At 62.6% G+C, this 115343-nt stretch carries 97 protein-coding genes, 1 tRNA gene, 1 rRNA gene and 1 pseudogene; 55 read left to right on the forward strand and 45 right to left on the reverse strand.

Going from position 1 to position 115343, the window contains the following annotated elements; all coding sequences use genetic code 11:
* Both IAE38_RS04825 and tyrS read right to left on the reverse strand, forming a co-directional pair.
* Positions 1-539: ribosomal RNA gene (locus IAE38_RS04825) — 16S ribosomal RNA — on the reverse strand; the annotation flags it as partial.
* 571 nt (positions 540-1110) lie between these two features.
* Positions 1111-2310: a tyrosine--tRNA ligase gene (gene tyrS, locus IAE38_RS04830; RefSeq protein ID WP_201162043.1), complete on the reverse strand. Its 1200-nt coding sequence runs from the start codon at positions 2308-2310 to the stop codon at positions 1111-1113.
* Between the two features lie 211 nt (positions 2311-2521).
* On the opposite strand from tyrS, the gene IAE38_RS04835 reads away from it, so the two are divergent.
* Complete coding sequence (locus IAE38_RS04835; RefSeq protein ID WP_201216290.1) at positions 2522-3943, forward strand: peptidoglycan DD-metalloendopeptidase family protein; 1422 nt, start codon at positions 2522-2524, stop codon at positions 3941-3943.
* Positions 3944-3947: 4 nt separating this feature from the next.
* Complete coding sequence (locus IAE38_RS04840; protein ID WP_201216292.1) at positions 3948-5039, forward strand: anhydro-N-acetylmuramic acid kinase; 1092 nt, start codon at positions 3948-3950, stop codon at positions 5037-5039.
* A 59-nt stretch (positions 5040-5098) separates the two neighbouring features.
* Here IAE38_RS04840 and erpA read toward each other — a convergent pair whose 3' ends face one another.
* Together erpA and argC are read right to left on the reverse strand one after the other, a co-directional pair.
* A complete protein-coding gene (gene erpA, locus IAE38_RS04845) occupies positions 5099-5449 on the reverse strand; it encodes an iron-sulfur cluster insertion protein ErpA (protein ID WP_028633511.1) in 351 nt (116 codons plus the stop codon).
* A gap of 117 nt (positions 5450-5566) precedes the next feature.
* Positions 5567-6601 carry an N-acetyl-gamma-glutamyl-phosphate reductase gene (gene argC / locus IAE38_RS04850; protein WP_060482847.1) on the reverse strand — a complete coding sequence of 345 codons (1035 nt, stop codon included), beginning with the start codon at positions 6599-6601 and terminating at the stop codon, positions 5567-5569.
* A gap of 143 nt (positions 6602-6744) precedes the next feature.
* On the opposite strand from argC, the gene hemJ reads away from it, so the two are divergent.
* The 5 genes from hemJ to IAE38_RS04875 all read left to right on the forward strand — a co-directional run bounded on the left by hemJ (position 6745) and on the right by IAE38_RS04875 (position 10186).
* Positions 6745-7170: a protoporphyrinogen oxidase HemJ gene (gene hemJ / locus IAE38_RS04855; RefSeq protein WP_028633513.1), complete on the forward strand. Its 426-nt coding sequence runs from the start codon at positions 6745-6747 to the stop codon at positions 7168-7170.
* 67 nt (positions 7171-7237) lie between these two features.
* A complete protein-coding gene (locus tag IAE38_RS04860) occupies positions 7238-8020 on the forward strand; it encodes an SDR family NAD(P)-dependent oxidoreductase (RefSeq protein ID WP_201216294.1) in 783 nt (260 codons plus the stop codon).
* A gap of 64 nt (positions 8021-8084) precedes the next feature.
* On the forward strand, positions 8085-8423 hold the full coding sequence (locus tag IAE38_RS04865; protein ID WP_028633515.1) for a histidine triad nucleotide-binding protein: 339 nt from the start codon (positions 8085-8087) through the stop codon (positions 8421-8423).
* Positions 8424-8488: 65 nt separating this feature from the next.
* Positions 8489-9136 (forward strand): 2-polyprenyl-3-methyl-6-methoxy-1,4-benzoquinone monooxygenase, encoded by a 648-nt coding sequence (gene coq7 / locus IAE38_RS04870; protein WP_060482849.1) that lies wholly within the window; start codon positions 8489-8491, stop codon positions 9134-9136.
* A 9-nt stretch (positions 9137-9145) separates the two neighbouring features.
* Positions 9146-10186, forward strand: coding sequence for a DUF2157 domain-containing protein (locus IAE38_RS04875; RefSeq protein WP_201216296.1), 1041 nt, complete (start codon positions 9146-9148; stop codon positions 10184-10186).
* A 77-nt stretch (positions 10187-10263) separates the two neighbouring features.
* Here the strand turns inward: IAE38_RS04875 and IAE38_RS04880 are convergent, their stop codons facing one another.
* Positions 10264-10686 carry an OsmC family protein gene (locus IAE38_RS04880; RefSeq protein ID WP_004376171.1) on the reverse strand — a complete coding sequence of 141 codons (423 nt, stop codon included), beginning with the start codon at positions 10684-10686 and terminating at the stop codon, positions 10264-10266.
* A 189-nt stretch (positions 10687-10875) separates the two neighbouring features.
* On the opposite strand from IAE38_RS04880, the gene crp reads away from it, so the two are divergent.
* Positions 10876-11520 (forward strand): cAMP-activated global transcriptional regulator CRP, encoded by a 645-nt coding sequence (crp, locus tag IAE38_RS04885; RefSeq protein WP_201162052.1) that lies wholly within the window; start codon positions 10876-10878, stop codon positions 11518-11520.
* On the opposite strand, the gene IAE38_RS04890 is transcribed toward crp, so the two are convergent.
* The 4 genes from IAE38_RS04890 to IAE38_RS04905 all read right to left on the reverse strand — a co-directional run bounded on the left by IAE38_RS04890 (position 11517) and on the right by IAE38_RS04905 (position 14807).
* Positions 11517-12221, reverse strand: coding sequence for a lipoate--protein ligase family protein (locus IAE38_RS04890; protein ID WP_201216299.1), 705 nt, complete (start codon positions 12219-12221; stop codon positions 11517-11519). The genes crp and IAE38_RS04890 overlap by 4 nt on opposite strands.
* Before the next feature lie 103 nt (positions 12222-12324).
* Complete coding sequence (gene trpC, locus IAE38_RS04895) at positions 12325-13158, reverse strand: indole-3-glycerol phosphate synthase TrpC (protein ID WP_201162055.1); 834 nt, start codon at positions 13156-13158, stop codon at positions 12325-12327.
* Positions 13155-14204 (reverse strand): anthranilate phosphoribosyltransferase, encoded by a 1050-nt coding sequence (gene trpD / locus IAE38_RS04900; protein ID WP_201162057.1) that lies wholly within the window; start codon positions 14202-14204, stop codon positions 13155-13157. The genes trpC and trpD overlap by 4 nt, the downstream gene beginning before the upstream one ends.
* Positions 14205-14213: 9 nt before the next feature.
* Positions 14214-14807 carry an aminodeoxychorismate/anthranilate synthase component II gene (locus IAE38_RS04905; protein WP_060482854.1) on the reverse strand — a complete coding sequence of 198 codons (594 nt, stop codon included), beginning with the start codon at positions 14805-14807 and terminating at the stop codon, positions 14214-14216.
* Positions 14808-15173: 366 nt separating this feature from the next.
* Here IAE38_RS04905 and estP point away from each other — a divergent pair, with 366 nt between their 5' ends.
* Entirely contained in the window at positions 15174-17054 is a 1881-nt protein-coding gene (gene estP, locus IAE38_RS04910; protein WP_201216427.1) for an esterase EstP, read from the forward strand.
* Positions 17055-17146: 92 nt separating this feature from the next.
* On the opposite strand, the gene trpE is transcribed toward estP, so the two are convergent.
* The 9 genes from trpE to IAE38_RS04955 all read right to left on the reverse strand — a co-directional run bounded on the left by trpE (position 17147) and on the right by IAE38_RS04955 (position 27868).
* A complete protein-coding gene (gene trpE, locus IAE38_RS04915) occupies positions 17147-18619 on the reverse strand; it encodes an anthranilate synthase component I (RefSeq protein ID WP_201216301.1) in 1473 nt (490 codons plus the stop codon).
* Positions 18620-18688: 69 nt separating this feature from the next.
* Entirely contained in the window at positions 18689-19507 is an 819-nt protein-coding gene (locus tag IAE38_RS04920) for a phosphoglycolate phosphatase (RefSeq protein WP_201216303.1), read from the reverse strand.
* Positions 19504-20178: a ribulose-phosphate 3-epimerase gene (gene rpe / locus IAE38_RS04925; protein ID WP_028633526.1), complete on the reverse strand. Its 675-nt coding sequence runs from the start codon at positions 20176-20178 to the stop codon at positions 19504-19506. Before rpe ends, IAE38_RS04920 begins: the two co-directional genes overlap by 4 nt.
* 111 nt (positions 20179-20289) lie before the next feature.
* Positions 20290-21117 (reverse strand): ABC transporter permease, encoded by an 828-nt coding sequence (locus tag IAE38_RS04930; protein WP_028633527.1) that lies wholly within the window; start codon positions 21115-21117, stop codon positions 20290-20292.
* Positions 21118-21128: 11 nt separating this feature from the next.
* Positions 21129-22376, reverse strand: a complete 1248-nt coding sequence (locus tag IAE38_RS04935; RefSeq protein WP_201216306.1) for an ABC transporter permease — start codon at positions 22374-22376, stop codon at positions 21129-21131.
* Positions 22377-22437: 61 nt separating this feature from the next.
* Positions 22438-23472, reverse strand: a complete 1035-nt coding sequence (locus IAE38_RS04940; protein WP_201162062.1) for an ABC transporter substrate-binding protein — start codon at positions 23470-23472, stop codon at positions 22438-22440.
* 40 nt (positions 23473-23512) lie between these two features.
* On the reverse strand, positions 23513-24637 hold the full coding sequence (locus IAE38_RS04945; RefSeq protein ID WP_201162064.1) for an ABC transporter ATP-binding protein: 1125 nt from the start codon (positions 24635-24637) through the stop codon (positions 23513-23515).
* Positions 24638-24840: 203 nt separating this feature from the next.
* Complete coding sequence (locus tag IAE38_RS04950) at positions 24841-25470, reverse strand: response regulator (protein WP_028633531.1); 630 nt, start codon at positions 25468-25470, stop codon at positions 24841-24843.
* 10 nt (positions 25471-25480) lie between these two features.
* On the reverse strand, positions 25481-27868 hold the full coding sequence (locus tag IAE38_RS04955) for a PAS domain-containing sensor histidine kinase (RefSeq protein ID WP_201216308.1): 2388 nt from the start codon (positions 27866-27868) through the stop codon (positions 25481-25483).
* A gap of 94 nt (positions 27869-27962) precedes the next feature.
* Here IAE38_RS04955 and IAE38_RS04960 point away from each other — a divergent pair, with 94 nt between their 5' ends.
* On the forward strand, positions 27963-28961 hold the full coding sequence (locus IAE38_RS04960; RefSeq protein ID WP_201216311.1) for an alpha/beta hydrolase family protein: 999 nt from the start codon (positions 27963-27965) through the stop codon (positions 28959-28961).
* A 4-nt stretch (positions 28962-28965) separates the two neighbouring features.
* Here the strand turns inward: IAE38_RS04960 and IAE38_RS04965 are convergent, their stop codons facing one another.
* From IAE38_RS04965 to IAE38_RS04975, 3 genes are read right to left on the reverse strand one after another with little or no spacing between them, the layout of a single operon-like run.
* On the reverse strand, positions 28966-29733 hold the full coding sequence (locus tag IAE38_RS04965) for a TerB family tellurite resistance protein (RefSeq protein WP_201162069.1): 768 nt from the start codon (positions 29731-29733) through the stop codon (positions 28966-28968).
* 1 nt (position 29734) lies between these two features.
* Positions 29735-30406, reverse strand: coding sequence for an N-acetylmuramate alpha-1-phosphate uridylyltransferase MurU (murU, locus tag IAE38_RS04970; protein ID WP_201216313.1), 672 nt, complete (start codon positions 30404-30406; stop codon positions 29735-29737).
* Positions 30403-31422, reverse strand: coding sequence for an aminoglycoside phosphotransferase family protein (locus tag IAE38_RS04975; protein WP_201216315.1), 1020 nt, complete (start codon positions 31420-31422; stop codon positions 30403-30405). The genes murU and IAE38_RS04975 overlap by 4 nt, the downstream gene beginning before the upstream one ends.
* 130 nt (positions 31423-31552) lie before the next feature.
* Here IAE38_RS04975 and IAE38_RS04980 point away from each other — a divergent pair, with 130 nt between their 5' ends.
* The 11 genes from IAE38_RS04980 (at position 31553) to IAE38_RS05030 (ending at position 45526) form a co-directional block, all read left to right on the forward strand.
* The gene (locus IAE38_RS04980) at positions 31553-34372 is read left to right on the forward strand and encodes an LPS-assembly protein LptD (protein ID WP_201216317.1); all 2820 of its coding nucleotides are present in this window, start codon (positions 31553-31555) and stop codon (positions 34370-34372) included.
* Positions 34353-35672: a peptidylprolyl isomerase SurA gene (gene surA / locus IAE38_RS04985; RefSeq protein ID WP_201162076.1), complete on the forward strand. Its 1320-nt coding sequence runs from the start codon at positions 34353-34355 to the stop codon at positions 35670-35672. Before IAE38_RS04980 ends, surA begins: the two co-directional genes overlap by 20 nt.
* A complete protein-coding gene (gene pdxA, locus IAE38_RS04990; RefSeq protein WP_201162078.1) occupies positions 35669-36658 on the forward strand; it encodes a 4-hydroxythreonine-4-phosphate dehydrogenase PdxA in 990 nt (329 codons plus the stop codon). Before surA ends, pdxA begins: the two co-directional genes overlap by 4 nt.
* Positions 36655-37455 (forward strand): 16S rRNA (adenine(1518)-N(6)/adenine(1519)-N(6))-dimethyltransferase RsmA, encoded by an 801-nt coding sequence (gene rsmA / locus IAE38_RS04995; RefSeq protein WP_028633540.1) that lies wholly within the window; start codon positions 36655-36657, stop codon positions 37453-37455. The genes pdxA and rsmA overlap by 4 nt, the downstream gene beginning before the upstream one ends.
* Positions 37456-37578: 123 nt before the next feature.
* Positions 37579-37959 carry a Co2+/Mg2+ efflux protein ApaG gene (apaG, locus tag IAE38_RS05000; protein WP_028633541.1) on the forward strand — a complete coding sequence of 127 codons (381 nt, stop codon included), beginning with the start codon at positions 37579-37581 and terminating at the stop codon, positions 37957-37959.
* Positions 37959-38825: a symmetrical bis(5'-nucleosyl)-tetraphosphatase gene (locus IAE38_RS05005; RefSeq protein ID WP_201216320.1), complete on the forward strand. Its 867-nt coding sequence runs from the start codon at positions 37959-37961 to the stop codon at positions 38823-38825. Before apaG ends, IAE38_RS05005 begins: the two co-directional genes overlap by 1 nt.
* Positions 38826-38839: 14 nt before the next feature.
* Positions 38840-39169, forward strand: coding sequence for a thiosulfate sulfurtransferase GlpE (glpE, locus tag IAE38_RS05010; protein ID WP_201216322.1), 330 nt, complete (start codon positions 38840-38842; stop codon positions 39167-39169).
* Positions 39170-39453: 284 nt separating this feature from the next.
* Complete coding sequence (locus IAE38_RS05015; protein WP_028633544.1) at positions 39454-41376, forward strand: PrkA family serine protein kinase; 1923 nt, start codon at positions 39454-39456, stop codon at positions 41374-41376.
* Between the two features lie 163 nt (positions 41377-41539).
* Positions 41540-42811 carry a YeaH/YhbH family protein gene (locus tag IAE38_RS05020; RefSeq protein WP_060482870.1) on the forward strand — a complete coding sequence of 424 codons (1272 nt, stop codon included), beginning with the start codon at positions 41540-41542 and terminating at the stop codon, positions 42809-42811.
* Positions 42808-44376 (forward strand): SpoVR family protein, encoded by a 1569-nt coding sequence (locus IAE38_RS05025; protein ID WP_201162083.1) that lies wholly within the window; start codon positions 42808-42810, stop codon positions 44374-44376. Before IAE38_RS05020 ends, IAE38_RS05025 begins: the two co-directional genes overlap by 4 nt.
* 55 nt (positions 44377-44431) lie before the next feature.
* Positions 44432-45526, forward strand: coding sequence for a multifunctional CCA addition/repair protein (locus IAE38_RS05030; RefSeq protein ID WP_201216324.1), 1095 nt, complete (start codon positions 44432-44434; stop codon positions 45524-45526).
* 55 nt (positions 45527-45581) lie between these two features.
* Here IAE38_RS05030 and folK read toward each other — a convergent pair whose 3' ends face one another.
* Together folK and folB are read right to left on the reverse strand one after the other, a co-directional pair.
* Positions 45582-46091, reverse strand: a complete 510-nt coding sequence (folK, locus tag IAE38_RS05035) for a 2-amino-4-hydroxy-6-hydroxymethyldihydropteridine diphosphokinase (protein ID WP_201216326.1) — start codon at positions 46089-46091, stop codon at positions 45582-45584.
* Positions 46082-46438: a dihydroneopterin aldolase gene (gene folB, locus IAE38_RS05040; RefSeq protein ID WP_028633549.1), complete on the reverse strand. Its 357-nt coding sequence runs from the start codon at positions 46436-46438 to the stop codon at positions 46082-46084. The genes folK and folB overlap by 10 nt, the downstream gene beginning before the upstream one ends.
* Before the next feature lie 74 nt (positions 46439-46512).
* Between folB and plsY the strand changes: the two genes are divergently transcribed.
* Complete coding sequence (gene plsY, locus IAE38_RS05045; RefSeq protein WP_201216328.1) at positions 46513-47082, forward strand: glycerol-3-phosphate 1-O-acyltransferase PlsY; 570 nt, start codon at positions 46513-46515, stop codon at positions 47080-47082.
* A 19-nt stretch (positions 47083-47101) separates the two neighbouring features.
* Here the strand turns inward: plsY and tsaD are convergent, their stop codons facing one another.
* Positions 47102-48127, reverse strand: coding sequence for a tRNA (adenosine(37)-N6)-threonylcarbamoyltransferase complex transferase subunit TsaD (tsaD, locus tag IAE38_RS05050; protein ID WP_201216330.1), 1026 nt, complete (start codon positions 48125-48127; stop codon positions 47102-47104).
* Between the two features lie 204 nt (positions 48128-48331).
* Here tsaD and rpsU point away from each other — a divergent pair, with 204 nt between their 5' ends.
* From rpsU to IAE38_RS05145, 19 genes and pseudogenes are all read left to right on the forward strand, one after another.
* Positions 48332-48547 carry a 30S ribosomal protein S21 gene (rpsU, locus tag IAE38_RS05055; protein WP_003255575.1) on the forward strand — a complete coding sequence of 72 codons (216 nt, stop codon included), beginning with the start codon at positions 48332-48334 and terminating at the stop codon, positions 48545-48547.
* 302 nt (positions 48548-48849) lie between these two features.
* On the forward strand, positions 48850-50814 hold the full coding sequence (gene dnaG / locus IAE38_RS05060) for a DNA primase (protein ID WP_201216331.1): 1965 nt from the start codon (positions 48850-48852) through the stop codon (positions 50812-50814).
* A gap of 67 nt (positions 50815-50881) precedes the next feature.
* Positions 50882-52729: an RNA polymerase sigma factor RpoD gene (rpoD, locus tag IAE38_RS05065; RefSeq protein ID WP_201216333.1), complete on the forward strand. Its 1848-nt coding sequence runs from the start codon at positions 50882-50884 to the stop codon at positions 52727-52729.
* 201 nt (positions 52730-52930) lie between these two features.
* Positions 52931-55882, forward strand: a pseudogene (locus IAE38_RS05070) (EAL domain-containing protein); the annotation flags it as partial.
* Between the two features lie 17 nt (positions 55883-55899).
* Positions 55900-55976 (forward strand) — tRNA-Ile (locus tag IAE38_RS05075).
* Between the two features lie 442 nt (positions 55977-56418).
* A complete protein-coding gene (locus tag IAE38_RS05080) occupies positions 56419-57975 on the forward strand; it encodes an OmpA family protein (RefSeq protein WP_201162092.1) in 1557 nt (518 codons plus the stop codon).
* A 12-nt stretch (positions 57976-57987) separates the two neighbouring features.
* A complete protein-coding gene (locus IAE38_RS05085; protein WP_201216335.1) occupies positions 57988-59865 on the forward strand; it encodes a hypothetical protein in 1878 nt (625 codons plus the stop codon).
* Positions 59866-59921: 56 nt separating this feature from the next.
* Positions 59922-60755 (forward strand): hypothetical protein, encoded by an 834-nt coding sequence (locus tag IAE38_RS05090; protein ID WP_236403534.1) that lies wholly within the window; start codon positions 59922-59924, stop codon positions 60753-60755.
* 54 nt (positions 60756-60809) lie between these two features.
* Positions 60810-61271 (forward strand): Lrp/AsnC family transcriptional regulator, encoded by a 462-nt coding sequence (locus IAE38_RS05095; RefSeq protein WP_201162094.1) that lies wholly within the window; start codon positions 60810-60812, stop codon positions 61269-61271.
* Positions 61272-61414: 143 nt separating this feature from the next.
* A complete protein-coding gene (locus IAE38_RS05100; RefSeq protein ID WP_201216337.1) occupies positions 61415-62536 on the forward strand; it encodes a Fic family protein in 1122 nt (373 codons plus the stop codon).
* Between the two features lie 256 nt (positions 62537-62792).
* Positions 62793-64475, forward strand: coding sequence for a flavin monoamine oxidase family protein (locus IAE38_RS05105; protein ID WP_028633639.1), 1683 nt, complete (start codon positions 62793-62795; stop codon positions 64473-64475).
* 13 nt (positions 64476-64488) lie between these two features.
* The gene (locus tag IAE38_RS05110; protein ID WP_201162096.1) at positions 64489-65283 is read left to right on the forward strand and encodes a carbon-nitrogen hydrolase family protein; all 795 of its coding nucleotides are present in this window, start codon (positions 64489-64491) and stop codon (positions 65281-65283) included.
* Entirely contained in the window at positions 65276-67573 is a 2298-nt protein-coding gene (gene pqqF / locus IAE38_RS05115) for a pyrroloquinoline quinone biosynthesis protein PqqF (protein WP_201216339.1), read from the forward strand. Before IAE38_RS05110 ends, pqqF begins: the two co-directional genes overlap by 8 nt.
* Before the next feature lie 158 nt (positions 67574-67731).
* Positions 67732-67803, forward strand: coding sequence for a pyrroloquinoline quinone precursor peptide PqqA (gene pqqA, locus IAE38_RS05120; RefSeq protein ID WP_003243383.1), 72 nt, complete (start codon positions 67732-67734; stop codon positions 67801-67803).
* 84 nt (positions 67804-67887) lie between these two features.
* The gene (gene pqqB / locus IAE38_RS05125) at positions 67888-68799 is read left to right on the forward strand and encodes a pyrroloquinoline quinone biosynthesis protein PqqB (RefSeq protein WP_028633642.1); all 912 of its coding nucleotides are present in this window, start codon (positions 67888-67890) and stop codon (positions 68797-68799) included.
* Between the two features lie 65 nt (positions 68800-68864).
* Positions 68865-69620 (forward strand): pyrroloquinoline-quinone synthase PqqC, encoded by a 756-nt coding sequence (gene pqqC / locus IAE38_RS05130; RefSeq protein ID WP_201216342.1) that lies wholly within the window; start codon positions 68865-68867, stop codon positions 69618-69620.
* A complete protein-coding gene (gene pqqD / locus IAE38_RS05135) occupies positions 69617-69892 on the forward strand; it encodes a pyrroloquinoline quinone biosynthesis peptide chaperone PqqD (protein WP_201162098.1) in 276 nt (91 codons plus the stop codon). The genes pqqC and pqqD overlap by 4 nt, the downstream gene beginning before the upstream one ends.
* Positions 69864-71024, forward strand: coding sequence for a pyrroloquinoline quinone biosynthesis protein PqqE (gene pqqE / locus IAE38_RS05140; RefSeq protein ID WP_028633645.1), 1161 nt, complete (start codon positions 69864-69866; stop codon positions 71022-71024). The genes pqqD and pqqE overlap by 29 nt, the downstream gene beginning before the upstream one ends.
* On the forward strand, positions 70990-72816 hold the full coding sequence (locus tag IAE38_RS05145; RefSeq protein ID WP_201216344.1) for a S9 family peptidase: 1827 nt from the start codon (positions 70990-70992) through the stop codon (positions 72814-72816). The genes pqqE and IAE38_RS05145 overlap by 35 nt, the downstream gene beginning before the upstream one ends.
* Before the next feature lie 42 nt (positions 72817-72858).
* On the opposite strand, the gene IAE38_RS05150 is transcribed toward IAE38_RS05145, so the two are convergent.
* Positions 72859-73017, reverse strand: coding sequence for a YqaE/Pmp3 family membrane protein (locus tag IAE38_RS05150; protein ID WP_033727371.1), 159 nt, complete (start codon positions 73015-73017; stop codon positions 72859-72861).
* Positions 73018-73165: 148 nt separating this feature from the next.
* A complete protein-coding gene (locus tag IAE38_RS05155) occupies positions 73166-74428 on the reverse strand; it encodes an aminotransferase class III-fold pyridoxal phosphate-dependent enzyme (RefSeq protein WP_201216346.1) in 1263 nt (420 codons plus the stop codon).
* A gap of 208 nt (positions 74429-74636) precedes the next feature.
* On the opposite strand from IAE38_RS05155, the gene IAE38_RS05160 reads away from it, so the two are divergent.
* Complete coding sequence (locus tag IAE38_RS05160; protein WP_060482887.1) at positions 74637-75551, forward strand: LysR family transcriptional regulator; 915 nt, start codon at positions 74637-74639, stop codon at positions 75549-75551.
* Positions 75552-75832: 281 nt separating this feature from the next.
* On the opposite strand, the gene IAE38_RS05165 is transcribed toward IAE38_RS05160, so the two are convergent.
* The 9 genes from IAE38_RS05165 to bioB form a co-directional block, all read right to left on the reverse strand.
* Positions 75833-77611, reverse strand: a complete 1779-nt coding sequence (locus IAE38_RS05165; protein WP_201216348.1) for an acyl-CoA dehydrogenase C-terminal domain-containing protein — start codon at positions 77609-77611, stop codon at positions 75833-75835.
* 122 nt (positions 77612-77733) lie between these two features.
* Positions 77734-79017 (reverse strand): GGDEF domain-containing protein, encoded by a 1284-nt coding sequence (locus IAE38_RS05170; protein ID WP_201216351.1) that lies wholly within the window; start codon positions 79015-79017, stop codon positions 77734-77736.
* Positions 79018-79165: 148 nt separating this feature from the next.
* Positions 79166-80971 (reverse strand): phenylacyl-CoA dehydrogenase, encoded by a 1806-nt coding sequence (locus tag IAE38_RS05175; RefSeq protein WP_201216353.1) that lies wholly within the window; start codon positions 80969-80971, stop codon positions 79166-79168.
* A gap of 280 nt (positions 80972-81251) precedes the next feature.
* The gene (locus IAE38_RS05180) at positions 81252-81548 is read right to left on the reverse strand and encodes a hypothetical protein (RefSeq protein WP_028633652.1); all 297 of its coding nucleotides are present in this window, start codon (positions 81546-81548) and stop codon (positions 81252-81254) included.
* 118 nt (positions 81549-81666) lie between these two features.
* Positions 81667-82347, reverse strand: coding sequence for a dethiobiotin synthase (bioD, locus tag IAE38_RS05185; protein WP_201216355.1), 681 nt, complete (start codon positions 82345-82347; stop codon positions 81667-81669).
* A gap of 10 nt (positions 82348-82357) precedes the next feature.
* Entirely contained in the window at positions 82358-83176 is an 819-nt protein-coding gene (gene bioC / locus IAE38_RS05190) for a malonyl-ACP O-methyltransferase BioC (RefSeq protein ID WP_201162111.1), read from the reverse strand.
* The gene (locus IAE38_RS05195; protein WP_028633655.1) at positions 83169-83900 is read right to left on the reverse strand and encodes an alpha/beta fold hydrolase; all 732 of its coding nucleotides are present in this window, start codon (positions 83898-83900) and stop codon (positions 83169-83171) included. The genes bioC and IAE38_RS05195 overlap by 8 nt, the downstream gene beginning before the upstream one ends.
* The gene (gene bioF, locus IAE38_RS05200) at positions 83893-85065 is read right to left on the reverse strand and encodes an 8-amino-7-oxononanoate synthase (RefSeq protein ID WP_201216357.1); all 1173 of its coding nucleotides are present in this window, start codon (positions 85063-85065) and stop codon (positions 83893-83895) included. Before bioF ends, IAE38_RS05195 begins: the two co-directional genes overlap by 8 nt.
* Before the next feature lies 1 nt (position 85066).
* The gene (gene bioB, locus IAE38_RS05205; RefSeq protein WP_201162116.1) at positions 85067-86125 is read right to left on the reverse strand and encodes a biotin synthase BioB; all 1059 of its coding nucleotides are present in this window, start codon (positions 86123-86125) and stop codon (positions 85067-85069) included.
* 89 nt (positions 86126-86214) lie between these two features.
* On the opposite strand from bioB, the gene IAE38_RS05210 reads away from it, so the two are divergent.
* From IAE38_RS05210 to rarD, 4 genes are all read left to right on the forward strand, one after another.
* Complete coding sequence (locus IAE38_RS05210; protein WP_201162118.1) at positions 86215-86946, forward strand: ComF family protein; 732 nt, start codon at positions 86215-86217, stop codon at positions 86944-86946.
* A gap of 17 nt (positions 86947-86963) precedes the next feature.
* On the forward strand, positions 86964-87728 hold the full coding sequence (locus tag IAE38_RS05215; protein WP_201216360.1) for a TOBE domain-containing protein: 765 nt from the start codon (positions 86964-86966) through the stop codon (positions 87726-87728).
* A 102-nt stretch (positions 87729-87830) separates the two neighbouring features.
* Positions 87831-88805, forward strand: a complete 975-nt coding sequence (locus IAE38_RS05220; protein ID WP_201216362.1) for a serine/threonine protein kinase — start codon at positions 87831-87833, stop codon at positions 88803-88805.
* A 63-nt stretch (positions 88806-88868) separates the two neighbouring features.
* The gene (gene rarD / locus IAE38_RS05225; protein WP_201216364.1) at positions 88869-89756 is read left to right on the forward strand and encodes an EamA family transporter RarD; all 888 of its coding nucleotides are present in this window, start codon (positions 88869-88871) and stop codon (positions 89754-89756) included.
* A 241-nt stretch (positions 89757-89997) separates the two neighbouring features.
* Here the strand turns inward: rarD and IAE38_RS05230 are convergent, their stop codons facing one another.
* Positions 89998-90516, reverse strand: coding sequence for a glycine cleavage system protein R (locus tag IAE38_RS05230; RefSeq protein WP_060482897.1), 519 nt, complete (start codon positions 90514-90516; stop codon positions 89998-90000).
* A 446-nt stretch (positions 90517-90962) separates the two neighbouring features.
* Between IAE38_RS05230 and IAE38_RS05235 the strand changes: the two genes are divergently transcribed.
* On the forward strand, positions 90963-93143 hold the full coding sequence (locus IAE38_RS05235; protein ID WP_201216367.1) for a malate synthase G: 2181 nt from the start codon (positions 90963-90965) through the stop codon (positions 93141-93143).
* Between the two features lie 32 nt (positions 93144-93175).
* On the opposite strand, the gene IAE38_RS05240 is transcribed toward IAE38_RS05235, so the two are convergent.
* Complete coding sequence (locus IAE38_RS05240) at positions 93176-93628, reverse strand: response regulator (RefSeq protein ID WP_028633664.1); 453 nt, start codon at positions 93626-93628, stop codon at positions 93176-93178.
* A 213-nt stretch (positions 93629-93841) separates the two neighbouring features.
* Between IAE38_RS05240 and IAE38_RS05245 the strand changes: the two genes are divergently transcribed.
* The 8 genes from IAE38_RS05245 (at position 93842) to IAE38_RS05280 (ending at position 105006) form a co-directional block, all read left to right on the forward strand.
* Positions 93842-95779, forward strand: coding sequence for a DUF294 nucleotidyltransferase-like domain-containing protein (locus IAE38_RS05245; RefSeq protein WP_201216374.1), 1938 nt, complete (start codon positions 93842-93844; stop codon positions 95777-95779).
* Positions 95776-96489 carry a 3'-5' exonuclease gene (locus IAE38_RS05250; protein WP_201216377.1) on the forward strand — a complete coding sequence of 238 codons (714 nt, stop codon included), beginning with the start codon at positions 95776-95778 and terminating at the stop codon, positions 96487-96489. Before IAE38_RS05245 ends, IAE38_RS05250 begins: the two co-directional genes overlap by 4 nt.
* 299 nt (positions 96490-96788) lie before the next feature.
* The gene (locus IAE38_RS05255; RefSeq protein ID WP_201213127.1) at positions 96789-97304 is read left to right on the forward strand and encodes an RNA polymerase sigma factor; all 516 of its coding nucleotides are present in this window, start codon (positions 96789-96791) and stop codon (positions 97302-97304) included.
* Positions 97301-98257: a FecR domain-containing protein gene (locus IAE38_RS05260; protein WP_201216379.1), complete on the forward strand. Its 957-nt coding sequence runs from the start codon at positions 97301-97303 to the stop codon at positions 98255-98257. Before IAE38_RS05255 ends, IAE38_RS05260 begins: the two co-directional genes overlap by 4 nt.
* Positions 98258-98365: 108 nt before the next feature.
* Positions 98366-100798 (forward strand): TonB-dependent siderophore receptor, encoded by a 2433-nt coding sequence (locus IAE38_RS05265; protein ID WP_201216381.1) that lies wholly within the window; start codon positions 98366-98368, stop codon positions 100796-100798.
* A gap of 56 nt (positions 100799-100854) precedes the next feature.
* Positions 100855-101967 carry a PepSY-associated TM helix domain-containing protein gene (locus IAE38_RS05270; RefSeq protein ID WP_201162139.1) on the forward strand — a complete coding sequence of 371 codons (1113 nt, stop codon included), beginning with the start codon at positions 100855-100857 and terminating at the stop codon, positions 101965-101967.
* Positions 101964-102140, forward strand: coding sequence for a hypothetical protein (locus IAE38_RS05275; protein WP_201162141.1), 177 nt, complete (start codon positions 101964-101966; stop codon positions 102138-102140). Before IAE38_RS05270 ends, IAE38_RS05275 begins: the two co-directional genes overlap by 4 nt.
* A gap of 70 nt (positions 102141-102210) precedes the next feature.
* Positions 102211-105006, forward strand: coding sequence for a dermonecrotic toxin domain-containing protein (locus tag IAE38_RS05280; RefSeq protein ID WP_201216383.1), 2796 nt, complete (start codon positions 102211-102213; stop codon positions 105004-105006).
* Here the strand turns inward: IAE38_RS05280 and IAE38_RS05285 are convergent.
* The 8 genes from IAE38_RS05285 to glnE all read right to left on the reverse strand — a co-directional run bounded on the left by IAE38_RS05285 (position 104979) and on the right by glnE (position 115012).
* Positions 104979-106421, reverse strand: coding sequence for a lipopolysaccharide kinase InaA family protein (locus IAE38_RS05285; RefSeq protein WP_201162145.1), 1443 nt, complete (start codon positions 106419-106421; stop codon positions 104979-104981). The two genes, IAE38_RS05280 and IAE38_RS05285, sit on opposite strands and share 28 nt — an antisense overlap.
* Entirely contained in the window at positions 106421-107173 is a 753-nt protein-coding gene (locus IAE38_RS05290; protein ID WP_028635259.1) for a lipopolysaccharide kinase InaA family protein, read from the reverse strand. The genes IAE38_RS05285 and IAE38_RS05290 overlap by 1 nt, the downstream gene beginning before the upstream one ends.
* Positions 107170-107904: a lipopolysaccharide kinase InaA family protein gene (locus IAE38_RS05295; RefSeq protein WP_028635260.1), complete on the reverse strand. Its 735-nt coding sequence runs from the start codon at positions 107902-107904 to the stop codon at positions 107170-107172. Before IAE38_RS05295 ends, IAE38_RS05290 begins: the two co-directional genes overlap by 4 nt.
* A complete protein-coding gene (gene rfaP / locus IAE38_RS05300) occupies positions 107904-108710 on the reverse strand; it encodes a lipopolysaccharide core heptose(I) kinase RfaP (RefSeq protein WP_201216386.1) in 807 nt (268 codons plus the stop codon). The genes IAE38_RS05295 and rfaP overlap by 1 nt, the downstream gene beginning before the upstream one ends.
* Complete coding sequence (locus IAE38_RS05305) at positions 108707-109831, reverse strand: glycosyltransferase family 4 protein (RefSeq protein WP_201216388.1); 1125 nt, start codon at positions 109829-109831, stop codon at positions 108707-108709. The genes rfaP and IAE38_RS05305 overlap by 4 nt, the downstream gene beginning before the upstream one ends.
* Positions 109831-110889 carry a lipopolysaccharide heptosyltransferase I gene (gene waaC, locus IAE38_RS05310; protein ID WP_201216390.1) on the reverse strand — a complete coding sequence of 353 codons (1059 nt, stop codon included), beginning with the start codon at positions 110887-110889 and terminating at the stop codon, positions 109831-109833. The genes IAE38_RS05305 and waaC overlap by 1 nt, the downstream gene beginning before the upstream one ends.
* Positions 110890-111939 carry a lipopolysaccharide heptosyltransferase II gene (gene waaF / locus IAE38_RS05315; RefSeq protein WP_201216392.1) on the reverse strand — a complete coding sequence of 350 codons (1050 nt, stop codon included), beginning with the start codon at positions 111937-111939 and terminating at the stop codon, positions 110890-110892.
* 139 nt (positions 111940-112078) lie between these two features.
* Positions 112079-115012: a bifunctional [glutamate--ammonia ligase]-adenylyl-L-tyrosine phosphorylase/[glutamate--ammonia-ligase] adenylyltransferase gene (gene glnE, locus IAE38_RS05320; RefSeq protein ID WP_201216395.1), complete on the reverse strand. Its 2934-nt coding sequence runs from the start codon at positions 115010-115012 to the stop codon at positions 112079-112081.
* Positions 115013-115343 lie beyond the last annotated feature (331 nt).

Below are 115343 nucleotides of genomic sequence, written 5' to 3' on the forward strand. Positions count from 1 at the left end.
GCACCCTCTGTATTACCGCGGCTGCTGGCACAGAGTTAGCCGGTGCTTATTCTGTCGGTAACGTCAAAATTGCAGAGTATTAATCTACAACCCTTCCTCCCAACTTAAAGTGCTTTACAATCCGAAGACCTTCTTCACACACGCGGCATGGCTGGATCAGGCTTTCGCCCATTGTCCAATATTCCCCACTGCTGCCTCCCGTAGGAGTCTGGACCGTGTCTCAGTTCCAGTGTGACTGATCATCCTCTCAGACCAGTTACGGATCGTCGCCTTGGTGAGCCATTACCTCACCAACAAGCTAATCCGACCTAGGCTCATCTGATAGCGCAAGGCCCGAAGGTCCCCTGCTTTCTCCCGTAGGACGTATGCGGTATTAGCGTTCCTTTCGAAACGTTGTCCCCCACTACCAGGCAGATTCCTAGGCATTACTCACCCGTCCGCCGCTGAATCAAGGAGCAAGCTCCCGTCATCCGCTCGACTTGCATGTGTTAGGCCTGCCGCCAGCGTTCAATCTGAGCCATGATCAAACTCTTCAGTTCAATACTGCTTGGGTTTTTAAGAAACCCTAAACTTGGCTCAGCAATCTCAAATGACTATGTGATTTCTCGCATGGCCACTTGTGATGCTGATAATCTTTGTGACTATCAGTCCATACTCACAAGCACCCACACGAATTGCTTGATTCGATTTGTTAAAGAGCGTTTGGCTGAGAGCGTTTCGTCTCAACCGAGGCGCGCATTCTACGCTTTCCTCATTTGCTGTCAAGCGTTTATTTTGAAGTTTTTTGCGAGAAACTCGTTTAGCTTCAAACACTTGACTCGCTGCGATCGCTCGTAGCGGGAGGCGAATCATACAGCACTCAAGAGCGCTGTCAACCTTCATCTCAACCGCATTTGATCGGGTGGTCGTAGCGCTTCCAGAAACCCGTTAATCGCTTAACTCATTGAATCCCAAGGAGTTTTGCGTTCCGTTGTCGCTGGAAGTGGGGCGCATTATAAGGGGATTCGAGAGGGCGTCAACCGTTTATTTCATTAAAGTGAAACAAAAGCTGAAACAGCGCCGCCAATGGCGGCGCATCGCGAGCTACGCTCGCTCCTACCTTATAAAAGGTTACTCAGACTTGAGGGTAACTCGGGCGAACGACTTCTTGCCGGCTTGGCACACATGGCTGGCACCCAGGGCAAACATGAAATCACGGTCGACTGCAGCGCCATCAACCTTTACCGCTCCCCCGGCCAGCAGGTCACGTGCCTGCGCCGAGTTCTTCACCAGGCCAGCGCGATTCAGCACGGCAGCAATAGGCAGGCTCTCGGCAGACACCACTTCAACCTCCGGCAGGTCTTCTGGAAGCTCGCCTTCCTTCATACGGTTACCGGCCGCACGGTGGGCATTGGCCGCCGCCTCCTCACCATGGAAACGCGCAACGATTTCCTCGGCCAGCTTGATCTTGATGTCTCGTGGGTTGGCACCCTTTGCCACATCAGCACGCAGCCCCTCGATCTCTTCCATCGAGCGGAAGCTCAGCAGTTCGAAATAGCGCCACATCAAGGTGTCAGGAATCGACACCAACTTGCTGTACATCACCCCTGGCGCTTCCTGGATACCCACATAATTGCCCAGCGACTTGGACATCTTCTTCACGCCGTCCAGCCCCTCGAGCAATGGCATGGTGACGATGTTCTGGGCCTCCTGGCCATAGGCACGCTGCAACTCGCGCCCCATCAGCAGGTTGAACTTCTGATCGGTACCGCCCAACTCGACGTCCGCCTTCAGCGCTACCGAGTCATAACCCTGCACCAGCGGGTAAAGGAACTCATGGATGGCAATGGGCTGATTGGTGGTGTAGCGCTTGTCGAAGTCATCACGCTCGAGCATGCGCGCCACGGTGTATTGCGACGCCAGGCGAATGAAGTCTGCCGGTGACAGGGTGTCCATCCAGGTGGAGTTGAACGCGACCTCGGTCTTGGCCGGGTCGAGAATCTTGAACACCTGCTGTTTATAGGTTTCGGCGTTTTCCAGCACCTGCTCGCGGGTCAGGGGTGGGCGCGTGGCGCTCTTGCCGCTGGGGTCGCCGATCATGCCAGTGAAGTCACCAATGAGGAACACCACCTGATGGCCAAGGTCCTGGAACTGACGCAGCTTGTTGATCAGCACCGTGTGGCCGAGATGAAGATCGGGCGCCGTGGGATCGAAGCCTGCCTTGATGCGCAAGGGCTGACCGCGCTTGAGCTTCTCAACCAGTTCCGACTCGACCAGTACTTCTTCGGCACCGCGCTTGATAAGCGCCAGCTGCTCTTCAACCGACTTCATAGACAAACCCGCAAGGCTCAGATTCAGGGGGAGCCAACCATACAAGATCGGCCGTCAAATACAAGTTCGCAAAGGGATGTGACCCGGACCCGGCATCGCGACGTCTACGCGCCCTTGCGTGAAAATGCTTTTGGTTATATTTTATACAGTTATTTCATCTTCATCATGTCATTCATCTTTTCCATTTCACCTTTTTCAAAGTCCTTAGCCCATGACCAACGAACCGCCTAAAGCGCCTCCGCTTTATCCGAAGACCCATATTCTGGCCGCCAGTGGCATCGCGGCCTTGCTCAGCCTGGCCCTGCTGGTATTCCCCTCCAGCGACGTAGAAGCCAAGAAAACCACCCTTAACCTGGAGCTGGAAAGCCCCGCCGAGCAGCTCAAGGACGAATCGCGCACTGCCCCGTTGGTACAGGCCGAAGGTGAGCAAGGCTCGCCGTTCGCCCAGATCGAAGAGCCGGCACCCAGCACACAGAATGCTGAGCAAAAAGCGACGGCGACCGAGCCCGCCGCACAGGCTGCCAAGGCACCTGGCCACCGCGAGGTGACCGTCGCCAGCGGTGACACCCTCTCTACCTTGTTCGCCAAGGTTGGCCTACCTGCCAATGCCGTCCACGACATCCTGGCCAGCAGCAAGCAGGCCAAGCAGTTCAGCCAGCTGAAGCATGGCCAGGTACTGCAGTTCGAGCTGGACAAAGACGGCCAGCTCGCCAACCTGCACAGCAAAGTCAGCAGCCTTGAAACCATTCGCCTGAGCAAGACCGACAAGGGCTACACGTTCAACCGAGAAATCAGCAAACCGGTCGTACGCACCGCTTATGCCCACGGCGTGATCAAAAGCTCCCTGTCGGCCTCTGCCCAACGCGCCGGGCTTTCCCACAGCCTGACCATGGACATGGCACGGGTGCTGGGCTACGACATCGACTTTGCCCAGGATATTCGCCAAGGCGATGAATTCGACGTGGTCTACGAGCAGAAGGTCATGGATGGCAAAGTGGTCGGCACCGGCAACATCCTGTCGGCGCGCTTTACCAACCGCGGCAAGACCTACACCGCTGTGCGCTACACCAACAAGCAGGGCAACACCACCTACTACACGGCCGATGGCAACAGCTTGCGCAAGGCGTTCATCCGCACGCCGGTAGACTTTGCCCGTATCAGCTCGCGGTTTTCTGCAGGCCGCAAGCACCCCATTCTGAACAAGATCCGTGCGCATAAAGGCGTCGACTATGCAGCCCCTCGCGGCACACCGATCAAGGCTGCAGGCGATGGCCGTATCGAACTCGCCGGGCGCCGCGGCGGTTACGGCAATACGGTTGTTATCCAGCACGGCAACCGCTACAAGACCCTTTACGGGCACATGCAAGGTTTCGCCAAGGGCATCAAGACCGGCGGCACGGTCAAGCAAGGCCAGATCATCGGGTATATCGGCACCACCGGCCTGTCCACTGGCCCTCACCTGCACTACGAGTTCCAGGTGAACGGTGTGCACGTCGACCCACTGAGCCAGAAAGTGCCTATGGCCGACCCGATCGCCAAAAACGAGCGCCAGCGCTTCCTGCAGCAGAGCCAGCCCCTGATCGCCCGCATGGATCAGGAAAAGGCCACGCTGCTCGCTTCCAACAAGCGCTGACAGCATGGCCCTCTACATTGGGGTAATGTCCGGCACCAGCCTCGACGGCCTGGACATTGCCTTGGTAGAACAAGGCGAGCAGCTTCATCTGCTCGCCACCCATTACCTGCCGATGCCCGACGACCTGCGCCAGGCGCTACTCAGCCTGTGCAGCAGCGGGCCCGACGAAATCGCTCGAGCCGCACTGGCGGAAAACCGCTGGGCCACCCTGGCCGGCGAAGGTGTTGCGCAGCTGCTGGCACGTCAGGGGCTGCGCCCCGAGGACATCCGCGCCATTGGCAGCCATGGGCAGACCATTCGCCATGAACCTGCACGCGGGTTTACGGTGCAGATTGGCAACCCGGCGCTGCTGGCCGAGGTCACGGGCATCCGCGTTGTGGCCGATTTCAGACGCCGCGATGTCGCTGCCGGAGGCCAAGGTGCGCCCCTGGTACCGGCCTTTCACGAAACCTTGTTCAGCCACATTGGCCAGCGCCTGGCAATCCTCAACGTCGGTGGTTTCAGCAACCTGAGCCTGATTGCACAAGGCACACCCGTACACGGCTTCGACTGTGGCCCCGGCAACGTGCTGCTGGATGCCTGGGTAGAACGCAAGCGCGGCCAGGCCTACGATGCTGACGGCGCATGGGCCGCAACCGGGAAGGTGCAACCTGCCCTGCTCGGTACATTGCTGGCTGATCCGTTCTTTGCGGGGAGTGGCCCAAAAAGCACAGGCCGTGAGGTGTTCAACCTGCCCTGGCTGGACAGCCACCTGGCCACGCTGCCCGCTTACCGCGACGAAGACGTGCAGGCGACGCTGCTGGAACTGAGTGCGCGCAGCATCATCGACTCGCTGAACAATGCGCAACCGGGTACCCAGGCCCTGCTGGTATGTGGGGGCGGCGCCCGCAACGGCGCATTGATGGCTCGCCTGGCCCAGTTGCTGCCGCTGGCGAAGGTTGCAAGCACAGCCGCCTATGGCATCGACCCTGACTGGGTGGAGGCCATGGCGTTCGCCTGGCTGGCCCATTGCTGCCTCGAAGGGGTTGCTGCCAACCGCCCCAGTGTCACCGCTGCACGTGGGCTACGCATACTGGGCGCCATCTACCCTGCATAGCACCCTGCTGCAGGTAGCAAAACGCCGCGCAATTGCGCGGCGTTTTTTTGCAGCAAACTTCAGATCGAGAAGGAAGAGCCACAGCCGCAGGTGGTGGCGGCATTCGGGTTCTTGATCACGAACCGCGAACCTTCCAGGCCTTCCTGGTAGTCCACTTCGGCACCCGCCAGGTACTGGAAGCTCATCGGGTCAACCACCAGCGACACCCCTTCGCGCTCGACGATGGTGTCATCTTCGGCGACATCTTCATCAAAGGTGAAACCGTACTGGAAGCCCGAGCAGCCGCCACCGGTGACGAATACACGCAACTTCAGGCGGTCATTGCCTTCCTCGGAAACCAGTGTCTTCACCTTTTGCGCAGCGCCGTGGGTAAATTCCAAAGCCGTGGGGGTGAAGGTTTCGACGCTCATGTTGATTCTCCCGGCGTGGTAGCCGCCATAAAACTCGATGGCGGCTATTATCCGCTTTCCCGAGAAAATCGGTCAACAATAGCAAGCGTCACCCTGCCGCTTGCCATTCATCACGTGTCAGGGCAACAGGCCGGCATGGCCAAGGCCCATACGCTCGTCCAGGCCGAACAGGATGTTGAGGTTCTGCACCGCCTGGCCGGAAGCACCTTTGACCAGGTTGTCGATGACCGACAGCACCACCACCAAGTCGCCACCTTGTGGCCGGTGAACGGCGATGCGGCAGACGTTCGCACCGCGCACGCTGCGGGTTTCCGGGTGGCTGCCGGCGGGCATCACGTCGACGAACGGTTCGTTGGCGTAGCGCTTCTCGAACAGTGCCTGCAGGTCTACCGACTTGTCGGCAACCGTGGCGTACAGGGTGGCATGGATGCCGCGGATCATAGGGGTCAGGTGGGGCACGAAGGTCAGGCCGATGTCCTTGCCCGCAGCCAGGCGCAAGCCCTGGCTGATTTCTGGAAGGTGGCGATGGCCCTTGACCGCATAGGCTTTCATGCTCTCACCGGCCTCGCAGAACAACGAGCCCACGGCCGCGCCACGGCCCGCGCCACTGACACCGGACTTGCAGTCGGCAATCAGGCGGGTCTCGTCAGCCAGCCCCGCCTCCAGCAATGGCAAGAAACCCAGCTGGGTGGCGGTGGGGTAGCAGCCAGGCACCGCAATAAGGCGTGCCTGGCGAATCTTGTCGCGGTTCACCTCAGGCAAACCGTACACCGCATCTGCCAGCAACTCCGGGGCGCCGTGGGGCTGGCCATACCATTTGCCCCATTCTTCAGCGTCCTGCAGGCGGAAGTCTGCCGAAAGGTCGATCACCTTGGTGCCGGCAGCCAGCAGTTCACCCGCCAAGGCATGGGCCACACCGTGTGGCGTAGCGAAGAACACCACATCGCAGGCACCCAGCGCCTTGCTGTCAGGCACGCTGAATGCCAGCCCGTCGTAATGACCGCGCAGGTTCGGGTACATGTCCGCCACTGGCAAGCCTGCCTCGGAGCGCGAAGTGATGATCGCCACTTCCGCCTGTGGGTGCTGTGCCAGCAGGCGCAACAGTTCGACGCCGGTGTAACCCGTGCCGCCGACGATACCGACCTTGATCATAACGCTTGCCCCTTATCAACGAGTCGCCTGGAAAAGTCACGATGATAGGGGCGCGATGCGTCTGTAACAACTCTTCGGGTGCCCCTGATGACACTTGGGCACTACTATCTGACGACCGTGAATACCCTGAAGGAACCACCTCGATGCTCTATCTATGGATCAAAGCGCTGCATATCGTCAGCGTGGTCTGCTGGTTTGCCGGCCTGTTCTACCTGCCACGGCTGTTCGTGTACCACGCCCAAAGCCAGGACAGCGTCAGCCAGGACCGTTTCGTGACCATGGAGCGCAAGCTGTACCGGGGCATCATGAACCCGGCGATGATCGCCACGTACGTGTTCGGCATCTGGATGCTCTACCTCACGCCGGGCTGGCTCAGCCAAGGGTGGCTGCACGCCAAGCTCACACTGGTAATCCTGCTGACCGGCTACCATCACATGTGCGGCGCCCAGCGCAAACGCTTTGCCAGCGGCAGCAACACCCGCAGCCATGTGTACTATCGCTGGTTCAACGAAGTGCCTGTGCTGTTTCTGCTGGCTATCGTGATCCTGGTGGTGGTCAAGCCCTTCTGACGCAAAACGCAACGCCAGGCACCACAAGCTGTACACTACGCGCCCTCTTCAGCCCCAGGAGCCTTGCATGACCCGTTACGCCATGATCACCGGTGCTTCCAGCGGCCTGGGCCTGGCCCTGGCGGAAGCCCTGGCAAGGCGTGGGCGCAACCTGATCCTGGTGGCACGCCACCGAGAAACGCTGGAGCCGGTGGCTATCGAGCTGACCCAGCGTTTTGGCGTTGAAGTGCTGTTGCGCGCCTGCGACCTCAGCCAGCCCCTGCGCCTGTCGGGCTTCGTGCTGGAACTCGAAGAAGGCGAGCGGCGCATCGACCTGCTGGTCAACTGCGCCGGCCAACGCACCTACGGGCCGTTCCTGGCCCACGAGTGGGCAGACGAGCAGGACCTGCTGGAAGTCAACGTTCTTGCCCTGAGCCGCCTGTGCCACGCCATTGGCAACCTGATGGCGGTACAGGGCGGTGGCCAGATCCTCAACGTGGCCGGCCTGGCGGGTGTTGCGCCCGGCCCCTGGCTTGCTGCCTATGCCGCCAGCAAGGCGTATGTCATGAGTTTTACACTGGCCCTGCGCGAAGAACTCGGGCGCACCGGCATCAAGGTTTCGGTGCTTTGCCCAGGCCCGGTGCGCTCATCACGCCGGCACATACCCCGCCTGGATGGCAAGGCCCGGTGCATCAGCCCTGAGGAACTGGCGCTGTACACCGTACGTGCGCTGGACAAGAACCGCGCAGTGATCATGCCGGGCCGGCGCAACCGTTGGCTGGCATTCGCCCCTCGCCTGCTGCCGCGCTGGCTGGTGCGCAAGCTGGCCGGGGCCATCCACAGGCGCTATTGCCCGGCTGGCATGGAATAGCCACTGGGCGAGCGGCGCACGGCTGAGTACACTCGGGCCGGACCTTCACCATGGAGCAAGTGCTGTGGACGATTTATTCATCAAGATCATCAACCGGGAAATCCCGGCAAAGATCATCTACGAGGACGACCAGGTTCTGGCGTTCCACGACATCGCCCCCCAGGCGCCGGTGCACTTTCTGGTCATTCCGAAAAAGCACATCCGCACCCTCAACGACCTGACCGAGCAAGACAAGGGCCTGGCCGGCCACATCCTGTTCACCGCCCAGCGTCTGGCCAAGGAGCTAGGCTGCGAAGAGGGTTTCCGGGTGGTCATGAACTGCAATGAGCAGGGCGGCCAGACGGTGTACCACATCCACATGCACGTGCTTGGCCAGCGCCAGATGAACTGGCCGCCGGGCTGATCCACGGCAAGCGACCCTGATGCTATTGGGGTAAACTGTCGGGCACATTCTTGCGGAGGTGCCCGATGGCTACCGAACGTCACTATTCCCCGCTCGACCGCTTGTTGCTGCAGGCCGATACCGCCATGCGCACCTTGCTGCCTTTCAGCGGCCAGCCGTCCCGGCCTTCACCGGCCATCATCCAGCCCGACGTCGACCTCGATGCCCAACAGGCGCGCCATGTTGCCGGGCTGATGCGCATCAACCACACCGGTGAAGTCTGTGCTCAGGCGCTGTACCAGGGCCAGGCCCTGACGGCGAAACTGCCGGAAGTGCGCAAGGCCATGGAACACGCTGCAGAAGAAGAAATCGACCATCTGGTGTGGTGCGAGCAGCGCATTCGCCAACTCAACAGCCACCCCAGCGTGCTCAACCCCCTTTTCTATGGCATGTCGTTCGGCATTGGCGCACTTGCCGGGCTGGTCAGCGACAAGGTCAGCCTGGGCTTCGTCGCCGCCACCGAGCACCAGGTGTGCAAACACCTCGACCATCATCTCCAGCAGATCCCTGCCGATGACCAGAAATCCCGGGCGATTCTCGAGCAGATGCGCATCGACGAGGAACAGCACGCCGAAACCGCACTTGAGGCGGGCGGCTACCGCTTCCCGGCGCCCGTACGCTTTGGCATGAGCCTGCTGGCCAAGGTCATGACCAAGAGCACCTACCGTATCTAAAGGGCAGGCATGACCGAACGCTTCCAAGCAACGGACCTGGCACGTGCGGTTGAGGCCGGGGTTCTGCAACCCGGCCAGGACCGGGCGCTGCTGGCGTTTCTGCGCCAGCAGCCGGCCGCTACCGGCAACCTGCAACTGGCGCACACGGCGTTCTACTTCGGTGCCCTGTTGATCATGGCGGCCATGGGCTGGCTGCTGAATGAGGCCTGGTTGCGCGTGGGTGACGGCGCCTTGTTGCTGGTCGCCAGCCTCTACATCTTGTTCATTACCCTGTTTGCACTCAGGCTGCAGCGGCGGGCACAACCGGTGGCGGCCGGCGCACTGGCAGCAGTGGCGGTCAGCATCGTGCCCCTGGCGGTTTTTGCCGTCGAACGCCTTCTGGGTTGGTGGCCGCTGGAAGACACCCAAAGCAACTATCACCAGTACTACACCCATGTTCAGGGCGGCTGGCTGTTGATGGAGGCCGCAACCATCCTGGCCGGGCTGCTGATGCTGCGGCTTGTGCCCTACCCTTTCATCGTGATGCCGATTGCCGTGGCGCTGTGGTTCATGTCGATGGACATGAGCGAGTGGTTCTTCGGCTCGCCGTTCACCTGGGAGCAGCGCCGTGAAGTGTCACTGTGGTTCGGGTTGGCGACCTTACTGGTGTTTCTGGTGGTAGATGGCCGCACCCGGCAGGATTATGCCCACTGGGGTTATCTGGCGGGCCTCGCCGCGTTCTGGGGAGGGCTGACGCTGGTGGATAACGGCAGCGAATTGGGCAAGGCCGTGTATTGCCTCATCAACCTCGTACTGATCGCCATGGCCGTGCTGCTGCGCCGGCCGGTGTTCATGGTGTTCGGCGCGCTGGGCGTGGCGACCTACCTGGGGTACCTGGCTTACGAGGTATTTGTCGACTCGTTGCTCTTCCCGGTCGTACTGACCTTGATCGGGCTGGGGGTGATCGGCCTGGGGTTGTTTTACCAGAAGCGGCGTGAGCGGTTGAGCCAGTGGATGCGGGGAAGGTTGCCGGGGTGGGTACAGGTGGCCCTGCCAGCGCTGCGCAGCTGATGGCACGGGTCACCCCGCCAAATCAAGCCGTCACGTACAGTTCTGCCAGAGCCGGCGATGTAACCCAAAAACCTGCTTCAACCGAGCTCTACAATTTCGTAGCCATGGGTAATCTCGACCCCGGCACGCTCTAGCATGATCGATGCAGAGCAATACTTCTCAGCGGACAACTCAACCGCCCGTTTAACCTGGGCTTCCTTCAGCCCGCGGCCTTTGACCACGAAGTTCATGTGGATCTTGGTAAAGACTTTCGGGTCTTCGCTGGCACGTTCGGCCTCAAGGAACGCTTCGCAGCTTTCCACTGCCTGACGCGACTTCTTGAGGATGCTGACCACATCGAAGCTGCTGCAGCCGCCCAGGCCCAACAGCAGCATTTCCATCGGCCGCACACCCAGGTTGCGACCACCCGCCTCGGGCGGGCCGTCCATCACCACGACGTGGCCGCTTCCCGATTCGCCGAGGAACATTGCCTCACCGGCCCACTGGATACGTGCCTTCATCTGCCTGGACTCCTGAATTCAAAAAAGGGTGTCAGCTTAGACCTTGTGCAGCCGCGGGAAAAGTACATGAAGCACCGGTTTAATACCGAAACATTTTGTAAGCGTCTGATAAGCTGGCGCCAAATGACTGGCGCCTTCGCCGGCTTGCTGTTGTAAAAGCCTATGGGTCGTATCGAACAGGATTTCGTGATGGTTGCTTCTGCCACAACCCCCAAGCTCAAGAACATCGACAGGCTGCTGGCGCACTGTCAGCGCCGCCACTACGCCGCCAAGAGCAACATCATTTGCGCCGGTGATCGAGCAGAGACGCTGTCGTTCATCATCAAGGGTTCGGTCACCATCCTCATCGAAGACGACGAAGGCCACGAAATGATCATCGCCTACCTGAACAGTGGCGACTTTTTCGGTGAGCTGGGCCTGTTCGAACCCGGGGGAGCCGAACAACACCGCAGTGCCTGGGTCAGGGCCAAAACCGAGTGTGAAGTGGCAGAGATCACCTATGGCAAGTTCCGCGAACTGGCACGCCAGGACCCGGACATGCTCTACGCCCTCGGCAGCCAGATGGCCCAGCGCCTGCGCAACACCACGCGCAAGGTAGGCGACCTGGCCTTTTTCGACGTCACTGGCCGGGTTGCCCGCTGCCTGCTTGAGCTGTGCAAGCAACCCGACGCCATGACCCACCCCGACGGCATGCAGATCAAGATCACCCGTCAGGAGATCGGCCGCATCGTGGGGTGCTCAAGGGAAATGGTTGGCCGCGTCCTGAAAGACCTCGAGGAGCGCAGCCTGGTACAGGTCAAGGGCAAGACCATGGTGGTGCACGGTACCCGCTAGGTTTTGGGGACATCGGCCAGCACCTTGGCATACGCCTGGGACAACCGTGCGAACCACGGCGCTTCGGGCGCCACTTCATGCAGCGCAATATGCGCATCGGCACGGCAGCGCTGTTCAAGCTCACAGCACTGGTTGAACCGATTGACGGCAGCCACCATCGATTCGCGCTCGTTGTCCAGCAGCAGCGCCCCGTGCACCAGCACCACCGGGCGCTTGCCCGCCAGGCTCTGCCGCCAGCGCTGGGCGGTACCGACCAGCTTGCGGCCGTTGAGGTTGACGTTGTAACGGCCGTCGCAGAACGCGCCTTCAATTTCCCCCACCGAGGCCACACCGCCCCACTCACGTAGCACGTCGCACAACGGCAGGCATAGACGCTGATAGGCGTTTTCGATGCGGCCGTGGTCGCCTTCACTACGAGGAGCGGGGTAAACCAGCGCGATGTTCACAGTGGAATGCGATTGAGGCACTGGTTCACCGCCGGTCTCGCGCAGCAGCACCGGCCAGCCGCCAATCGCCAGTTCTGCGCAGGCGGCCTCGAAGTGTTGCAGCCGGCTCATACGACGGGGCATGACCAGCGCATGGTCCGTCGGGCGCCAGAACAGCACGCCACTTTCACGTTCGCCGCGGCACACTGCCCCCAGCAGTTCCTGCTCGGCGTGCAGGCCTTGTTCCACAGTCAGGGCAAGGGGTTGATCGGTCATTGATCCACCTATGATCGTTTCTTCGCTGCCTTCAAGGCCTGCCCCGGAAGCGGCAATGGCAGGGCCTGTAAAAAAGCCGGCAGTTGCGCCGGCTTGTTTTTGCTCAGTCCAGTTGCTGAACGGTTTTCTTCACCTGCTCGGGGAAGAACAGACGCTGCAGCTCAAGGCCCGGCTGCTCGGCCCGCATGAACGCCTCGCCCACCAGGAACGAGTAGACGTCGTTGATTTCCATCAGCTCGACGTCGGCACGGTTGAGGATACCGCTCTCGGTGATGGCCAGGCGGTCGCGAGGAATACGCGGCAGCAGGTCCAGGGTGGTCTCCAGGCTGACCTCGAAGGTGTGCAGGTTGCGGTTGTTCACCCCTACCAGCGGTGTGTCCAGGGTCTTCAGGGCACGCTCCAGCTCATCGCCGTCATGCACCTCCACCAGTACATCCAGCCCGACGTCTTTGGCCGTGGCGGCAAGTTCAGCCATTTTTACATCATCGAGCGCAGATACGATCAGCAACACACAGTCGGCGCCCAAGGCACGGGCCTCGACGATCTGGTACGGGTCGACCATGAAGTCCTTGCGGATAACCGGTAGCGACACGGCGGCGCGAGCTTGCTGCAGGTACTCATCGGCGCCCTGGAAGTAATCCACATCGGTCAGCACCGACAGGCAGGTGGCACCACCCTTCTCGTAGCTGACCGCAATCTCGGACGGCACGAATACCTCACGGATCACGCCTTTGCTGGGCGAGGCTTTCTTGATTTCGGCAATCACCGCCGGCTGCTTGCGCTTGGCCTGCTCGATCATGGCATTGGCAAAACCGCGGGGGGCATCTGCTGACTTGGCCAGCACTTCCAGCTCGGCAAGGCTCACCCGAGCCCGGCGCTCTGCCACTTCCTGAAATTTGCGGGCGATGATCCGTTCCAGCACCGTTGGCACACTCATGCTTCGTTCTCCACCTTGAATACCGCCGTAAAGGCGCCCAGCTCCTGCATTTTCTCCCAGGCCAGCCCCGTGTGCAGTACATCGCTGGCCAGTTCCACGCCAGCCTTCAGGCTCATGGCATGGTCGGCTGCATAGAGCGCCGCACCTGCGTTGAGAACGATCATTTCTGCAGCCTTCTGGCCGTTCTCGGTCTTGCGCCTGCCGAGGGCGTCACGAATGAGCGCCAGCGAAGCCTGCGGGTTTTCTACGGCAAGGCCATGCAGACTCTGGCTCTTCATGCCGAGGTCTTCAGGCTCCACCCAGTACTCGGTGATTTCGCCGTTTTTCAGTTCCGCCACGAACGTGGGGGCGGCCAGGCTGAACTCGTCCAGGCCGTCCTTGGAATGCACCACCAGGACATGCTTGCTGCCCAGGCGGTGCAGCACTTCAGCCAGCGGGCGGCACAGGGCCTGGGTGAACACCCCGACTACCTGGTGCTTCACTCCGGCCGGATTCGTAAGCGGGCCGAGCATGTTGAACAAGGTGCGCAGCCCCAGGTCGCGGCGCGGGCCAGCGGCATACCTCATAGCAGTGTGATGGCTTTGCGCAAACATGAAGCCGATGCCCAGGCTGTCGATGCAACGGGCGACCTGCACAGGCGTGAGGTTCAGGTAGATGCCGGCTGCCTCCAGCAAGTCGGCACTGCCGCTTTTACCCGAAACGGCCCGGTTGCCATGTTTGGCCACCGTGCACCCCGCCGCCGCCAGCACGAACGACGAAGCGGTGGATACGTTGAAAATGTTGGCGCCATCACCGCCTGTGCCAACAATATCCACCACGCCATCAAGATTCTGCAGTTCGACCTTGTCGGCCAGTTCGCGCATCACGGAAACGGCGCCGACGATTTCATCGATGCTCTCGCTCTTCATGCGCATGCCCATCAGGAAGGCGCCAATTTGCGCCTCGCTGCACTGCCCGGTCATGATTTCGCGCATGACACTGCGCATTTCTTCGGTGGTCAGGTCCAGGTGGCCGACGATACGGCTCAACGCGCTCTTGATATCCATATTCGATCCTTAGCGGTGGCCGCCAGTCTGCTTGAGGAAGTTGGCGAACAGCTCGTGCCCTTGTTCGGTCAGTATCGACTCAGGGTGGAACTGCACCCCTTCAACATTCAGCGTCTTGTGGCGCAGCCCCATGATTTCATCCACCGAGCCGTCTTCGAGGGCCGTCCAGGCGGTGACTTCCAGGCAGTCTGGCAGGGTGTCGCGCTTGACCACCAGCGAGTGGTAGCGGGTAACGGTCAACGGGTTGTTGAGGCCGGCAAACACACCGAGGTCACGGTGGTAGACCGGGCTGGTCTTGCCATGCATCACCTGGCGCGCGCGCACTACATCACCACCGTAGGCCTGGCCGATGGACTGGTGCCCCAGGCACACACCCAGAATCGGCAGCTTGCCGGCAAAATGCAGAATGGCCTGGATGGAGACACCGGCCTCGCTCGGCGTGCAAGGGCCGGGGGAAACGACGATGCGCTCAGGCTGCAGGGCTTCGATCTGGGCGATGGTCAGCTCGTCATTGCGAATGACCTTGACCTCGGCACCCAGCTCGCCAAGGTACTGCACGACGTTGTAGGTGAATGAGTCGTAATTGTCGATCATCAGTAACATCGGGTTAAACCTCTTGAATCTACTGACTTCATAATTCGAACCTTCCCACACCTGTCGCAGGCGCGGCTTCGCCACAAAGGGCTGATACAGGAAGGCAAACAGGGACGGGCCGGGCAGGCCGGCAGGGGATAAAGTCAGGCGCGCCAACGCCAACGGGCGTGGGCCTTGATTACGCGCATCAAGAGTTTGCTGACGATCAACACAGGGTAGGTCTCGCTCATACGTTCGGGCACAGTAGCCTACCGGGGCGGCGGGCGCAATACGCCCGTAAACACTGGGAAACGAATGGACTTCGGAGCGATGCCCGCCGATTTGCTAAGGTCGATGGGGCTCCCCTGATAAAAACAAAGAAAAGGATGTTCCATGATGCGAAAACCCGCACTGCTGCGCCTCACCCTCAGCACCTTGGCCCTGGCCTGCAGCCAGGCATTCGCCGGCCCATCGCCCTACTCCAACCTGATCGTGTTCGGCGACAGCCTCAGCGATGCCGGGCAGTTTGGCGGCATGCGCTTCACCAACCGTGACGCCAACGGCAACTACGCACCCGTGTCGCCGATGATCCTGGGCGCACACCTTGGCGTGAACCCGGCAGCCCTTGGCCCTTCCACCTCCCCGCTCAACCAGGCCGTAGGCCTGCCTGACGGAAACAACTGGGCGGTAGGCGGTTACACCACGCGGCAAATTCTGGACTCCATCACCACCACCTCGCAGACGGTGATCCCGCCAGGGCGCCCAGGGGCCGGTCAGTTGCTGCGGGAAAAACCGGGTTACCTGGCCAACGGCCTGCGCGCGGCCCCCAACGCACTGTATTACCTCACCGGCGGAGGCAACGACTTCCTGCAGGGGTTGGTCAACGGCCCTGCTGATGCCGTGGCAGCCGGCGCCCGGCTGGCCGCCAGCGCCCAGGCCCTGCAGCAGGGGGGCGCGCGCTATATCATGGTCTGGCTGCTGCCTGATCTAGGCCAAACCCCCAACTTCAGCGGCACGCCGCAACAAAACCCGCTGTCCCAGCTATCCGGCGCGTTCAACCAGTCGCTGCTCAGCCAGCTCAGGCAGGTGGACGCGCAAGTCATTCCCTTGAACATTCCGGGGCTGCTGAGCGAAGCCCTGGCCAACCCCAACGCGTTCGGGCTGGCCAGCAACCAGAACCTTGTCGGCACCTGCTACAGCGGCGAAGGTTGCGCAGGCAACCCCGTGTATGGCCTCAATGGCACAACACCCGACCCGAGCAAATTGCTGTTCAACGATGCGGTACACCCCACCATCGCCGGCCAGCGGCTGATTGCCGATTACGCCTACTCGCTCATCGCCGCCCCGTGGGAGATCACCCTGCTGCCCGAGATGGCCCACGCCAGCGTGCGTGCCCATCAGGATGAACTACGCAACCAGTGGCAGGCGCCCTGGCAGGCCGTTGGCAAGTGGCAACCCTTTGTTGCCACAGGTGCCCAGGACCTGGATTTCGGTAGCCAACCTGGCGCCGCCAGCGGTGATGGCCGCGGCTACAACCTGACCGTGGGCGCCAGCTACCGGCTCGACAATGCCTGGCGCCTGGGCCTGGCCGGTGGCGCCTACCGACAGAAGCTGAAAGCGGGGGCACAGGACTCTGACTACACGCTGGACAGCTACCTGGCCAGCGCATTCGCCCAGTACCGCCAACACCGCTGGTGGGCAGACGCGGCATTGACTGCCGGCCACCTGAACTACGGCGACCTCAAGCGCACCTTCGCCCTGGGTACCCATAACCGCAGCGAAAAGGGCAACACCGATGGCGAGACCTGGGCCGTGTCTGGCCGCGTCGGGTACAACCTGGCCCCAGACAGCAGCCGCTGGCAGCTGGCACCGTTCGTCAGCGCCGACTATGCACGGGTGAAGGTGGGCGGTTACGACGAGAAGAGCGGTCGCTCAACGGCGCTGGCCTTCGATGACCAGGACCGTACATCACGGCGCCTGGGCGTCGGTTTGCAGGGTAGCCTGCAGGTAATGCCGACAACGCGGTTGTTTGGCGAGGTGGCGCAGGAGCACGAATTCGAAGATGACCAGCAAGACGTGACGCTGCACCTGACGGGGCTGCCTGCCAACGACTTCACCTTGGCTGGGTATACCCCAGCCAGCAACCTGACCCGGGTTGGCCTGGGTGTCAGCCATGAAATCGTGGCAGGCGTGCACCTGCGAGGCAGCTATAACTGGCGCAAAAGCGACGAGCAGAAACAGCAGGGCCTAAGCCTGGGCGTTTCTGTCGACTTCTAACCTAGCCGCGAACGTAGCCTGCGATCTGCCTTGCGTGAACTTCAGAAGGCGGATCGCGAGCTTTGCCCGCGCCTACAAGGCCGAGCGTGTGGTCAGTTCTGTTCGGCCAGTGCGACGGCGCGGAACATCGCCCGGCGCTTGTTGATGGTTTCTTCCCACTCCAGTGCCGGCACCGAGTCGGCAACGATGCCGCCGCCCGCCTGCACATGCAGTTCGCCGTCCTTGATCACCGCCGTACGGATGGCAATGGCGGTGTCCATGTTGCCGTTCCAGGCGAAATAACCGACTGCGCCGCCATAAACGCCACGCTTGACCGGCTCCAGCTCATCAATGATTTCCATCGCCCGGATCTTCGGGGCCCCCGACAGGGTGCCTGCCGGCAAAATCGCCCGCAGCGCGTCCATGGCTGTGAGGCCTTCGCGCAACTGGCCGGTGACGTTGGAAACAATGTGCATCACGTTGGAGTAGCGCTCGATCACCATCTTCTCAGTCAGGCGCACGCTGCCGGTGGCGGCCACGCGGCCCACGTCATTGCGGCCCAGGTCGATCAGCATCAGGTGCTCGGCGATTTCCTTGTCGTCCGACAGCAGGTCATCTTCCAGTGCGCGGTCCGCGTCTTCGGTTGCGCCACGCGGGCGGGTGCCGGCGATGGGGCGCACGGTAACCAGGTTGTCCTCGACCCGCACCAGCACTTCCGGCGAGCTGCCCACCACGTGGAAGTCACCGAAGTTGAAGAAGTACATGTAAGGCGTTGGGTTGAAGCAGCGCAGCGCGCGGTACAGGTCGATGGGCGCTGCCTTGAAGTCGATCGACATACGCTGCGAGGGCACGACCTGCATGCAGTCGCCGGCCAGGATGTACTCCTTGATGCGCCCGACAGCGTTTTCGTAATCCTCGCGGGTGTAGCTGGAGCGGAACTCGGGCTCTGCCGCCGGTGGGCCGCTCAAGTCCAGGCCACGGCGCGGGGTGATGGGCTGGCGCAAGGTTTCGAGCAAGTCCTGCAAGCGGGCATTGCCCTGTTCGAAGGCGTGCTCATTGGCCGGGTCGACCAGCACGATGGCGTGCATCTTGCCGGCCAGGTTGTCGAACACCACCACCGCATCAGACACCATCAGCAGAATATCCGGCACCGCCAGCGGGTCCGGGTTGGGGCTTGCACCCAGGCGTGTTTCCACGTAGCGCACGCAGTCGTAACCGAAGTAACCCACCAGGCCGCCATTGAAGCGCGGCAACCCCGGAATGTCGGCCACCTTGTAACGGTCCTTGAATGCCTCGACGAAGGCCAGCGGATCTTCGACCTCATGGCTTTCGACCTCAACGCCGTCCTGCAGGATGCTGACGTGATAACCGTGCACCCGCATCACTGTGCGCGAAGGCAGGCCGATCATGGAATAACGGCCCCACTTCTCGCCGCCCTGCACGGACTCAAGCAGGTAGGAGTTAGGCTGATCAGCCAGCTTCAGGTAGATCGACAACGGCGTGTCGAAGTCGGCCAGGGTCTCGCAGGCCAGGGGGATGCGGTTATAGCCGGCTGCAGCCAGGCGCAGGAATTCTTCGCGGGTCATGAGTAGCCTCGTGGCATAAAGCTTATGGTCGGGCAAACGGATGGGCCGGCACGCGCCGGCAGGCAGAAGTCAGGCGCGCCAACGCCAGCGGGCCAGGGCCTTGATGACTTTCATCCAGAATTTGCCGGTAACCGCCACGGGGGACTCTCTGTCGTGTGAGGCTTGAAGGTCCGCCAACGTTATCCCAGTGGCAGGGTCTACGCAACCGGGCAGCAGTGCGCGCAGGTCATCGATCACCAGGCTGGGGGACTCTTCACCGATCGGCCGCCCATGGTTGTAACCATAGGTAAGGCCAACACTCTGCACGCCAGCGGCCTTGGCCGCCTGCACGTCGCTGCGCGAGTCGCCAACAAACAGCGACTGGCGCGCGGTCACGCCCGCCATCTGCATCACAAACAGCAGCGCCGCAGGGTCGGGCTTCTTCTGCGGCAGGGTGTCGCCACCGATGATCCAGCGGAAGTAGCTGCCGATCTTCATCTGGTCCAGCAGCGGCCCGACAAAACGCTCGGGCTTGTTGGTGATCAGCGCCATCTCCACGCCGCGCTTGCTCAACCAGCGCAGAGTGTCTTTTACGCCTGGGTAGACCTGCGTCAGCGCATGGCTGTCGGCGTAGGCCTCCATGAACAACGCCAGAGCCCGTTCGGCCAGTGCATCATCTACCGAAGCATGATCGATGCCTCCGGCCAAGGCGCGGCGCACCAGCACCTGCGCACCGTTGCCCACCCACTGGCGCACGGCAGCAAGGCCGGCCGGGGGGCGGCCGAGTTCGAGCAGCATGCGGTCGACAGCGGCCGCCAGGTCTGGCACAGAATCGATCAGGGTACCGTCCAGATCGAACATCACCAGCCTGGGCAGCGTCCCCGGGAACAGCTGCTCGAAGCCGCTCATGGGCGGGCCTGAGCCAGTTCGCTGCGCATCTGCGCGATCACCTGTGCGTAGTCCGGGGCATTGAAAATGGCAGAGCCGGCGACGAAGGTATCGGCACCTGCTGCAGCAATTTCACGGATGTTGCCCACATTGACCCCGCCGTCGATTTCCAGGCGGATATCACGGCCGCTGGCGTCGATCAGTGCACGGGCTTCACGCAGTTTGTCGAGGGTGCCGGGGATGAACTTCTGCCCGCCAAAACCCGGGTTGACGCTCATCAGCAGCACCATGTCGACCTTGTCCATCACATACTTCAAGGCATCCAGGCTGGTGGCCGGGTTGAACACCAGGCCAGCCTTGCAGCCGCCATCCTTGATCAGTTGCAAAGAGCGGTCGATGTGCTGCGAGGCTTCCGGATGGAAGGTGATGTAGCTGGCGCCGGCTTCGATGAAGTCGCCGATGATACGGTCGACCGGGCTGACCATCAGGTGCACGTCGATAGGCGCGGTCACGCCATACTTGCGCAGGGCGGTACACACCATCGGGCCGATGGTCAGGTTGGGGACATAGTGGTTGTCCATGACATCGAAGTGGACGATGTCTGCACCCGCAGCCAGAACCTTGTCGACATCCTCGCCCAGACGGGCGAAATCGGCAGAAAGAATGGAGGGGGCAATAGCGTAGGGCTGCATGGCGCACCTGTTGGCAGAATCACGGTGGCGCGCATTGTAACTCAGGCAAGCGAATGAGGGCTGACTGGTATCAATCGCGATGCGCCGCAGGTGGCGCACCGCGAGCAGCGGTCAGGCAGGCTGCTGGGTCCTCAGTTTTTCGCTGCGCCCACGCAGCCACTCCAGGGTCAGCAGCAGTACCACCGAGAACGCGATCAGCAAGGTGGCCGCCGCCGCGATGGTGGGGCTGAGGTTCTCGCGTATGCCGCTGAACATCTGCCGTGGCAGAGTCGCCTGCTCAGGCCCGGCCAGGAACAGCGTCACCACCACCTCGTCGAACGAGGTAGCAAAGGCAAACAGCGCCCCCGAAATCACGCCTGGGGCGATCAGCGGCAAGGTCACCCGACGGAATGCCAGCAGTGGCGATGCCCCCAGGCTGGCCGCCGCCCGCACCAGGTTGTGGTTGAACCCTTGCAGGGTTGCCGACACGGTGATGATGACGAACGGTACACCCAATACGGCGTGTACCAGAATCAGCGAGGTGAAGCTGTTACCCAGGCCCAGCGGGGCGAAAAACAGGTAACTGGCCACACCGATGATCACCACCGGCACCACCATGGGCGATATCACCAGGGCCATCACCAGCGACTTGCCTGGGAAATCGCCCCGGGTGAGGCCGATGGCCGCCAGCGTACCGAACACCATGGCCAGCGCCGTGGCTGCCGGGGCAACGATGATGCTGTTCTTCAGCGCACGCATCCACTCGGCAGAGCCGAAGAAATCCTGGTACCACTGCAGCGAGAAGCCCTGCAACGGGTACACCAGGAAACTGCCGCTGTTGAATGACAGCGGCACGATGACCAGCACAGGCAGAATCAGGAACAACAGGATCAGGCCGCAGAGAATGCGCAGGCTGTAGAACCAGACCCGCTCAACGGGTGACATGTATGGGCTCAGCATGACGAGGCTCCTCAGCTCAGGCGCAGGCGGCTGGCGCCAACCAGCCAGCTATAGATCAGGTACAACAGCACGGTCGCCAGCAACAGCAGCCCGCCAAGGGCGGTGGCCATGCCCCAGTTGATACTGGTGTTGGTGTAGAAGGCCACGAAATAGCTGACCATCTGGTCGTTCGGGCTGCCGAGCAGCGCCGGGGTGATGTAGTAGCCGATGGCAAGGATGAACACCAGCAGGCACCCGGCCCCTACACCTGCGTAGGTCTGCGGGAAGTACACCCGCCAGAAACTGGCGAACGGGTGGCAGCCCAGCGAAATGGCGGCACGCATGTAGCTGGGCGAAATGCCTTTCATCACGCTGTACAGCGGCAGAATCATGAACGGCAACAGAATGTGCACCATCGAGATGTACACACCCGTACGGTTGAAAACCAGCTCCAACGGTTGATCAATGATGCCCATGGCCATCAGCGCACTGTTGATCAGCCCGCCCGACTGCAGCAGCACGATCCACGCCGCCACACGCACCAGAATCGACGTCCAGAACGGCAGCAGTACCAGGATCATCAGCAGGTTGCTCTGCCGGGTCGGCAGGTTGGCCAGCAGGTACGCCAGGGGGTAGGCCAGCACCAGGCAGATGGCAGTGATCACCACCCCCATCCACAGTGTGCGGGTGAAGATATCCAGGTAGATGGCCTGGTCGGGGGTGGCCTTGGCCAGTTCGCCAAGGTCGTCGATACGGTGGTCGAGCGAAGCCAGCAGGTAGAACGAGGTCACCGTGCTGGTGTTACGGCGTATCGCCTGCCAGTAGGCGGGGTCGCCCCAGCGCTCGTCCAGGGTTTGCAGTGCATCCTTGTACGACGCAGGCTCGCTTTTAAACGACAGCGCGCGTGCGGTCTTGGCCAGCAGGCTGCGATAGCCTGCCAGCTCCATGTTCAGGCGCTTGGAAAGGTCGCCCAGGGTCTGGTTCTTGCGCGACTCGGCCAGGTCCTGGCTCAGTGCCTTGTAGACGTCCTCGCCGGGCAGGCTCTTGCCGTCCCACTGGCCGATGATCTCGACTGTGCGCGGCAGGCCGCTGACTACTTCCGGGTTGCCGACGCTCTTGAACAGCAGCGCGCCGATAGGCACCAGGAACACCAGCAGAAGAAACAGCGCCAGCGGCGCGATCAACGCCTGCGCCTTCCAGCGGTTGACCCGCTCGGCGCGCTTGAGGCGCTGCTTGAGATTTGAACCTGCGCCTTCTTTGAGGGGCACTGCGATGGCCATGGCAAACTCCGCGATACGAACTGAAAATGGGGCCGCACCGCGGCCCCCTTACGCTGGGCGTTTACTTCTTCGCCGCCCAGGCGTTGAAGCGTTGCTCCAGCTGCTCGCTGTTGTCGGCCCAGAAGGCCACGTCGATCTGCACCTGGTTGGCAATGTTCTCAGGCGTGGTCGGCATGTCTTTCTTCACATCTTCGGACAGCAACTCCACAGCCTTGGAATTCGCCGGCCCGTAGGCGATGTTCTCGGAGTAGGTCTTCTGCTGCGGCGGCTGCACGCTGAAGGCGATGAACTTCTTGGCCTGCTCGATATCCTTGGCGCCCTTCGGAATGGCCCAGGCATCAAAGTCGTAGATACCGCCGTTCCACACCACCTTGAGGTTGCTTTCTTTTTGCACGGCGGCAATGCGCCCGTTGTAGGCCGAGCTCATGACCACGTCACCCGAGGCCAGGTACTGCGGTGGCTGGGCACCGGCTTCCCACCACTGGATGCTGGGCTTGAGCTCGTCGAGTTTCTTGAAGGCGCGGTCCACCCCTTCCTTGGTGCCCAGCACCTGGTAGACGTCCTTGGGTGCCACGCCGTCGGCCATCAGGGCGAATTCCAGGGTGTACTTGGCCCCTTTGCGCAGGCCGCGCTTGCCGGGGAATTTCTTGGTGTCCCAGAAATCGGCCCAGCTGGTGGGGGCCGTCTTGAGCTTGTCGGCGTTGTAAGCCAGCACCGTGGACCAAACGAAGAAGCCCACGCCACAAGGCTGAATGGCGCCGGGCACATAATCGCCTTCGTTGCCGAATAGCGCAGGGTCGAGTTCTTCGAACATGCCCTCGTCACAGCCACGGGCGAGCTCCGGCGACTCCACTTCCACCAGGTTCCAGGACACGCTCTTGGTGTCGACCATCGCCTTGACCTTGGCCATTTCACCGTTGTACTCACCGGCGACGATCTTGCCATTACCGGCCTTTTCCCACGGCTCGTAGAACGCCTTCACCTGGGCCGCCTTGTTGGCGCCTCCGAACGACACCACGGTCAGGTCTGCAGCCATGCTCTGGCCAGCGGCGAACAGCCCCAGGGCCAGGGCGGTCAGTTTCAACTGCTTGCGCATTGTTATTCTCTCCACAGTACAGGGTTGGTGCAGCAAACCTTCATTGGGCTTCGGTAACCGGGTCGAGCGCACGGGCGTGCTCCACCTCCCAGCCCAGCGGTACCACATCGCCCACGGCCAGGGCCGGGTCGAGTTCGGCAATGGGCTGCTTCACGAAGAAATCGGCCTTGCCGCAAACCTCCAGGCGCACCCGCACGTGGTCGCCCAGGTAAATGAATTCGGCCACCCGGCCAGAGAAGCGGTTGACGCAGGCTTCGCTGTGGCCGTTGAGGCGCACGCGTTCCGGGCGGATCGACAAGGTAACCGGCTCGCCCGGGCTTCCTACGTTCACCGCCAGCGCCTCAACCCGCTCACCGCGCGCCAGCTGCACCTGGCAACGGTTGCCATCGTGGCTCAGCAGGGTGCCGTTGATGCGGTTGTTCTCGCCGATGAAGTTGGCGACGAAGGTGTTGCAGGGCGCCTCGTACAGGGTGCGAGGGTCGGCGATCTGCTGGATCTGGCCCTGGTGGAACACCGCCACGCGGTCCGACATGGTCAGCGCCTCGCCCTGGTCGTGGGTCACGTACACCACAGTGACGCCAAGGCGCTGGTGGATATGCTTGATTTCCATCTGCATGTGCTCACGCAGTTGCTTGTCCAGCGCCCCCAGCGGCTCATCCATCAGCACCAGTTGCGGCTCGAACACCAGGGCCCGGGCCAGCGCCACACGCTGCTGTTGCCCACCGGACAACTGGCCGGGGTAGCGCTTGGCGAAGGCCTCCAGCTGCACCATGTTGAGCACGCGCTTGACCCGTTCGCTGATGTCGGTCTTGCTCAGGTTGCGCACCGTCAGCGGGAAGGCCAGGTTCTCGGCCACGGTCATGTGCGGGAACAGCGCGTAGTTCTGGAACACCATGCCGATGTCGCGCTTGTGCGGCGGCACGTTGTTGATGGAGCGCCCGGCCAGCTGAATCTCACCTGCGGTAGGGGTTTCGAAGCCGGCGAGCATCATCAGGCTGGTGGTCTTGCCTGAGCCAGAGGGGCCAAGCAGGGTCAGAAACTCGCCCTTGCGGATGTCCAGGTTGAGGTCTTTGACGATCAGCGATTCGCCGTCGTAGCTCTTCTGCACACCACGGAAGCTGACCAGCGTTTCGCCGGTTGCAGCGTTCGACTTCGCCTCGCTCATGCCTGCACCTTCTTGTTGGATGACTGCGTAGGCAAAAGCGTAGAAGAGAGGCAAGCGCTGGGAAATCGGGCGCGCTGAGAGAATGCCATCATCCGGATGGAAGATTGTGTGTAGGGATTGCCCTACAAGGATGACGCGATTGGGACACCGGCCAGCACTGCCATCCACCCCTTGTGGGGGCGGGCGCAACCTGTGTGTCGCAATCAGACCAGCTTGTGCTCCATGGCGTACTTCACCAACTCCGCCAGGGAGTTCACTTTCAGCTTCTGCATCAGCCGCGCCTTGTGGGTGCTGATGGTTTTGCTCGACAGCGCCAGTTGCTGGGCAATGTCGTTGACGTTAGCGCCCTGGGCCAGGCGCTCGAACACTGAAAACTCCCGCTCCGACAACAGCGTATGCAGCGGCCGAGACTCGGTCAGGCCGACCTCGAACACCATGCGGTCCGCCAGCGCCGGGTCGATGTAGCGCCCACCCCCGGCCACCCGGCGGATCGCCGCCAGCAACAGCGCCGGGTCGCTGTCCTTGGTGGCATAGCCTGCCGCCCCGGCTTTCAATGCACGCGCCGCCATCTGCGCCTCGTCATGCATCGACAGCATCAGGATTGCCGGTGGGTCCTGCAGTGCGCGGATGCGCGGGATGGCTTCCAGCCCATTGACGCCCGGCATGGAGATATCCAGCAACACCACTTCGCAGGGCGTATGCCTGAGGGTATCGAGCAACTGCTCGCCATTGCCGGCTTCGCCCGCCACCTGCATGTCCTTGGCCAGGCCGATCAACTGCTTGATGCCTTCGCGGACAATGGTGTGGTCTTCGGCCACCAGTACTCGAATCACGGTCGTTCTCCTATTCCAACGCAATGGCCACGCTCAGGCTGGTGCCCTCGCCCGGTTCACTGTGCAGCACCATGCTGCCACCCAGCATGAGCACCCGCTCGCGCATGCCTACCAGGCCAAACGAGGTGGGCCGTGGCTGGTCGCGACAAAAACCCTGCCCGTCATCGCTCACGGTCATGCGCAATTGCCCCGCTTCACGCACCAGTTCTATTTCCACGCTGTGGGCGTTGGCGTGGCGCATCACATTGGTCAGCGCTTCCTGAAGAATACGGAACAGGCCCGTTGCTTTGGCATCGCTCAATGCTGGCAGATTATCGGGCACCTGCACCAGGCACGGGATCTGCGTGCGCGCCTCGAAGCGCCGCGCCTGCCACTCGATGGCCGACGCGATGCCTGCATCCAGAATCGGTGGGCGCAGGGCCGTGGCCACATCGCGTACCAGCTGGAACAGCTGGCTGATCAGCCGTTTCATAGTGGCCAGGCGCTCATTGAGGGCAGGGTCGAGTTCGGCAAACGCCAGCTCGCACATCGACACCTCCAGCTTCAACACCGTCAGCATCTGCCCCAGCTCGTCATGCACCTCCCGGGCGATGCGGGCTTTTTCTTCCTCACGCACGCTCTCCAGGTGCGCGGACAGTTCACGCAACTGCTCCTGGGAGCGTGCCAGGGCCAGTTCGGCCCGCTTACCCTGGGTGATATCCCACACCACCCCGTCCCACACCACCTGGCCATTGGCCAGGCGACGGGTACTGGCCTTGATGTCGGCCCAGCGCTGCTCGCCCTGGCGCGTCAGGATGCGGCCCTGCCATTGCCAGTCCTGCTCGCTGGCCAGGGCCAGGTTCTGCACGTGGTGGTAGTCGGCCCGGTCGTCGGGGTGTACCAAGGTGCGCAGCCCCATCTGCGGGTGCTGGATCTCGCTGGGGGTGTAGCCCACCAGCGCCTCGCTGCCCTCGCTGATGTACGGAAACTCCAGCCCGCCAACGGCCGGGTCGCGCTCCAGGCGGAACACCAGGCCCGGGACGTTACCGGCAATCCCCTTGAGCCTCGCCTCGCTCTCGCGCAGCGCGGCCATGGCCCGGTGGCGCTCGGTGACATCGGCAAGGTAGACCACCAGGTACTCGGCATCGCGAAAACGCAGAAAGCTCAGCGACAGCTCCACCGGGAGCAGGCTGTGATCGGCGCGCCGACACTGGGTTTCGAACTGCCCGATGCCCGCCTCGCCCGAGCGCGCGCGCTTCCACAGCTCCAGCCAGCGGTCCATGTTCAGGCCAGGCTCGAAATCGCCCAGTGGCCGGTCCAGCAGCGCCCCTTGCGCATACCCCAGCATGCGCTCGGCAGCAGGGTTGGCGTAGCGCACATGGCTGTCCCAGTTCACCCAGAGGGTGCCAACCGTGCTCTGATCGATCGCGAACTGGCTCAGCCGCGCAGCTTCATCGCGTGCATGCCGCTCCTGCAGACGTTCCCGGGTAGTCAGCAGGCTACGCTCAAGTTCGCGCTGCTGCCGGCGCTGCCACATCAGGGTGGCCAGGGCACCCAGCAGCAACATGCCCAGCAGCAAGGCCAGGTTCTGCCAGAACCCGGGCGACTCGCTCAGGCGGGGGTACCGGGGCTGCAGCCAGCGCTGGTGCAACTGCTCGAGCTGCTTGGCAGGCAACGCCTGCAAGCCACGTTCGAGCACATCGGCCAGCAGCGGCCAGTCCTGCCTCGAACCGATGCGCAGCAACTGCGGCAGGCCGATATCCCCCACCACTGCCAGCTCACCAAACTCACTTTCACGTGACAACCGGCTCAGCTGTGCTTCATCCATCACGGCAAAGCTGGCCTGCCCGCTCACCAACAGTTGCAGAGCCTCTCGCTCATCAGGCACCCCTTGCAGGTTCAGGTTCCCGTAGTTGCCCCGCAGGTAGGTCGCCAACTGGCTGGGCATGCGCACCACCACCCGCTGCGCGGCATCGAGTTTTTCAAGCTCGACCGCCATGGCGCCATTGCGCGGCCCAACGATCAGTTGTGGCACGCGCATGTACGGGTCACTGAACAGCCACAGGCGCAGGCTGGCCGGGGTTTGCGTAAGGCCCGGGGCAAAGTCGATCTCGCCCGCCTGCAAGGCGTGCTCCAGGCTGGCCTGGTCCGGGAAGTTTCGCCAGGTAAGGTCCAGGCGCAGGGCCTGGGCAAGGCTACTCACCAATTCCACGTTGGCCCCGTACAGTTGCTGCAGGCGCCGGTCGAACTGGGCGTATGGCGCCTGCAGCACCAGGCCCACCCGCAAGCTGCGATGGCTGTCCAGCCACTGCTGCTGGGCAGGCTCCAGCGCAACGGTGGGCACGGGCTCTGGCCTGGCCAGCGCAATCAGGGGGAGCCACAGGCAGCCAATCACCAACAGGCGACGCATTCGGTTCATCTACAGGCTCTTCCAGGCGAGGCGGCCATCGCGCATGGCCGTCCCGGCCAAATACCATTACGCTGCAGAAATCATTCAGGCCTTGGGTTGATACATGTCCACACTCTATCGCACGACGCTGGCAATGTGCTGCCTTGCCTCGATTCTTCCACTGGCTGCGCTGGCAGCGGATGCCGAAAAACCTGCCGCCGCCACCGAGGCAACCGGCACTGAAGCGGTTCGCCCGCCCTTGCTGGAGCGTAGCCAGGAGGATGCCCAGGCCCTGGAGCGCCTGGTGCCCAAGGCAGAACAGGAAACCTTGCAGGCCGGCACCGACAGCTTCCTGGCCCTGTGGAAACCCGCCAACGACGCCGACCCGAAAGGGGCAGTGATCATTGTGCCCGGGGCAGGCGAAACCGCAGATTGGCCCCGAGCGGTCGGGCCACTGCGGCAGAAATTCCCGGATGTGGGCTGGCACAGCTTGAGCGTCAGCCTGCCGGACCTGTTGATAGACAGCCCCCAAGCCCGGGTCGAGGACAAACCAGCCGAGGTGCCCGCCAGCCAGAACGGCCAGCGTGCCCCCGTCAAGGATGAGCCGGCCGACGCCAATGCCAACGTCGCCCAGGCCACCGCAGCCGACCCGGACACTGCACAAGGTACCGATGCCGAAGTAGCCGACCAGCAGGCCGACCCCGCCGATGCCGAGCGCATCTTTGCCCGCCTGGACGCGGCCGTTGCCTTCGCCCAACAGCACAACGCCCGCAGCATCGTGCTGATCGGCCATGGCAGCGGCGCCTACTGGGCCGCCCGCTACCTCAGCGAGCGGCAGCCCCCGCAGGTACAAAAGCTGGTGATGGTGGCCGCGCAGACCCCGGCACGGGTCGAGCATGACCTGGAGAGCCTGGCGCCAACGCTGAAAGTACCAACGGCTGACATCTACTATGCCACCCGCAGCGCCGACCGTGCCGCAGCCGCGCAGCGCCTGCAAGCCAGCAAGCGGCAAAAGGACAGCCAGTATCGCCAGCTGTCGCTGATCGCCATGCCAGGCAACCAGACTGCGGAGCAGGAGCAGTTGTTCCGCCGGGTGCGGGGCTGGATGAGCCCGCAAGGGTGACGCTTCAAATACCGCGCCGCTTGCGGATCATCGCATAGGCCTGGTGCAACTCGCGGGTGCGCTCGGTGGCTTCGCGCAGCTGCGCCTCGCTGGCCCCCGTGCCAGCCAGCTTGTCCGGGTGGTGGCGGCTTACCAGGCGGCGATAGGCCTGCTTGATCGCGGCGCCGTCGGTATCGGCCTCTACCGCCAGCAAGCGCATCGCTGCCGCATAGGTCATGCCCACGCCCGCCATGCCAGCGGTTTTGCGCGGCTCGTACTCTTGCGACATTGCCTGCACCTGCCGGCGGCTCATGCCCAGCTTGTGCCCCCAGTCCAGCAGCAGTTCACGCTCCTTGTTGCCCATCCTGCCGTCAGCCCAGACCATGCGCCAGCTGGCGCGCATGGTACCTTCCGCCGCATGCGGCTGCTGGCGGATGCGACGCAAGTAGGCGCCCAGCCGATCCTTGCCGGCCTTGCCGCGGTTGAACGCCTCGATTGCCCGCAGGCGCGCAGGCTCGTCCAGGTTCAGGCGCACCATCTCCTGCCGGGCCTGCTGGATATGCTGCTCGGCGACACGGCCGTCACACTTGGCCAGGCGCCCCAGCAAGACAAACAGCAGTTCCTCGTCACGCAGCGCAGGCCGCCCGCCGAGGCGTTCACGCACATCTTCCCACCCTTGCAGGCGCATATGGCGGTCCATCACCTGGCCGAGCAAGGCCCCCAGCAGGGCACCAGGAATGCTGGCGATGGCAAAGCCGGCACCGGCGCCAATCAACGTACCAGGCCACCACATGTCAGGCGTGCTCGCCAAGCAGGCGCTCGGCCTCGGCCAGGCGCTCCAGGGTGCCCACGTCCACCCATCGGCCAGCATGGCGCTCACCGCTGACCTTGCCGGCAGCCATGGCCTGGCGCAGCAGTGGCGCGAGCTTGAATGCGCCAGGCTGGCAACCGTCGAACAGTGATGGGTGCAGCAGGGAAATGCCGCTGAAGGTCAGGGTGCCTGGGGCGTTATCCCCGTCGAGGACCTGGCCGTCGACCAGGCGAAAATCGCCGTGGCCGTGATGGCTGGGGTTGTCCACCAGCACCAGATGGGCCAGGCCCTGCAGCGGGCACTGCAACCGGGAAAAATCGTAATCGGTCCAGATATCACCGTTTACCAGCACGAAGGGTTCATCGCCCAGCAAAGGCAACGCCTTGAAAATACCGCCACCTGTCTCAAGGGGCTCGCCCTCGGCGGAATAGCGGATACGCAGGCCAAAGCGGCTGCCATCACCCAGGTGGCGTTCGATCTGCTGGCCGAGCCAGGCATGGTTGATCACCACATCGGTAATGCCCGCAGCGGCCAGCGCCTGCAGGTGGTATTCGATCAATGGCCGCCCGGCAAGCGGCACCAGCGGCTTGGGCGTGTGCAGGGTCAAGGGGCGCATGCGCTCGCCCTTGCCTGCCGCCAGAATCATGGCTTTCATGCACGTGCCCCCGCCTGTAGCCCGGCGATCAACTCACCCAGCTCGGCCAGTTCGGGGCGGCGGGTGATCACCTCTTCTATATAGGCGAAAAAGCGCGGTACATCGCCCAGGTAACGTGGCTTGCCATCGCGGTGGCAGATGCGGGCAAAAATGCCGATCACTTTCAGATGGCGCTGCACGCCCATCAGGTCGCTGGCACGGTGGAAGGTGTCGAAATCGGCCTGTACCGGAATGCCGGCGGCCTTGGCCTTTTGCCAGTAGTCACGCAGCCAGCCCTTAACGCGGGCCTGCGGCCAGCTGACGAAGGCATCCTTGAACAGGCAAGTGATGTCGTAGGTGACAGGGCCATACACGGCATCCTGGAAGTCCAGCACCCCTGGGTTTGGCGTGCTTTGCATCAGGTTGCGCGGCATGTAGTCGCGGTGCACCAGCACCTTGGGCTGCGCCAGGGCGCTGTCGATCAGCAGTTGGCTGCAGCGCTGCCAGGCAGCGGCCTGCTGTTCATCGAAGGCCCGGCCAAGCTCGTGGCCCACATACCACTGGGGGAACAGCTCGACCTCACGGCGCAGCAAGGCTTCGTCGTAGCTGGGCAGTGCAGCCTCCATCGGCAGGCGCTGCACGGCCAGCAGTGCGTCGATGGCATCGGCGAACAAGGCGTCGGCATTGTCGGCATCGATGATGTCCAGGTAGGTCTGGCGGCCCATGTCGCCCAGCAGCAGGAAGCCTCGCTCCAGGTCCTGGGCGTGAATGAGTGGCACGTGCACCCCACCACTGGCGAGCAGGTGGTCGATGGCGACGAACGGTCGACAATCTTCCTGCGGGGGCGGGGCATCCATCACCACAAAACTGTGCCCTGCGCCTTCCCAGCGGAAGTAGCGGCGGAAGCTGGCATCACTGCTGGCTGGGGTCAGGCTGCCTGCTGGCACCTCGCCCCAGGCGTTGTTGCGGAAAAGATCCTCGAGCTGCTCGTGGAGCCACACCGTCAGTTGTTGCAGGCGTACATCGTGTTCAGGCATTACAAGGGTCTCCGACGGCCCTAGCCGTCAAGCGGGTCATGCTTTATTATCCAGCATCTTTTTCAGACCATCGAGAGGCGTGCGGCCCCACACGCGGGCAGATGGCACGCAGGAAGCCCGGACTAATAAGATGGCATTGAAATCCCCCGCGTTTCGTAGAAAGTTTCCGTTGCTGGTCACCGGCGGTCTGCTGGCCCTGCAACCTCTAGCCATGTCGCACGTCGTGGCAGCCGAACAATTCGACTGCCAAGTGTCCGCCTCCGGTGGTTGGGACTGCAAGCCCAAGGCTCAGGTCAACAACCTGCCGCCACGGCCGGTGCACGAGGGTGCTGCCGTCAGCGCCGGCACCGGCTCGGGTGGCGAAGCCGCCGGCGAGGCGCAAGCCGCCGACCGCCCGACGCTGGTTACCGAGGCCAAGGGCCGCGGCCTGAAGTCGCGCAGCGAAGACTACAGCCACCTGGACTGGGTCCCGCGTGACAAGCTCACTGCTGCTCAGCTGGCCGAAACCGGCCCGTATTGCGGTGGCGCCTATATCGAGCCAACCCGCCCAGGCATGGCCGACACCACGCCCAAGGACGAGTCGCCTACCTACATCAACGCCAAGGTGTCCAAGTACCAGCAGGAGCAGCAGATCGCTACCCTCGCCGGCAACGTGGTAATGCGCCAGGGCAGCATGCAGGCCGAGGCCGACGAGGCCAACCTGTACCAGACCGAAAACCGTGGCGAGCTCAAGGGCAACGTCAAGATCCGCGACAACGGTTCGCTGGTGGTGGGTGACCAGGCACAAATCCAGCTCGACACCGGCGAAGCCCAGGTCGACAACGCCGAATACGTGATGCACAAGTCGCACATTCGCGGCAGTGCCCTTTACGCCAAACGCGGTGAAAACGCGATCATCCGCCTCAAGGATGGTACGTACACCACCTGTGAACCGGGCAGCAACGCCTGGCAGCTCAAGGGCAACAACATCACCCTGAACCCGGCCACCGGTTTCGGTACCGCGACCAACGTCACCCTCCGGGTCAAGGATTTCCCGGTGTTCTACACACCGTATATCTACTTCCCGATCGACGACCGTCGCCAGTCCGGCTTCCTGCCGCCATCGTTCAGCACCAGCAGCGACACTGGCTTCATGCTGGTGACGCCGTACTACTTCAACCTGGCACCCAACTACGATGCCACGTTGTACCCGCGCTACATGACCAAGCGCGGCCTGCTGATGGAAGGCGAATTCCGCTACCTGACCCCTTCGAGCGAAGGCCAGTTCGGCGGCGCCTACCTCAACGACAAGAGCGACGAGCGCAAAGACCAGACTGATTACAAGGATCAGCGCTGGATGGTCAACTGGCAGCACAAGGGCGGCCTGGACGAGCGCCTGATGACCGAGGTGAACTACACCGACATCAGCGACCCGTTCTACTTCCAGGACCTGGAGTCCGACCAGATCGGTGTCGACAACAAGGACTTCCTCGATCAGCAAGGTGCGCTCACCTACCGCGGCGATAGCTACACCGCCCGCTTGAACGTGCACGCCTACGAGGCGGCCACCATTTCGCAGATCACGCCGTACGACCGCCTGCCGCAGATCACCTTTAATGGTGTGCTGCCTTATCAGCCGGGCGGGCTGAACATGGCGTATGAAACCGAAGCGGTGCGTTTCGAGCGTGACTTGAAGAAAGGCCCGGTGTTCGACAAGGATGGCAACCTCGACCTGACCGCAGGCGCCAACGGCCAGCGACTTGACGAAAATATTTCCGGGATCCAGCGCGCCAACGGTACACGACTGAACGTGGCACCATCGATCAGCTACCCGATGCAGGCCAGCTACGGCTACCTGACACCGAAGCTGAAGTATGCCTATACCCAGTACGATCTTGACCTGGATAGCCAAGGCAAAGATCAGGCTGCATCACTTGCTGCCAGCAATCCTGGTGCTTACGGCAGCTATAGCAGCTCCGTCAACCGCAGCGTACCGATCTTCAGCGTGGACAGCGGTCTGTATTTCGACCGCAACACCTCGCTATTCGGCACTAGCTACAAGCAGACCCTCGAACCGCGCCTGTATTACCTGAACGTTCCTTATAAGGATCAGAAAGACATACCGCTGTTCGATACCGGCGAAACGCTGTTCAGCTACGACTCGCTGTTCCGTGACAACCGTTTCAGCGGTACCGACCGCATCGGCGACGAGAACAAGCTCTCGCTGGGCGTGACCACCCGTTGGGTCGAAGACAACGGCTTCGAGCGCCAGAACTTCAGCATCGGCCAGGCCTACTACTTCAAGGACCGCAAGGTCCAGTTGCCGGGCCTCGACTATCGCGACCGTAAAGATTCACAGTCCGATGTGTCGCCGTATGCACTGGTATACAACTACTACTTCAACCGCGACTGGCGCTTCAATTCGGACTTCAACTGGGACCCGGACAGCCGCAGCACCCGCTCGGGCAGCGCAATGTTCCACTACCAGCCTGAAGATAACCCGAACAAAGTGGTCAACCTGGGTTATCGCTACCGTAACGACACCATCGCCTACGACTCGACCACCGGCACGTGGAAGGTGGGGGGCGGCGACTACGGCACCCCGGGTAGCCCGAACTACATCAAGGACTACTACAAGATCCAGCAGCATGACTTCTCGGTCATCTGGCCGATCGTCCCGCAGTGGAGCGTCATCGCTCGCTGGCAGCATGATTACAACCGCAACCGTACCCTGGAAGCCATGGGCGGTTTCGAATATGACAACTGCTGCTGGAAACTGCGCCTGATCAACCGCTACTGGCTCGACTTCGACGACTACAGCCAGGCATTGCCGCAGAACGAAAAAGGCGACCATGGTGTATTCCTCCAGATCGTCCTGAAAGGTCTGGGCGGCGTGGTTGGCAACAAGGTCGAATCTTTCCTCGACAAAGGCATTCAAGGTTATCGTGAACGTGAAGACCAAGCTTATTGATCGACTGCGCCCAGTGCTGCTGGGCGTCGCTTTGCTGAGTGGCGCAGTACATGCTGCGGTGCAGCCGCTTGATCGTGTGGTAGCCATCGTTGACAACGACGTGGTGATGCAAAGCCAGCTGGACCAGCGTGTCCGCGAGGTCCAGCAAACCATCGCCAAGCGCGGCGGCGGCGTGCCGCCCTCCGGCGCTCTGGAACAGCAGGTACTGGAACGCCTGATCGTCGAGAACCTGCAATTGCAGATCGGCGAGCGTTCCGGTATCCGCATCACTGACGAGGAACTCAACCAGGCCATCGGCACCATTGCCCAGCGCAATGGCATGTCGCTGGACCAGTTCCGTGCGGCCCTGGCCCACGACGGCCTGTCGTTTGACGACGCCCGTGAACAGGTCAAGCGCGAGATGATCATCAGCCGCGTGCGCCAGCGCCGTGTGGCCGAGCGCATTCAGGTTTCCGAGCAGGAGGTGAAAAACTTCCTGAATTCGGACCTGGGCAAGATGCAGATGTCCGAAGAGTACCGCCTGGCCAACATCCTCATCCCCACCCCGGAAGCGGCCAACTCCCAGGCCATCCAGGCAGCCGCCCGTCAGGTCGGCGATGTGTACCAGCAGCTCAAGCAGGGCGCGGACTTCGGCCAGATGGCCATTGCCCGCTCCGCCAGCGAGAACGCACTGGAAGGCGGCGAAATGGGCTGGCGCAATGCCGGGCAACTGCCACCGGACTTCGCCAAGATGCTGAGCAGCATGGCAGTGGGTGATATCACCCAGCCCATCCGCATCCCCAATGGCTTCATCATCCTCAAGCTCGAGGAAAAACGCGGTGGCAGCCAGAACGTGCTGCGTGATGAAGTGCACGTGCGTCACATTCTGATCAAGCCAAGTGAGGTGCGCAGCGAAGCGGCCACCGAACAACTGGCCGAGAAGATCTACGAACGCATCAACAACGGCGAAGACTTTGCCACCCTGGCCAAGAGCTTCTCGGAAGACCCGGGCTCGGCGCTCAACGGCGGCGACCTCAACTGGGTTGACCCGAACAGCCTGGTACCGGAGTTCCGCGAGCAGATGGCCAACGCCCAGCAAGGCGTAGTGACCAAACCGTTCAAGACCCAGTACGGCTGGCATGTCATGGAAGTGCTGGGCCGTCGTGCCACCGACAGCACCGAACAGGCACGCGAGCAGCAGGCCATGACCGTTTTGCGTAACCGCAAGTACGACGAAGAGCTGCAAACCTGGCTGCGCCAGATTCGCGACGAAGCCTACGTTGAAATCAAGCTGCCTGGCGCTGACCAGGCCGCCCAGTGAAGCCACTGCGCTTCGCCGTCACCCCCGGCGAGCCAGCGGGCATAGGCCCCGACCTGTGCCTGCTGCTCGCCGCAGACGCCCAGCCCCACCCCCTGATTGCCATCACCAGCCGTGACCTGCTCGCCGAGCGGGCCACCCAGCTGGGGCTGGCGGTCGACCTGCTGCCAGTAGGGCCACAGCAGTGGCCTGACCGGCCCGCGCCAGCGGGCAGTCTCTATGTGTGGGACACGCCACTGGCGGCCCCGGTAGTGGCGGGCCAACTGAACAACGCCAACGCCGCGTTCGTCCTGCAAACCCTCACCCGCGCCGGCCAGGGCTGCCTGGACCAACACTTTGCCGGCATGATCACCGCGCCGGTGCACAAGGGCGTCATCAACGAAAGTGGCATCGCCTTCTCTGGGCACACTGAGTTTCTGGCCGAACTGACCCACACCGAGCAGGTGGTGATGATGCTGGCCACCCATGGCCTGCGCGTTGCCCTGGTGACCACCCACCTGCCCCTGCGCGATATCGCCGACGCCATCACCGCCGAGCGTCTTGAGCGGGTTACACGCATCCTGCATGCAGACATGCGTAACAAGTTCGGCATCCCCCACCCTCGCATCCTGGTATGCGGCCTCAACCCCCATGCGGGTGAAGGTGGCCATCTGGGCCGCGAGGAAATCGACATTATCGAGCCAGCCCTGGCCCGCCTGCGCGCCGAAGGCATGGACCTGCGCGGGCCATTGCCAGCCGATACCCTGTTTACCCCCAAATATCTGGAGCACTGCGATGCGGTGCTGGCGATGTATCACGACCAGGGCCTGCCCGTACTCAAGTACAAGGGCTTTGGTGCGGCGGTCAACGTGACCCTGGGGCTGCCCATCATCCGTACCTCGGTTGACCACGGCACTGCCCTGGACCTCGCTGGCACCGGCAACATCGACACCGGCAGCCTGCGCGTTGCGCTGCAAACTGCCTACCAGATGGCCGAGAACCGACCATGAACGAGCAATACCAACACCGGGCGCGCAAGCGCTTCGGTCAGAACTTCCTGCACGACGCAGGCATTATCGACCGCATCCTGCGGGCTATCAACGCCAAGGCTGGCGAGCACCTGCTGGAAATCGGCCCGGGCCAGGGCGCCCTCACCGAGGGGCTGCTGGGCAGTGGCGCGCAACTGGACGTGGTTGAACTGGACAAGGACCTTGTGCCGATCCTGCAGCACAAGTTCGCAGATCGCGGCAACTTCCGCCTGCACCAGGGCGACGCCCTGAAGTTCGACTTCAACCAGCTGGGCGTCCCCCCACGCAGCCTGAAAGTGGTCGGCAACCTGCCCTACAACATCTCGACGCCCCTGATCTTCCATTTGCTCAGCCATGCCGGGCTGATCCGCGACATGCATTTCATGCTGCAAAAGGAAGTGGTCGAGCGCATGGCTGCAGGCCCCGGCGGTGGCGATTGGGGCCGCCTGTCGATCATGGTGCAGTACCACTGCCGGGTCGAACACCTGTTCAACGTTGGCCCAGGCGCCTTCAACCCGCCGCCCAAGGTGGACTCCGCCATTGTGCGTCTGGTACCCCACGAAGTGCTGCCACACCCGGCGAAGGATGCACGCCTGCTGGAGCAGGTGGTACGCGAAGCGTTCAACCAGCGCCGTAAAACCCTGCGCAACACCATGAAAGGCCTGCTCGACAGCCAGGCCATCGAAGCGGCTGGTGTGGACGGCAGCCTGCGGCCCGAGCAGCTTGACCTGGCAGCCTTCGTGCGCCTGGCTGACCAATTGGCAGACCAGCAAGCCTGACCTCAGCGCGACCGTTGGGCATCTGCTCAATCCGCATGCCGGGCGGCGCAGGGCCAGTGCTGGCCCTGCGCACCATCAATGGCCTAGACTGCATCATTGCGTCAGTTCGCCCAAGGCCCTTGCATGACCGACCCCCGCTATCAGATCGACGTCAGCGTCGTGACCCGTTATCTCAAAGAACAATCCGACCCGGATAACAGCCGTTTCGCCTTCGCCTACACCATTACGGTGCAGAACAACGGCTCACTCAAAGCCAAGCTGCTGTCACGCCACTGGCTGATCACCAATGGTGATGGTGAAGTGGAGGAAGTCCGCGGCGCCGGCGTGGTCGGGCAGCAACCCAACATCGACCCGGGCCAGAGCCATACCTACAGCAGCGGCGCGGTGATCACCACCCGCGTCGGCACCATGCAGGGCAGTTACCAGATGTTCGCCGAAGACGGCAAACGTTTCGATGCCACCATCGCGCCTTTCCGCTTGGCCGTACCCGGGGCATTGCACTGATGGCTACCTATGCCGTCGGCGATCTGCAAGGCTGCCTGCAACCGCTCAAATGCCTGTTGGACCGAGTGAAATTCAACCCGAGTGTGGACCGCCTGTGGCTGGTGGGCGACCTGGTGAACCGCGGCCCGGAATCACTCGAAACCTTGCGCTTTCTGTACGCCATGCGCGAGTCGCTGGTGTGCGTACTCGGCAACCATGACCTGCACCTGCTGGCCGCATGGCACAACGTCGAGCGCTTGAAAAAAAGCGACACGCTGCGTGAGGTCATCGAGGCGCCGGATGCCGATCAGCTGTTCGACTGGCTGCGCCAGCAAAAGCTGCTGCATTACGATGAAGCACGCGGCATCGCGCTGGTTCATGCGGGCATCCCCCCGCAGTGGACGCTGGGCAAAGCCCTTGAGTTGGCGGCAGAGGTGGAAGCAGTGCTGCGCGATGATAACCGCCTGCAGCTTTACCTGGACGGCATGTACGGCAACGAGCCGAACAAGTGGAGCAAGAACCTTGCGGGTGTCGAACGCCTGAGGGTGATCACCAACTGCCTCACACGCATGCGCTTCTGCACCGCCGAGGGCAAGCTGGACCTCAAGAGCAAGGAAGGCCTGGAAACAGCACCCAAGGGCTTCAAACCCTGGTATGCCCACAAGGGCCGGCGCTCGCGCCACGTGAAGATCATCTTTGGCCACTGGGCCGCCTTGCAGGGCCAGGTCGACGAACCTGGCGTCATTGCGCTGGACACCGGTTGCGTCTGGGGTGGCGCCATGACCCTGTACAACGTCGACAGTGGCGAATATCACCATTGCGACTGTGGCGAAGGCGGCACCCTGCGCTCAGCGGCGCACCCAACTACACTGAACGATCAGACATGAAGGAAGCAGTAATCATGAGCGAATTCAAACGCATCCCCCCCGAGCAGGCCCTGACGCTCAAGCAGGCAGGTGCGGTAGTGGTGGACATTCGCGACCCGCAGGCATTCGCCGCCGGCCATATCAGCGGTGCCCGGCACCTGGACAACCATTCGGTCCCGGATTTCATCCGCAGCGCCGACCTCGACGCCCCAACGTTGGTGGTGTGCTACCACGGCAACTCCAGCCAGAGCGCTGCGGCCTACCTGGTGAACCAGGGCTTTTCAGACGTGTACAGCATCGACGGCGGTTTTGAGCTGTGGCGTGCCACCTTCCCTGCAGAAACTGCCCAGGGCACCGCTGAATAATTTTTTCATAGTGACTGCAGCCCGCGCCCCGTGCGGGCTGGCGCCTAATCTGACGAACGGTCGTTCGCAACTTCTGCCTGCCCCGCCCTTGACCTTGCCGATAACCAACTATTCTTAAGCTCAGGCCATCCGGAAAAAGGGGAGAGCCGGTACACCGGCGTGCGGGTCATCGGTAGCGTTACAGGGTGTTCTGGGGGGTACACAGCAGCCGGGGAAATTCGGTTGCATGCCAGCATCAGCTGACTGATCCGGCGTCGTCTCTACGTATCGAGCGAGGTGACGTCATGAGTATTTTTAGCCACTTCCAACAACGCTTCGAGTCCACGCGCCAGGAAGAACTCTCGCTGCAGGAGTACCTCGAGCTGTGCAAAGAGGATCGCAGTGCCTACGCATCAGCGGCCGAACGCCTGTTGCTGGCAATCGGTGAACCCGAGCTGATCGACACCTCTGCCAACTCCAGGCTGTCGCGTATATTTTCCAACAAAGTCATTCGACGCTACCCGGCCTTTGCCGACTTCCATGGCATGGAAGAGTGCATCGACCAGATCGTCTCTTACTTCCGCCACGCCGCCCAGGGCCTGGAGGAGAAGAAACAGATCCTCTACCTGTTGGGCCCGGTTGGCGGCGGTAAATCGTCCCTGGCCGAAAAGCTCAAGCAGCTGATGGAGCGAGTACCGTTCTATGCCATCAAGGGGTCGCCTGTATTCGAATCCCCTCTGGGGCTGTTCAACGCCACCGAAGACGGGGCCATTCTCGAGGAAGAGTACGGCATCTCGCGGCGATACCTGAGCACCATCATGTCCCCCTGGGCCACCAAGCGCCTGCAGGAGTTTGGCGGCGACATCAGCAAGTTCAAGGTGGTCAAGCTGTACCCCTCTATCCTCAACCAGATCGCCATCGCCAAGACCGAACCGGGCGATGAGAACAACCAGGATATCTCTGCGCTGGTGGGTAAGGTGGATATCCGCAAGCTCGAGGAATTCCCGCAGAACGACGCCGATGCCTACAGCTACTCGGGCGCGCTGTGCCGGGCCAACCAGGGCCTGATGGAGTTTGTGGAAATGTTCAAGGCACCGATCAAGGTGCTGCACCCCCTGCTTACCGCTACCCAGGAAGGCAACTACAACAGTACCGAAGGCCTGGGGGCGATCCCCTACTCCGGCATTCTGCTGGCCCACTCCAACGAATCGGAGTGGCACACGTTCCGCAACAACAAGAACAACGAGGCCTTCATCGACCGTATCTACATCGTCAAGGTGCCGTATTGCCTGCGCGTCAGCGATGAGATCAGGATCTACGACAAGTTGCTGGTCAACAGCTCGCTGTCCAAGGCCCACTGCGCACCCGACACCTTGAAGATGCTCGCCCAGTTCACCGTACTTTCCCGCCTCAAGGAACCGGACAACTCGAACATCTACTCCAAGATGCGCGTGTACGACGGTGAAAACCTCAAGGACACCGACCCCAAGGCCAAGTCCATTCAGGAGTACCGCGATTCGGCCGGTGTCGACGAGGGCATGAACGGCCTGTCCACCCGGTTTGCCTTCAAGATCCTGTCCAAGGTCTTCAACTTTGACCCGCACGAAGTGGCCGCCAACCCGGTACACCTGTTGTATGTGCTGGAACAGCAGATCGAACAGGAACAGTTCCCCGCCGAAGTGCGTGAGCGCTACCTGCGTTACCTGAAGGAATACCTGGCCCCTCGCTATATCGAGTTCATTGGCAAGGAAATCCAGACGGCCTACCTGGAGTCGTACAGCGAATATGGGCAGAACATCTTCGACCGCTATGTGCTCTACGCCGACTTCTGGATCCAGGACCAGGAGTACCGCGACCCGGAAACCGGTGAAATCCTCAACCGTATCGCCCTTAACGAGGAACTGGAAAAAATCGAGAAACCTGCCGGCATCAGCAACCCGAAGGACTTCCGCAACGAGATCGTCAACTTCGTGCTGCGCGCCCGCGCCAATAACAACGGCAAGAACCCGAGCTGGCTCAGCTATGAAAAGCTGCGGGTGGTGATCGAGAAGAAAATGTTCTCCAACACCGAGGATCTGCTGCCCGTCATCAGCTTCAATGCCAAGGCCAGCAAGGAGGACCAACAGAAACACAACGATTTCGTCACGCGGATGGTGGAGCGTGGCTACACCGACAAGCAGGTCCGCCTGCTGTCGGAATGGTACCTGCGTGTAAGGAAATCGCAATAAAGCGCCAAGCTGAAAGCGGCAAGCTGCAAGCTGTTCCCCGTACGGTTCAGTACCGACGCAATAGCTTGCAGCGGCGCTGTCTGCTCTTTCTTGCAGCTTGAAGCTTGAGGCTTGTAGCTCGCGGGCTTGTAGCTCCGCGCTGCATCCAGTTACCGGAGGGACCATGAGCTACGTTATCGACCGACGCCTGAACGGCAAGAACAAGAGCACGGTCAACCGCCAGCGTTTCTTGCGGCGGTACCGCGATCACATCAAGAAAGCCGTCGAAGAGGCGGTTAGCCGCCGCTCGATCATGGACATGGAGCACGGCGAACAGATCAGCATTCCGGGGCGCGATATCGATGAACCGGTGCTGCACCACGGGCGTGGTGGCAAGCAGACCATCGTGCACCCTGGCAACAAGGAATTCACCGCCGGTGAACACATCGCCCGGCCTCAGGGCGGCGGCGGCGGGGGTGGCCGGGGCAAAGCCGGCAACTCAGGTGACGGCATGGACGACTTCGTCTTCCAGATCACCCAGGAAGAGTTTCTGGAATTCATGTTCGAAGACCTGGAGCTGCCGAACCTCGTCAAACGTCACATCACCGGGGCCGACACCTTCAAAACTGTGCGCGCAGGCGTGGCCAGTGAAGGCAACCCCTCACGCATCAACATCGTGCGCACACTGCGTTCGGCCCATGCCCGGCGCATTGCCCTGACCGGCAGCAGCCGTGCCCTGCTGCGCGAGGCGCAAAAGGAGCTCGAACGCCTGCGGGTGGAGGAGCCTGACAATTTCACTGATATCCAGGAGGTCGAGCAGGAAATCGTCCGCCTCAAGGCGCGCATCAACCGCCTGCCCTTCCTCGATACGTTCGACCTCAAGTACAACCTGCTGATCAAGCAGCCCAACCCCAGCTCCAAAGCCGTGATGTTCTGCCTGATGGATGTCTCCGGCTCCATGACTCAAGCCACCAAGGATATCGCCAAGCGCTTTTTCATTCTTTTGTACCTGTTCCTGAAACGTAACTACGACCGTATCGAGGTCGTGTTCATCCGCCACCACACCAGCGCACGCGAAGTGGATGAAGAAGAATTTTTCTACAGTCGCGAAACGGGCGGCACCATCGTCTCCAGCGCACTCAAGCTGATGCAGGAGATCATGGCCGAGCGCTACCCGGCCAGTGATTGGAACATCTACGCCGCCCAGGCGTCGGATGGCGACAACTGGAATGACGATTCACCTATCTGCCGGGATATCCTGACCAAGCAGATCATGCCCCATGTGCAGTACTACACGTATGTGGAGATCACCCCGCGTGAGCACCAGGCGCTATGGTACGAATACGAGCGCATCGGCGATGCATTCCCAGACACCTTTGCCCAGCAACAGTTGGTATCGGCCGGCGATATCTACCCGGTCTTCCGTGAACTCTTCCAGCGCAGGTTAGCCACATGACCGCCAGAGCACAGAGACGCCAGCCCATTTCCACCGGGTCAGAGTGGACATTCGAACTGATCCAGAACTACGACCGGGAAATCGGCCGCCTGGCCGAGCGCTACGCCCTGGATACGTACCCCAACCAGATCGAGGTCATTACTGCCGAGCAGATGATGGATGCCTATGCATCCGTCGGCATGCCTCTGGGCTATCACCACTGGTCGTACGGCAAACAGTTTCTCAGCACCGAAAAATCCTATACCCGTGGGCAGATGGGCCTGGCCTACGAGATCGTGATCAACTCCGACCCTTGCATCGCCTATCTGATGGAAGAGAACACCATGTGCATGCAGGCACTGGTCATTGCCCACGCCTGTTATGGCCATAACAGCTTTTTCAAGGGTAACTACCTGTTCCGCACCTGGACCGACGCCAGTTCGATCATCGACTACCTGGTTTTTGCCAAGCAGTACATTGCCCAATGCGAAGAGCGTCACGGCATCGACGCGGTAGAAGACCTGATCGACTCTTGCCATGCCCTGATGAACTACGGCGTGGACCGCTACAAGCGGCCCTACCCTATTTCCGCCGAAGAAGAGCGGCGCCGCCAAAAGGACCGCGAAGAACACCTTCAGCGGCAGATCAACGACCTGTGGCGCACCATCCCCAAGAGTGCCGAAAAGGGCAGCGACCGGGATGACGCTCGCTTCCCTGCCGAACCTCAGGAAAACATCCTCTATTTCATCGAAAAGAACGCGCCACTGCTGGAGCCCTGGCAGCGAGAAGTGGTGCGTATCGTGCGCAAGATCGCCCAGTACTTCTACCCGCAACGCCAGACGCAAGTCATGAACGAAGGGTGGGCTACATTCTGGCACTACACCCTCATGAACGACCTCTATGACGAAGGGTTGATCACTGAAGGGTTCATGATGGAATTTCTGCAGTCGCATACCAGTGTGGTGTTCCAGCCAGGCTTCGACAGCCCGTATTACAGTGGCATCAACCCCTACGCACTCGGGTTTGCCATGTACACCGACATCCGCAGGATATGCGAGCACCCCACTGAAGAAGATCGCCGCTGGTTCCCCGACATTGCCGGCAGTGACTGGCTCGCTACCATCAAGTTCGCCATGAGCAGCTTCAAGGACGAAAGCTTTATTCTTCAGTACCTGTCACCCAAGGTGATGCGCGACTTGAAGCTGTTCAGCATTCTCGATGATGACCAGCGCGACGACCTGCTGGTACCGGCCATTCATGACGAAGCGGGCTACCGTGTCATTCGCGAGCAACTTGCTGCCCAGTACAATTTGGGCAACCGTGAACCCAACGTGCAGATCTGGAGTGTGGACCGTCGTGGCGACCGCTCACTGACCCTGCGCCACCAGCAGCACAACCGCAAACCGCTGGGGGACTCCACCGAAGAAGTGCTCAAGCACCTGCATCGGTTGTGGGGCTTTGATATCCATCTCGAAACCGTACAGGGCGACAAAGTGATGAAAACCCACCACATGCCGCCGCGAGGCGACCACGCCGAAGGGGCTGATTACGGCCGCATGGACCTGGCGGTGGTCCACCACCTGTAACCCCACGCCATGGCTGCCGACGGGTTATCCTGTCGGCATTCATGGAGAGTTGTACATGCACATTTACAAAGTCGGCGGCGCAGTACGCGACCGCCTGCTCGGCCTTCCTGTCAGCGATACCGACTGGCTGGTGGTTGGCGCAACCGTCGAAGACATGCACGCCAAAGGCTATCGCCCGGTTGGCACAGACTTCCCCGTCTTCGTGGACCCACGTACCGGCGATGAATACGCCCTGGCCCGTACCGAGCGCAAAAGCGGCCGGGGCTACGGCGGCTTCACTTTCTACGCCAGCCCCGACGTCACCCTTGAAGAAGATCTGATCCGCCGCGACCTGACCATCAACGCCATGGCCGAAGACGAACACGGCAAGGTCTATGACCCCTACCATGGCCAGGATGATCTCGAGAAGCGCCTGCTCCGCCATGTTTCGCCGGCCTTTGCCGAGGACCCGCTGCGCGTGTTGCGTGTGGCCCGCTTTGCCGCCCGCTACGCACCCATGGGTTTCCGCATTGCCGACGACACCCTGTCGTTGATGCAGCAGATCAGTGCATCGGGTGAGTTGCAGGCACTGACCGCCGAACGCAGCTGGAAGGAGATCCAGCGGGCATTGATGGAGGCGCAGCCACAGGTGTTCTTCCAGGTGCTAGACGCCTGCCAGGCACTCGAACAGATGATGCCGGAGCTTCACAAAGGGCCTTTGTGCCTGGCCGCACTCCAACAGGCAGCGGCCCATGCCCAGCCCCTGCACGTGCGCTGGGCGTGCCTGCTTGGCAGGCTGGCACCAGAGCAGGTCAAGGCGGTGAACAAGCGCCTCAAGGCCCCCAGGGAGTGCCAGGAGCTGGCCCAGCTGACCAGCCAATGCCTGACGCTGGCAGACAGCGCACTGGAGTTGCCTGCCACTGGCCTGCTGGAGCTACTACAGCGGTTTGATGTGTACCGGCGCCCCCAGCGTTTCGAGGACTTCATCGCCGCCTGCGAAATGACCGCCTTGGGCGATGGAAAAGCCGCTTACCCTCAGGCCGATCACCTGCGCAGCGCAGCAGCAGCAGCCAGAGCGGTGGATGCGCAGCCCCTCGTGCAGGCCGGCCTTACAGGCCAAGCGCTCGGCGAAGCCCTGAAGGCCGAAAGACTAAAAGCCCTGCAACCGTAGGCGCGAGCACAGCGCACGAGCGCAACCCAGGCGGCGACATCCGCGTGTCTGCCGATCAAGCTGGCGTCAACTGCACCCCACGCCAGTCGAATGCAACAGGCGCCAGCACCTGATCGATCTGCGCTTCTTGCCAGAGCTGCCCCATGGGCTTGCCCACCCCCGGGTGCACCAGCTCCGGGGCCAGCAGCGCAAGGGGCCACAACACAAAGGCGTTTTTCAGGATTTCAGCACGCGGCAGCACCAGCCCATCGAAATTGCCGTGCAGATCGTCATACATCAGCACATCGATATCCAGCGGCAAGCCCTTGCGATCCGGGGCGTAGCGGCCATTGTCGGCTTCGATGAACTTGAGACGGCGGTCCAGTTCGATCAGCGGCAATGTGGTCTGCCCGGTCACCACGAAATTGATGAACGGCCCGCTCTTGATACCCACCGGCTGGCTCTCGAACACAGGCGAGCACCGCATACCGGTGAGAATGGCGGCCAGCGCATCGAGCCCGGCACACAGGTGCGCATGGCGGTCGATATTGCTGCCCAGGCCCAGGTAAACCGTGCTTACAGACATCCGCGCTCGATCTCCACGCCAACACCGCCACGGGCTGCCGGAACGGCGCCTGGCTTGGTCAGCTTCAGCCGCACCCAAGGGATGTTGAACTCCTGCATCAGCACCGCTACCAGGCGCTCGGCGAAGGTTTCCACCAACTCGAAGCGCGCCTGCTCGGCAAAGGCCTGGATCCGCGCCGAGACGCTGGCGTAGTCCAGTGCCAGGCTCAGGTCGTCGCCGGCAGCCGCCGGGCGGTTGTCCCAGCCGAAGCTGAGGTCCAGGCGCAAGCACTGGCGAATATCCCGCTCCCAGTCATAGGCACCAATAACGGTATCGACTTCCAGGCCTTCGATGAACACTCTGTCCAAGCACTTCTCTCCACAGCACGACAAGGGCGACGGGCGCCGTTAGAATCAGGGCGTCCTCGCCCGGAATAGTTAGCATGTTTTGGTTACTGGCGTTACTCGCCTACCTGCTTGGCTCGCTGTCCTTTGCCATTGTTCTCAGCCGCCTTGCGGGCAGCCCGGACCCTCGTTCCAGTGGCTCGGGCAATGCCGGCGCCACCAACATGCTACGCCTTGCAGGGCGCAAGATGGCGATCCTGACCCTGCTCGGCGACCTGTGCAAGGGCCTGCTGCCAGTACTTGTCGCCCGCGCTGCCGGCCTCGACCTGCAGGCGCAGACCTGGATAGGCATTTGTGCAGTGCTGGGCCACCTGTTTCCGCTGTACTTCCGCTTCCACGGCGGCAAGGGCGTTGCAACAGCTGCCGGCATGCTCATGGGCCTGTACTTCCCGGCGGCGCTGCTGGCCATGTGTGCCTGGCTGCTCACCCTCTACCTTACCCGTACCAGCTCGCTTGCGGCACTGATTGCAACCCCGCTGACCCTGCCATTGCTGGCCTGGCGCCAACCCGAGGCGCTGCTGCCCATGACCGTACTGACAATACTGATCGTGTGGCGGCACCGCAGTAACCTGCGCGACCTGTTTGCCGGCCGCGAACGGCATTTTTAACACTCACTGCGGCCAAGCCTTACAGCGGGGGCAACTGCTCCATGGGCCAGCGGGCCTGCACGCTGATTGCCAGGTCCTGCTGTTGACCGGCCAGAAGCCGCTGGCAACCCGCATACGCGATCATCGCGCCATTGTCGGTACAAAATTGCGGACGCGCGTAATAGACGTTGCCTTTGATGCTGGCGAGCATGTCCTCGAGCGAGGCACGCAGGGCCTTGTTGGCGCTGACACCACCGGCAATGACCAGGCGCTTGAGGCCGGTTTGCTTGAGTGCCCGCTTGCACTTGATGGTCAGCGTCTCCACCACCGCCTGCTGGAACGCCAGGGACACGTCGCAACGGGTTTGCTCGTTGTCGTCCCCCGCATTGCGGCACTGCTGCCAGGTGTTCAGGGCGAAGGTCTTCAAGCCGCTGAAGCTGAACTCCAGGCCTGGGCGGTCCGTCATTGGCCGCGGGAATACAAAGCGCCCAGGCGTGCCGCGCTCGGCAAGGCGAGCGATTTCCGGGCCACCGGGGTAGTTCAGGCCAATCAGCTTGGCCGTCTTGTCGAACGCCTCGCCCGCCGCATCGTCAAGGCTCTCGCCCAGCAACTGATACTGGCCGATGCCATCGACACGCACCAACTGGGTGTGGCCGCCGGACACCAGCAAGGCGACGAACGGAAACTCAGGCGGGCTCGCCTCCAGCATGGGTGCCAGCAAGTGGCCTTCCATGTGGTGCACGCCGATGGCCGGCACACCCCAGGCAAACGCCAGCGCCTGAGCACACGACGCACCGACCAGCAGCGCACCCACCAGGCCAGGGCCAGCGGTGTAGGCGATGGCGTCGATATCGGTGGCCACGCGGCCTGCATCGCCCAGTACCTGGCGGATCAGCGGCAGCATGCGCTTGACGTGGTCGCGCGAAGCAAGCTCTGGTACAACGCCGCCAAACACACGGTGCAGGTCGATCTGGCTGAACAGCGCATCGGCCAGCAGGCCGCGTTCGCTGTCGTATAATGCGACGCCAGTCTCGTCGCAGGATGTTTCCAATCCCAGTACTAGCATGGGCTCGTCCCTTGTGGGGGCTGAATTCGAAGCCGCGCATCATAGTCCCCGTGTTGGATGCCGACCAGCGGTTTTCGATCAGAGGCTTTGCATTCCGGCGTACTAAGGGTTAACATCCGCAACCCTTGAAAACCGACGTTCTCCAGCACACCTTTGTTTTGCCAGGAGCGCGTCTACCCCGGTAATGAATTAAGGTAGCCCTGGATGCCAGCCGTCAAAGTTAAAGAGAACGAACCCTTCGACGTAGCTCTGCGTCGTTTCAAGCGCTCCTGCGAAAAAGCCGGTGTACTGGCTGAAGTTCGTAGCCGCGAGTTTTACGAAAAGCCGACTGCAGAACGCAAGCGCAAGGCAGCTGCTGCTGTCAAGCGTCACGCCAAGAAAGTTCAGCGCGAGCAGCGCCGCGCCGTTCGTCTGTACTAATACAGGCGTTCAACGCAAAGCTTCTGCCCTGCCCGGCTAACCGCCGGGCGATGGCAGTGGTCGTTTTAGACTTGAGCAACTCGCTCAAGGCCCCTGCACACGCTTCACTCACCGTGCTGCGGGCAACCTGCCTTTAACGTCAGAGCTGGTCATCTTTGTTGTAGACCAGACGTGCACGTCCGACTGACGGGTCCTTAGGGCCGGCGACGAGCACACCTTCCCTCGCATTACTCCAAGCCGCACTCGCCACATTCGGCGTGTGAGCGATTAGACTTGCCAGTTGCCAGATTGACGAGACTGCCATGGCCGGGCTGATTCCCCAAAGCTTCATTGACGACCTGATCAACCGCCTCGACATCGTCGATGTGGTGAGTTCACGCGTGCAACTGAAAAAGGCCGGCAAGAACTACTCGGCCTGCTGCCCGTTCCACAAGGAAAAAACCCCGTCCTTCACGGTCAGCCCCGACAAGCAGTTCTACTACTGCTTCGGCTGTGGTGCCGGTGGCAACGCCCTTGGCTTCGTCATGGACCACGACAACCTGGATTTCCCCCAGGCCGTGGAAGAGCTCGCCCGCGCCGCCGGCATGGAAGTACCCCGCGAGCAAGGCCGGCGTGACCACAAACCACGCCAGCCAACCGATTCGCCGTTGTACCCGCTGCTGGACGCCGCCTCGGAGTTCTACCGCCAGGCGCTGCGCAATCACCCTACCCGCAAGGCAGCTGTGGACTACCTCAAGGGCCGCGGCCTGTCCGGCGAAGTGGCCCGCGACTTTGGCCTGGGTTTCGCGCCACCGGGCTGGGACAACCTGCTCAAGCACCTGGGCGCCGACACCCTGCAGCAAAAGGTCATGATCGATGCCGGGCTGCTGATCGAGAACGCTGAAAGCGGCAAGCGTTACGACCGTTTCCGCGACCGGGTGATGTTCCCCATTCGCGACAGCCGCGGCCGTATCATCGCCTTCGGTGGCCGGGTGCTGGGCGACGACAAGCCCAAATACCTGAACTCCCCGGAAACGCCTGTGTTCCACAAGGGTCAGGAGCTGTACGGGCTGTATGAAGCACGCAAGCACAACCGCAACCTCGACGAGATCATCGTGGTGGAGGGCTACATGGACGTCATCGCCCTGGCCCAGCAAGGCCTGCGCAATGCCGTGGCCACGCTTGGCACCGCCACCAGCGAAGAACACCTCAAGCGCCTGTTCAGGGTGGTGCCCAGCGTATTGTTCTGTTTCGACGGCGACCAGGCCGGGCGTAAAGCGGCCTGGCGCGCCCTCGAATCAACCTTATCGAACCTGCAGGATGGGCGCCGTGCGCGCTTCCTGTTTCTGCCCGAGGGCGAGGACCCAGACAGCCTGGTGCGGGCAGAAGGCACAGATGCGTTCAAGGCGCGTATCAACCAGCACGCCCAGCCTTTGGCCGATTATTTCTTCGAGCAATTGAGCCTGGAAGCAGACCCGCGTTCGCTCGAGGGCAAAGCGCACATGGCGACGCTGGCTGCACCGTTGATCGAAAAAATCCCGGGTGCCAACCTGCGCCAACTGATGCGCAACCGCCTCAGGGAGATCACCGGGCTGGACCTGCAGCAGGTCGAGCAACTGGCCCAGCAGGCACCGCCCCCCAGCAGCGCACCGGACTACGACCCCGGCTACGATTACGATGCCATGGTCAGCTATACCGCCGATTACGGCGACATGCCGCAACCGGACTACGCTGGCGCCCACCAAGAGCAGGCGTGGACGCCGAAAAAAAGCGGAGGCAAGAAGCCCTGGGACAAGAACCGCAAAGGTGGCAAGCCTTGGCAACGCGACGAGGCGCCGCCGCGCGTACCGGCGCCGGTAGAGCCGCCCACACTGGCCGCCCTGCGCACACTGCTGCACCACCCGCTGCTGGCAGGCAAAGTTGAGGACGCCAGCCATTTTGCCGATGAAGAACACCTGTACAGCCAGTTGCTGGTGGCATTGATCGAAGCCGCACAGAAAAATCCTGGGCTAAGCTCAATGCAGTTGATCGCACGCTGGCACGGCACCGAACAAGGCCGCCTGCTACGGGCGCTGGCAGAAAAGGAATGGCTGATCGTGGCCGACAGCCTTGAACAACAGTTTTTCGACACCATTACTAGCTTGTCCGCCCGCCAACGCGAGCGCAGCCTGGAACAACTGCTCAGGAAATCACGTCAAAGCGAATTGACCAGCGAGGAAAAAAACCAGCTTCTCGCCCTGCTGAGCCGTAATGTTCCCGCACAAACGCCGACCTCATCTGGCGCGTGAGGCCCATGCTCGGGTATAATCCTCGGCTTGTTTTTTGCCCGCCAAGACCTTCAGTGGATAGGGTGTTATGTCCGGAAAAGCGCAACAGCAGTCTCGTATCAAAGAGTTGATCACCCGCGGTCGTGAGCAGGGCTACCTGACTTACGCGGAGGTCAACGACCACCTGCCCGAGGATATTTCAGATCCGGAGCAGGTGGAAGACATCATCCGCATGATCAACGACATGGGGATCAACGTATTCGAGAGTGCTCCGGATGCGGATGCCCTTCTGTTGGCGGAAGCCGACACCGACGAAGCCGCGGCCGAAGAAGCCGCTGCTGCGTTGGCGGCAGTTGAGACCGATATTGGCCGCACGACCGACCCGGTGCGCATGTACATGCGTGAAATGGGTACCGTCGAGCTGCTGACCCGTGAAGGCGAAATCGAAATCGCCAAGCGTATCGAGGAAGGCATCCGTGAAGTCATGGGCGCCATCGCTCACTTCCCGGGTACTGTCGACCATATCCTCGGCGAATACGACCGCGTGACCACCGAAGGTGGCCGCCTGTCGGACGTTCTCAGCGGTTACATCGACCCTGACGACAATATCGCCGCGCCTACCGAAGAAGTCCCTGTTCCAGGCGCCAAGGCTGCCGCGACCAAGGAAGAATCGGAAGACGAAGAAGAAGAGTCCGACAGCGACGACGAGGAAGAGACCGAGAGCGGTCCAGACCCGGAAGTCGCGCGTCAGCGCTTTGGGGCCGTCTCCGACCAGCTTCAGGCCACCAACAAGGTGGTCAAGAAGCATGGTCGTGGCCACAAGGAAAGCGTCGCAGCCCTGCAGGCACTGGCCGATCTGTTCATGCCGATCAAGCTGGTCCCCAAGCAGTTCGAAGTGCTGGTCGAGCGTGTTCGCGATGCCCTGAGCCGCCTGCGTCAGCAGGAACGCGCCATCATGCAGCTGTGCGTGCGTGATGCCCGCATGCCTCGTGCCGACTTCCTGCGCATGTTCCCAAGCAACGAAACCGACCAGACCTGGAGCGGTGACCTTGCCAAGCGCAACACCAAATGGGCTGCCGCCCTGGGTGAAAAGGACGCGGCCATCGTCGCCTGCCAGCAGAAGCTGATCGACCTTGAAAACGAAAGCGGCCTGACCGTTGCCGAGATCAAGGAAATCAACCGTCGCATGTCCATCGGCGAAGCCAAGGCTCGCCGCGCCAAGAAAGAAATGGTCGAGGCGAACCTGCGTCTGGTGATCTCCATCGCCAAGAAGTACACCAACCGTGGCCTGCAGTTCCTGGACCTGATCCAGGAGGGCAACATCGGCTTGATGAAGGCGGTGGACAAGTTCGAATACCGTCGTGGCTACAAGTTCTCCACCTACGCCACCTGGTGGATTCGTCAGGCGATTACCCGCTCCATCGCCGACCAGGCGCGCACCATTCGTATTCCGGTGCACATGATCGAGACGATCAACAAGCTCAACCGTATTTCCCGGCAGATGCTGCAGGAAATGGGTCGCGAACCGACCCCGGAAGAGCTGGGCGAGCGCATGGAAATGCCTGAGGACAAGATCCGCAAGGTATTGAAGATCGCCAAAGAGCCGATCTCCATGGAAACCCCGATCGGTGACGATGAAGATTCGCACCTGGGTGACTTCATCGAGGACTCGACCATGCAGTCCCCGATCGACGTTGCCACGGTCGAAAGCCTCAAGGAAGCCACCCGTGACGTGCTCTCGGGCCTGACCGCACGCGAAGCCAAGGTGCTGCGCATGCGCTTCGGTATCGACATGAACACCGACCACACCCTCGAAGAGGTGGGCAAGCAGTTTGACGTGACCCGTGAGCGGATCCGTCAGATCGAAGCGAAGGCGCTGCGCAAGCTTCGCCACCCCACCCGCAGCGAGCACCTGCGCTCCTTCCTCGACGAGTGACGGCGTAGCGTTAACGTATTGGGGCCGCTTTTGCGGCCCCAATTGCGTCTGCGGCAAAGCAAAAGGCCACTATCGCATCGGCGCGCGCAAGGCCCTGTAACCCTTAAAAAAACTCCCCTTCCCAAGCCTACGCTCGCGGCATTGGCCGTCTACACTCGTTTCAGAACTTCTGAATGCGAGGCCGCTATGCCCCTGATGCCGGCCAACCTGGTCCTGTACGGTTTACCCACGGTACTGTTGCTGATGATGGTGCTGGCCGTTGTCATGCGTATCAATCGGCGCCTCAGCTCGGAAATTTCCCGCCGTATCGCCCTGGAACAGGAGCTGCGCAGCAGTGAATACCACTACCGCGGCCTGGTCGAAAGCCTGTCGGCTATTGCCTGGGAGGCGGACGCCAACGACTTCACCTTCAGTTATGTGTCCCCCCACGCCGAAAACCTGCTCGGCTACCCGCTGAGCGACTGGCTCAAGCCCGGTTTCTGGCGCAGCATTCTGCACGCCGACGACGCACTCTGGGCTCAGGCCTATTGCGACAGCGAAACCGCGGCAGGGCGAGATCACAGCCTGGACTACCGGGTTATACGCGCCGACGGTCAGCCGCTGTGGGTGCGCAATATCGTCAGCATGATCAAACACGGCCACCAGCCCGTCATACGCGGCCTGATGATCGACATCAGCGAAACCAAGCGCACCGAAGATGCCCTGCGCTTGTCCGAGCAGAAGTTTGCCTCGGTGTTTCAACAATGCCCGGACATCCTGCTGATCGCACGCCACAGCGATGGCTGCCTGCTGGAAGTGAACGAAGCGTTCGAAGAGCAGATTGGCCTTACGCCAGGCGAAGTGATAGGCCGCACGGCGACCGAACTCAACCTCTGGGCCGTGGCAGGTACAGGCCCACTGCTGCTCGACCGCCTGCACCAGGGCGGTATCCGCAACCTGGAGATGAGCTTCCGCCGCAGCAATGGCCAGTTGTTCACAGGCCTTACCTCCGCTGAAACCTTCGAGCTGGACGGTACGCCCGCGCTGGTGGTGGCCGTGCGAGACATCAGCCAGCTCAAGGAAACCCAGGAACAGCTGCAAACCTCTGAGGAGAAGTTCGCCAAAGCCTTCCACGCGTCCCCAGACGGCCTGCTGTTGTCGCGCCAGAGCGATGGCCTGCTGCTGGAAGTGAACGAAGGTTTCTGCCGGCTTACCGGTTACGCACTCAACCCGACCATTGACCAGACCTCGCTCGACCTGGGCATCTGGGTAGACCTGAACGAGCGTAAACGCCTGCTTGCCCAGCTAAACCAGGACGGGTTCGTGCGCGACTTCACCTGCCACATACGCCGCAGCGACGGGCAGATCCGGCTGTGTGAGCTGTCTGCACGCCCGCTGCCGATTGCCGGCACCGACTGCATGTTGACCATCGCCCGCGACATCACCGAACGCCACCTGATGCAGGAAAAACTGCAACTGGCGGCCACGGTGTTCGAGAACACCGCCGAGGGCGTGCTGATCACCGACATTGACCAGCGCATCAGTGCGGTCAACCGCGCCTTCAGTGAAATCACTGGCTACAGTGAAATCGAGGCCCTGGGCCAGACCCCTCGCCTGCTTGCGTCCGGTCAGCATGACAGTGCGTTCTACGCGGCCTTGTGGCATCAGCTGACCGCCGAGGGGCACTGGCAAGGCGAAATCTACAACAAGCGCAAGAACGGTGAGTTTTACCCCAGCTGGCTCACCATCAGCGCCGTGCGCAACACAGAGCGGGACATCACCCACTTCGTTGCGGTATTCGCCGACATTTCCAGTATCAAGCACGCCCAGGCCAAACTGGACTATCAAGCCCACCACGACCCGCTAACCGGCCTGCCCAACCGCGCCCTGTTCGAGAACCGCCTGCAAGCCGTGCTCACCTGTGCGCAGGTGTCCAACCGCCAGGGCGCAGTGCTGTTCCTGGACCTCGACCGTTTCAAGCACATCAACGACAGCCTCGGCCACCCAGTGGGTGACCTATTGCTCAAGGGTATCGCCCAACGCCTGAAGGAGCAGGTGCGCGACGTGGACACCGTCGCCCGCCTGGGTGGCGACGAGTTCATCATCCTGCTGCCCGGCCTGCACAAGCCCAGCGACGCCAGCTCCATCGCCAACAAGCTGCTGGCCTGCTTCAGCGCGCCATTCCAGGCTGGCGAGCACGAGTTCTTCACCAGTGCCAGCATTGGTATCAGCCTTTATCCACAGGACGGCACTGATGTTGCCACCCTGATCCGCAACGCTGACGCCGCCATGTACCGGTCCAAGGCCAAAGGTCGCAACCGGGTCGAAGCCTACACCTGCGACCTCACAGCCCAGGCCAGCGAACGCATCGCCCTGGAGCACGAGTTGCGGCGAGCCATCGAGCGCAACGAGATGAGCCTGTGCTTCCAGCCCAAACTCAGCCTGCAAACCCAGACCCTGGTCGGCGCAGAGGCCTTGATCCGCTGGAGCCACCCGACCTTTGGCGAAGTGCCCCCGGAGCATTTCATCCACCTGGCAGAAGAAAACGGCACCATCCTGCAAATCGGCGATTGGGTACTGGAGCAGGCCTGCCGGCAGATGCAGGCCTGGAAACAACGCTACGAGCCTTTCGGCCCCCTGTCCATCAACCTGGCCGGCGCCCAGTTGCGCCAACCCCACCTGGCGCGCCGCATCGAGGCGCTACTCAAACAGCACCAGCTCAAGGCTGGCGACCTGCAACTGGAAATCACCGAGAACTTCATCATGAGCCAGGCCGAAGAGGCCCTGGCCGTGTTGCACCAGCTGAAAAGGCTCGGCGTGCAACTGGCCATCGATGACTTCGGCACCGGCTATTCGTCGCTCAGCTACCTCAAGCGCCTGCCGCTGGACATCCTGAAAATCGACAAGTCGTTCATTCGCGGCCTGCCAGACGACCCCCACGACGCCGCCATCGCCCGCGCAATCATCGCCCTGGGCCGCAGCATGCAGCTCACCATCATCGCCGAAGGCGTGGAAAACCAGGCCCAACAACGTTTCCTGGCAGCCGAGGGCTGCGAGCAGATCCAGGGCTACATCGTCAGCCTGCCGCTGATGCCTGACGAGTTCGCCGCCACATTCCTTCGCATAGCACTATCGGATCTTTCAGATGGCACTGGTGCGCAACCCTCGTTATAATCCCGGCCTCCTACTGAGGGCCTATAGCTCAGTTGGTTAGAGCAGAGGACTCATAATCCTTTGGTCCACGGTTCGAGTCCGTGTGGGCCCACCAAACCAAAAGCCGCGTATATACGCGGCTTTCGTGTTTTTGGCGAGGCCTTCCCAGCTGAAGCCCTGTCGGGTGAGCGTACTCATCAGGCAGTGCGGCAAGGCTTCCCCGTCTAGATGGAATGCGAGCAGCAACAAAAGCTGAATCGCAGCTGTTCACATCTTGATCGGGAAACATTAAGGTAACTAATTGCCACACACCGCCCTGGATGGCGCATAGCGCGGAACATGGAGCCGTTCTCCACTTCCCTCATGCCAAGATGCATGCACTCAACCTCGGCCCGCCCGCTATCCCTGGCGCAGCGTCGATTGGGTTACCGCCCCCAGAGCGCGAGTTCTTGATAACGCCTTACGACGATATCAACTTACATTTGCGGCCGAAGCTGAACCAGCTTCAGCTTACACGCTGGTATTCGCCAGGATTTGGCACGGGGAACTGAAAGGGAATGCTGAGCACGAAGACACTGCAATACACAGCGCTCGCCACGGCCATTGCCATGGGGCTCAGTGGATGCGCGACGATTGACAAAACCCTGGGAGAGAACTCAGGCAAGTTCGCCTGCGGTGCCGGCGCTGTGCTGGGTTCGCTCGTCGTGGGGGGTGTGGTGGCTGCCTCTGGTGGTAACGGCAACCAGATCGCCGCCGGCGCTGTTGCGGGAGGCGCTTTGGGCTGCGGCGCGCTGTATGCCTATAAGCAGCGCGTCGATCGCCTAAGGGCTGTAGCTGCCGAGCAGGGCGTGACGGCTGAAGTGCGAGAAGTCGAAATGGTCTCTGCCAGCGGCGACAAGAAGTCTGTCGGTGTGGAAGCCCAAATCGAAACGACCGAGATGTTCCCGTCGGGCTCGGCGACATTGACCAGTCAGGGCTACCGCAAACTGAGCGTAATGGCACAGGAATTTGCGCGTGATCGAACAGCCGCCCGACCCGGTGCCCCGACCAAGAAACTCCTGGTCGTTGGCCACACCGACTCTTCAGGCAGTGCTGAACTCAACCAGAAACTGTCCGAGCAACGGGCTCGAACCGTCGCCGACATGATGGCCGCGATTGGCGTCCCGCAGCAGGATATTTTCTTCCAGGGCGCAGGGTCCGCACGGCCTGTGGCTGATAACACCTCCCTCGCCGGCAGAGCGAAAAACCGTCGGGTAGAGATCGTCGAAGTCGACAACGAGCAGGTGCTGGCGCAGCGCGTGCGCGAGGAGCGGTCGGGTGCCAGGTATCTGGCTCATGGCACGGCCGTCGCGCCCAAGGTCAAGGTTGAAAAGGCGGCGGCAAAGCGTGGCGCTGATTCCAGGCCTACCCAGGTCGCCACAACTGCAAAGCAGCCGGTGAGCACGCCCACTCTTCCGCAAACCCCGGTTCTCAACGACAAGGCCCCCGTACTGCCAACCAGCCCTGGCGCAGAGGTGGTGGTGCAGCTTGCGGGCCAAGGCGGTATCGACTTCGGTGGCGTACCCGTCACCACCACCACCTCCATGCTGTCATCGAACATACAACCGAAGCGTTCGACCTTTTCCTTGATCAGTTCGGCATACGCCAATGCTCCGGTTACCTCGTGCGTTGGGGACCTGCCGCGGGTGCAGGGCGAGGTGAAGAACCTGGCCACTGGTGTTGGGCTGAAAGCGTTCTCCACCACTGACTTCCTGCCCGGCCTGAATGGCGGTGTCTGGGCAAGCAAGGTCAATGGCCACGTGGCTGCAGTAGGTCCTGTTGCCGTGCTGCGCGACACCGGTGCCGCGGCTGGTGCCCCGGTCATGCAGTTCATCACCAACGTCGGTACCGCCCAGAAGACAAACTCTGCCCCGGTCAAGTCGGTCGCCAACACCTATGAAGGTGAAACCCAGGTGCTGTACCGCGTCTTCGCGCTCGACCAAAAAAACACGCCGGTTTCATGCATGGACATCGTGTTCGACAAACGTGCAGGTAAGGCCGTCGCTGGCGAAATCTACTACCCGAAACAGGGTGACGCCTACGTGGCGCAGTTCCAACCGCTGAAGCGCGGCTAAGGAGAAGTACCCATGCTTGAAACCATTCAGACGTTTTTTGCCAGCTATTGGCATATCGTCCTGCCCATCGTTCTGCTGATATTTTTGACCATCCCGATCATCATCAACTGGTATGAGGTGCGCTACGCCCTGATGAAGGCGCGTATCAATGCCCCTTGGGTCGGCCGCCTGTCACATTGGGTCAAGAATCCGGGTTCGAAGGAGCTACCGACCCCGAAAAACCCGGAAGCGGTTGGCTTCTACGAGTCGGAGAGCCAGCTGAACCTGAAATACGAAACCTACTACCGCGACCACCAGCCGTCTGAAGCCCATTTCAAGCACTGCCAGAACTACCTGGGCAAGATCGGCGAAGACAACCGCAAAGAAAAAGGTTTCGGTATGTGGGCGATCATCATCGTACTGATGCTGATCGAGGCCACTGCTTTCGGTTACGCGCTTGCGCCCTTTGCCTTGACGCTGGCAACCCCCGACACGGCGGTAGCCGGTGCATTTGGCATCGGGTTGGTGATATCGATCATAGGTGTGTTTCTCTCCGAGTTCGCTGGCCGTCAGCTCTACCTCAACAGTATCGTCAGCAAGATCATGAGCTACGAGGAACTGCGTCACGGTGGCGCGGATGGCGACATGGTATCCCGTGACATCGTCACCATCGATAACACTCATATCGATGACGAGCGCCCGGAATATCAGCGCATGCTGAACCGTGTGAAGGTACCGCAGGATGGCGCCATGCCGGCCAAGCGTTACGGCATCGTTGTCGGCTATGCCGTATTTATTGTCATCCTGGCCGTCGCTGCGTTCTGGGTACGTGCTGAAACCCTCAATGCACAAGAGGCCGACCTGATCGCCAACCCACCGGCAGTGTCGCAAGGCGCCGACGACTTCCCTGCCAGCGGCCAGGATGACTTCCCGCTGCCAAGCGAGATGCAGTCCATCGCCAATGAGGCCGCTGGCAAATCAGCCCAGGACCAGATTGATGCGCTCCACCGCGCCAGCCTCGTCACGTTCGGGGTGCTGAGTTCACTGTTCATCTTCATCCAGTTCACCTCGACCTTCCTGGCCTACAGCTTTGGCTTTGCCGGCACCTACTCGCGCAAGGCGTGGGAACGGGTGCACAAGTTCTCCAGTGCCAGTGAATTCGCGCGGTATCACCAAGCCAAAGCCCGCAGCATCGCCAATGACGCCCAGTCGGCCCTCGGCAAACTCCAGGCGCTTCAGCTGGCACAATTTCGCGTGAAAGGGGGTGACCGCGAAGCGCTGCGCAAAGACAATGTTGCCCGAACGTTCGCACGCTTTATTGAAGAGCAGGATGCAGGCAAGGCCTGGGCTGACCAGAAAGCCATTGCTGATCAACTGGGTAAAGACAGCCGGGCGGTATTGGAAAACTACATCAAGAAATCCACTGCAGACCTGAACACTGCAATTGCCAACAACGATGTTGCAAGAATCGATGAAATCATTCGTTTCGCCTTGCCGCGGATGAATCAGATCGAAGAGCCTTCTCTGATACAACTGTGCAATACCTTCAAAAGCGTAGCGAACACCTTCGTGGTACCCACCCCATCGGCCCCCGTTGTTGCCGCGCCAGCGCCTAGGGCGACCCCCACTGTAGCCGTTCAAGTAAATGTCCCCGTCGAAGCTCCGCCGGTAATGGCCGTGATGCAGACTGGACGCGTCATTGAAGCGGCTCCAGCGGACGCAGTTACTGTTGTACCCGATGCTCCAGCGCCCATGGCGGGTGGCTTTGACCCCCACCAGTTCGGTGACCTGACTGAGTTCCACGAGGATGACCTGCCTTTCGTGGCAACGACCAAAGGTATTGATCTTGAAACCATCAAGCGCGCTCGCCGTCTGCAACTGATGGTCAAGCAGAGCGGCCAGCGTGCCTGAGCCTGTGCTGAGCAGCTGCGTGACTGCGCAGCTGCTTTACTAAAAATGGAGGTTTCATGAACATCAAGAGCTTGGCCCTGGCGCTGCTACTCGTGCCAACCGCTCTGGTGGCGGCGGAGCGTAATGACGTTCCTAGCTGCTACGCCAATGCCCGCATCACCGAGTTCCGCACCGCGCCGTCCGGCCGGATGCTGACCGTTGTCGTTGACCAGACCACCCCGCTGACCCAGGACCTGCAGCGAACGGCCTGGGGGCACATCAAACGCTTCATGCAGCCAGGCGACAAGATCCGCCTCTACTCCTTCAGCGCGTACCTTGAAGGCCACTACACGCGCCTGCGCTACGCTGGCGAGCTGGAAAAACCGATCGATCCGAAAGTGCTGGGTAGCGTGCCGATGATGGCGACCCGTAAATTCGAATCCTGCCTCAAGAACCAGCCTGCGCAGCTGTTCCAAGGCTTCGGTAGGGCCTTTGCTGCCACCATGGGCAAGTCCAGCTCCGATATTCCCCGCAGTGAAATCCTGTTCAGCCTGAAAGCCGTGGGAGAGGACCTGGCCAAGGCCGAAGGCGTCAGCGAGCATGTCATGCTGGTGATGTCCGATATGCTGGAGTACAGCGACTTTGGAAGTTTCTATCAATCCAACGGCATCCGCCAAATCGATCCGAAGGTCGAAATCGCCAAGGTCGAGAAGCAAAAGTTGCTGGCGGACTTCCAAGGCGCGCGGGTTTACATACATGGTGCAGCGTTTGTGCCGACCACAGCCAAAAACGGCTACCGTAGCGGAAAAATGATCCAGAACCTGGAACAGTTCTGGCGTAGTTACTTCCAGGCGTCCAATGCCAGTCTGGCTGGTTTTGGCAATCCTGAACTGACGACGGCTGTCGAGTAGACCCGCAAGCCAGCACCCGGCGAACCCTGACCCTCAAAACCGCAGAGACTCACCATGCCGGACTCCCGCCCGCTTGCACTGGACGAAATCGACCGCCAGCTCATTGCCCTGCTGCAGCTAAATGCCCGCGAAAGCGTCGCCACCCTCGCCCGCCACCTGGGCATCGCCCGTACCACCGTCAATTCGCGCCTGGAGCGGCTGGAGAAGAACAAGGTCATCACCGGCTATGGCGTGCGCCTGGGGCAGCGGGTGATGGGCGGGGGGTTGCAGGCCTATGTGGGTATCAAGGTACAACCGCGCTCGGGCAAGGACGTGGTCAAGCGCCTGAGTGCCATGGGGCAGGTTCAGCAGTTGTGTGCAGTGAGCGGTGAGTTCGATTACGTGGCTTGGCTGCAGACCGATTCGCCTGAGCAGCTTGACCAGCTGCTTGACCAGATCGGCAGCCTGGACGGGGTGGAGAAAACCACAACTTCGATCATTCTCAGCAGCAAGGTCGATCGCGGGCAGCCGGTTTAACCCGCTCGCTCTTCGAGTCCGTGTGGGCCCATCAAATTGAAAGCCCTGGCTTGAGCATTAGACAGTGAGCCAAATAGCAAGCATTATCGGCTCACTAGATGAGCCGAATAGGCTCCCTAATCGGCTCACAGATGAATGCCCCTATGAATGACCCGCTTTGGATCTGGCAGCACACAGACTGGCCGCACTTCAGCTGGCAAGCCGAAGCGCTTGCCCCGCTGCTGCGCGCGTGCGGTCAGGCTCAGGGCCGTTTGTTGGGAATGCTCGGCGCGGTAGGCACTGAGACCGAAGTGCAGAGCAGCCTGGATGCCATGCTGCAGAACATCGTCACCTCATCAGCCATTGAGGGAGAGCAGCTGAATGCCGGCTCCGTACGTTCGTCACTGGCGCGGCGCTTGGGGCTGAACGAAGACGGCCGCATCACCCCCCGCTCCGAAGGGCTGGCAGAACTGCTTCTCGATGCTACCCGCGCACATCAAGAGCCACTTGACGACCAGCGACTCTTCACCTGGCACCGTTGGCTATTTCCCGCCGATGATCAGATGCTGGCAAGACCATTACAGATCGGTTCACTGCGCGGGGAAGAGGCGATGCAAGTGGTCTCCGGGCGTATCGACCAACCGACCGTGCATTTCGAAGCACCTCCGCGAGCAGGGCTGGAAACCCTGTTGGCAGACTTTCTCGCCTGGTTCGAGAGCAGCCGAAGCAATGCCAGCCTGGATCCGTTCCTTCGCGCCGGCATCGCCCATTTCTGGTTCGTTACCCTGCACCCTTTCGATGACGGCAATGGTCGCCTCACCCGTGCCATTACCGACCTTGCACTGGCCCAGGGTGAACAACAGGCTATCCGCTTTTATGCGATGTCCGCGAGCATGCTCGACGACCGCGCCGGGTATTACCGCATCCTGGAAGCCAGTCAGAAAGGGGGGCTGGATATCACCGGGTGGCTGCAGTGGTTTCTCGCAACCTTACTCAACAGCTTGGAGCAGGCCCTTGCCCGCATTGACCATGTGGTGGCGAAGGCGCGCTTCTGGCAGGCACACCGCAGCCAAACCCTGGCGGCAGAGCAGATCAAAGTGCTCAATCGTTTACTCGATGGCGGAGAACGGGGTTTCGAAAACGGTATCAGCGCAGGCCAATACCAAGCTGTGGCCAAGGTTTCCAAAGCAACGGCGACCCGCCATTTGAGCGACCTGCTTGAAAAAGGCTGCATCGAGCGGCTGCCCGGTGGCGGGCGCAGCACCCGTTACAAGATCGCACGCTGAGCACCTGGGCCGGCCCTTGTTGCCATGGGCTCAGCAGCAAGGCCGAACGCAGGCAGCCGATTTAACCCGCTCGCTTGGGTTTTATCAGAGCTTCATCGTCAAACTCCATTACTAACCAGGCATTTAGACGAAAACAAAGACAAAAAGACAACACTCTGCACCTTAATAACGACCATCCCACCTCCTAGAATGACCTCCAGCCTCCCCTATACTCAGGCTACGCCCCTCGCGCAGCCGCTCTGGCAAGGTCCACTTCATGAACAAGAAAAACCGCCACCCCGCCGACGGCAAACAACCTGTCACCATCTTCGGCCCGGACTTTCCGTTCGCCTTCGATGACTGGCTGGAGCACCCTGCCGGCCTGGGCAGCATTCCGCCTGAGCGTCACGGCGAAGAAGTCGCCATCATCGGCGCAGGCATCGCCGGCCTGGTAGCGGCCTACGAATTGATGAAGCTGGGCCTCAAGCCTGTGGTGTACGAGGCGTCGAAGCTGGGCGGGCGCTTGCGCTCCCAGGCGTTCAACGGCACCGACGGCATCGTCGCCGAACTGGGCGGCATGCGCTTCCCGGTCTCGTCCACGGCGTTCTACCACTATGTGGACAAGCTCGGGCTGGAAACCAAACCCTTTCCCAACCCGCTGACAGCAGCCTCGGGCAGCACCGTGATCGACCTGGAAGGCCAGACCTACTACGCCGAAAGCGTTGCTGACCTGCCCAAACTGTTTCACGAAGTGGCAGATGCCTGGGCCGACGCGCTGGAGAGCGGGGCTCAGTTCGCCGACATCCAGCAGGCTATCCGCGACCGCGATGTGCCGCGCCTGAAAGCGCTGTGGAACAAACTGGTGCCACTGTGGGATGACCGCACATTCTACGATTTTGTCGCCACCTCACGCTCGTTTGCCAAACTGAGCTTCCTGCACCGCGAGGTGTTCGGGCAGGTGGGCTTCGGCACAGGGGGGTGGGACTCTGACTTCCCCAACTCGATGCTGGAAATTTTCCGCGTGGTGATGACCAACTGCGACGACCACCAGCACCTGATCGTGGGCGGCGTGGAGCAAGTCCCTCAAGGCATCTGGCGCCATCAGCCAGAGCAATGTGCGCACTGGCCACAGGGCACCAGCCTGAGTTCACTGCACGGCGGTGCACCGAGCACCGGGGTCAGGCGCATCGCCAGGGCGGCCGACGGGCGCCTGGCGGTCACCGACACCTGGGGAGGCACACGCCACTATGGCGCCGTCCTTACCACCTGCCAGACCTGGCTGCTGACCACCCAGATCGACTGCGAAGAGTCGCTGTTTTCGCAGAAGATGTGGATGGCCCTGGACCGCACCCGCTACATGCAGTCTTCGAAGACCTTCGTCATGGTCGATCGGCCGTTCTGGAAGGACAAGGACCCGGAAACCGGTCGCGACCTGCTGAGCATGACCCTGACCGACCGCCTGACCCGGGGTACCTACCTGTTCGACAACGGTGATGACAAGCCTGGGGTGATCTGCCTGTCCTACGCCTGGATGAGCGACGCCTTGAAAATGCTGCCGCACCCTGTGGAAAAACGCGTGCAGCTGGCGCTCGATGCGTTGAAGAAGATCTATCCGAAAACAGACATTGCCGGCCACATCATCGGCGACCCGATCACCATCTCGTGGGAAGCCGACCCGTACTTCCTCGGCGCCTTCAAGGGTGCACTGCCGGGCCACTACCGCTACAACCAGCGCATGTATGCGCACTTCATGCAACAGCACCTGCCCGCCGAGCAGCGCGGCATCTTCATTGCCGGCGACGACGTGTCGTGGACACCGGCCTGGGTGGAGGGCGCCGTGCAGACTTCGCTGAATGCGGTATGGGGTATCATCAACCACTTTGGTGGCAGCACCCACCCCGACAACCCCGGCCCGGGCGATGTGTTCGACGAGATCGGCCCCATCGCCCTGGCCGACTGACCTAGGAGGCGCCATGCACATCGCGCTGTTCCAAGGCACGCCCAGGCCGCTGGACGTGCCCGGCAACCTGCAGCGCCTGCGCCAGCAGGCCAGGCTGGCTGCCGAACAGGGCGCCGGCCTGCTGGTGTGCCCGGAAATGTTCCTCACCGGCTACAACATCGGCGCCGCGCAGGTGCAACGCCTGGCCGAGACCGAGGATGGCCCGTCGGCCATGCACGTGGTCGAGATCGCTCAGGCGTACCGCATCGCCATTGCCTACGGCTACCCGGAGCGGGGGGGTGACGGGGCGATCTACAACAGCGTGCAGCTGGTCGACGCCCACGGTCGAAGCCTGAGCAACTACCGCAAAACCCACCTCTTCGGCGAACTTGACCGGGCCATGTTCAGCCAGGGGCCTGACCACTTTCCGGTTGTCGAGCTGGGCGGCTGGAAGGTCGGCCTGCTGATCTGCTACGACATCGAGTTCCCGGAAAACGCACGCCGGCTGGCGCTGGGCGGTGCCGAGCTGATCCTGGTGCCCACGGCCAACATGGCACCTTACGATTTCACCTGCCAGGTCACCGTGCGCGCCCGGGCGCAGGAAAACCAGTGTTACCTGGTCTACGCCAACTACTGTGGCTCGGAGGGCGACATTCACTACTGCGGGCAGAGCAGCATCGTTGCGCCGGACGGCAGCCTGCTGGCCATGGCCGGCCACGACGAGTGCCTGCTGACAGCGCAGCTGGAATATGACCGGCTGATCCAGGGGCGCGAAGCGTTCCCTTACCTGCGTGACCTGCGCCAGGAGCTGCACCGGCGCCATGCCTGACGCAATTCGGCATGTCACCCTGGCCAACGGCCTGCAACTGCGCCTGCGCCACGCCCCGCGGCTGAAGCGTGCGGCGGCGGCCATACGGGTGCATGCGGGTAACCATGATGCGCCGGGCAAGTGGCCAGGCCTGGCGCACTTTCTGGAGCATCTGTTCTTCCTGGGTACGCCGCAGTTTCCGCTGGAAGACGGCCTGATGCGCTACGTGCAAGGCGTGGGTGGGCAGGTCAATGCCAGCACCCGCGAGCGCACCACGGACTACTTTTTCGAAACCCCGCCTGCTGCTCTGGCAGGTGGGCTGGTGCGGCTGTGCCAGATGCTCGCCGAACCCGACCTTGGGATTGCACGACAGCACCAGGAACGTGAAGTGATTCACGCCGAATTCATTGCCTGGTCGCGCAACCCGGCGGTGCAACAACAGTACGCCCTGCTGCAGTCGGTAGCATCCCACCACCCCCTGGGCGCTTTCCATGCCGGGAACCGCTATACGCTGCCAGTGCAGAATGTCGCGTTCCAGCAGGCGCTTGCAGGCTTTCACCAGCGTTACTATCAGGGCGGCCAGACAGTACTGGCCCTCTGCGGCCCCCAGCCGCTGGACGAGCTGGAGCAGTTGGGCAGGCAGCAGGGGCAGCGGTTTGCCAAAGGCGAGCGTGTGGAGCAGCCCCAGCCTGCGGCACTGGCGGCAAGTGCGCACCCGTTGGTGTTCAGCCTGAACGCACTGCCAGAGGGGGCCGAGCAGGCCCTGGCACTGCTCACGGCGTGCCTCGGCGATAGCCGCCCCGGCACCTGGCTGGATGCGCTGCGCCAGCGCGGCTGGTTGCAGGGGTTCAATACCCAGACGTTGTATGGGTTTGGCGGGCAGTTGTTGTGGCATATCGACCTGAAACTGACCGCCGCCGCTCGCCGGGATGAAGCCACTGCACTATTGCATGGCTGGTTGGGCTTCATTCGAGGGGCAGGCCTGGAGGCGCTCAACCAGGGTTTCGGCCTGCTGCAGCAAAGCCGTGAACGCAGTGCGGGAGCACTGGAGCTGGCCCAGCGGGACAGCATTGGCCAGCCGTTCGCGCCGCTGGATACCCAAGGTAAGCGAGCCTTTGAAGCACTGCTCGCGGCATTGCCGAGTGGCAGGCATGGCCAATGGCAGCTACCACCGCCGGAGCCATTGCTTAGCGCAGGCTGGGCACAACACGAAACCCAGCGGTTGCCCGGTTCCCTGCATGTGACCGAAGTACTGCCCTGCAAGCGGCAATATGCTGCACTTTACCTGCGCTGGAAGGTGCCGAGGGACCTGCTTCAGCCTTTGTATCCGGTTCTTGAGCACGCACTGGCACCCTTACAGGAGCGCTGCGACCGAGCCTCGGTGCAATTGCGCCTGGCCAGCGTTGGCGACCACCTGCAACTGCGTTGTACCGGGCTGCCGGCAGCCGTGGTTTATGCAACGGAGCACGCATTGACGGCACTGCTACACCCCCCCGCCGATTGCTGGCAGCCGCCCATTACGGCGGCGTTGCCATTGATGCCTATACGCGCCTTGCTTGAGCAACTGCCAGCCGCCGTGCAGGGGGCCGCGCGTGTGGCGGCCACCGAAGGCACACACACTCAGTTACACCTCGACGCGCTATGGCAGCAGGCAACCTGGCACGGCCTGGCCGTGGGGTTCGAGCCGGCCGCCCACAATGCCATGGCCGCAGCGCTGCAGCAGTGCCCGGGCCAGGGCTCGGCCCCGGCGCCACTGTCCCCTTGGGCCGCGCGACGCTGGCACCCGGTGCAGGTCCCAGGCAGTGAGCACGCCCTGCTGCTGTTCTGCCGGTTGCCTGCGGCCAGCGAAGCAGCCGGCCGCCTGCTGGCCCAACTGCTGCAGGGGCCGGTGTACCAGCGCCTGCGTGTAGAGCTGCAACTGGGCTATGCCGTATTCAGTGCCTTCCGCCAGGTGGAGGGGGCATACGGCCTGCTGTTTGGCGTGCAGTCGCCCCACGCCAGGCCGGCCGATGTTCTGGGGCACTTGATGGAGGTATTTAAAGTTGGCGTCACGCTGACGCCGAGCAGTCGCCAGGCCCTCGCAGCGCAGTTCGACGAAGCGGTCATGGTCAATGCCGAGGTCGCCGAATGGGCCTGGCAGACACACCTCGCTACACAACCCGTCAAGCTGGAAGCGTTGCCCAAGGCTATTCTGAAGGTGCGGCAGTCGGATCTGGACCAACTGCTAAGCGACCTGCTCAGCGCAGATTGCCCCTGGCTCTGTTTGGCCAACGCTGCCGCGCCACCCTCCCCCTGGCAGTGGGGTGAGTGATTGTTACGCAATATGCAACGGCACTTTTCAGATAATTAACCTTTCGGTACATAATTATCTTGTAAGATAGCGCAATCCGCGCTCAGGGAACCTCCTGCCCACGGCGGTACCCAAGTAGTAGCTGAGCAATCCGTAACCCCTTCCGAAGGAGTAATCCCATGTGGACCAAACCTGCATACACTGACCTGCGTATCGGCTTCGAAGTCACCATGTACTTCGCCAACCGCTAAGCCAGGCTTACGGTTTCACGCCTCGGCCTGCCGGGGCGTTTTCGTTTTTCCGACACGGTTTTCTGCACAGTAAAGAGAGTGCCCATGCATATCCAGGTTCTCGGCTCGGCCGCCGGTGGCGGGTTCCCGCAGTGGAACTGCAACTGCGTCAACTGCAAGGGCTTGCGCGACGGCACCCTGCGCGCCACAGCCCGCACCCAATCCTCCATTGCGCTATCCGACGACGGCGTGCACTGGGTATTGTGCAACGCCTCGCCCGATATCCGTGCGCAACTCCAGGCCTTCGCGCCCATGCAGCCGGCCCGCGCCCTGCGCGACACCGGGGTCAACGCCATCATCCTGCTGGACAGCCAGATCGACCACACCACCGGCCTGCTCAGCCTGCGCGAAGGCTGCCCGCACCAGGTATGGTGCACCGACATGGTCCACCAAGACCTCACCACCGGGTTTCCGCTGTTCAACATGCTCAGCCACTGGAACGGCGGCCTGCAATGGAACCGCATAGCGCTCGAAGGCAGCTTCGTTGTCGAGGCCTGCCCCAACTTGCGCTTTACCCCCTTCCCGCTACGCAGCGCCGCGCCGCCCTACTCGCCCCACCGCTTCGACCCGCACCCTGGGGATAACCTCGGCCTGCTGGTGGAGGACACCCGTACGGGTGGCAAGCTGTTCTACGCACCGGGCCTGGGGCAGGTTGACGACAACCTGCTGGCGATGATGCAGGGCGCCGACTGCTTGCTGGTAGACGGCACCCTGTGGGAAGACGACGAGATGCAACGCCGGGGCGTGGGCACGCGCACAGGCCGCGAAATGGGCCACCTGGCGCAGAATGGCAGCGGTGGCATGCTCGAAGTGCTGGACGCCTTCCCGCGCCAACGCAAGGTGCTTATCCACATCAACAACACCAACCCGATTCTCGACGAGGACTCACCCGAGCGCGCCGAGGTGGTGCGCCGTGGCGTGGAAGTCGCCTTCGACGGCATGAGCATCGAGTTGTAACGAACCATGAGGCGCCACTCACGTTCACCCGTGGGCCGAGACGCTGCTTTACAGGAGCCAGCCGCATGAGCGACGCACTGCCGATGTCCCCTGCCGAGTTCGAGCAGGCCTTGCGCGCCAAGGGCGCCTACTACCACATTCACCACCCCTACCACGTGGCCATGTACGAAGGCCGCGCCACCCGCGAGCAGATTCAGGGCTGGGTGGCCAACCGCTTCTACTACCAGGTCAACATCCCGATGAAGGATGCGGCAATCCTGGCCAACTGCCCTGACCGCGAAGTACGCCGTGAATGGATCCAGCGCCTGCTCGACCATGACGGCGCCCCGGGTGAAGACGGCGGCATCGAAGCCTGGCTGCACCTGGGCCAGGCCGTTGGCCTGGACCCGGATCAGCTGCGCTCCCAGGAGCTGGTGCTGCCGGGCGTACGCTTTGCCGTGGACGCCTACGTCAACTTTGCCCGCCGCGCCAGCTGGCAGGAAGCCGCCAGCAGCTCGCTCACCGAGTTGTTCGCCCCGCAAATCCACCAGTCGCGCCTGGACAGCTGGCCCCAGCACTACCCGTGGATCGACCCCGCCGGCTACGCCTACTTCCGCACCCGCCTGGGCCAGGCCCGCCGCGACGTGGAGCATGGCCTGGCGATCACCCTGCAGCACTACACCACCTGGGCCGGCCAGCAGCGTATGCTGGAAATCCTGCAGTTCAAGCTGGATATCCTGTGGAGCATGCTCGACGCCATGAGCATGGCCTACGAGCTGAACCGCCCGCCCTACCACTCGGTTACCCAGCAACGGGTATGGCACAAGGGGATCACCCTATGAGCTTTGATCGCAACCAGGTGCCAAACTGGCGCCCAGGCTACCGCTTCCAGTACGAACCCGCGCAGAAGGGCCATGTGCTGCTGTACCCCGAGGGCATGATCAAGCTCAACGAGAGCGCCAGCCTGATTGGGGGCCTGATCGACGGCCAGCGCAGCGTCAGCGCCATCATCGAGGCACTTCAACAGCAGTTCCCCGATGTGCCGGAAGTGGCTGACGACATCGAGCAGTTCATGGAGGTGGCCCGTGCCGAACACTGGATCCAGCTCAACTGAGCTGCCGGCCACGCCGGCGGTCGGCCTGCCGCTGTGGCTGCTGGCCGAGCTCACCTACCGCTGCCCGCTGCAGTGCCCCTATTGTTCCAACCCGCTGGACTTCGCCGCCCAGGGGCAGGAGCTGAGCACTGCACAGTGGTTCAAGGTAATGGCCGAAGCGCGGGAAATGGGTGCGGCGCAAATCGGCTTTTCCGGTGGTGAGCCCCTGGTGCGTCAGGACCTGGCCGAGCTGATCGGCGAGGCGCGGCGGTTGGGCTATTACACCAACCTGATCACCTCGGGCATCGGCCTGACCGAGGCCCGCATCGCGGCGTTCAAGCAGGCCGGGCTGGACCATATCCAGATCAGCTTCCAGGCCAGTGACGAGCAGGTGAACAACCTGCTGGCCGGCTCGAAAAAGGCTTTTGCGCAAAAGCTGGAGATGGCCCGCGCGGTAAAGGCCCACGGCTACCCGATGGTGCTCAATTTCGTGACCCACCGGCACAACATCGACAAGATCGACCGCATCATCGAGCTGTGCGTTGCCCTGGACGCAGACTTCGTCGAGCTTGCCACCTGCCAGTTCTATGGCTGGGCTCACCTCAACCGCCTCGGGCTGCTCCCCACCCGTGCGCAGCTGGAGCGGGCAGAAGCCATCACCAATCAGTACCGTGAAACCCTCAAAGCCGCAGGCAACCCGTGCAAGCTGATCTTCGTCACCCCGGACTACTATGAAGAACGCCCCAAGGCCTGCATGAACGGCTGGGGCAGCGTGTTCCTCACCGTTACCCCGGATGGCACGGCGCTACCCTGCCATGGCGCCCGTCAGCTGCCCGTGCAGTTTCCCAACGTGCGTGACCATAGCCTGCAGCACATCTGGTATGACTCGTTCGGCTTCAACCGTTTCCGCGGTTACCAGTGGATGCCGGAACCGTGCCGCTCGTGCGACGAGAAGGAAAAGGATTTCGGCGGCTGCCGTTGCCAGGCCTTCATGCTGACCGGGGATGCCAGCAATGCCGACCCGGTATGTGCCAAGTCGGCCGACCACGGCATCATCCTCAAGGCTCGCGAGGAGGCGCAAAGCGCTGACCTTGCCATTGAACAGATGACTTTCCGCAATGAACGAAACTCACGTGTCATCGCCCGTGGCTGACTTCACCGCCGCGCAGGCTGTCGCCGCCGGCACCGACTTCGCCGAATTGAAGGCCAGCGATGCCGGGCTGTTCTGGGTCGAGTTCCGCCCGGCCGACGGTGCCTGCCGCATCTGGTGCTGGCAGCATCAGCAGGCCCGCTGCCTCACGCCCGACGGTTTCAGTGTGCGCAGCCGGGTTTATGAATACGGCGGTGGTAGTTTCTGCCTGGGCGGCGACGGCCTGGTGTTCGTCAACGAGCGCGATCAGCAGGTCTACACCCAAGCCCTCGACCACCCAAAGCCACGCCCCCTCACCGACGACAGCCGCTGCCGCTACGGTGATGTACTGTGGCACGACGGCCAGGTGCTGGCCGTGGAAGAGCGCCACGCACACACCGTGGAGCATCGCCTGGTCGCCCTGGGGCACGGCAGCCGCGAAGTGCTGGCCGAAGGCGCCGACTTCTACGCATCGCCCATCGTCAGCCCTGATGGGCAGCGTCTGGCCTGGGTAGAGTGGGATCGCCCGGCCCAACCCTGGACCTTCACCCGGCTGATGTGCCGTCAGCGCGCCGCCGATGGCAGTTGGGGGCCACCTCAGCCTGTGACCACGGCGCAGGCGTCATTGCAGCAGCCCCGGTTCGACCACGCCAACCAGCTGTATTGCCTGTCGGATCACAATGGTTTCTGGCAGCCGTGGGGCGAGGTCGAGGGGCGTTGGCAGGCACTGCCCGCCGAACCTGCCGACCACGCAGGCGCGCCGTGGCAGTTGGGTGCCAGTACCTGGCTACCGCTAGGCCCGACGAGCTACCTGGCTACCTGGTTCGACGCGGGGTTCGGGCAACTGGGGCTGCGCGCTGAGCATGGCCCCGTGGAACGCTTTGCCAGTGCCTATACGCGCTTTCGCAGCCTGGCCATGGATGCGCAGTACCTGTATGCGATCGCTGCCTCGCCCATCAGCCCGCCAGCGGTTATCGCCATCGCCCGCGATACCCATCAGGTCAGTGTGCTGGCCGGTGGCGCCGAGGTACTTGCGGCCGAACACATCAGCCTGCCGCAGTCGTTCCACTGCGGCCGTGGCGCGGCACTGGCCCACGGCTTTTTCTACCCGGCTGCCCACAGCGAGGGCGCGCCGCCACTGGTGGTCTTTATCCATGGCGGCCCCACCTCTGCCTGCTACCCGGTGCTGGACCCGCGTATCCAGTACTGGACCCAACGCGGCTTCGCCGTTGCCGACCTCAACTACCGAGGCAGCAGCGGGTATGGCCGTGAGTATCGCCAGGCCTTGCACCTGCGTTGGGGTGAAACCGATGTGGAAGATGCCTGCAATGCCGTCGAGCACCTGGCCGCGCAAGGGCTGATCGACCCGCGCAAGGCCTTCATCCGTGGCGGCAGCGCCGGGGGTTACACCACCCTGTGCGCCTTGGCATTTCGCGACGTATTCCGCGCGGGCGCCAGCCTGTACGGCGTGAGCGACCCTACCGCCCTGGCCCGGGCAACGCACAAGTTCGAAGGCGATTACCTGGACTGGCTGATCGGTGACCCACAACAGGATGCCGAGCGCTATCGCCAGCGCACACCGCTGCTGCATGCAGCACAGATCACCGTGCCGGTCGTGTTTTTCCAGGGCGAGCTGGACGCCGTGGTGGTGCCCGAGCAAACGCGCTCGATGCTGGCAGCACTACAAGCCAACGGCATCAAAGCCCAGGGGCATTTCTATGAGGGTGAGCGGCACGGGCTGCGCAAGGCTGAGAACCTGGCGCATGCGCTGGAGGAAGAATGGAGGTTCTACTGCGAAGTGCTGGCGGGTGAATGACACAGGGGGCGCGGGCCCCCTGGTCGCAAAATGGGTTATACCTCACCGCTTGGCAATGATGTACACCGCGTGCACGATGCCAGGGATGTAGCCCAGCAGCGTCAGCAGAATGTTCAACCAGAACGCGCCGGCAAACCCCACCTGCAGAAATACGCCCAGTGGTGGCAGCAGGATAGCGATGATGATGCGAATGAAGTCCATGAGAGTCTCTCCGTAAAGGGGTTACATCACAGACTCGCCGCCGGTCGCAGAGGTTCCACAGGCAAAAAAAACGCCCCGGGCCGAATGTAACAGGCCAGGGGCGGTGCGCAGAAACGCCAGACGGTTCGTTGAATCAGGGGTTGGCAACCTAGGCCGGCATCTCGCGGCGGCTCTGTTGGCGGGCGTGCAACCGGGCAAAGGCGCGGGTCAGGCGCTGCAGCATTTCGTCGATATTGCTCCGGCTCACGGTCAGCGCCGGCGTAAAGCGCACTACGTCGGGCTGCGGAGCATTCAGCAACAGCCCCTCCTGCAGCGCGGCAGCCACCAGCGCGGGGGCCAGGTTTTCCTTCAGCGGTAGCGCCCAAAGCAAACCCTGCCCGCGTATCGGGCCCTGGCCGAAGCGGCCCGCCAGCCGCCCGAGGCCCTCGCGCAGGTGGCGGCCTTTGTCCTGCACCTCGTCGAAGAACCCGGGGGCCAGCACCGTGTCCAGCACCGTAAGGCCGGCAGCGCACATCAGCGCATTGCCATGGTGGCTACCCTGCAGTTCGCCGGCCTCGGCACAGCAGGCCGCCCCCCGCGCCAGCAACGCCGCCAGCGGCACGCCCCCACCCAGGCCCTTGCCCAAGGTGACGATGTCGGCGCGTACCCCGTAGGTTTCCTCCGCCAGCAATGCACCACAGCGGCCAAGGCCGGTTTGCACTTCGTCCAGAATCAACAGGATGCCCAGCTCCCGGCACAGGGTTTCCACACCCTTTAGGTATTCGCGCGTGGCCGGGATAACACCCGCTTCACTCTGCACAGGCTCAAGCATGATCGCCACCGTGCGAGAGTCCACCGCGGCGTGCAGTGCTGCGAGGTCATTAAAAGGCACCCTGCTGAAGCCGGGCACGCCGGGCTCACAGCGGCTACATGCCGTCGGGTCGGAGGCAGACAGCGTGCCCAGGCTGCGCCCATGGCAGCCCTGGCTGGCGGTGATGATGTGGTACGCGCCATTGCGATGGCGCTGGCCCCACTTGCGCGCCAGCTTGATCGCACCTTCGCAGGCCTCGGCACCCGTGTTCAGCAGGTAAGCCTGATCGCTGGCGGTGGCCTGGCAGAGCCGGCTGGCCAAGGTCAACAAAACCGGGCTATGGAACGCCGAGCCTGGCTGGATCAGCGCCTGAGCCTGATTCGCCAGCGCGGCTGCCAGCGCGTCTGGACTATGGCCCAGGCTGTTGACGCCGCCGCCTTGGGTGAAGTCCAGGCAGGCTCGCCCCTGGTCATCCCACAACCACGCCCCCTGGCCACGCACGAACACGGGCGTTGCCCGGTTGTGCCCGGGCATCAGGTTGCCGGTTGAAGGCTGCTGCGGCATCTGCCTTGGCTCGACAACAGCCTCAGGGGCCGGGCGGCGCAGGTTGAATAGGTTCATCAGGATTCCAACCCATCACGGTGGCGGCAGCAAAGCGCGATCACATGATCGCTGTGCGTTCTGTTGCCTTGCCTATCAAAACGCTTTGCGGGTAGCTGCAACAATGTGACCATCAATTGCTGTAACCCCTTGTAATAGGGCGATAGACTAGGCGAGCAAGCGGATTTACGACATTTCGATTTAACAGCAATTTCAATAAGCAAACCTTATGGATTTTCGCCAACTGCGTTATTTCGTCGCGGTGTATGAGGAAGGCCACGTCGGGCGCGCCGCCGAGCGGCTTTCGCTGTCACAGCCCGCGCTCTCACAGCAGATTCGCCAACTGGAACATGGCCTGGACCTGAGCTTGTTCGAGCGCAGCAACAAGCGCCTGCTGCCCACACTCGCCGCCCACACCCTCTACAACCACGCCCTGCCGCTGCTCGATGGCCTGCAGCGCGCCACCGATGCCATGCGCAGCTTCAAAGGCCAGTCGCTGCGCACCCTGGCCATCGGGGTACTGCAAACCGTGCGCCCCAGCCTGGTGCCCCGGTTGCTCGAACGGCTGCGCAAGGCCCAGCCTCACCTGGTGGTGCAGATCTATGAACTGTCAGGCCTGGAGATCGAACGGCGCCTGCTCAATGGCAACCTGGACATTGGCATCAGCTACCTGCCGCCACGCCAGCCAGGGCTCCATGGGCTGCTGCTGTATGAAGATGAGTTGCAACTGGTCATCCCCAACACGCATCCCCTGAAGGACTTCAAGAAGGTTTCCATTCGCCAGGCAGCCGAATTGCCGATGCTCATGCTTGGGGAAGAGTTCCAGATGCGCCAGATCTGGCAGGCACAACTGGCCAGCCAAGGCCGCAGGCCGCAGGTTCAGGCCGAGATGAACAACATGGCAGGTATTCTGGACAGCCTGGCGCATACATCGCTGGCGACGATTCTGCCGGGGCGCGCCAAAGAGGCGGCAGAAGATGAGCAAGGCTTGCTGTGGAAGCCGCTGAGCGAGCCACGGGTGCCGCTGAAAGTGGGGCTGGTGTTCCGCGATGCGCAGCGCCAGCAGGCTTCAGTGGAGCTGCTGCGCAACCTGCTGGAAGAAGAAACCGATACCCGGCAACCCGCCCTGGATGTATTGGCCTGAAAAACACGCGCACAAAGAAAACCCCGCCTAAGCGGGGTTTTCCAGACTGTTTCCCTGTGACATCCGTATCGCCCCGCCACCCTGGCAGGAAATCCTTCGTCGTCGTCCTTGATCTGTCCTAGGCGCTTCCTGCGCTCCGTCCATGTGATAAAGATTAACCGTGGATCCAATCTGAGAACAGTGGTGAAAAGTCACCACGTGATGTAGGAAAAAGCTTACAAACCCAGAATCATTCTCAAAACGGCAAACCCTGGGGTTTTCTGCCAGCCCCTGGACAGTTATCAGAACTGCTGTGCATCCAGCAGGTACAGTGACTCACTCCCCGCCCTCACCGATACCACCAGCGAGCCGACCCGCGGCAGCAGCCGGGCAAAGTAGAAGCGCGCCGTGCCCAGCTTGCCCTGATAGAACCCTTCGTCGCCTTCCCCGCGCTGCGCTGCCTGCGCCATGCGTGCCCACATGTAGGCGTAAGCCACATAACCGAATGCATGCAGGTACTCCACCGAAGCAGCACCAATCTCGTTAGGGTTGCCCTTGGCCTGCTCCAGCACCCAGTCGGTGAGCGCATCCAGCTGATCGAGCGACGCCGCCAGCGGCTGGGTGAACTCGCCCAGCTCATGGCCGGCACTGGCAATAAACGCGCGCACTTCATCGGCGAATAGTTTGTAGTAGGCCCCACCGCTGGCCACCACCTTGCGGCCCATCAGGTCGAGGGCCTGAATACCGTTGGTGCCTTCGTAGATCTGGGTGATGCGTACGTCACGCACCAGTTGCTCCTGGCCCCACTCACGGATATAGCCATGCCCGCCGAATACCTGCTGGCCGTGCACCGTGCACTCCAGGCCCAGGTCGGTGAGGAACGCCTTGGCCACAGGCGTCAACAGCGCCACCAGCTCTTCGCTGCGCTTGCGTACACTGGCGTCTTCGCTGTACTTGGCGCTGTCCAGTTGCATGGCCACGTAGGTGGAGAACGCACGCCCGCCTTCGATCAGCGCCTTCATGGTCAACAGCATGCGCCGTACATCAGGGTGCACGATGATCGGGTCGGCAGGTTTGTCTGTGGCCTGTGGGCCGGTGGGGGCACGGCTCTGCAAGCGGTCGCGGGCGTATTCCACCGCGTTCTGGTAAGAACGTTCGGCCGAAGCCAGGCCCTGAATGCCAACCCCCAGGCGCTCGTAGTTCATCATGGTGAACATGGCCGCCAGGCCTTTGTTGGGTTCACCCACGATATAACCGACCGCGTCGTCGAAGTTCATCACACAGGTGGCCGACGCCTGAATGCCCATCTTGTGCTCGATGGAACCGCAGGTTACCGGGTTGCGCGCGCCCAGGCTGCCGTCCTCATTGACCAGGAACTTGGGAACCAGGAGCAACGAGATGCCCTTCGGCCCAGCCGGGGCATCCGGCAGCTTGGCCAGTACCAGGTGGATGATGTTTTCGGTGAGATCGTGTTCGCCGCCGGTGATGAAGATCTTGGTCCCGGTCACTTTGTAGCTGCCGTCGGCCTGGGGCTCGGCCCTGGTGCGGATGATGCCGAGGTCGGTACCGGCATGGGGCTCGGTAAGGCACATGGAGCCCGCCCAAACGCCGGCATACATGTTTGGCAGGTACTTCTGCTTCAGCGCTTCGCTGGCGTGGGCATTGATGGACAGGCAGGCACCTGCGGTCAGCATCGGGTACAGGCCGAAAGCCAGGCTCGCCGCGTTGACCATTTCTTCAACCTGCGCCGACACCGCCTTGGGCATGCCCATGCCACCCAACAGCGGGTCACCGCCCACGCCCACCCAGCCGCCCTCGGCATAGGTGTTGTAAGCCTCGATGAAGCCTGCCGGCGTCTGCACGGCGCCGTTATCCCAGTGGCAGCCTTCTTCATCGGCAGCACGGCTCAACGGCGCGATGGAGCGGGCCGCGACCTTGCCGGCCTCCTCAAGCACTGCCAAGGCGGTCTGCACATCGACAACGTCGCCGAGCCCGGGCAATTCTGCCCATTGCTGCCCCACGTCGAAGACTTCATTCAGTACGAAGCGCATGTCGCGCAGGGGCGCTTTATAGTCAGCCATGACAACCTCTCGCTGGTCGGAACGGGCGGTGTCAGGCACCGCAGCACTGGAGTTGCAGTGAGTGTAACCGAACAACTTTTACGAGACATAGGGTCATCAACAGACCGCATGGTCAGTTATGGTCACGACGCACGCTCTGCCCCCCGGCGGGTTTTCAGGCCGTGCACCATCAGGCAGTTACGCCCGGCCGCCTTGGCGCTGTAGAGCGCCTGGTCGGCGGATTTGAGCACGTCATCTGGGTTGCGGTGGTCCACATGCCGCTCTGCCACACCGATGCTGATCGTGACTGACACCGCACCACCACTGCTGCCGGCGCGCCGCTGCCGGCCCGTGTTGTCGTCGTGGGGGCGAGCGCCCTGGTCACGCAGGCGCATGGCATAGCCGGCAATCGCTTCACGCACCGCCTCCAGGTGCGCCACGCAGTGCTCGGTGCTCTTGCCGGCAAACACCACCGCAAATTCCTCGCCGCCGTACCGGTACGCCTTGCCACCGCCCCCCACCTTGCCCAGGCGGCTGGCGACCAGGCGCAACACCTGGTCGCCGACGTCATGGCCGTGGGTATCGTTGAAGCGCTTGAAATGGTCCACATCGCTCATCGCGATCACATAGTTGCGCCCCAACCGCTGCATGCGCTCATTGAGCGCACGCCGGCCCGGCAAGCCGGTGAGCTCGTCCCGAAAGGCCATCTGGTAGGCCTCATGTGCCACCGCCGCAGCTATCATCAGCATCACCTGGCTGCACATGATGTTCAGGGTGAAGGGCAAGATGAACGTTTTGGGCAGCATCCAGAAGAGCCCCACCAACCCCATCACCAGCGCTGCATTCAAAGGCCTCGGCGCCCGCAGGTACTGCACCACCAGCAGCACCAGCACCCCAATGAACAACGGGTACGCCAACTGGATCAGGCTCATCCACTCCCCATGCAGGGCCGGCCAGCGAATATCGGCCAAGCCGGCCAACAGGGCGGCGGGGAAGCGTTGCTCCAGCGCCACCGCCACCGCACCTACAACCAACAGCACAGCGCCCCTGGCCACCATGTCCTGCAGCAGGTGCATGCGTTCCTGCCATACGCCGTAGATGCCATACAACGCCGGCAGTAGCAGGCACACCAGGTGGAAGATGACGGCAGCGTCATCGCGCACATGCCCGTTATCTCTGTAGAAGTCAGTCTGGGTATCGAGCAGAAAATAAGCGATGTACACCGTCAGCATTAAAAACAGCTCACGCTGGCGCCTGTAGACCGCGCAGTAGGCACCACCCAGCAGCAACACCAGGGTGGGCAGCACATTGAACAAGGAGGTGAAGAACACGCTGAGGTCTTTGGCGTAGGCCGCAGCGAGGCCCGCTATCAGCAACAGCAGCGAGGGCAGAAAGTGGCTTGCACGGACGGCGTCAAGGCGAAACACAGTAATCTCCAACCCGGCAGATCAATAATGGCATTGTGCCCTTACTTGATCGGCCGCGCACCCGGACAGTTTAATCAGGCTCCGTCCGTGGAATGCAAAGAACCCGCCTGCCATAACAGGCAGGCGGGTTTCGCTGGAGCAATTGCGCTTAGTACGCCAGGCCGAAGTGCGCTTCGTCCATGGCCATCAGGTTGTCGGCACCCGACAGCATGGCGGCCACATGGGTGCGGGTGCGCGGCAGGATGCGCTGGAAGTAGAAGCGCGCAGTCTGCAGCTTGGCCGTGTAGAACGCCTGGTCGCCGCTGCCGGCGGCCAGCTTCTCGGCTGCAACACGTGCAATATCTGCCCAGAAATAAGCCAGGCAGGCGTAGCCGGAGTACATCAGGTAATCCACCGACGCTGCGCCCACTTCCTCGCGGTCCTTCATGGCGGCCATGCCCACTTTCATGGTCAGCTCGCCCCACTCCTTGTTGATGGCCGCCAGCGGCTGTACGAAGTCGTTCAGCGCGTCGTTGCCTTCCTGCGCCTGGCAGAACTTGTGCACGATCTTGGTGAAGCCCTTCAGCGCTTCGCCCTGGGTCATCAACACCTTGCGGCCCAGCAGGTCCAGGGCCTGGATACCCGTGGTGCCCTCGTACAACATGGAGATGCGGCTATCGCGCACGTTCTGCTCCATGCCCCACTCGGCGATGAAGCCGTGGCCGCCGTAGATCTGCACGCCATGGTTGGCAGCTTCGAAGCCCACTTCGGTCATGAAGGCCTTGGCGATCGGCGTCAGGAAGGCCAGCAGGGCATCGGCCTTCTTGCGTGCTTCTTCGTCCTGGCTGTACTTGACGATGTCCACCTGCTGCGCGGTGAAATACACCATGGCCCGGTTGCCCTCGGCGAAGGCTTTCATGGTCAGCAGCATACGACGTACGTCCGGGTGGACGATGATGGGGTCAGCCGCTTTTTCCGGGGCCTTTGGCCCGGTCAGCGAACGCATCTGCAGGCGCTCGCGGGCATACTTGAGGCCGCCCTGGAAGGCCACTTCGGCGTGCGCCAGGCCTTGCAGTGCAGTACCCAGGCGCGCAGTGTTCATGAAGGTGAACATGCAGTTCAGGCCTTTGTTGGCCGGGCCGATCAGGTAGCCGGTAGCGCCGTCGAAGTTCATCACGCAGGTGGCGTTGCCGTGGATGCCCATCTTGTGTTCGATGGAACCACAGCTGACGCCGTTGCGCTCACCCGCCGCGCCTTCGGCGTTGGGCAGGAACTTCGGCACGATGAACAGCGAGATGCCTTTGGTACCGGCAGGCGCTTCGGGCAGGCGGGCCAGCACGATGTGCACGATGTTCTCGGCCATGTCGTGTTCGCCGGCAGAGATGAAGATCTTGGTGCCCGACACCTTGTAGCTGCCGTCGGCCTGGGGCTCGGCCTTGGTGCGCAACATGCCGAGGTCGGTGCCGCAGTGTGGCTCGGTGAGGCACATGGTGCCGGTCCACTCGCCAGATACCAGCTTGGTCAGGTAGGTGTGCTGCTGCTCGGCTGTGCCGTGGGCAGAAATGGTGTTCATCGCGCCGTGGGACAGGCCTGGGTACATGCCCCACGACCAGTTGGCGCCACCCACCATCTCGCTCAGCGCCAGGCCCAGCGACTCCGGCAGGCCCTGGCCGCCGTGCTCCACGTCGTGAGCCAGGCTCGGCCAGCCGCCTTCGACGAACTGCTCGTAAGCTTCCTTGAAGCCGGTCGGGGTTTTCACGCCCGACTCGCTCCAGGTGCAGCCTTCCTGATCACCTACGCGGTTCAGCGGCGCCAATACCTGCTCACAGAACTTCGCGCCTTCTTCCAGAATGGCATCGACCATGTCCGAGGTAGCGTCCTGGCAACCCGGCAGGCTTTGATAATGCGCCTCATAGCCAAGCAACTCGTCACGAACGAAGCGGATATCACGCAAGGGAGCTTTGTAGTCAGGCATCGCGATGAACCTCTAGGTGAGTTCTGTGGGGGGACCGGCGCACGCGGCAAGGTCTGTCAAACAGTTGTTTGAAACTTACGTTTACCGCAGGCTGATGTCAAGGATGGACGATGGTGCCATTTACGCCGCGGAAAACGACGAAACCGCCACACGGTTGCACGGCCGTGGAATCACGGGCAGTTGGAGGAGGATGGCTTGAATGAAAAGCGACGGCTGGCTGCGTCGCGCAGGCGAGAGACGCGCCTGCGTCACGCGTGGCTAGCGGGGTGAAGCAGAGGTGTCAGGCGTGGATATCGATGATACGGCCGAGCATGTCGTCAGAGGCCTTGGCCACTTTCGCCCCCAGTTCGACCTCGAGCTTGCCCAGCGCCATTTGTACGGTACTGGTGGCAAGGTCCATTTGCTGACTGCGGTCGACGCCGCGCAGGCGTTCTGCCTGGAAGTCGCTGGACTGGCTGGTGGCAGTGCGTTCGGCACTGAGGTTGGCAACCTGGCTGGCGGCCTGGTCGACGCGTTCCTGGCCGGCCTTGATGGCGCCAAGGCCCGCATAGTAGGCAGAACTACCGGTGATTTCCATGTCAGGGCTCCATTGAACCTGGATAACAGACAAGGCTGATTAAAACAGGCCTTGGGTAAAAAGGCCCGTTTAAAACAGTAATAGCTTGTTGCCATCTGATAGGCCCTGGGTATGTCGGTCAGTCCAGCAGGTCCAGTTGCAAGTGCTCAGCGACCATGTCGGCACTCGCCTGCTTCAGCTTAGGCACCCGCCCAAGGCAGGGCGCAGGCAGGCGCTCGGCCAGGCTGGCCAGGTTCTCTTCAAGCCGAGAGGTACGCGGCTCGATGATGTTCGCTACCCACCCCGCCAGTTGCAAGCCATCACGCTCGATAGCCTCGGCGCTGAGCAAGGCATGGCTGATGCAGCCCAGGCGCACGCCAACCACCAAAATGACCGGCAGCTTCAAGGCCACTGCCAGGTCGGACAGGTTTTCCAACCCTGACAACGGCACACGCCACCCGCCGGCCCCTTCTATGAGGGTGAAGTCGGCTTCCTGCTGCAACACAGTGCGCATCGCCCCCAGCAGGTGCGACACCGAGAGCGTGACGCCAGCCTCGCGCGCAGCCACATGGGGTGCGATAGCCGGCTCGAAGGCGAACGGGTTGACCTGCGCGTATTCGAGCTTGACGGTACTTCCGTCAATCAAGGCCTGGGCGTCACTGTTGCGCAAGCCCTTGGCCGTCATGGTGCAACCGGAGGCCACGGGTTTGGCGCCGAGGGTACTCATCCCCTGCAAACGCGCAGCATGCAGAAGCCCTGCCGCGATGGTGGTCTTGCCGACATCGGTGTCGGTGCCAGCGATGAAATAGGCGTGCCTCATGTGGCTCCCCTTATGCCTGTGGCTTGCGCAACACACCATAGACCACCTGATAGGTGGCTGGCAGCCCCGAGGGTTGGCGAAATGCCTCATAGGCGTGCAGCAACCCCTGCATACGGGCACGGCCAGTCAGGCCAGAAGGCCGGCCAGGGTTGAGGTTGTGCGCGCCCAATGCCTTCAGCTCGTGGGTCAGGCTGCGCACGTCCGGATAATGCAGCACATGCGGGCACTGTTGCAGGGCCAGCGGGCGCAGGCCGCTGGCCGCGCACAGGCGCTGGTACTCATCGAAGCGGCGAAAACGGTTCACATGCACCAGGCCGTCCACTGCCTGCCAGCTGGCCCGCAACTCATCGAGGGTGCCCGTGCACAGGCTGCTGAATGCCAGCACACCGCCGGGCCGCAACACGCGCTGCGCTTCTGACAGCACGCTGGCGAACTGGCTGCACCATTGTACTGCCAGGCTGGAAAACACCAGGTCGACACACCCATCGCTCAGCGGCAGGCGTTCGGCATCGCCCGCCACGTGATACAGCGCACCGCCGTGTGCCTCGCGGGCGTGGCGCAGCATGCCTTCGGCGATATCCACCGCCACGCCGCCGGCCGCAACATAGCGTTGGGCCAGCGCCCGGCTGAAGTGGCCAGTGCCGCTCCCCAGGTCTAGCCAGCGGGAGGGCTGCAGGTCTGCCGGCAGTTGCGCCAGCAGGCGCGTGCCCACCTCGCGCTGCAGGGCTGCAACACTGTCATAGCTGCCTGCGGCCCGGGAAAAAGACGCCGCCACCTGGCGTTTGTCCGGCAGCGTACCGGGCAAGGCGGGTTGGGAAAGGTCAGTCATCGCCACTCTCATGCAAAAAACTCTTGATGCCCGCCGCCAACTCCTGAGGGTACTCCAGCAGAAACGCGTGGGAACTGTCTTCGACCAGGCCCACTTCCACATCTGGCAACAACTCGCTCAGCGCCTGGGCAGCTTCGGCCGGCACCAACGCGTCGCTGCCGGCGAACAGGTGCAACTGAGGGCCGGCAAATGCCTGAAGCGCTTCGCGGGTGTCCAGCTGGGCCAGCACTTCCAGGCCGGTCGCGAGGTAAAGCGGGTCGGTGTCCGGTACACCCACACCGAGCTGGCGCAGGAGGGTGCGCGGTTGCAAGGCACCGTCGCTGCACAGGCTGCGAAAACGCTTGAGGGTCACGGCGGTATGGCTGCGACACCCATCCAGGAAGGTGCCAAAGGTATCTTGCGCCATGCCGTGGGGCCAATCCGCCCGGGCCACGAAACTGGGGTTGCTGGCCAGCGTCAGCAGGCCGCAGCAGTGATCGCCGCGTTTGTGGGCCAAGGCGCTGGCAAGCATGCCACCGAATGACCAGCCGCCCAGCCACACATCGTTGGGCAGCTTGCGGTCCAGGTGCTCGACCCAGCCCTGCACATCCGCGTGGTCAAGCTCCGGCAGTGGCATCAAGGTGATCTGCAGGCGGGCGTCCTGCGCACGCAGGCTGGCGGCGAGCGGCTCCAGGGCCGCGGTACCCAAACCCCAACCCGGCAACAATACAATTCGGTTACGCATCGGCGCGCTCCAGTTGTGGATAACACTCTGCCAATGCATTCAACAATAGCTGCACCTGCGCAGGCGTGTGCGCAGCGCTCAGTGTTACCCGCAGGCGTGCGCTGCTAGCCGGCACGGTGGGCGGGCGAATGGCGGTTACCAGCAGGCCGCGCTCGCGCAACATGGCCGACAGGCGAAGTGCCCGCGCACTGTCACCGATCAGGATCGGCTGGATCGGTGTGGGGCTGTCCATCAGTTGCAGGCCGATCTGGCGTGCCCCCTCACGGAACTGGCCGATCAAGGCGTTCAGTTGTTCACGGCGCCAGGTTTCGGTGCGCAACAGCTCAAGGCTCTTGAGCGTGGCGCAGGCCAAGGCCGGGGGCTGGCTGGTGGTGTAGATGTAAGGGCGGGCGAACTGCACCAGCGTGTCGATCAACGCTTCACTGCCGGCCACAAAGGCGCCAGCGGTGCCGCAGGCCTTGCCCAGGGTACCGATCAGCACCGGCACATCCTCCACGCCCAGGCCAAAATGTTCCACCACGCCACCCCCGCCTACGCCAAGGGTACCCAGCCCATGGGCATCGTCCACCATCAGCCAGGCATCACGGGCGCGGGCAGCACGGGCCAGGCCAGGCAGGTCGGCCACATCGCCATCCATGCTGAACACGCCGTCGGTCACCACTAGGGTGTTACCTACCGCTTTCTCCAGGCGGGTGGCCAGGCTGGCAGGGTCGTTGTGCAGGTAGCGGCTGAAGCGGGCACCACTGAGCATGCCGCCATCGAGCAGCGAGGCATGGTTAAGGCGGTCCTGCAGCACCGTATCGCCCTTGCCCACCAAGGCCGTGATGGCACCCAGGTTGGCCATGTAGCCGGTGGAAAACAGCAACGCCCGGGGGCGACCGGTCAGTTCGGCCAGGGCCTCCTCGACCTGGTGGTGGGCGGTGGTATGCCCAACCACCAGGTGAGAGGCGCCGCCGCCCACGCCCCAGCGCTCTGCACCCGCCTGCCACGCCGCAATCACCTGTGGGTGATTGGCCAGGCCCAGGTAGTCATTGCTGCAAAAAGCCAGCAACTGCTGGCCATCGACCACCACCTGCGGCCCCTGAGGGCTGCCCAGCAGTGGGCGTTGCCGGTACAGGTCTGCCGCGCGCCGTTCGGCCAGACGCGTTGCCAGGTCGAACGCCATGTCAGGCCGATGCTGCGTCGTAGAACATCTCGCTGCTGCGCTGCTCCACCAGCGCCTGTTCGATGGCGGCCTGGTGCACTTCGTCGGCATGCTCTTCACGGGCTTCGGGCTTGATGCCCAGGCGCGCGAACAGTTGCATGTCCTTGTCAGCCTGCGGGTTGGCAGTGGTCAGCAGTTTCTCGCCATAGAAGATGGAGTTGGCACCCGCCATGAAGGCCAGGGCCTGCATCTGCTCGTTCATCTGTTCGCGCCCGGCGGAAAGGCGCACATGGGACTTGGGCATCAGAATACGGGCTACGGCCAGCATGCGGATGAAGTCGAAGGGGTCCACGTCCTCTTCTTCGGCCAGCGGCGTGCCGGCAACCTTCACCAGCATGTTGATCGGCACCGACTCGGGGTGTTCAGGCAGGTTGGCCAGCTGAATCAGCAGGCCGGCGCGGTCGTCCAGCGACTCGCCCATGCCCAGAATGCCACCGGAACAGATCTTCATGCCGGCATCGCGCACGTAGGCCAGGGTCTCCAGGCGCTCACCATAGGTACGGGTGGTGATGATGCTGCCGTAGAACTCCGGAGACGTGTCGAGGTTATGGTTGTAGTAGTCCAGCCCGGCCTGGGCCAGTGCCTGCGTTTGCTCCTGGTCAAGCTTGCCCAGGGTCATGCAGGTTTCCAGGCCCATGGCTTTCACCCCTTTGACCATCTCCAGCACGTAGGGCATGTCCTTGGCAGAGGGGTGTTTCCAGGCGGCGCCCATGCAGAAGCGCGTCGAACCGATGGCCTTGGCGCGGGCAGCTTCCTCCAGCACCTTCTGCACTTCCATCAGCTTCTGTTTTTCCAGCCCGGTGTTGTAGTGCCCGGACTGTGGGCAATATTTGCAATCCTCCGGGCAAGCGCCGGTCTTGATCGACAGCAGCGTGGAAACCTGCACGCGATTAGGGTCGAAATGCGCGCGGTGCACGGTCTGCGCCTGGAACAGCAAATCATTGAAAGGCTGCTGGAACAGCGCCCTGACCTCGGCCAGGGACCAGTCGTGACGTGTTGTTGCAGTTGTGCTGGCGCTCATCGGCGTTTCCTTGTTTAGGCTGTAGCTGGTGCCGGGACAAGAACGCCCGCCAGCGGATCACGGATAGCTCGCATAGTCATGGAAGGCCTATGAACTGTCAACCACGCATCAGAAGACTGGTTTACAAGTGGTTATTTAATAATCAAACATGCCTGCTGTGCGATGGCCCGGCGCGGCAGGCTTATCCGCTGTGCATGGCGTGTGAGCAACAGCTGCCCTGGCTGGGGGACCACTGCCTGCGCTGCGCGCTGCCGTTGCCCATGGCCGGCATGACCTGCGGCCAGTGCAGCCGTCGGCCCCCTGCCTTCGATCAGGTCGTAGCGCCTTGGGCCTTCGGCTTTCCGATCGACACCCTGATCAGCCGCTTCAAGCACAACCGCCAGTGGCCCATGGGGCGCCTGATGGCCGAGCAGCTGGGGCAGGCTCTGCTGCATCAGTTTGCAGAGGGGCTGCCGCGCCCACACCTGTTGCTGCCAGTGCCCCTGGCCAGGCGCCGGCTGCGTGAGCGAGGTTTCAACCAGGCGGCGATGCTGGCGCGTTGGCTGTCGGCGCAGCTGTCGGTGCGCTTCGACGAGCGCTTGCTTACCCGCAGCCGTCACACCCCCGCCCAGCAGCAGCTGGACGCCAAGGCCAGGTGGCGCAATCTGCGCCAGGTGTTCTGCCTGTCGGGTGAGGTGCGGGGCTTGCATGTGGCAATCATCGATGACGTGATGACCACCGGGGCCACCGCCCAGGCCATTGCCCAGGTGTTGCGCAAGGCCGGCGCGCAGCGTGTCGATGTATATTGCCTGGCACGCACCCCAAAACCTGGGTATGCATGATCAACCGTGGACCGCCCATGCCCCTGCCAACATCTCTCACCCAGCATATTGCCCATCGCCCGCAGCGTATCGCGCTGCTGCAGCATGTTGCCGAACAGGGCTCCATCACCCGCGCCGCCAAGGCGGCCGGCATCAGCTACAAGGCCGCCTGGGACGCCATCGACGAGCTCAACAACCTGGCCAGCAGGCCGTTGGTGGAGCGCAGTACCGGCGGCCGCGGCGGGGGCGGTGCCAGGTTGTCTGCAGAAGGCGAGCGGGTACTGCGCCTGTACCAACGGCTGCAGGCGCTGCAAACACAAATACTCGAGGCCGCTGAAGAATCCAGCGACCTCGGCCTGCTTGGCCGCCTGATGTTGCGCACCAGTGCGCGCAACCAGTTACAGGGCCAGGTCAGCGGGTTGCGCCGGGAGGGCCGACACGACCGGGTCAGCCTGGCCTTGGGCGGGGGGCTGGAAATCGACGCACTCATTACCCATGACAGCACTGAGCGGCTGGAGTTGACGCTGGGAGCGGTGGTGGTAGCACTGCTGAAGGCTGGCTGGGTGAAGCTGCTGGCGCAGGCGCAAGAAGCGGAGCCTGGCAGCAATTGCTTGAACGCCACCGTGGAAGAAGTACTGACAGAAGGTGACGGGCCCAGCGAGGTCCGGCTGGCACTGGGAAATGGGCAAACGCTGTGTGCCATTGCCGAGGCTGACTGGTTGGCCGAGCAGCAGGTGCAGGCTGGCAGCGCGGTTCGGGTGCAGTTTCACCCGTCCTATGTGTTGATCGGGATTGCGGCATAGCTGGGCCGGCCTTGTCCAACCTGTGGGCGCAGGTTCAGCCGCGAACAGGCCGGCACCCGTAGAACGCGTTACCATGCCGTATCGTTCACCCCCGGAGTCACCATGTCTCACCCCTTCGCTACCCTGACACCCGACCTGGTGCTGGACGCCGTCGAAAGCCTCGGCTTTCTGAGCGACGCCCGCGTGCTGGCACTCAACAGCTACGAGAACCGCGTGTATCAGGTGGGCATCGAAGGTGAACAACCTCTGATCGCCAAGTTCTACCGCCCCGGGCGCTGGAGCAATGAGGCCATCCTCGAAGAACATGGCTTCACTGCGGAGCTTGCCGAACATGAGGTGCCGGTCGTGGCGCCACTTCAGCACGCAGGCCGTACGCTGTTCGAACACCAGGGTTTTCGCTTTGCCCTGTTCCCGCGCCGCGGTGGTCATGCGCCAGAGCCGGGCAACGCGGACCAGCTTTACCGCTTGGGCCAATTGCTGGGGCGGCTGCATGCGGTCAGCGCCACCAGACCCTTCGAACACCGCGAGGCGCTGGCTGTGGACAACTTCGGCCATGCCTCGCTCGAAACCCTGCTGCAAGGCGGTTTTGTCCCGAAAGAGCTGCTACCCGCCTTCGAGTCCGTGGCCCGTGACTTGCTCAAGCGGGTCGAAGACATCTATGCCCGCACCTCGCACTCGCTCATTCGCCTGCACGGCGACCTGCACCCCGGCAACCTGATGCACCGGGACGAGGTGTACCACGTGGTCGACCTGGACGACTGCCGCATGGGGCCGGCGGTGCAGGACCTGTGGATGATGTTGGCGGGCAGCCGTGAGGAACGTCTGGGGCAACTGGCCGAACTCATCGATGGCTACAACGAATTCCATGACTTCGCGCCGCGCGAACTGGCACTGATCGAACCCTTGCGGGCGCTGCGCCAGCTGCACTACAGCGCCTGGCTGGCACGGCGCTGGGATGACCCGGCGTTCCCGCTCAGCTTCCCCTGGTTCGGCCAGCCCAGGTATTGGGGTGACCAGATACTCGCGCTGCGCGAACAGATGGCAGCGCTGGATGAAGCCCCTCTTAAATTGTTCTAGAAGCAGGGCCTGGGCTGTCTACAATACGCACTGTTTTATTAGTGACCTGAGCAAGGACTCTGCATGCACGCTGCAAACCCGCGTCGCGGGTATCTGTTGGGCCTCAGTGCCTACATCATCTGGGGCCTGTTCCCCCTCTACTTCAAGGCCATCCAGAGCGTGCCGGCGGTGGAGATCATCGTCCACCGGGTGCTCTGGTCCGCCCTGTTCGGCTCGTTGCTTCTGCTGGTATGGAAGCACCCAGGCTGGTGGCAAGCGCTGCGGCAAAACCCACGCAGGCTTGCCATTCTGGCCTTGAGTGGCACGTTGATCGCGGCCAACTGGCTGACCTATGTGTGGTCGGTTAACAACGGCCGCATGCTCGAGGCCAGCCTGGGCTACTACATCAACCCGTTGATCAATGTGCTGCTGGGCATGCTCATTCTAGGCGAGCGTTTGCGGCGCCTGCAGTGGCTGGCCGTGGCCATGGCAGCATTGGGCGTGGCACAGCAGGTGTGGCAAGTAGGCAGCCTGCCCTGGGTGTCGCTGGCGCTGGCACTCACGTTCGGCTTCTATGGGCTCATCCGCAAACAGGCACCCGTTGCGGCCCTGCCTGGGCTTGTGGTGGAGACCTGGATGCTGGTACCACTGGCCCTGGGCTGGCTGCTGATGCACCCCACCGCGATGAGCGCGCAAGGTACGTTCTACACCAGCTCCGAAGCCTTGTGGCTGATGGCAGCCGGCCCGGTTACGCTGGTGCCCCTGTTGTGCTTCAACGCCGCTGCACGGCACCTGCCCTACACTACCCTGGGCTTCCTGCAATACCTGGCGCCCACCCTGGTGCTGCTGCAGGCAGTGCTGCTGTTCAACGAGCAGTTGTCATCCAGCACACTGGTGGCGTTCATGTTCATCTGGGCAGGCCTGGCGATTTACAGCGTTGATGCCTGGTGGAATCTGCGCAAGCGCAGCTGATCAAAAAACGACCTGATCTCTGCAGGCCAAGCCCAGCAAGGCCTGCAGAGACATCTCCAGAGGTTATCCACACCCTCGTCCCCGCCGTTTGTGCACAACCCGTCAGTTACTGAGCGTTTTTTGACCAAACCTCTAGAAGGCTTGCAGCAGCTGGGCTGGAGGCGAATAGCCCCAGGTTATCCACAGGGCCTTCCCCGTTAAACCGGGATAACCCCAGACGCTGATCGTGCATGCCTGCGTATCAATCCTGCGCACGGAGCTCCAGCTCGACCATCAGATCATCCGCCAGGCTCTCCAGGCGCTGTTGCAATGCATCAAGTGGCACATCCAGTGGCAGCGCCAGCAGCGCATTGGCATGGAACAGCGGCTCACTGCTCATGGGCGCCGGCCGCACCTCGGTGGTGAAGCGCTCCACGTTGACCTTCAACTCGGCCAGCAGGCGGGTAATGTCGCGCACAATCCCTGGCCGATCATTGCCCACCAACTCCATGGCAATAGGTTTGGACGAACTGGCAGCATCGGCGCCGCTCTGCGCGATCAGCACCCGTATGCCATGGCTCGTAAGCCCCTCCAGGCCCTGCACCAGCGCTTCATAGTGATCTGCAGGCACGGCGACACGCAGAATGCCGGCAAACTGCCCAGCCATGCGCGACATGCTGCTTTCCAACCAGTTGCCACGGTGGTCGGCAATGCATTGGGCAATGCGCTCCACCTGCCCGGCCTTGTCGGGAGCAATTACAGTGAGTACAAGATGGTCCACGCGTCGTTCCTCATGTCAGTCTGCGCAAGGCGGCTGGAAACCCGCACCGGTTCAGTATAGGCAAGGCGCGGCAACCTGCCGCAGGGCAATCCTGGATACAAATCGTGTACTGTTTTTAGATTTATCTGGAACAATCACACGTTTTCTTGCGAACATACCGCTTCCCAACGTGACCCTGCGCGACCAATGGGTCGCACAAAGGCGCTTTTAGTCTGATGTTGCCCCGTGTGCTGCTTCATGTAGTATCCCGTGGCGCGGACTACAAAACGTCGTGTGGATGTCTGCCGAGGCGCCTGTGAAGCAGGCACGTTGCCTGCCGTTCGTTAGGGCAGGCCGCACCCAGCCGTGTTCGGGCCCGCCCGGGCGCATGCACTGGTGCTGTGCTTAATGAAGCGCTACAGGCTTAATACAGAAGAGCGAAATAGCTGAGCAGAGTGAGGCAAGCAATGACTGGATACGTTCAAGTCGGTGGCCTTCAGGTCGCCAAGGTCCTGCACGACTTCGTGAACAACGAAGCCATTCCCGGGACCGGCATCGTCGCCGAGCAATTCTGGGCAGGTGCAGAAAAGATCATCAATGACCTCGCTCCAAAGAACAAAGCCCTGCTCGCCAAGCGCGACGAGCTGCAAGCCAAGATCGACGCCTGGCACCAGGCGCGCACAGGCCAGGCCCACGACGCCGCAGCCTATAAGGCCTTCCTGCAAGAAATCGGTTACCTGCTGCCACAAGCCGACGATTTCCAGGCCACTACACAGAACGTGGACGAAGAAATCGCCCATATGGCCGGGCCACAACTGGTGGTGCCAGTCATGAACGCCCGCTTCGCCCTGAACGCCGCCAACGCCCGTTGGGGGTCGCTGTACGATGCGCTCTATGGCACAGATGCCATCAGTGAAGCAGGCGGCGCTGAAAAGGGTCAGGGCTACAACAAGGTGCGCGGCGACAAGGTCATCGCCTTCGCGCGGGCCTTCCTGGACGAAGCAGCGCCACTGGCGGCCGGCTCACACGTAGAGTCCACCGCCTACCGTATCGAGGCCGGCAAGTTGGTAGTCGCCTTGAAAGGCGGCAGCAACAGCGGCCTGCGCAACGACGCACAACTGGTCGGCTTCCATGGCGACGCCGCCGCCCCCACTGCCGTGCTGCTCAAGCACAACGGCCTGCATTTCGAAATCCAGATCGACGCCAGCACGCCGGTTGGCAGCACCGATGCGGCCGGTGTCAAAGACATCCTGATGGAATCGGCACTGACCACCATCATGGACTGCGAAGACTCGGTCGCCGCCGTGGACGCCGATGACAAAGTCATCGTCTACCGCAATTGGCTGGGCCTGATGAAAGGTGACCTGGCCGAAAGCGTCAGCAAGGGTGGCAAAACCTTCACCCGCACCATGAACCCGGACCGCGAGTACGCAACCCCCAACGGCGGCAGCGTGACCCTGCATGGCCGTTCGCTGTTGTTCGTGCGCAACGTGGGCCACCTGATGACCAACCCGGCCATCCTCGACGCCCAGGGCAACGAGGTGCCAGAGGGCATTCAGGACGGTCTGTTCACCAACCTGATGGCGCTGCACAACCTCAATGGCAGCAGCAGCCGCAAGAACACCCGTACCGGCAGCGTGTACATCGTCAAACCGAAGATGCACGGCCCTGAAGAAGTCGCCTTCGCCGCCGAAATCTTCAGCCAGGTCGAAGACCTGCTGGGCATGCCGCGCAACACCGTCAAGGTCGGCATCATGGACGAAGAGCGCCGCACCACGGTCAACCTCAAGTCGTGCATCAAGGCCGCTGCCGAGCGTGTGGTGTTCATCAACACCGGCTTCCTCGACCGCACCGGCGATGAGATCCACACCTCGATGGAGGCCGGCGCAGTAGTGCGCAAGGGCGCCATGAAGAACGAGAAATGGATCGGCGCCTACGAGAACAACAACGTTGACGTGGGCCTGGCCACCGGCCTGCAAGGGCGCGCGCAAATTGGCAAAGGCATGTGGGCCATGCCCGACCTGATGGCCGCCATGCTCGAGCAGAAAATCGCCCACCCACTGGCCGGCGCCAACACCGCCTGGGTGCCCTCGCCTACCGCTGCCACCCTGCACGCCCTGCACTACCACAAGGTGGACGTGCAGGCCCGCCAGCGCGAACTGGCCTCGCGCACCCCGGCTTCGGTTGACGATATCCTGGCCATCCCGCTGGCCGCAGACACCAACTGGTCGGCCGAGGAAATCCGCAACGAGCTGGACAACAATGCCCAAGGCATTCTTGGCTACGTGGTTCGCTGGATCGACCAGGGCGTGGGTTGCTCGAAAGTGCCGGACATCAACAACGTCGGCCTGATGGAAGACCGCGCCACCCTGCGCATTTCTGCCCAGTTGCTGGCCAACTGGCTACGCCATGGCGTGGTCAGCCAGGCGCAGGTGCTGGAAAGCCTCAAGCGCATGGCCGTGGTCGTCGACAAGCAAAACGCCAACGACCCGCTGTACCGGCCAATGGCGCCCAACTTCGACGACAACGTGGCGTTCCAGGCTGCCGTGGAGCTGGTAGTAGAAGGGGGCAAGCAGCCCAACGGCTATACCGAGCCGGTGCTGCACCGCCGTCGCCGTGAGTTCAAGGCCCGTAATGGCCTCAATTGAGTGCTTGGGGGCTGCTTTGCAGCCCCCATTTTCTACTGAAGCTTAAGCTCCCGCCTCACCAACTCCAGCAGCTTGTCCAGGTCCACCGGCTTCAGCAGAAAGTCCACGACCCCCAGGTGCATCACATCCACCGCTTCTTTGACGTCGGTATCGCCCGATACCACGATGATCGACAGCGAAGCCCGCCCAGAGTCCGGGATCATGCGCACTTTGCGGATCAGCTCCAGGCCATCTTCGGGCTGCATGCGCAGGTCTGTGATCATCAGGGCGATGCGCGGCTCCCAGTGCAGCTTCCATAGCGCCTCCTTGGCACCGTCGGCGGTCATGCAATCGATACCGCGGCTTTTCAGGAAATAACCCAAGGCCTCACTGTTGACGGGGTTGTCATCGACGACCAGCACCACAGGCCGCAACGGCGGGGGTGATGTCACGGCTGCCAATGCCTCGCGCTCCGCGTCGCTCAGGATATCGGTATGCTCGGTCATGGTCGTCTCGTCAAAAAATTTTCGCTTCAGTGGTAAGACCGCAGAACATTCGCCACCCGTTTGGCCTTTCGTCGGATCTTTGACAGGGGCAGCCCATAGACTTACGTCCAATGGGCACCATCGCCCTGCGGCCCGACCATGGAGACTGAAAACAACAAAGCCGGCACCTATATATAGATATATATAGTTCGGCGTAGCGATACGGTCAGGTCGATGAGCAAAAAGGACGCCTACAACCAGGCGGGCAGAACGGCGGTGTTGCAGAACATTCAGGGCACCTTGCAGTTCTTGCAGCGCTTCGCACCGTTCAACCAGATGGAACACAGCCATCTGGCCTATCTGGTGGAACAGTGCCAGCTGCGCTTCTATGCCAGCGGCGAGAGCATCATCAAACCCGCCGACGGCCCGGTGGAGCACTTCTACATCGTCAAACAAGGGCGCGTGGTCGGTGAGCGGCAGCACCGGGTGAAACCTGGCGTCGAAACCACCTTCGAGATCACCAGCGGCGAATGCTTCCCACTGGCGGCCCTGCTGGGCGAACGGGCCACCCGTACCGAACACCTGGCCGGTGATGACACCTTCTGCCTGCAACTGAACAAGGCAGCGTTCATCCGCGTGTTTTCGATGTCCGGGGTATTCCGCGATTTTGCCTTGCGTGGGGTCAGCAGCCTGCTCGACCAGGTCAACCAGCAAGTGCGCCAGCGTGCCGTGGAAACCTTGGGTACTCAGTATTCACTGAACACCCCGCTGGGCGAGCTCGCCATGCGCCACCCGGTGGTATGCAGCCCCGATACCCCGCTGCGCGAGGCCGTGCAGCTGATGCACGAACAGCAGGTGGGCAGCATCGTGGTGGTGGACGAGCAGCGTTACCCAACCGGCATCTTCACCCTGCGCGACCTGCGCCAGGTGGTGGCGGCGGCCGATGCCGACCTGAACGCGCCGATCGAGCGCAACATGACCGCCAAGCCGTTCTATCTGAGCCCACAGGCCAGCGCCTTCGACGCCGCCATGGCCATGACCGAGCGGCATATCGCCCATGTGTGCCTGGTGCACAACCAGCGGCTGTGTGGTGTGGTGTCGGAGCGTGACCTGTTCTCGCTGCAACGGGTCGACCTGGTGCACCTGGCCCGCACCATTCGCCATGCCCCGCGCCTGGAAAGCCTGGTTTCGCTGCGTGGCGAAATCAGCCAGTTGGTGGAGCGCATGCTGGCACACGGCGCCTCGTCCACCCAGATTACCCAGATCATCACCCTGCTCAACGACCATACCGTGTGCCGGGTGATCGAGCTGGCACTGGCCGAGCGTGGCGACCCCGGGGTCGCCTTCAGCTGGCTGTGCTTTGGCAGCGAGGGCCGCCGCGAGCAGACACTGCATACCGACCAGGACAACGGCATCCTGTTCGAAGCCACCGACAGTGCCGCCGCCGACGCCATCCGTGCCCGCCTGCTGCCATTGGCGCAGTACATCAACCAGTGCCTGGCCCAGTGCGGTTTCACCCTGTGCAAAGGCAACGTAATGGCCGGCAACCCCGAATTGTGCCTGTCACGTAGCGAATGGGCACGGCGCTTTGCGGGGTTCGTGCGTGAGGCCAGCCCGGAGAACCTGCTGGGCTCAAGCATCTATTTCGACCTGCGCGTGGTGTGGGGCGACGAACAGGGCTGCGAGCAACTGCGCCAGGGCTTGCTGGAGCAGGTGGCCGACAACCGCATCTTCCAGCGCATGCTGGCAGACAATGCACTTCGCCAGCGCCCGCCCGTTGGCCGTTTGCGTGATTTCGTGCTGACCCGCCAGGGCAACGACAAGGCCGCCACCCTCGACCTCAAGGTGCAGGGTCTCACCCCCTTCGTCGACGGTGCCCGGCTGCTGGCGCTGGCCAATGGCGTGGGGGCGTGCAATACCCTCGAGCGGATTCGCCAACTGGTGGCCAAGGGCATTATCGAGCCACTGGACGGCGCGGCCTATGAAGAGGCCTACCACTTCATCCAGCAAACCCGCATGCAGCAACACCAGCGGCAGGCGCGAGACAACCTGGCGTACTCCAACCGCCTGGACCCGGACAGCCTGAACCACTTGGACCGGCGCATTTTGCGCGAGTCCCTGCGCCAGGCCCAGCGCCTGCAAAGCAGCCTGGCGTTGCGGTACCAGCTGTGAGCCTGTTTACCTGGCTCCGACCCAGTGCGGCACCGCAACTGCACCCCCTGGCCAGCCAGCGCCTGGCCCGGCTGCCCAAGCCTGCGGCCCTGGGGGTATGCACCCTGCGTGAGCAGCGCTGGGTGGTGCTGGACCTGGAAACCAGCGGCCTGAATACCCACCGCGACCAAGTGCTGTCGATTGGTGCGGTTGCCATCGAAGACGGCGCGCTGGACTTCGCGCAGCAGTTCGAGCGCACCCTGCACCGGCCCGAGCAGAAGACCAACGCCAGCGTGCTGATCCATGGCCTGGGGCCCGATGCCCTCGCCGCAGGTTGCGACCCGGCGGAAGCCTTGCTCGACCTGCTGGAATTTATCGGCGACAGCCCGGTGCTGGCGTTTCATGCCCCCTTCGACCAGCGCATGCTGGCGCGAGCGCTCAAACAGAGCTTGGGCCACCGCCTGCAGGTGCCCTTCATGGACGTGGCAGAAATTGCCCCGATGCTTAACCCTGACACGGTGCTGCGCGAGGCCGGGCTGGACGACTGGGTAGCGCGCTTTGGCCTGCAGGTGCAGGAGCGCCATCATGCCAGTGCCGACGCCCAGGTGACGGCGGAGCTGGCCCTGATCCTGTTCAGCCAGGCCAGGCGCCAGCAACTGGACAGCCCACTACAGCTGGAACAACGGCTGCGTGGCTGGCGCCGGCGCACTACCCATACCCACGGTATATAGCGCCTGCGAATCACGACAGACGGCACCGTAGCAGGGTCCTGGGGAGTAACTGTCTTCCACAAGGTCTCAAAGTTGACGCAATCACTGTGTGAGCAACTGTCTGCCACAAGATCTCAAAGCTGGCGCAATCACTGTGGGAGCGGGTTGATGTGGCCTGCTTGCGAAATAAATCAATTGCGCGGCATCGCAGACCTAAAGCTGGGTACCCGATGACCGTCCATTGCACATCCCCCCGCGCCTCTGTAACAATCGCGAATAGTTATCGTTAGTTAGTGCATACGTTCCAGGGGGGACGCTGCTTGCCTGCTCAGAGCCCACACGCCGATCTGGTCGGTGCGTTGTACCGCGACCATCGCGGCTGGCTGCTCGCCTGGCTGCAACGCAGCATGGCCTGCCGCCAACGTGCCGAAGACCTCAGCCAGGACACTTTCGTGCGCCTGCTCGGCCGTGAGCAGCTGCAAACCCCGCGCGAGCCTAGGGCGTTCTTGGCTGCGGTGGCCAAGGGCCTGATGTTCGATCACTTCCGCCGCGCTGCCCTGGAGCAAGCCTACCTGGCCGAGCTTGCGCAGCTGCCCCCTGCCGAACATCCCTCGCCCCAGGTGCAGCACCTCATCCTCGAAGACCTCAAAGCCATCGACCGCCTGCTGGGCAAGCTGTCCAGCAAGGCCCGCACCGCCTTCCTGCACAACCGCCTCGACGGCATGGGCCACGCCGAAATCGCCGAACGCCTCGGGGTATCGGTATCCCGGGTGCGCCAGTACATCGCCCAGGGCATGCGCCAGTGCTACGTGGCCCTGTATGGGGAACCCACGTGAACAACGCACCGGTATCGGCCAAGGTGCTGGAGGCCGCCATCGCCTGGAAGCTCAGCCTGGACGACATTGGCACAGCCCCGGATGAGCGCAGTGCCTTCATGCGCTGGCACGCCGCTAGCGATGAACATGCCCGTGCCTGGCGCCAGCTTGCGGCCCTGGATACCCGCGTCAGCGCGGCCGCAGGCCCGGCACGCCAGGCCCTGCTGCAATCACGGGCAGGTTTGCGCCAGCGTGTCAGCAAGCTTGGCGGGGGGGTGGCAGGCCTGTTCCTGCTCGGTTCCTTGCTGGCGTGGGTGGGCGCGCCCTCGCTGGCGCCGAGCTACTGGCTGGCAGACCAACGCACCGCCACCGGCGAGTTGCGTACCCTGCGCCTGGAAGACGGCACCATGCTCAGCCTCAATACCCACACCGCCGTGGATATCAATTACCAGGGCCAGCAGCGGGTAATCGTGCTGCATCAGGGTGAAATCTCCATCGAGACCGGCCATGAAGACCCGCGCCCACTGCTGGTACGCACCGATGACGGCCGCCTGCGGCCACTGGGCACGCGTTTTCTGGTACGCCGGGAGGCCGAAGGCACGCGCCTGGAGGTGTTGCAGGCCTCGGTAGGCGCCCGGCCCTCCAACAGCGGCGATGAGCAGGTGCTGAGCGAGGGCCAGCAGGTGCTGATGAACGCCAATGGCCTGGGCCAGATCGGCGCCGTGGCGCCCGGCGCAGATGCTTGGACCCGCGGCATGCTGGTGGTGGAAGACATGCGCCTGGCCGACTTGTTGGCCACCCTGGGGCGGTACCGCAGCGGCTACCTGGGCGTGGACGACAAGGTCGCCGACCTGCGGGTAAGCGGCAGCTTCCCGCTGGCCGATACTGACCTGGCGCTGGAGTCACTGGTACCCGCGCTACCGGTCAAAATCGAGCGACATACCCATTGGTGGGTCAACGTCACACCCCGGTAAGTTGGCCAGGCATTGCACCGGCCCATTATTTTTTGCCCTACCCCTGTCACTTTTCAAACCTCGCCCGGCAAGGAAGCAGTTAGCACTTATCCGTTTAGGAGCCGCTGCATGTCCCGAGCTGTCGATCGTATCCTGCGCCCCAGCCTGATGGCCCTGGCCATCGCCGTGAGCGCGCCCCTGGCAAGCCCCGCCTTGCTGGCCGCCGAGCAGGCCAACACCCGAGCCTACGCGCTGCCGAGCGGGCCGCTGGCCGCTACCCTGAACCAGATCGCCAGCCAGGCCGGCATCGCCCTGGCCATCGACCCGGCGCTGGTCAGCGGCCGCAGGTCGGCACCGGTCAATGGCCAGTACAACGGCCTGGGCGCCCTGCAGGCCGCGCTGCAAGGCAGCGGTCTGCAGTTGCAGCAGAGCAGCGTGGGCAGCTACAGCCTGGTAGCCGTTGCACAGGGCAGCCTGGCGCTGCCGGCCACCACCGTGGATGCCGCCAGCGTCAGCGAAAATGCCTGGGGCCCCGTGGAAGGTTACGTGGCAAAACGCACCGCGGCGGGCACCAAGACCGATACTGCGCTGGTCGAGGTGCCCCGCTCCATCTCTGTGGCCACCCGTGAGCAAATGAAAGACCGTGGCGTTCACAGCCTGGATGATGCGGTGCGTTACATGCCGGGCATCGTCTCGGCAAGCTTTGGCAGTGACACGCGCTATGACTGGATGCGCGTGCGCGGCTTCGAACCCACCCAGTTCCTCGACGGCCTGCCATTGCCCCGTGGCGTGTATGCCAACCCAAAGGCAGAGACCTGGAACCTCGACCGCCTGGCCCTGCTGCGAGGCCCGGCCTCATCACTGTATGGCCAGACCCCGCCCGGTGGCCTGCTGGACATGGTCAGCCGTCGCCCGCAGGCCGAGAGCAGTCATGAAATCGAGTTGCAGTATGGCAGCGACAACCATCGCCAGATCAACTTTGCCAGCACGGGCAAGATCGACGACCAAGGGCAATGGCTTTACGGCATCAGCGGTGTAGTTCGCGATGGCGGTACGCCCATCGATCATATCGATGACAAGCGCTACAACATTGCGCCCAGCCTCACCTGGAACATCGACGAAGACACCTCGCTGACCCTGCTCAGCCAGTTCACCCGCGACGATACCGGTGCCACCAGCCAGTTCCGGCCCGTACAAGGCACCAAGATCGACATGCCGTTCGGCAAGGTATCGCACCACAAGAACCTGGGCGACCCAGGCTACGAATACTACGACCGTACTTACTACGCGCTGGGCTATGCCTTCGAGCACCGGTTGAATGACGTGTGGCAGTTCCGCCAGAACGTGCGCTACACCAAGTCCGACCTGGCGTTCCAGACCATCACCCCCGGCAGCTACAACCGCGAAAACCCGCCTGTGAGCGACGATGGCACCGTTCGGCGAATGTCCACCAACACCGATGAAGACATCAGCCAGTTTGCGGTGGACAACAATTTCCAGGCGGACTTCAACACCGGCGCCCTCAGCCACACCCTGCTGATCGGCCTGGACCACCAGCGAATCAACACCAACTACCTGTCGATCTTCGGCTTTGACGTGCCGGACAGCAACGTCAACAACCCGGTGTATGGCTTGCCCATCACCCGCCCGCCCCGCTCCACGGCGTTCTACGACTACAACCAGAAAACCCGGCAAACCGGCGTGTACCTGCAGGATCAGATGGCACTGGACAACTGGCGCCTGACCCTGGGCGGTCGTGAAGACTGGGTGCACACGGGCACCAAATTCTTCAATAAAGACGACGCCACCCATACCCAGCGGGACAAGCAGTTCAGCGGCAACGCCGCGCTCAGCTACGTGTTCGACTCAGGCTTCGTGCCTTACCTGTCCTACGCCGAGTCCTTCCAGCCCACCCTCAACGCAACGGCATCACCTACCGAGTCGTTCAAGCCCACCGAAGGCAAGCAGTGGGAGCTGGGGGTGAAATATCAACCGCCAGGCTCCAGCACGCTGCTTTCTGCTGCTGTGTACGACCTGACCCAGAAGAACGTGTCAGTAACCAACACCGTCGGCGGCATCACCCTCACCAGCCAGACCGGTGAAGTGAAGGTACGTGGCCTGGAACTGGAAGCCGTGTCGGATGTGAGCGACAACCTGAAGGTGATCGCCACCTATACCCTGGCCAAATCTGATGTCCAGAAAGGCGACTACAAAGGTAACCGCCTGCAACTGATGCCTAACCAGCAGGCCTCGGTATGGGGCGACTACACCTGGCATGCAGGGGTACTCGATGGGTTCGGCATCGGCTTGGGCGCGCGCTACACCGGCAACACCTACGGCGACCAGGCCAACACCTACCTGGGCAAGGCGAATGCCTACACTGTGTTCGACGCCTCCGTGCATTACGACCTGGGCCGCCTTGCCAGCAGCCTCAAAGGTGCGTCGGTTGCGGTCAATGCCACCAACCTGTTCAACAAGGACTACCTGTCCACCTGCGACAGCTACTACTGCTACTACGGTGACGAACGCAGCGTGGTGGCCAGCGCTTCCTACCAGTTCTGAGTAACGGGGTGGCCGCGCTGCGGCCCCCCAGCTTGAACGCCCCAACCGGTACCCCGATGAAAAGCCCAACCATCCGCCGCTGGTCGACGGTCCATACTTACAGCAGCCTGGTCTGCACGGTGTTCCTGCTGTTGCTGGCCATTACCGGCCTGCCGCTGATCTTCCACCACGAACTGGAACACCTGCTGGGCGATGCGCCCGAGCTGCGCCAGATGGCTGCGGGTACTCCACACCTGGACCTGGAGCAGTTGGTACTCAAGGCCGAGCGGCACCGCCCGGGCGAAGTCATGCAGTACTTCGGCTTCGATGCCGACGAGCCCGACGGTGTGGTTGCCATTACCGCCGCCACGGCCGGCACCGAGCCCAATGCCTCCCACACCTTCATGCTCGACGCCCGCACCGGCGAGGCCGTGGCCATGCCCGCCGCCAACGGCGGGTTCATGATGGTCATGCTGCGCCTGCACGTGGACATGTTCGCCGGGCTGCCGGGCAAGCTGCTGCTCGCCTTCATGGGTGTGCTGTTCATCGTGGCGATCGTCTCCGGCACCGTGCTTTACGCACCATTCATGCGCCGGCTGCCCTTTGCGGCAGTGCGCCGGGACAAATCCACCCGGCTGCGCTGGCTCGACCTGCACAACCTGATTGGCATCGTCACGTTGACCTGGGCCTTGGTGGTCGGGGTAACGGGCGTGATCAGCGCGCTGTCCGACCTGGTGATCGCCGCCTGGCGCAACGACAGCCTGGTGACCATGGTGGCGCCTTACCGTGATGCCCCGCCGCTGACCGAGCGGGCGCCGGCCAGTCACCTGCTGCACATTGCCGAGCAGGCTGCACCCGGCATGCAGGCAGACTTCATCGCCTTCCCTGGGACGCGCTTTTCCAGCGAGCACCACTATGCCGTATTCATGAAGGGTGCCAGCCACCTGACGTCGCACCTGCTCACCCCGGTCCTGATCGACGCCCGCAACCTGGCGGTGACCGCCGTTGGCGAGCGCCCCTGGTACATGGATGCCATGGGGCTCTCGCAGCCGCTGCACTTCGGCGATTACGGCGGGCGGCCCATGCAGGTGCTCTGGGCGGTACTCGATACCCTGACCATCGTGGTACTGCTCAGTGGCCTGTACCTGTGGTGGGGCAAGCAGCGTAGAGCGCGGGAGCAAAAACCATGAGCCACAGCTCACGCAGTACCTGGCGTATCTTCGCCTGGCCAGGGCTGATCGCGATACTTGGCGCGGCGGGGCTGTTCGCCGCGCTGCTCGGTGACGGCGTATGGGACATGCTGGCCTGGCTGGGCCTTGGCCTGCCGGCGGTACTGGGCGCATACGGCCTTGGCAAACGTTGAGGTAGCCGGGTAACGCGCCTGAGCCTGCCAGGCCCACCAGGCTATGGCGCCACCCCACAGAGTGCCGCCCATGAGCCTGCAACAATTCATCGCCTACGACCAGCAGTTGGCCGACCTGCTCGCCCCGCTACCCCAACCCGACACCCGCTTGCCCTGGCTGGAGGCCCGCCAGCGTTATTTTGCCGACCTCGCCGCCTATTGGCTGGACACCGGCGTCACCCCCTCAACACGCCAAGCCAGGCTGGCCGCCGTGCTACGCTCCCAACTGCTGGCGCAGATCAACCTGCGCATTGGTGACCATACCCTGGGTTCGAACCACGCCGAGTTGATGAAAACCTGCATCGAGTTGCCGCTGCCGTGGCAGCGCCAGCACCTGCCCGGCCCCAGGCGGCCACAGGTTTACCGGCCCGTGCTGGATATCAGCACCCCGAACTGGCGTGGCTACCTGCCCGGCACCTTCATCATCGTCGAAGGTGGCCCTGAGGGGCGCATGCCAGACCCGGCAAAACCCAGTGAATATGCGCTGCTGTGCAGCTTGTCCCACGGCATCGAGGCCTTCGATGACCTGGCGGAGTTGCATGTGGAACTGTGCGAGCGGCTGGATGACCCACTGCAGAGCCAGCCGCTGCTGCGTCATATGCCTGATGAGGGCGAGCGCGATCGGGTGCGCAATGCCGAGCGCCTGCGGTACGAGTGGTTCAACGATGACCTGGTGCAGAACCAAACTCAGGTGCTGATTGATGGCCAGCGTGCACGCCTGACCCAGGTATGGGAGGCAGCCGTGCCAGCAGGCCAGGTCGACTGGCCCCAGCTGGCTGAGCGCCTGAAACACGCTGCCGACTTGCTACCCCTGGCCGGCAGCCAGCCCGCCCTGCATACCCGCTACGGCCTGCTGCTGGAACGCAATTCGCCGGCCTGGCTGAAGAACGCCTCGCCGCAAGCCCTCACCCACGTGATGCAGACCATGCAGGAGCTGATCATCGCCATCGACCGCGCCGCCGCACCCGGCATCCTCAGCCACGAGCAGTTTCTGGACCAGAACAGCCTGAGCGCCTGGACCCATGAGCGCCTGCGCGCGGCCCTGCGCCAGCGCCATCAGTTCGACGCAGACCCGCTCGAGCTGTATGTCAGCGTGACCATGGCCCGTCAGCGCGGCCCTGTGTTGCACCCAGGCCTTGCCACAGGCTACATACCGGCGGCAAGCCGCCCCCAGGTCGGCGACACCATCGAGCTGGTGGGCAAAACCTACCGCCTCGACCAGTTGGCAGCACTCAATGTTGCCTGGCTGGACATCGACTACTGGCTCACCGCACGCGTACACCGCAAAGACAACAGCGCCGTCCCGCAGGTTACCCCCGCACAGATCAAGCAACTGGTCCGCGACCTGAACGTGGGTGATACCTACAGCCAGTACCTGCGTGCCCACCTGCTGGACTCACCCGATGCACAGTGGCGTCAACAGCAATACATTGCGATCAGCACGGCGCGCATGCAGGCCGAGGCAGCGAAGGCCCGTTACGCCGGGCATTACCTTGAAGACGTCTTCGAACGGGGCTATGCCTGGAGCAGGGCGGTCATCGATCACCCGGACAGCGAACAGCGGCACAGTCACGGCCACCGGTTGAGTGTTCGTCAGTGCCTGATCGACAGCCACACAGTCATGGGCGTCATGTTGATCACACCTAATACCCCTGGCCTGCAGCGGTTCGTGGTGTACACCCCCGACGCACCGGACCGACGGGCCTGGCGCGAGTACCGCAACGCCCGCCACCTGCTGCGCACACTGCGCGCTCAGCCCCTGCTGCGTGACTACCTCAAGGAGCGCCTGCCACTGGCAGACCATGCACAGCTGGAACGGGGCCTGCTGAAAGGCCGCATGGGGCCAAGAACCGCCACGCCAGCCATCACTGGCGATTTTCAGCAGGCCCGCTACCTGGCCGAAGTGCGGGCAGCACTCGCCATGGTGGATGCCAGCACCAATACCAAGCTGGAGCTGATTGGCGAATTCAGCCTTCATGCCCTGTGGGTTCTGCTGGACCTGGTTAGCCTGGTACTGCCAAACCGCGCGCTGACACCACTGTCATTCGGCCGTGCGGTGATCTCTGTTCTGGACATGACCAAGGCCTACAGGCAGGAAGATCGAATGGGGGTGCTGAAGCATCTGGTAGAGGCCTTTACCCATGTCAACGACGGTATCAACAGCATCGGTGGCTCCACCGTAGTGCGCAGGGCGATAAGGGGTATGCCACCGACGCCGCCTGTGCTGTTACCGCCTGCCCTGGCCCTGCGCATAGACACCCAGAAGCTGCATTACCGGGTGGACGGTATTCACAAGGAAGGCATCTACGAACAGAAATCCCCCTATCCTGGGGTTACCCTCTACTTCATCAAGGACTCGGCAGGCCGCACGTATCAGGTCGCCTTCGACGGCTACCGCTGGCGCGTGGTCGACCCTCGCCAGCCCGACGCGTACACCAAGGTGCCGGTGAAGCGCCGCGAGGACGGTGAGTGGGTGGTGGATTCGCCCGTGCTCTGGTACGACGGCCTGCCTGACCTGCGTGCGCTGCTGGATGGCTGTCGCCTGGCCGAAGTGCCACTCGGCACCCCTGCGGGTACCCCGGGCCTGTACCTCAGCACCGGCCAGCTCTACCTGCTGGCAGGTGGGCACGCCTTGCCCGTGCGCAGGCACCTGCTGGTGGATCACTACCACCTGCAATTGGGAAGCGCCTCGGCGGCCGTCGTTCACGCCTGGGTCATCCTGCGCTGGCAGGGCCAGCAGTGGCGCATGCGGGTGCGCCAGTCCGGGCGCAGCAGCGCCTGGCTGGCGCTACCGCAGGGCTACGCGGTCAGCTTGGGCAGCAGTTGATCCAGGCGTTGGTACAGGGCACTGCTGCTGGGCCAGTTGCGCAGCAGCCGCGCACGGTCGCGGGCATAGGCCGGGGCAAAACTCAGCTGGGTCGCATGCTGGGTCATGGCATCCAGGTCGATCAGCGACCATTGGCCGCCCTGCCAGAACAGGTTATGGCCCTTGAAGTCGCCATGGCTGATGCGCTCGGCGATCAGCCGCTGCATCAGCTGTACCAGCGCCTGAACCTGCTCTTCAGGGGCCTGCCCCGTTTCAACGTGCGGTGCGAAGCAGGCGCTGAGGTCTGGCCCGTCGATGTATTCGGTCACCAGGTAGGCCGTGCTGCGCAAGCCCATTACCCGCTGCTCCAGCACCGCCAGGGGGCGCGGCGTGGCGATATCCAGAAAACGCAGGCGGTGCCCTTCGATCCATGAATGCCAGGCACGGCTCGGGCGCCAGAACCGCTTGAACCAGTGCGCGGTGTTCTTGATGTTGTAGCGTTTGAGCACCAATGGGCGGCCATTGACCTCAATGCGCGCCACACTGGCGGCGCCGCCGGTCTTGTACAGGTGCCCTTGGTCGATCAGTGCATCGGCCTGTTCAAGCACCGGCAGCATGGCCGGGGCCTCACTGCGCACCACTGCGCGCAGGCCAGCCAGGCTGCGCTGCACACTGAACAGGCTGCATTCGCGGCCGGCTTTTTCCAGGTAGTCCTTCTGCCGCCAGGCGCGCACCTTGTCTACCTGCTTCTGCAAGGCTTCCAGGGGCAGCGCATGTTCGGCATTGGCCAGCAGGTAATGCACCAACAGCTCCTCGATGAAGGGCTCCAGGCGTTTGGGCAACTGGGCAAAGAACACCCCGAGGTTTTCCAGCACCCGAGGCCGCGAGAGCTGCTGACCGGGCGTTTCGGCCTTGATGCCGGCACCGTCGATCAGGTACAGCTTGCCGCCGTGGCGCAGCAGGTTGTCCAAGTGCAGGTCCTCCTGCCACAGGCCCTGCCGGTGCATGTGTGCCACGGCGGTCAGCGCCTCGCCCAACACGGCCTGTTGTTCGTCGGCCAGTGCAGGCAGTTGTTCCACGCCAGCCCAGGCATCAGCCAGGCTCTGTGCGCCATCGAGAAATTCGAACAGCAACCAGCCGCCTTCACCTTCCACCAGGCCGTCAGCCAGCAGCTTCGGTGTCGTCAGGCCTTGCTCGGCCAGCAGTTTCACCCCTTGCAGCTCACGCTGGAACTGGCGTGCGGCGTTGCTGCCTACCAGCAGCTTGGCCAGCACCGGAATGCCCCGCCAGATACCCGCGCCTACGTAACGCTGGCCTGGCAGCACACGCAGCAGGCTCAGCAACTGCAAATCGGCACCACCGGCAGCATCTGCCAGGGTCAGGCTCAGGGGCAGCGACGGGTGGCGACCTGCCGCTTTCAGTTCAGACAGGTGCATCAGCGTGCCTCTTTGTGATGGCGGCGTTGCATCAACCGCTGCAGCCAGGTGTCGACCAGCGTGCTGCCTGCGGGCTGCGCCAGGTAGGCCGCCAGCAACGTGCGCACGTCATGCTCACCCCACACCGGCGCCCGGCGCAGCAATGGCTCCAGGTCGCGCAGGCGGTCACGCATGCCGAACAGCAACGGCCGGGTTTTTTCCAGGTCGATCAGCTGCGCGTCCCAGCCTTCCCGGCGCTGGCGCAGGAAGATGTGCTTGGGGTAAAAGCACCCATGCACCTGGCCGGCGCCGTGCAGCGTACGCGCCAACTGGCCGCACGCTATCAGCATGCCGTCGCGCGCAGCGGCGCCTAGCTGCGCCCACTGCGCCAGTTGGCTGTCGAGGTCGCTCCAGTCGTCCAGCGCACGGGTCATCAGCACCGCCCGGTGCTGGCCAGCCTGTTTGCGTTCGCCGTAGAACACCGCCTGCAGGGCCGGTATGTGCAGCTTCTGGTAACGCACGATGTTGCGAAATTCGCGGGCGAAGGTGGGTTCGCCGAACGGCCGGTGCAGGGTGCGGGTCAGGTAGTCGCTTTGCCGCTTGAGGTAGTAACCCTTGCCCTCAAGCTCCAGGCGGAACACGCTGCTCCAGCCACCACGGCCGGTATTGGGCTCGTCCACCGCATCCAGTTGCAACGCCCACAGCGCCTCGAAATCGTCCAGGCCATGGCGTTTGAGCAGCGCCCTGTCGTCGCTGGCCACGTAGTCGGTCATTCCCTTCCCTCGAAAAAGCCCAGTACCTGGCGGATACGCTTCTTGTCCCGGTCGTTCAGCCGGTTGCGCTCACGGTACTGCAGGTAGAAGCGCAGGCGCTGGGTGGCAGACAAGTGATACTTGGCTACTTTGTCCAGGCAGGCCAGGTCCTTGATCAACCGGTGACGCCACATGAAGCCCCGCCAGAAGTCGCCAGTGGGGCAGTCGATGAAGAACACCGTGCCTTGGTCGTCGACCAGCAGGTTGCGCCATTTCAGGTCGTTGTGGGCGAAGCGGTGCTCATGCATGACCCGGGTGTGGCGGGCCAGCTGGCGGCTGATATGGTCGACCCACGCGCGGTCGGCCAGGCGCGCATCATGGCGCTCGGCCAAGGCCGACAAGTCTTCGGTGTTGGGCAGCTCGCGGGTAATCATGGCACCGCGGCCAAAGGCCAGGCCGTTGCGCTCAAGCCCCCAGGCCACCACTTCGGCCGTGGGAATGCCCCACTTGTCGAACTGCTTGAGGTTCTGCCATTCGGCCTTGATACGCGGCCGGCCCAGGTAACGGCGCATGTGCTTGCCGGCACCGGTGTAGCGTTTGACGTAGTAGTTGACCCCGTCACGCTCGATCCGCACCACCTCGCTGAGCGGGTCGCGGGTAAGGCGTTCGCCCTGGATGGCAAACACCGCATCGAGGCTGCCGAAGTCCGCCGCCAGATGTTGATAACCTGGCGCCAGTGTCCAACTCGCCATCAGAGTGCATCCCCATAGCGTTGCTTACGGTCGTAGAGTTTCTGCGCCTTGCGTTCCAGCCAGGCCAGCAGCGCGGCCTCGTCCCGCAGCACCTCGCGCAACGGGCGCTGGAAGTACCCGCGCAAAAAGCGCAGCTTGTCGCGGGCGGTCAGGCCAATGTCCAAGGCCGAGAAATACAGGGCGGCCAGGTCTTTGTCGCGCCAGCGCCGGCTGATTTTCGCCCGGGTCTGCGCACGGTGCAGGTCGATCACCGACAGTTTGAAGCCATCCGCCGTCACCGGCCGGTCTGTGTGCAGCAGGAAATGGCAGATGTAGCAGTCACGGTGGTTCACCCCGGCGCGGTGCATGCCACCGGTCATCTCGGCCACCCGTGCAATCAGCGCATGCTTCAGGCGCGGCTGGGGCGGTTGCTTCACCCAGTCGAGGCTGAAGTCTTCCAGGCTGATGGTGGGCGCCAGTTCTTCGGTGATGATGAACGAGTGCTGCGTGGCCGGGTTACTGCCGCGCTCACCGTAGGCAACGGCGGTCATGGTCGGTACGCCCACTTCGTGCAGGCGCTGGATGGCTCGCCATTCCTGGCCTGCACCGAGCACCGGCAGCTTGGCCGTGAGCAGATTCTTGGCAATCTCACCCCAGCCGATGCCGCGGTGAATTTTCACGAAAAAGCCTTCGCCAGCCACCTCGGTACGCAGCGTGCGACGCCCTTCCAGCTCTCGGTACACCTCGCCTTGCAAGGCTTCCACGGCGTCGAAGGCATCACGCCCGGCCCACAGGCTCTTGAAGGGTTCGGCCAGTATCAGCGTCATACGCCCTCCTGCCCCAGGATCACGTCGGCAGCGTGCTGCGGCATGCTGTACAGGTCAGCGGTATCAGCGAAGCGCAGGCCGTTGCGCGACCAGTCGGCTCGGGCTTGCGGGTCTTCGAGCATGCGCTGCAGGTAGCCGTTGAGCTGCTCTTGTTCGAACGGCTCGTCCAGCACCAGGCCACACTCGGCTTCGGCAATGTAATGCGCGTAGCCGCACACCTTTGACACCAGCACCGGCAAGCCTGCCACCAGCGCTTCGAGCAACACCGTGCCGGTGTTCTCGTTGTAGGCCGGGTGGATCAACAGGTCGGCACCCAACAGGAAACGCGGGATGTCGCTGCGCCCTTTCAGGAACTGCACCTGGTCACCCAGGCCCAGGGTTGCGCTCTGCAGCTGGAACACCTTGGGGTCATCCTGGCCGATCACCATCAGCCGGGTGCGCTTGCGCAAGGCCGAAGGCAGCGCAGCCAGCGCCTTCAGGCTGCGGTCCACACCCTTGGTCTTGAAGCCGGAGCCAATCTGCACCAGCAGCAGTTCGTCATCTGCCAGGTTGAATTCCTTGCGGAACCCCGCGCGAATTTCGGCGGCGTTGGCCGGGGCCCGGCGGTCCTGGGAAATGCCCGGCGGCAGCAGGTGAAAACGCTCGACCGGGGTGCCGTAATGCTTGATGAACAGCGGTTGCTGCACTTCGGAGATCATCAGCACTTCGGTGCTGGCGTGCTTGTCGAACACGGCCCGCTCGTACTCGGCAAAGTGCCGGTAACGGCCCCAGCGGCGGTACAAGCCACCGCGCAGGGTCTGGGCCTTGTCTTCAAAGCAACCATCGGCGGCGTAGTAAACGTCCAGCCCCGGCATCTTGTTGAAACCGATCAGGCGGTCGACGGGGCGCTCGGCCAGGTCGGCCTGCATCCAGGCGGTGAGCTTTTCGTTGCGGCGGTGGTTGAAGATCGCCTTGACCGGCGCCACCAGCACTTCGAAACCTGCGGGGATGTCGCCCTCCCAGATCAGCGTGTACACCCGGATCTGGTGGCCGCGCCGTTGGCACTCCAGGGCGATGCGCATGAAGTCGCGCTGCAGCCCACCGAAGGGGAAGTATTTGTAAAGCACGAAAGCCAATTGCATCAACGGACATCCTCAGCCAGCAGCAGCGCGCTCAAGCGGCTCGCCACATGCTCGGGATTCAGGCGAGTGAAGCACAGCGGCCACTCGCGGTTCGGATCGTACCGGCGCAGGTCTTCGGCGCTCGGTTTATAGGTGCATTTTTTTTGCAGGCAGGGCGCGCATGGCCAGTCACTGGCCTGGTGCACCTGGGTCCGCCCGTAGGCACCGGTAAGGCCCGGGTTGGTTGGGCCAAACAGCGACAAGGTAGGCACATCGAGTGCTGCGGCCAGGTGGCCCAGGCCGGTATCGACCGCGACGCAGGCCTTGGCGGCAGCGAGCACGCGGGCCACGCCTGCCAGGTTCAACTTGGGCAGCACCTGGCAGTTGTTCAACCCCTGGGCAATACGCTCGGCCCGGGCCTTTTCCGCCGGGTTGCCCCAGGGCAGGCGCACTTCCAGCCGGCGACGGCCCATGCGCTCGGCAAGCTCGCGCCAATAGGCTTCGGGCCAATGCTTGGTGGCCCAGGTGGTGCCATGCAGAAACACCACATAGGGTGCAGCCGGTGGCAGTTGCAGGCGGTCGAGGTCCAGGCCGTATTGGCCGATCCCTTCCGGCAGGTCATAGGCCAGGGCCATGGCGAACAACTGGCGAACACGCTCCACGGCATGCTGGCCGACGGCAACCGACAGGCGCCGGTCGTAGAAGCGGCTGGCCCAGCCTTCACGGGCGGAATAGCGGTCCAGCCCGGCGATGGGCGCCTTGACGTAGCGGGTAAGCCAGGCCGACTTGACCAGGCCCTGGGCATCGATCACCAGGTCGTACTTGCGCGCGCGCAGGCGCTGCTTGAACGCCTTCCATTCGCCGCTGCGCAGCGTCTGCCACAGGTTCTTGCGCCAACGGCGGATCGCCACCGGGATTACCTGGTCCACGGCCGGGTGCCAGCTGGGGATTTCGGCAAAGCCTTCTTCCACCACCCAGTCGAAACGGATGCCGGGTATGGCGTGGGCCGCATCGGTAAGTGCCGGCAGGGTGTGGATCACATCACCCAGCGACGAAGTCTTGATGATCAGCACCCGCACTTATTCGACCTCGACCACAGCATCGATCAGCCCCGGGCCACTCAGGCTGTGCAAGGCCGCGATGACGCTGCCTGGCTGCAGCAGGCGCAGGCAGTTGTAGTGGCCAAACCGGCAGGTGCGGTCGAAACACGGGCTGCACTCGATGCCGGTGCGCACCACTTCCACCTGTTCGGCCAGCGGCGGTGTGAAGCCAGGCGATGTCGAACCGTACACGGCCACCAGCGGGCGGTTGAGGGCAGCTGCCACGTGCATCAGGCCAGAGTCGTTGGACACCACGGCCTGGGCACAGGACATCAGGTCGATGGCTTCGGCCAGGGAGGTTTCGCCGGCCAGGTTGGACGACTCTTCACGCAAGCCAGGGATTAGCCGATCACGGATCTGCTCACCCACCGGGTGGTCGTTTTTCGAGCCGAACAGCCATACCTGCCAGCCCTGGCGGATCATCGCGTCGGCGACTGCAGCGTAATGCTCGGCAGGCCAGCGTTTGGCCTCGCCAAACTCGGCACCTGGGCACAGTGCGAGCACCGGGCGGTCCAGCTCCAGCCCGAACTTGGCCAGGGCAGCGTCGCGGCTCTGGGCTTCGATCTGCAAGCTGGGGCGCGGGTAGGGTTGCGGCAGCGCTGCCCCCGGCGCGTAGGCCAGGGCCATGAAACGCTCGATCATCAGCGGGTAGCGGGCCTTGTCCAGCTTGCGCACATCATTCAGCAGGCCAAAGCGCATCTCGCCGCGCCAGCCGGTGCGCTTGGGGATACCGGCAAAGAACGGCACCAGCGCCGACTTGAGCGAATTAGGCAACAGGATGGCCTGGTCGTACTGACCGGCCAACGACTTGCCAATGCGCCGGCGGGTGGCCAGCTCCAGCGCACCATGGCCAAGCGGGAAGCTAAGCGCCTGCCGCACCTCAGGCATGCGCTCGAGGATAGGCCGGCTCCACTCGGGGGCGAGCACATCGATCATGCAGTCGGGGTGCTGCTGTTTCAGGCACTGGAACAGGGTCTGCGCCATTACCATGTCGCCGACCCAGCTGGGGCCAATGATCAGTATTCTCATGCTTAGTCCAGAAACACTCGGGGAGGCTGCAGGCTGCGGTAAGCCTGGCCTCCCCTCTTTATATTCAGGCTATGTGGCGGACAGTGTACCACCCACGTGGGCCATTCGCGGGCAAGCCCGCCTACAGGCGATAGGCCCTTCACGTAAGGCCCAGCTCACCCCATATACGCCGTACCTCACGGCGTTCATCGGCAAACTGCGCCGCGTCGATCACCCCGGCCTGCTTCTGCAATGCCTGGCGGTGCGAGGCCGAGCGGAACGCCTTGTACACTTCACGCAACAACGCCGCGTCGCTGGCCGGCATCAGGTGCGCCTGCTCCAGCTCTTCCAGGATGCGGATATTATCGGTCCATCGCAGTATGGCCGCGTGGTCGTGCGACCAGGCCAAAGCGGCGTATTGCACCATAAATTCGATATCGACGATACCGCCCGCATCCTGCTTGATGTCAAAGGGCATGCCGGCATCGAATGCATTGGCCGCCGTGCCGGCAGCGGTTGCCTTGGTGCCCAGGTTGTCACGCATCTTGGCGCGCATTTCACTCACGTCGATGCGCAGCTTTTCCAGGTCCCGAGGCTGGCCCAGTACCTGGGCACGTACGCCCTCGAAGGCTGCGCCCACCTGCGGGCAACCTACCAGCACCCGTGCGCGTACCAGGGCCTGGTGTTCCCAGGTCCAGGCTTCGTTCTGCTGGTAGCGTTCAAACGCCCCCAGCGAGCTGACCAGCAGCCCGGATGCGCCAGAAGGCCGCAAGCGCATGTCCACGTCGTACAGCTGCCCCGAGTTGGTCTGGGTGGTCAGCAGGTGAATGATGCGCTGGCCCAGGCGGGTGAAGAACTGCGCGCTGTCGATAGGTTTGGCGCCGTCGGTTTCCGCCTGCGGGTCGCCGTCGTGGATGAACACCAGGTCAAGGTCCGAGCCATGACCCAGCTCCAGGCCGCCGACCTTGCCGTAACCAATGATGATGAAGCCCGGGTCGCAGGGGCTGCCGTCGCTGCGCACGGGCTGGCCGTGGCGGGCCACAGTCTGGCGCCAGGCCAGGGCCAGCACCTGGTCGAGGATGGCTTCGGCCAGCCAGGTAAGGTAGTCGCTGACCTTCATCAGCGGTAGGTTGCCGCTGATTTCAGAGGCCGCCACGCGCAGGCTGTGGGCCAGCTTGAAGTGGCGCAAGGCCTCCATCTGCTGCTCCAGGTCGTCCTCGGGGATACGGGTCAGCCTTTCACGCAGCTCGCTGGCCAGCTCCGGCGCCAACGGCGGGCTGAACAGGCGCCCTTCGTTGAGCAGCTCATCGAGCAGCAACGGGTAGCGGGCAATCTGCTCGGCAATCCACGGGCTGGCCGCGCACAGCGTCAACAGCCTCCGCAACGCCCCGGGGTTTTCCGTCAGCAGCACCAGGTAGGCCGAACGCCGCGCCACGGCTTCGACCAGCGGCAACACCCGCTCCAGCACCAGGTCGGGGTTTTCGTGTTCGATGGCCTGGGCCAGCAGGCGCGGGATGAAGGCATCCAGGCGCTCGCGCCCGATACGCTGCATCGAGCGCAACTGCGGGCTGGAGCGCAGTGCCGCCAGGCGGCGCAAGGCTTCAACGGGTTGCCGGAAGCCGGCTTGTTCAAGCTGGCGGCCCGCTGCTTCCTCGTCCTGGGCCTGCTCCCACAGCGGCGACCACTCGCCGCCCACCACCAGCTCGCTTTCACCGTCCTCGTCATCCGGGTCGGCGATCACCTGCCGGAAATGCCAGTCGATACGGCCCCGCCAGTGGCTGAGCTGGGCCCGGAAGCCCTGCCAGTCAGCAAACCCGAGCATGTACGCAACCCGTGCCTGGTCGGTGTCGCTTTCGGGCAGCATCTGCGTCTGGCGGTCGGCAATGGCCTGGATGGCATGCTCGGTATAGCGCAGAAACGCATACCCCTCGCGCAGCTCCGCCACCACAGCGGGCGGCAGGTAGCTCTGCCCCTCCAGCGTTGCCAGCACCTTGAGCAGCGGCCGCTGTTGCAGGCTCAGGTCCCGCCCGCCATGGATCAGCTGGAAGGCCTGGGCAATGAACTCCACCTCGCGGATACCACCAGCACCCAGCTTGATGTTGTCGGCCATGCCCTTGCGCCGCACTTCCTGCTGGATCAACTGCTTCATGGTGCGCAGGGCTTCGATTGCCGAAAAATCCAGGTACCGGCGGTACACGAACGGGCGCAGCATTTCTTGCAACTGCGCACCGGCTGCCTGGTCCCCGGCCACCACCCGCGCCTTGATCATGGCATAGCGTTCCCAGTCGCGGCCCTGGTCCTGGTAGTACTGCTCCAGCGCATTGAAACTGAGCACCAGTGCGCCAGACGAGCCGTAGGGCCGCAGGCGCATGTCGACGCGGAACACGAAGCCGTCGACGGTGACAGGGTCCAGCGCCTTGATCAGGCGCTGCCCCAGGCGGGTGAAGAATTCCTGGTTATCCAGCGAACGCTTCACACCTTCGGTTTCGCCACCCTCCGGGAAGGCGAAAATCAGGTCGATGTCCGACGACAGGTTCAGCTCGCCGGCCCCAAGCTTGCCCATGCCCAGCACCACCATGTGCTGCGGCTGGCCACTGCGGTTACCAATGGGCGTGCCGAACTGCTGGCAGTGGCGCGGGTACAGCCACTGGTACGCTTCATCGATGGCGGCATCGGCCAGGTCGGACAGGTCGCGGCAGGTCTCAGCCAGGTCGGCTTGGCGGGTGATGTCCCGCCAGATGATCCGCAGTTGCTGGCGGTTGCGCTCACGGCGCAGGTTACGCGCCAGTTCTTCTTCTGTTTGCGCCGCCTGGGCTACCTCGGCGACCTGGGCACGCAGCTCCCCGGGCGCATGGCGCCGGTCCAGAGCGCCCGCAGCCAGCAGGCCGAAGAGCATGGAAGGGTCACGCTGGGCCAAACCGAGCACGAAATCGCTGGCGGCGGCCACCTGATCGAATTGCTGGCGGTGCAGCGGGCTCCAGAGGCTCAGGTCCAGGCCGGGGTGGGCAGCCACGGCATCTTGCAGAAACTGTCCATTGCGCGTGGCCAGTGGCTGCAGGGCAGGTGGCAGATCGGAGGGCAAAGGTAGGCGCATGGTCTATCCTTGATCGGCGTGAAAAGGGAGAGGGAAAGCGGCCAAGGAGACACCGGCCCACGGTTGGACTGTCGTACAAAGGTTGGAAATAGCTGAAATGCCTGATTTTGTGGCAACAAACATCAATGACCACCCGTTCGCGACTCACTACCAACCAACATGAACGTTTTTCCTCACAAGCCGAGATGCGACCGAACGTCGCACAGCTGTAGTTTTACTACTACCCATGGCGTGCAAAGGCATGAAATGAGAAAGCAAATGTAGTAAAACTACACGGCGCCGGACGATACCCCGGTATTCCAAGAATTCACGACGTCTGCCCATAAGGCCA

This window comes from Pseudomonas sp. S32 (genome assembly GCF_016648095.1).
Classification (GTDB): domain Bacteria; phylum Pseudomonadota; class Gammaproteobacteria; order Pseudomonadales; family Pseudomonadaceae; genus Aquipseudomonas; species Aquipseudomonas parafulva.

What these genes read in the sequence shown, in the direction of transcription:
- IAE38_RS05085 (WP_201216335.1), top strand. Translation starts at nt 57,988, where the DNA reads ATGCTTGAAACCATTCAGACGTTTTTTGCCAGCTATTGGCATATCGTC.
- IAE38_RS05150 (WP_033727371.1), bottom strand. Translation starts at nt 73,017, where the DNA reads ATGGACTTCATTCGCATCATCATCGCTATCCTGCTGCCACCACTGGGC.
- coq7 (WP_060482849.1), top strand. Translation starts at nt 8,489, where the DNA reads ATGGCTACCGAACGTCACTATTCCCCGCTCGACCGCTTGTTGCTGCAG.
- murU (WP_201216313.1), bottom strand. Translation starts at nt 30,406, where the DNA reads ATGAAAGCCATGATTCTGGCGGCAGGCAAGGGCGAGCGCATGCGCCCC.
- tyrS (WP_201162043.1), bottom strand. Translation starts at nt 2,310, where the DNA reads ATGAAGTCGGTTGAAGAGCAGCTGGCGCTTATCAAGCGCGGTGCCGAA.
- IAE38_RS04920 (WP_201216303.1), bottom strand. Translation starts at nt 19,507, where the DNA reads ATGAGCGGCTTCGAGCAGCTGTTCCCGGGGACGCTGCCCAGGCTGGTG.
- glnE (WP_201216395.1), bottom strand. Translation starts at nt 115,012, where the DNA reads ATGCGCCTACCTTTGCCCTCCGATCTGCCACCTGCCCTGCAGCCACTG.
- IAE38_RS04840 (WP_201216292.1), top strand. Translation starts at nt 3,948, where the DNA reads ATGGCCCTCTACATTGGGGTAATGTCCGGCACCAGCCTCGACGGCCTG.
- IAE38_RS05285 (WP_201162145.1), bottom strand. Translation starts at nt 106,421, where the DNA reads ATGCACCTGTCTGAACTGAAAGCGGCAGGTCGCCACCCGTCGCTGCCC.
- IAE38_RS04955 (WP_201216308.1), bottom strand. Translation starts at nt 27,868, where the DNA reads ATGAACCGAATGCGTCGCCTGTTGGTGATTGGCTGCCTGTGGCTCCCC.
- bioF (WP_201216357.1), bottom strand. Translation starts at nt 85,065, where the DNA reads ATGGCGTTCGACCTGGCAACGCGTCTGGCCGAACGGCGCGCGGCAGAC.
- IAE38_RS05175 (WP_201216353.1), bottom strand. Translation starts at nt 80,971, where the DNA reads ATGCCTGACTACAAAGCTCCCTTGCGTGATATCCGCTTCGTTCGTGAC.
- IAE38_RS05235 (WP_201216367.1), top strand. Translation starts at nt 90,963, where the DNA reads ATGACTGGATACGTTCAAGTCGGTGGCCTTCAGGTCGCCAAGGTCCTG.
- rarD (WP_201216364.1), top strand. Translation starts at nt 88,869, where the DNA reads ATGCACGCTGCAAACCCGCGTCGCGGGTATCTGTTGGGCCTCAGTGCC.
- apaG (WP_028633541.1), top strand. Translation starts at nt 37,579, where the DNA reads ATGACCGACCCCCGCTATCAGATCGACGTCAGCGTCGTGACCCGTTAT.
- hemJ (WP_028633513.1), top strand. Translation starts at nt 6,745, where the DNA reads ATGCTCTATCTATGGATCAAAGCGCTGCATATCGTCAGCGTGGTCTGC.
- IAE38_RS05105 (WP_028633639.1), top strand. Translation starts at nt 62,793, where the DNA reads ATGAACAAGAAAAACCGCCACCCCGCCGACGGCAAACAACCTGTCACC.
- bioC (WP_201162111.1), bottom strand. Translation starts at nt 83,176, where the DNA reads ATGACTGACCTTTCCCAACCCGCCTTGCCCGGTACGCTGCCGGACAAA.
- folK (WP_201216326.1), bottom strand. Translation starts at nt 46,091, where the DNA reads ATGTCTGTAAGCACGGTTTACCTGGGCCTGGGCAGCAATATCGACCGC.
- IAE38_RS05020 (WP_060482870.1), top strand. Translation starts at nt 41,540, where the DNA reads ATGAGCTACGTTATCGACCGACGCCTGAACGGCAAGAACAAGAGCACG.
- IAE38_RS05215 (WP_201216360.1), top strand. Translation starts at nt 86,964, where the DNA reads ATGCCCCTGCCAACATCTCTCACCCAGCATATTGCCCATCGCCCGCAG.
- IAE38_RS04960 (WP_201216311.1), top strand. Translation starts at nt 27,963, where the DNA reads ATGTCCACACTCTATCGCACGACGCTGGCAATGTGCTGCCTTGCCTCG.
- IAE38_RS05295 (WP_028635260.1), bottom strand. Translation starts at nt 107,904, where the DNA reads ATGGCGAGTTGGACACTGGCGCCAGGTTATCAACATCTGGCGGCGGAC.
- pqqD (WP_201162098.1), top strand. Translation starts at nt 69,617, where the DNA reads ATGAGCTTTGATCGCAACCAGGTGCCAAACTGGCGCCCAGGCTACCGC.
- IAE38_RS05290 (WP_028635259.1), bottom strand. Translation starts at nt 107,173, where the DNA reads ATGACCGACTACGTGGCCAGCGACGACAGGGCGCTGCTCAAACGCCAT.
- pqqF (WP_201216339.1), top strand. Translation starts at nt 65,276, where the DNA reads ATGCCTGACGCAATTCGGCATGTCACCCTGGCCAACGGCCTGCAACTG.
- plsY (WP_201216328.1), top strand. Translation starts at nt 46,513, where the DNA reads ATGTTTTGGTTACTGGCGTTACTCGCCTACCTGCTTGGCTCGCTGTCC.
- IAE38_RS05090 (WP_236403534.1), top strand. Translation starts at nt 59,922, where the DNA reads ATGAACATCAAGAGCTTGGCCCTGGCGCTGCTACTCGTGCCAACCGCT.
- IAE38_RS05095 (WP_201162094.1), top strand. Translation starts at nt 60,810, where the DNA reads ATGCCGGACTCCCGCCCGCTTGCACTGGACGAAATCGACCGCCAGCTC.
- crp (WP_201162052.1), top strand. Translation starts at nt 10,876, where the DNA reads ATGGTTGCTTCTGCCACAACCCCCAAGCTCAAGAACATCGACAGGCTG.
- IAE38_RS05270 (WP_201162139.1), top strand. Translation starts at nt 100,855, where the DNA reads ATGAAAAGCCCAACCATCCGCCGCTGGTCGACGGTCCATACTTACAGC.
- IAE38_RS05005 (WP_201216320.1), top strand. Translation starts at nt 37,959, where the DNA reads ATGGCTACCTATGCCGTCGGCGATCTGCAAGGCTGCCTGCAACCGCTC.
- IAE38_RS05160 (WP_060482887.1), top strand. Translation starts at nt 74,637, where the DNA reads ATGGATTTTCGCCAACTGCGTTATTTCGTCGCGGTGTATGAGGAAGGC.
- rsmA (WP_028633540.1), top strand. Translation starts at nt 36,655, where the DNA reads ATGAACGAGCAATACCAACACCGGGCGCGCAAGCGCTTCGGTCAGAAC.
- IAE38_RS05280 (WP_201216383.1), top strand. Translation starts at nt 102,211, where the DNA reads ATGAGCCTGCAACAATTCATCGCCTACGACCAGCAGTTGGCCGACCTG.
- IAE38_RS05015 (WP_028633544.1), top strand. Translation starts at nt 39,454, where the DNA reads ATGAGTATTTTTAGCCACTTCCAACAACGCTTCGAGTCCACGCGCCAG.
- rpoD (WP_201216333.1), top strand. Translation starts at nt 50,882, where the DNA reads ATGTCCGGAAAAGCGCAACAGCAGTCTCGTATCAAAGAGTTGATCACC.
- IAE38_RS05145 (WP_201216344.1), top strand. Translation starts at nt 70,990, where the DNA reads ATGAACGAAACTCACGTGTCATCGCCCGTGGCTGACTTCACCGCCGCG.
- IAE38_RS05180 (WP_028633652.1), bottom strand. Translation starts at nt 81,548, where the DNA reads ATGGAAATCACCGGTAGTTCTGCCTACTATGCGGGCCTTGGCGCCATC.
- IAE38_RS05210 (WP_201162118.1), top strand. Translation starts at nt 86,215, where the DNA reads ATGAACTGTCAACCACGCATCAGAAGACTGGTTTACAAGTGGTTATTT.
- IAE38_RS05245 (WP_201216374.1), top strand. Translation starts at nt 93,842, where the DNA reads ATGAGCAAAAAGGACGCCTACAACCAGGCGGGCAGAACGGCGGTGTTG.
- rpsU (WP_003255575.1), top strand. Translation starts at nt 48,332, where the DNA reads ATGCCAGCCGTCAAAGTTAAAGAGAACGAACCCTTCGACGTAGCTCTG.
- IAE38_RS05275 (WP_201162141.1), top strand. Translation starts at nt 101,964, where the DNA reads ATGAGCCACAGCTCACGCAGTACCTGGCGTATCTTCGCCTGGCCAGGG.
- pqqC (WP_201216342.1), top strand. Translation starts at nt 68,865, where the DNA reads ATGAGCGACGCACTGCCGATGTCCCCTGCCGAGTTCGAGCAGGCCTTG.
- IAE38_RS05030 (WP_201216324.1), top strand. Translation starts at nt 44,432, where the DNA reads ATGCACATTTACAAAGTCGGCGGCGCAGTACGCGACCGCCTGCTCGGC.
- estP (WP_201216427.1), top strand. Translation starts at nt 15,174, where the DNA reads ATGCGAAAACCCGCACTGCTGCGCCTCACCCTCAGCACCTTGGCCCTG.
- IAE38_RS04835 (WP_201216290.1), top strand. Translation starts at nt 2,522, where the DNA reads ATGACCAACGAACCGCCTAAAGCGCCTCCGCTTTATCCGAAGACCCAT.
- IAE38_RS04875 (WP_201216296.1), top strand. Translation starts at nt 9,146, where the DNA reads ATGACCGAACGCTTCCAAGCAACGGACCTGGCACGTGCGGTTGAGGCC.
- trpC (WP_201162055.1), bottom strand. Translation starts at nt 13,158, where the DNA reads ATGAGTGTGCCAACGGTGCTGGAACGGATCATCGCCCGCAAATTTCAG.
- IAE38_RS05110 (WP_201162096.1), top strand. Translation starts at nt 64,489, where the DNA reads ATGCACATCGCGCTGTTCCAAGGCACGCCCAGGCCGCTGGACGTGCCC.
- IAE38_RS04980 (WP_201216317.1), top strand. Translation starts at nt 31,553, where the DNA reads ATGGCATTGAAATCCCCCGCGTTTCGTAGAAAGTTTCCGTTGCTGGTC.
- argC (WP_060482847.1), bottom strand. Translation starts at nt 6,601, where the DNA reads ATGATCAAGGTCGGTATCGTCGGCGGCACGGGTTACACCGGCGTCGAA.
- IAE38_RS04975 (WP_201216315.1), bottom strand. Translation starts at nt 31,422, where the DNA reads ATGCCTGAACACGATGTACGCCTGCAACAACTGACGGTGTGGCTCCAC.
- IAE38_RS05220 (WP_201216362.1), top strand. Translation starts at nt 87,831, where the DNA reads ATGTCTCACCCCTTCGCTACCCTGACACCCGACCTGGTGCTGGACGCC.
- IAE38_RS04940 (WP_201162062.1), bottom strand. Translation starts at nt 23,472, where the DNA reads ATGCGCAAGCAGTTGAAACTGACCGCCCTGGCCCTGGGGCTGTTCGCC.
- IAE38_RS05195 (WP_028633655.1), bottom strand. Translation starts at nt 83,900, where the DNA reads ATGCGTAACCGAATTGTATTGTTGCCGGGTTGGGGTTTGGGTACCGCG.
- IAE38_RS04965 (WP_201162069.1), bottom strand. Translation starts at nt 29,733, where the DNA reads ATGTGGTGGCCTGGTACGTTGATTGGCGCCGGTGCCGGCTTTGCCATC.
- IAE38_RS05165 (WP_201216348.1), bottom strand. Translation starts at nt 77,611, where the DNA reads ATGGCTGACTATAAAGCGCCCCTGCGCGACATGCGCTTCGTACTGAAT.
- IAE38_RS05025 (WP_201162083.1), top strand. Translation starts at nt 42,808, where the DNA reads ATGACCGCCAGAGCACAGAGACGCCAGCCCATTTCCACCGGGTCAGAG.
- trpD (WP_201162057.1), bottom strand. Translation starts at nt 14,204, where the DNA reads ATGGATATCAAGAGCGCGTTGAGCCGTATCGTCGGCCACCTGGACCTG.
- IAE38_RS04890 (WP_201216299.1), bottom strand. Translation starts at nt 12,221, where the DNA reads ATGACCGATCAACCCCTTGCCCTGACTGTGGAACAAGGCCTGCACGCC.
- IAE38_RS04880 (WP_004376171.1), bottom strand. Translation starts at nt 10,686, where the DNA reads ATGAAGGCACGTATCCAGTGGGCCGGTGAGGCAATGTTCCTCGGCGAA.
- trpE (WP_201216301.1), bottom strand. Translation starts at nt 18,619, where the DNA reads ATGACCCGCGAAGAATTCCTGCGCCTGGCTGCAGCCGGCTATAACCGC.
- waaF (WP_201216392.1), bottom strand. Translation starts at nt 111,939, where the DNA reads ATGAGAATACTGATCATTGGCCCCAGCTGGGTCGGCGACATGGTAATG.
- IAE38_RS05305 (WP_201216388.1), bottom strand. Translation starts at nt 109,831, where the DNA reads ATGCAATTGGCTTTCGTGCTTTACAAATACTTCCCCTTCGGTGGGCTG.
- IAE38_RS05265 (WP_201216381.1), top strand. Translation starts at nt 98,366, where the DNA reads ATGTCCCGAGCTGTCGATCGTATCCTGCGCCCCAGCCTGATGGCCCTG.
- IAE38_RS05080 (WP_201162092.1), top strand. Translation starts at nt 56,419, where the DNA reads ATGCTGAGCACGAAGACACTGCAATACACAGCGCTCGCCACGGCCATT.
- IAE38_RS05100 (WP_201216337.1), top strand. Translation starts at nt 61,415, where the DNA reads ATGAATGACCCGCTTTGGATCTGGCAGCACACAGACTGGCCGCACTTC.
- bioD (WP_201216355.1), bottom strand. Translation starts at nt 82,347, where the DNA reads ATGAGGCACGCCTATTTCATCGCTGGCACCGACACCGATGTCGGCAAG.
- IAE38_RS04945 (WP_201162064.1), bottom strand. Translation starts at nt 24,637, where the DNA reads ATGAGCGAGGCGAAGTCGAACGCTGCAACCGGCGAAACGCTGGTCAGC.
- IAE38_RS05240 (WP_028633664.1), bottom strand. Translation starts at nt 93,628, where the DNA reads ATGACCGAGCATACCGATATCCTGAGCGACGCGGAGCGCGAGGCATTG.
- rpe (WP_028633526.1), bottom strand. Translation starts at nt 20,178, where the DNA reads ATGCAGCCCTACGCTATTGCCCCCTCCATTCTTTCTGCCGATTTCGCC.
- pqqB (WP_028633642.1), top strand. Translation starts at nt 67,888, where the DNA reads ATGCATATCCAGGTTCTCGGCTCGGCCGCCGGTGGCGGGTTCCCGCAG.
- IAE38_RS04935 (WP_201216306.1), bottom strand. Translation starts at nt 22,376, where the DNA reads ATGGCCATCGCAGTGCCCCTCAAAGAAGGCGCAGGTTCAAATCTCAAG.
- bioB (WP_201162116.1), bottom strand. Translation starts at nt 86,125, where the DNA reads ATGAGCGCCAGCACAACTGCAACAACACGTCACGACTGGTCCCTGGCC.
- dnaG (WP_201216331.1), top strand. Translation starts at nt 48,850, where the DNA reads ATGGCCGGGCTGATTCCCCAAAGCTTCATTGACGACCTGATCAACCGC.
- IAE38_RS04930 (WP_028633527.1), bottom strand. Translation starts at nt 21,117, where the DNA reads ATGCTGAGCCCATACATGTCACCCGTTGAGCGGGTCTGGTTCTACAGC.
- IAE38_RS04860 (WP_201216294.1), top strand. Translation starts at nt 7,238, where the DNA reads ATGACCCGTTACGCCATGATCACCGGTGCTTCCAGCGGCCTGGGCCTG.
- IAE38_RS04905 (WP_060482854.1), bottom strand. Translation starts at nt 14,807, where the DNA reads ATGTTACTGATGATCGACAATTACGACTCATTCACCTACAACGTCGTG.
- tsaD (WP_201216330.1), bottom strand. Translation starts at nt 48,127, where the DNA reads ATGCTAGTACTGGGATTGGAAACATCCTGCGACGAGACTGGCGTCGCA.
- erpA (WP_028633511.1), bottom strand. Translation starts at nt 5,449, where the DNA reads ATGAGCGTCGAAACCTTCACCCCCACGGCTTTGGAATTTACCCACGGC.
- rfaP (WP_201216386.1), bottom strand. Translation starts at nt 108,710, where the DNA reads ATGACGCTGATACTGGCCGAACCCTTCAAGAGCCTGTGGGCCGGGCGT.
- IAE38_RS05155 (WP_201216346.1), bottom strand. Translation starts at nt 74,428, where the DNA reads ATGAACCTATTCAACCTGCGCCGCCCGGCCCCTGAGGCTGTTGTCGAG.
- glpE (WP_201216322.1), top strand. Translation starts at nt 38,840, where the DNA reads ATGAGCGAATTCAAACGCATCCCCCCCGAGCAGGCCCTGACGCTCAAG.